Raw genomic sequence first — 115,343 nt, 5'->3', positions numbered from 1 at the left:
ACAAGAGATCCTGATAAAATTTTTCTTTTGCAGGAAATTTAATGGGGTGATCACGGCTCTCTCCCTGCGGAAAATAGCCATTGATTACCGTCAATAAACCAAGGGAAGTCTCGATATCGGCCATAATAATGCGGCGCTGTGCATCATCGTCATCAGTGGGAAAACCTTTACGAATATTGACGGGTTGTTGACGGGTCAGCAGGGCGACACCATAGTGTGATTTTTGACCATGATAAAAGACGTGATAACCCAGTTTGCTGACTTCTTCGAGGGGAAACATTTCATCATGAACTTTTATTTCTTGTAATCCGATAACATCAGGTTGGTGTTGTTCCACAATGGCAGTGAGTTGATGAGGACGTGCTCTTAGCCCATTGATATTGAATGATATAAATTTCATATCGTTATAATCACCTATAGAATATGCTTATTCTTCATGTTAACAGATATAAATAAAGATGTAACCACTTATTAAATAATAAATTTTACCTAACTACCTTGATAACTCGCTATTTTACTCTTATATGTAATACTATATCGAGTATAATGCTCTCGTTATCCTAAATTTAGAGTGCCGAATCGATTTTTAAATAATAAAAAAAGCCAAATCAATAAATAGTAAATTAATGGATTTATAATAATTCACTAATTTTAATATGTAATATTAAACATTAGATATTGTCATTTTCCGTTAGAGTTTTTATTCTTAGAATTTATTTTATGTAATGCGTTACAAAAAATAAGTAATGAAAAAGTAGAAGAGTTAATCAATCTCTGATAGAAATTTGAACTTGTAGACCATAGTTATATATATTAATGGATTACAATCACGGTGGAATATTCATCATGACATAGATGAATAATAAAGTTCATCTAGACCGCATTATTGCATCAGGGACTGGCGTTTTATATAAATGCCATTTGAAAAATATCTATTTTTATTGTACAAAATTATACCTTCACAATATCAAGTTTGATTTAGCGGTTACCTGATGAGAAGGCCATTTCAAGGAAATTCTTTTAGCCACAAGTTACATAGGAACGGTGAATTATGTTTTTTTCTCGTAAATTAGAAGCATTCATGGCGGTGGTGGAAATGGGTTCTTTAAGCAAAGCGGCAAGAGTGATGAACCGTACGACTCCCCCAGTCGCTAAATCAATTAAAGACTTTGAAGCGACGTTAGGAAAGCGCTTATTTAAAAGGGAGAAGTTTGGGATGATTCTGACCAAAGACGGCGTGGAGTTATATAATGACCTAAAAGAGCTCTATTTGAAAGAGAAGGAAATTACAAAGAAACACATCAGCGGGAGTATTTGTAATGTTGTCAATATATACCATGATTGGGGTAAGAAAAAGCATCTGATTTCACTTTATAAAGCAGCGGACAGAAATAATGCTCAAGTGAATATATTACGCTTCAGTTATGATAACATTGATGAAATAGTTGACTATGAGGGCAATACAATAATTTTAAGTTCAGAGAAAATACTGAGTGATCGATTCAGTCTGGTGCGGAAAATTGATGGACCAAATTTAGGGATCTGCTGCCGTAAGGAGTTGTTAGATGAAGTTAATGGGGACTTTACTCAATTGCTGAAAAAGAGAACGTGGTTATGTGATCCCGTACTCTATAAAGGTAATTTGATAAAGCATTTGGAAGAGGAAATGATAAAAAATGGAGAAAAAGTTAATATTCGACAGATGGATAATGTAGAATGCTGTCTCAATTTTATTCAGTCAACCGATTATATTTTTATTACCGATTCCCACTCTGGTGCATTGGAAGAGGGAGAAAGCCTAGGCTTCATTCCAATATCACGGCCTGATGCAGTTAATCAGTGTTATGTCTACAAATCAAAATCTCATTCAAGCGTATTAAATCGTTTCATTGATTCCGTCAGCGATATGGAATAGCTGATTGCATGAGCGGAGCAAACTCCCCGATTTTCCTGCTCCGCCATGAGTGTTTATCCAAATGCATTAATTTTGACAATTTCATAATGCATTGAGAGCTTGAAGTGGATTTTTGATAGTGGTGAGGAAGGATTGATGTGTCGTTTCGTTCCTCACCTTTGGTTTATGCCGATATTACCCATCTTGTCATCCCACTAGCAAAGACTTGTACCCTATCCGCGACCATTTATTTCAAGCCAATACATTGGATGCATGATACATTGGACGCATTTTTGCGTTACAACTTGTTGTTTAGCAGAAATTAATGTGATGGTTTTTGACTTGAATGTAATGAAACTTGAATCATTGATGGTGGTGGGGGAAGGATTCGAACCTTCGAAGTCTGTGACGGCAGATTTACAGTCTGCTCCCTTTGGCCGCTCGGGAACCCCACCAGATTTTTGAATTGTACGCTGTCGTTAGCAGCGGACGGCATAATATCAGATAAGCCGCCGCTGTAAAGTAGATAATTGAAAATAACGTCTTGAGTGCTGTCTTTTTAATCTCGATGATCGAGTTGTAATCTACTCAAAGAATAACGGTACGATTACCATAGACGAAGACGCGCTGAGAAAATACCCAGTGTAATGCTTGGCTCAACACATTTTTCTCAACATCTTGTCCTGCACGCATCATCTCTTCAGCCGTATAGGTATGATCCACATTGATGACATCTTGAGTGATAATTGGCCCTTCATCCAAATTGTCATTGACATAATGCGCTGTCGCACCAATAATTTTTACCCCTCGCTCATAAGCCTGATGGTAGGGGCGAGCACCGATAAATGCGGGTAGGAATGAATGGTGAATGTTGATTATTTGATTCGGGTAATGCTGAACAAATGCCGGCGTTAAGACTCGCATATATTTGGCAAGTACAACATAGTCGGGCTGATATTGATCAATCTGAGCCATCAGCGCTGCATCATGTTGTTCGCGGGTTAAACCCTCATGACTGATGTAATGGAATGGGATATCAAACTGCTCAACCAATTTTTGCAGGGTAGTATGATTGCCGATGACAGCCGCAATTTCGACATCCAGTCCGCCATAGACGCTTTTTACTAAGATATCGCCAATACAATGCGCTTCTTTTGTCACCATGATAACGATACGACGCCGGCCAGCCGTATTTAATTCGCGGCTTGACCCTGCTGGCAGGGCATCATCTAAATCGGCCAGAAGCGTTTCATCATTAAAAATACCCTCCAGCTCGGTGCGCATAAAAAATCGCCCAGTACGATGATCAACAAACTCATTATTCTGAACGATATTTAATTGATGCTTATAACAAATGTTGGTGATTTTTGCGATCAATCCCTTGGAATCGGGACAAATTGTACGCAAGATTTTTCTTTGTATATTTGCGTGTTGCATGGATGACGAGAACCTCAAATATTCTTCACTGTGTGTGAATTGTTGTGTTTTGATATTTAGATGCTGATTTAATCACAGCACTTTTAACCACAGCACTTCTTATATTTTTTACCTGAACCGCACGGGCAAGGGTTATTCCGGCCGACTTGAGGACGGATACCCTCTATATAAAACCAACGTTGATCAATGCGTAAAAAACGTGAGCGCTCATGAATCAATTGCTTATCTTGCTTGCCTTGTTCAATAAAGCAAGCTGAAAATTCGACATAGGCTTCGTCATTATTTCGTCCCTGATGGGTTCCGAGGACATTTAATCCCAGCCATTGTACGCCAGCAAAACCTTGTTCTATTTCTGCACGCCAATTTTCCGCCCGGCAATCAGGGTGCCAGGTGGCGATAAGATAGTCTGCATTTTGTGTAACATAAGCGCTATACCGGGAACGCATCAAGGATTCAGCATTTGGGGCAGGGTGATGGTTTTCAAGATAGGGGCTACAGCAAAGATCGAAAGATGAGTCACTGCCGCAGGGACACATTTTTGTCAAAATAACTCCAGTTAGTCAAAGTGGTTGCTGCTAATATCGGCTATCAGCGATATTGCAAAGATTTGTAAGAGTATCAATAAAACAAACCATTGGGCGATCATCAAGCGATGATACTCGAATATGGGCAAAAGTCGCAATGTCTGACATCTAATCATTGAAATGTGATTAAAAGCTAGTGCACTGTATATCTGGTCGAATTAACTGGTATACTCGTGCGCGTTATTTTTTGGCGAGTGCGATTTTCTTCACACATACAATTTTTTCTGAGAGTTAATGCTATTGTTTAAGCTGTAAAGGAGTTTTTCAGTGAATACATAGCAGTAGGAGACGATGTAATGTCAGTAATAAAAAAGGTAAAAAAAGCTGTTATACCCGTTGCTGGTTTGGGAACTCGGATGTTGCCGGCCACGAAAGCCATCCCGAAAGAAATGCTCCCTTTGGTAGATAAACCGCTTATTCAATATGTCGTTAATGAATGTATTAAGGCAGGCATTAATGAAATCATTCTGGTTACACATTCCTCCAAAAACTCGATAGAAAACCATTTTGATACCAGCTTTGAATTGGAAGCGATTCTTGAGAAAAGGGTTAAGCGCCAATTATTGGATGAAGTACAGTCTATCTGTCCAAATCATGTGACGATCATGCAAACCCGTCAGGGAATTGCCAAAGGATTGGGGCATGCCGTGTTATGTGCTAAACCTCTTATTGGTGACGAGCCATTTGCGGTTATTCTGCCTGATGTCATTTTGGATGAGTACAGCACTGACCTGTCAAAATATAATTTGAGCGACATGTTATCGCGCTTCAACAGCAGTGGCACAAGCCAGATTTTGGTTGAACCTGTTCCTACCGAGAGTGTTTCGGATTACGGCATTGTCGATTGTTTAGGTGAAAATTTGCAACCTGGTGATAGCAAACCTATTGTCCGTGTTGTTGAAAAACCAAAACCAGAAGAAGCACCTTCGAATCTTTCCATTGTTGGCCGTTATGTCTTATCCGAAAAAATCTGGCCATTATTGGCAAAAACCGCACCAGGGGCAGGAGATGAAATACAACTGACAGATGCCATTGCCATATTGATGGAAAAAGAGCCCGTTGAGGCTTATCACTTGCACGGCCGTAGCCATGATTGTGGTAATAAATTGGGCTATATGCAGGCATTTGTTGAATACGGCATGAAACATCAGGAATTGGGCAAGTCATTCACGGATTGGGTCATGACCTTGCAAAATCAGATTGAAGAATAATCTACTCGTACTTTAAGGTGTGATATGAAAGTTACTGTATTTGGTATTGGCTATGTAGGCTTAGTGCAAGCAACCGTATTTGCGGAAGTTGGGCATGATGTACTTTGTGTTGATGTTGATGCAAATAAAGTCGAGAACCTGAAAAATGGTCAAATTCCTATTTTTGAACCGGGTTTGACGCCTCTGGTAAAGAAAAATCATGCTGAAGGACGGCTGAATTTTACAACGGATGCCAAAGCCGGCATTGCTCATGGCAAATTACAGTTTATTGCAGTAGGTACACCTCCTGATGAAGATGGTTCTGCTGATCTTAAATATGTCACTGCCGTAGCCAGAACGATTGCAGAAAATATGGATGGTCATAAAGTCGTTGTTGATAAATCAACGGTGCCGGTAGGTACGGCTGATAAAGTCAGGGCAGTGATGCAGGCAACATTGGCAGAGCGCAACATAGCACTGCCATTTGATGTCGTCTCCAATCCTGAGTTTTTAAAAGAAGGAGCGGCTGTTGCGGATTGTATGCGACCTGAACGTATTATTATTGGCTGTGATAATGATAATGTGGTTGATGTCATGCGTGAACTGTATGAACCCTTCAATCGTAATCATGATCGTATGATAGTCATGGATATTCGCAGTGCTGAATTGACTAAATATGCAGCCAACTGCATGTTGGCAACTAAAATCAGCTTTATGAATGAAATTGCTAACTTGGCAGAGATGTTGGGCGCGGATATTGAAAATGTACGTCAGGGAATTGGTTCTGATTCACGCATCGGATATCACTTTATTTACCCAGGATGTGGATACGGGGGGTCATGTTTCCCTAAAGATGTTCAAGCATTGATTCGGACGTCTGAACAAATCGGATATACACCAAAAATTCTCCAGGCCGTGGAGCAGGTTAACAATAAACAGAAAAGTAAATTACCTACTTTTGTAAAACAGCATTTTGGTGATGATTTAATGGGCAAAACATTTGCTATTTGGGGACTGTCATTTAAACCTAATACAGATGATATGCGTGAGGCATCAAGCCGTGTATTGATGGAAACATTATGGAAATGTGGTGCCAAAGTTCAGGCTTACGATCCTGAAGCGATGCAGGAAGCCCAACGTATTTATGGGCAGCGTGATGATCTTTCTTTAATGGGAACAAAAGAAGCTGCATTAAAAGACGCTGATGCTTTGATTATCTGTACAGAATGGCAAAATTTCAGAGCGCCTGATTTTGATGTGGTTAAGAATTCATTAAAAACGCCTGTCATTTTTGATGGACGCAACCTATATGATCCTGAACGCCTGCAAGCACGTGGTTTTACGTATTATGGTATTGGTCGCGGTGCCTCAATCAAACCCGTCATTTGAGTTAATATATGAAATTTTTAGTTACAGGCTCTGCTGGTTTTATCGGTTTCCATGTTAGTCAGCGGTTATTGAATATGGGACATGAGGTTGTCGGTATTGATAACCTCAACGATTATTATGATGTTAATTTGAAACGGGCAAGATTAAATTTATTACTCCCCCATGCAAATTTCAAATTTGAAAAATTAGATCTCGCCGACAGAGTTGCAATACCTGCATTGTTCGCTAAACATCAATTTCAGCGAGTGATCCATTTGGGAGCGCAGCCAGGCGTACGTTACTCAATACAAAACCCTATGGCATATATAGATGCCAATATCGTCGGTCATATCAATATCCTTGAAGGTTGCCGCCACCACTGTGTAGAACATTTATTATATGCCTCTTCCAGTTCAGTATATGGTTTAAATAAAAAGCAGCCTTTTTCGACTGATGATTCGGTTGATCATCCTGTTTCTTTATATGCCGCAACGAAAAAAGCGGATGAGCTAATGTCTCATAGCTATTCACATCTTTATCAACTCCCCACGACAGGATTGAGATTTTTTACTGTATATGGACCGTGGGGTCGTCCTGATATGGCTTTATTTAAATTCACGAAAGCCATGTTAGAAGATAAGCCAATCGATGTTTATAATCATGGCAATATGGTGAGAGATTTCACTTATATTGATGACATTGTCGAATCTATAATCAGATTGCAGGGTGTTATTCCTACCGCCAATAAAGACTGGACAGTTGAAGAGGGTCAGATAGCTGCCAGCTCTGCGCCATATCGAGTTTACAATATTGGTAATGGGCAACCGACAAAACTGGGTGATTTTATTGAAGCCATTGAAGTTTCATTAGGGATTGAGGCAAAGAAAAACTTTATGGAAATTCAAGATGGCGATGTATTATCAACGTGTGCAGATTCAAGTACGCTTTATAATAAGATTGGCTTTTCACCTAACACTCCGGTGAAGGAAGGGGTGAAACGATTTACCGATTGGTATTTGGGCTTTTATCAGAAGCTGTGACAGAGAATGTGAGAAATAGAAAAAGGAGCTAATCGCTCCTTTTTTATAAGCTTATGTTAATAAAAAACTAAGTTAGTGTTAAATTCTTTTTTATCACGTCGAGAATATGCAGGCGACTTGGCCGTTAATATCGCTCTCTGTGTTTCTACATCAGCCCGTAATTAACCGAGTTAGTTTATTAAGCATAAAATAAAAATACCCTTGATAGGGTATTTTTGTTATCAGGTTTACTAAAACAACTGATTAGATCAGGAAATCTTCCAGTTTTTTACCTTCTTCTTCAATGGCTTTTTTGATTACAGCCGGTGTACGGCCTTGGCCTGTCCAGGTTTTAGTTTCACCGTCATCAACGTATGAATATTTAGCCGGACGTGCAGCACGTTTAGATTTACCCGTAGATTTACCACTAAAAGCATCCATTAAATCACTTAATTCAATACCGTCTTTCTCCAACATTTCACGGTATTCTTCAAGCTTACGTGTACGCTCTTCTAATTGTGCACGAACGTGGTTTTCTTCATCACGACGTTCTTCAACAACAGTCGTCAGTTTTTCCAACATTTCTTCTAAAGTACTAAGTTCACATTCTCTTGCTTGTGCGCGCAAGGTACGGATGTTATTTAAGGATTTTAAATTCTCGCTCATTGTCCTGGTCTCAAATTATAATGATGATAGCCGATGTAGGGATAATAATAGAATGCTATTTTATTTTCTGCAATAGTGAATTTACTTTCTCAGGCTAAAACATGTCATTTTAAAATGCAATTTTTTTGCTAATCGATATATTGTGTTTTAATCCTGCTATTGAGCTTACCATTTTTCAATAATCTGGAAGGGGGAGGTACTGTAAAGATTAGTAAGGGATAAACCATAGGATATAAAACTAATTTATAGTCAATCGGTAAGTAACGTTAACTGTTTTGCTGGAAATAAGTTGAAGAATCAGTGTGAGATGAAAGTTTTTTTATGGGTAATCCATTAGTTATGATTACAGTAGCTAAATTGAACAAAAGTAAACCACTATGATTATTAATATTCAAAGAATGGGTGGAAAATTAACTATTTTCTTTTGATGTTAATTTTGTTCATTTGGCAGGCAGGAAGTCCTTATAGTGCTGATTTTATATGCGCAAGTGTGATGATTATCATGAAAATAATCTTTTCTTATTCGTTCTAATTTGTTTCTGCTACTCCACATTTGACAATAACAACGATAATCTCAAGTAGAGTTTGTGGTAAACTGACACCGTTATATCGCCTGATTAAATTTGACAAGAGGATGGACGGGCCAATGGCTCAGCTTTATTTTTATTATTCTGCCATGAACGCAGGGAAATCAACTTCCTTATTGCAGTCTTCCTATAACTATAACGAAAGAGGAATGAGAACACTGATCTTTACAGCAGATATCGATACTCGATTCGGTAAAGGGAAGGTCAGTTCCCGTATTGGCTTATCCGCTGAGGCGTTGTTGTTTTCGCCAAAAACAAATATTGCTGAGCTTATCAGAAGTGAAAATGAGGCAGAAAAAGTTCATTGTGTTTTGATTGATGAATGCCAATTCTTGACGAAAGAGCATGTTGAGCAACTTTGCGAAATTGTAGATTATGATGATATCCCTGTTCTTTGTTATGGTTTAAGAACCGATTTTCAAGGTGAGTTATTCAGCGGAAGTGAATATCTCCTCGCGTGGTCAGATAAATTAGTAGAGCTGAAAACCATTTGTCATTGTGGGAGAAAAGCCAGCCGTGTACTTCGTTTTGGCAGCGATGGCAACGTTGTTTACGATGGTGCTCAGGTTGATATTGGCGGTAATGAAAAATACGTCTCTGTGTGTCGTAGGCACTATACTGACGTTATTCGCGAAACTCAGGCTATTAGGAAATAAAATAAAAAGGCGTTGGGTTACCCTAACGCCTTTTAAGTTACATCAATCAGCTTATCATTTATTATTCTTTCTTATTATTTTTTCTATTTGATTTTGCAGCCTCCTGGGATTGACCCTGCTCGGTGAATTCACGTCCATAAAAAGAATCTAACAGCAATTGTTTCAACTCAGAAATTAATGGATAGCGCGGATTTGCGCCGGTGCATTGATCATCAAAGGCATCTTCTGCGAGCTTGTCGATTTTCGCCAGGAAGTCAGCTTCTTGCACACCGAATTCACGAATTGAAGCCGGAATGTCTAGCTGGAATTTCATTTCTTCCAGCCAAGCCAACAGCTTTTCAATTTTGGCAGCAGTACGATCACCGGAGGCTGTTAACCCTAAATGATCTGCAATTTCCGCATAGCGGCGCCGTGCTTGCGGGCGATCATATTGGCTGAATGCAGTCTGTTTGGTTGGATTGTCGTTGGCGTTATAGCGGATCACATTACAGATTAGCAGGGCATTCGCTAAACCATGTGGGATATGAAACTCAGAGCCCAGTTTGTGAGCCATAGAGTGGCAGACTCCCAAGAATGCGTTGGCAAAAGCAATCCCTGCTATGGTCGCTGCATTATGGACACGTTCACGGGCAATGGGATTTTTTGCACCTTCGTGGTAACTGGCGGGCAGGAAATCTTTCAGCAGCTTTAATGCTTGCAGGGCTTGCCCGTCAGAATACTCATTGGCCAGAACAGAAACATAAGCTTCCAATGCGTGGGTTACCGCATCCAGACCACCAAAAGCACATAGCGATTTCGGCATATCCATCACCAGATTTGCGTCGACAATTGCCATATCAGGGGTTAGGGCATAATCTGCCAAAGGATATTTCTGCCCAGTGACATCATCGGTAACCACTGCGAAAGGCGTAACTTCTGAGCCTGTGCCTGATGTGGTGGTAATGGCAACCAGTTTCGCTTTTACGCCCATTTTCGGGAACTTATAGATACGCTTACGGATATCCATAAAGCGCAAGGCCAGTTCCTCAAAATATGTTTCAGGATGTTCGTACATCACCCACATAATTTTGGCTGCATCCATAGGGGAACCGCCGCCAAGAGCAATGATGATATCGGGTTTAAACAGGTGCATTTGTTCGGCACCTTTGCGGACGATGCCCAGTGTCGGATCGGCTTCGACTTCAAAAAATACATCGGTTTCAATGCCATAAGATTTCAAGACATTGATAACCTGATCGGCGTAGCCGTTATTGAACAAGAAACGGTCTGTCACAATAAAGGCACGTTTGGCACCATCGGTAGCGACTTCTTCCAATGCAATAGGCAGAGAACCGCGGCGGAAATAAATGGATTTTGGAAGTTTATGCCACAACATATTTTCGGCTCTTTTGGCGACAGTTTTCGTATTAATCAGGTGTTTTGGCCCAACATTTTCAGAAATCGAGTTGCCTCCCCAAGAACCACAACCCAGCGTCAGGGAAGGGGAGAGCTTAAAGTTGTACAAGTCTCCAATACCGCCTTGGGATGTCGGTGTGTTGATTAAAATGCGCGCGGTTTTCATTTTGTCGCCAAAATACTTAATACGTTCTGCCTGATTATCTTGTTCAGTATAGAGACACGATGTATGCCCAATACCGCCCATTTCAACCAGTTTCTCGGCTTTTTCGACCGCCTCTTCAAAGTTTTTGCCGCGGTACATGGCAAGCAGGGGGGATAATTTTTCATGGGCAAAAGGTTCTGCTTCATCCACCAGAGTGACTTCACCGATAAGAATTTTAGTGCTTTCAGGAACCTTAATACCGGCCATATCAGCAATTTTTGTTGCCGGCTGACCCACAATCGCTGCATTTAAGTTGCCGTTTTTCAAAATAACATCCTGAACGGCTTTTAACTCTTTTCCTTGGAGAAGATATCCACCGTGAGTTGAAAAACGCTCACGGACTTGCTCGTAAACAGAATCAACAACGATAACAGACTGTTCTGAAGCACAAATCACACCGTTATCAAATGTCTTAGACATCAAGATAGAGGCAACGGCACGTTTGATATCTGCTGATTCATCAATCACAACCGGCGTATTGCCTGCACCGACACCAATGGCGGGTTTGCCTGAACTGTAGGCAGCTTTTACCATGCCTGGCCCCCCGGTTGCCAAAATCAGATTAATATCAGGGTGGTGCATTAAGGCGTTTGACAGTTCAACAGAAGGTTCGTCTATCCAACCAATGATATCCTTTGGCGCGCCTGCTTCAACCGCTGCTTTTAAGACGATTTCTGCCGCTTTGTTGGTTGCGTTTTTGGCACGTGGATGAGGGGAGAAAATAATACCATTGCGGGTTTTCAGGCTGATAAGGGCTTTAAAAATTGCCGTAGAGGTTGGGTTTGTTGTTGGAACAATACCGCAAATCAAGCCAATAGGTTCAGCAATAGTCATCGTCCCGAAGGTATTATCTTCCGATAAGATCCCGCAAGTTTTATCGTCTTTATAGGCGTTATAGATATATTCAGAAGCAAAGTGGTTTTTGATCACTTTATCTTCCACAATTCCCATGCCGGATTCAGACACAGCGAGTTTAGCCAGTGGAATACGGGCATCAGCAGCCGCAAAAGCAGCCGCGCGAAAAATTTGGTCAACTTGCTCCTGAGAATAATGAGCAAATTCCTGTTGGGCTTTTTTTACGCGAGCAACTAATTCATTAAGTTCTGCGACTTGAGTGACAGCCATAAAAATTACTCCTGATAAATTTCTTAACAAAATGATTGATATAGGAATAGTTTCTTTCCCTGAAATTCTACGCTGAATACAGCTTACTATTTACAGGCATTTGTATTGTGATTTAGATCATGAAAACATTAAGCTGACTCAATTCAGCTATTATTTCTGACTCAATGAGTGACAGTTGATATCTGAGTAAGTTTAAGTGGTTATTTAACTTTGCAAATACAATTTATTAACTTGTATGAAAAGGGAATCAATCAGAATTAATAAATGATCAATTAAAGCGTAATTGGTCAATAACATCATTTCCTTGAAATCATTGTTCATATTTTATTCCTTTTTAGTCGGTGATCTTCTCGAAATAATACTGTAATTTTCTACACTATTTTACTTTTTATCATCTTATCTGCGACTGGCGGTTTTTATAATTATTTTGTGATAAAGGTGGACTTTTACTCTGTGGTGATTGCATTTTGTTAAAATAATGTTTATTTTCTCTTTTGACCATATTTCATGAATATTGCCTTGGGGTAATGGGGTAAAGTCTATTGTTATCATGGTCTTATATTGGTTTCGCGAATTCATCGGATACAAGGGTGATGAATAATATTAATGTTTTGCTCAATTTATTATAAAAATCAAATAACAATTATTATGCAGGCATAGTTTTTTAGTAGGTTAATGATCATTTGTTAACGTGATAAGTAAATTATTCGAGTTAGTAGATTAAAAACGATTTATTTACTGTTTATAACTTGGAGTAAAAAATGAGGAAAAAAACATCAAAGTTAGGTCAGTTAATTTCGAGTATCGTTTTATTATCTTTTCCGGTTGCACAGGGCATTGCTGCAACTGTTCCGGCGGGCGTTACACTGGCTGAAAAACAAGAAGTCACCGTTAACAATGGTGTCGAAGTCACATCATTAGATCCTCATAAAGTTGAAGGTGCTCCAGAAACTATTATTATTCGCAATTTGCTTGAAGGGCTGGTCACTACTGGGCCAAATGGTGAAACCGTGCCTGGTGTGGCGGAACGGTGGGAAAATGAAGGTTATAAGGTATGGACATTCTATCTACGTAACAACGCCAAATGGAGTGATGGAAAGCCTGTGACTGCGCAGGATTTTGTCTACAGTTGGCGCCGTCTCGCCGATCCAAACACCGGGTCGCCTTATACCAGTTACTTGCAATATGCCTATATCCAGAATGTTGACGATATCCTGAAAGGCGTCAAGTCACCGGAACAATTGGGTGTTAAGGCATTAGATGATCACCGTTTCCAAGTCACTCTCAGTCAGCCAGTTCCTTATCTGGTTGACATGTTAAGCCATACCGCACTGAAACCTGTCAGGCAAGATGTGGTTGAGAAATGGGGGAATAAATGGACATTACCCGAAAATTACATTGTTAATGGCGCTTATAGATTGAAAGATTGGGTGGTCAATGAGCGAATTGTTTTAACGCGTAATCCTCAGTATTGGAATGATAAAGAAACCCTCATTGAAAAAGGCACTTTTCTGCCTGTTGTCTCGAACGTTAGTGATGTTAACCGTTATCGTAGCGGGGAAATTGATATCACCAACAGTGCGATTCCGCCTGATCTATACCAGAAAATGAAACGGGATATTCCTGACCAATTGAGAATTTCACCTTATCTGTGCACGTTTTACTACGAAATTAATAACCAGAAGCCACTGTTTAAAGATAAACGGGTGCGTGAAGCGATAAAACTGAGTCTTGACCGAGATATCATCACGGACAGAATTATGGGGCAGGGGCAGATACCGGCATATGGATTCACGCCGACTTATATTGGCGGGGGTTTGGCCATTAACCCAGATTGGGCAAGTTGGACACAGGAGCAGCGTAATCAACGGGCAAGGGAATTGTTGCAAGAAGCGGGTTTTGATGCCAGTCATCCCCTCAAATTTACCTTGTTGTACAACACATCTGATCAAAATAAACAACAAGCCATCGCTGCGGCTTCGATGTGGCAGAAAAATATTGGTGCCAAAGTCACTTTGCAGAATCAGGAATGGAAAACCTCTCTCCAGAACCGCCACCAAGGAAATTATGATGTCGCGCGGGCAACATGGTGTGGCGATTATAACGAACCGTCCTCTTTCTTGAATATTCTGCTGTCAACGAGCAGTAACAATACCGGTTTCTATCAAAGTGCGGCTTTTGATCACTTGCTTAAGCAGGCTCTGACGGCTAAAGATGACGCGACACGTAAAGCATTTTATCAGCAAGCCGAAGCCCAACTGGATAAAGATTCAGGCTTGATACCGATTTATTATCGGGTCAGCGTGCGCCTTATTCGCCCGACAGTGGGGGGAATGACAGGGAAAGATCCCCTGGATTATATCGATTTAAAGAATCTGTATATAAAAAAGGTGAATAACTGATCACCGTCACAAAATATTATCTTACCGTAAACAAAACAGTTCCTTTTGGATACGGATAATAACCATCCTAATGCGTGAATATGACTTTTATGGGTCAAATGATATCAATTGGAGTAAGTATAAGATGATAAACACAACAAAGAAAAAACTGGCTACTGGTATTACGGTAGCGTTAGGCATGATGGTGGGATGGCAGGCCTTTGCCGCGCAAGTGCCTGCTGGCGTGCAACTGGCAGGCGCGGCAAAACAGGTGCTGGTTCGCAATAATGCCTCTGAACCGCAATCCCTGGACCCGCATAAAATCGAAGGCGTACCCGAATCGAATATCGCCCGTGATCTGTTTGAAACGCTGGTGATCAATGATCCTGACGGCAAAATTATACCGGGCGTGGCAGAGAGCTGGGAGAATAAGGATTTTAAAGTTTGGACATTCCATTTGCGTAAAGACGCAAAGTGGTCCAATGGTGACCCTGTCACTGCGCAGGATTTTGTGTACAGTTGGCGCCGAGTAGTCGATCCCAATACCGCCTCCCCTTATGCCAGTTTTCTCCAATATGCCCATTTGCTGAATGTTGACGATATCATCAGAGGTAAACAGAAACCGGAAACATTGGGTGTCAAAGCATTAGATGACCATACATTACAATTAACCCTCAGCGAACCCGTCCCTTATTTGGTCAGGCTATTTGTTCATCCAACGACATCACCCGTCCATCGTGCAACAATTGAAAAATATGGCGAGAGATGGACGCAACCACAGAATTTTGTTGGTAATGGTGCTTATAAACTGAAAAGTTGGGTGATCAATGAACGTCTGGTTTTCGAACGTAGCCCGACCTATTGGGATAATAAAAACACCGTTATTAACCAAGTGACTTTCCTGCCTATTTCCTCTGAGGTCACGGATGTCAATCGCTATCGCGCTGGCGAAATTGAGATGTCCTATACCAACTTACCCGTCGAACTATTCCAAAAACTGAAAAAAGAAATTCCCGATCAGTTGCGTGTAAATCCGTACTTATGTACTTATTATTATGAAATAAACAACCAGAAACCCCCATTTGATGATCCCCGTGTACGTACCGCACTGAAGTTAGGCATGGATCGCGATATCATAACTTACAAGGTTAAAAATCAGGGAGACTCATCAGCTTATGGCTATACTCCACCCTATATCGCTGATTTTAAAGACGTAAAACCAGATTGGTATACCAAACTGAATCAGCAGCAGCGTAATGAGGAAGCGAAAAAATTATTGGCAGAGGCTGGGTTTACCAAAGATCATCCATTGAAAATTAAGTTATTGTACAACACGTCTGATCTGCATAAAAAGCTGGCCATTGCCGCGGCTTCCCTTTGGAAAAAGAATATCGGTATTGATGTTTCCCTCGAAAATCAGGAGTGGAAAACGTTCCTCGATTCCCGCCATCAAGGCAACTATGACGTTGCCCGTGCCGGATGGTGTGCTGATTATAACGAAGCTTCTACCTTCTTGAATCCCATGTTATCCAACAGTAGTAATAATACCTCTCACTATAAGAGCAAAGAATTTGATGCTTTGATGAAACAATCCCTGCAAGTGAAAACTGATGCAGAACGCGCTGAAATTTATGCCAAAGCCAATGCGCAATTGGATAAAGACTCAGCGATAGTTCCTCTCTTTTATTATGCGAGTACCCGTTTAGTGAAACCTTATGTAGGGGGCTATACCGGCAAAGATCCATTGGAAAATCTCCATACCAAAGATCTCTACATCATAAAACACTAGGAATGTGTGGGTGATCCGGTTGGGGTCACCCGCTTGTCAAATAATTAAAAGCCACGGTTTGGCTAAACAGTAGGAACGGGCAATGCTAAAATTTATTTTACGCCGCTGCTTAGAGGCGATCCCGACACTTTTTATCCTGATTACGATTTCGTTTTTTATGATGCGGCTTGCGCCGGGTAGCCCATTTACCGGGGAAAGGAAGCTACCGCCGGAAGTGATGGCAAATATTGAAGCGAAATATCACCTGAATGATCCTATCTATAAACAATATTTCAATTACTTAATCCAACTCTCCAAAGGGGATTTTGGTCCTTCATTCAAATACAAAGACTACAGCGTCAATGATCTGGTTGCAGAAGCACTGCCAGTTTCGGCTAAATTGGGATTTGCTGCCTTTATTATGGCGGTCATATTGGGTGTCAGTGCCGGGGTGATTGCGGCATTGAACCAGAACACCAAATGGGATTACACGGTAATGGGGTTTGCCATGACAGGGGTTGTCATTCCCAGTTTCGTGGTCGCCCCCTTATTAGTGTTGATATTCGCCATTACCCTAAAATGGTTGCCGGGAGGAGGCTGGAATGGCGGAGCACCTAAATATATGCTTTTGCCAATGGTGGCACTTTCCCTCGCTTATATTGCCAGTATCTCCCGTATCACCCGCGGTTCCATGATAGAAATCTTACATTCCAACTTTATTCGTACCGCACGTGCCAAAGGCTTGCCATTGCGAACGATTATTTTCCGTCATGCGTTAAAACCCGCCTTATTACCGGTTATCTCCTATATGGGTCCTGCTTTCGTCGGCATTATTACTGGCTCAATGGTGATCGAAACGATTTTCGGTTTACCGGGTTTGGGGCAATTGTTTGTGAATGGCGCATTAAACCGTGATTACTCACTGGTACTGAGTCTGACGATCCTGGTCGGGGGCTTAACCATTATGTTTAATGCTATCGTTGATGTGCTGTATGCCGTCATTGATCCGAAAATTCGTTATTAAAACTTGGAGCACGCAATGTTACTGAATAAAAAAAATAGCGAAGCTCTGGAAAATTTTTCTGAGCAACTGGAAATTGAAGGCCGCAGTTTGTGGCAGGATGCACGCCGCCGTTTTATACATAACAAGGCCGCGATTACAAGTTTATGTATTCTCTTCCTGATCACACTCTTTGTTATTTTAGCGCCGATGCTGTCCCAATTTGCTTACGATGATACCGATTGGAATATGATGACGATGCCGCCGGATTTTGAATCCAAACACTATTTCGGCACCGATTCATCAGGGCGTGACCTGCTGGTGCGAGTTGCCATTGGCGGGCGTATTTCATTAATGGTCGGGATTGCCGCGGCCCTGATTGCCGTACTGTTTGGCACGTTGTATGGTGCGATGTCAGGTTATCTTGGCGGCAAAACGGACATGGTGATGATGCGTTTGCTGGAAATCCTTAACTCTTTCCCATTTATGTTCTTCGTTATTCTTCTGGTGACTTTCTTTGGTCAAAATATCCTGCTAATTTTCGTTGCGATAGGCATGGTGTCATGGCTGGACATGGCACGTATTGTCCGTGGTCAGACATTGAGTTTAAAACGCAAGGAGTTTATTGAAGCCGCGTTGGTTTGCGGTGTTTCCACCCGCCATATTGTTTTGCGCCATATCGTACCAAACGTCTTGGGCGTTGTGGTGGTTTATGCCTCATTACTTGTACCGAGTATGATCCTGTTTGAATCTTTCTTGAGCTTCCTTGGCTTGGGAACTCAGGAACCCCTGAGCAGTTGGGGCGCTCTGTTAAGTGATGGTGCCAACTCAATGGAAGTGGCCTCGTGGTTATTGTTATTTCCGGCCGGCTTTCTGGTCATGACCCTGTTTTGTTTTAACTTTATTGGTGACGGCCTACGAGATGCCCTCGACCCGAAAGACCGTTAAGGAGAGCCTATGAACAACGTAGAAACGTCGAAAAATGTTGAGTCACTCTTATCGGTCAAAGACCTGAATGTGGTATTCAACACACCTGACGGCAATGTGACTGCCGTAAATAAATTGAATTTTGACTTACAGGCCGGAGAAACACTGGGGATCGTGGGAGAATCGGGTTCGGGTAAATCACAGACCGCATTTGCGTTAATGGGATTACTGGCCAGTAATGGTTCTGTCAGCGGTTCTGCCACGTTTAACGGACGAGAAATTCTTAACCTGCGAGAAAAAGAGTTAAACCGGATGCGGGCACAAGAAATCTCGATGATATTTCAAGATCCCATGACCTCCCTTAATCCTTATATGCGAGTGGGTGACCAATTAACGGAAGTCTTGATGCTGCATAAGCGCATCAGTAAAAGCGAAGCTTTTGAAGGCGCCGTCCGCATGTTGGATGCGGTTAAGATGCCAGAGGCGCGTAAACGCATGAAGATGTATCCACACGAATTCTCCGGGGGGATGCGTCAACGGGTGATGATTGCCATGGCGCTGTTGTGCCAGCCCAAATTATTGATTGCCGATGAACCGACAACGGCTCTGGACGTCACCGTTCAGGCACAAATCATGACGCTGCTTAATGAGCTAAAAAAAGAGTTTAACACCGCGATTATCATGATTACCCATGATTTGGGAGTGGTTGCAGGTATTTGTGACAAGGTATTAGTGATGTATGCGGGAAGGACGATGGAATATGGTACAGCGCGTGACGTGTTTTATCATCCTACCCATCCATACTCTATTGGATTATTGAATGCGGTTCCTCGTCTGGACGGTGATGAGGAAGCCTTGGAAACGATTCAAGGCAATCCTCCCAATTTATTGCGTTTGCCAAAGGGGTGCCCATTCCAGCCACGTTGTCAATTTGCCACTGAGCATTGTGTTCGCGAGGAACCCCAGTTGGAAAAATTTGGCCTTGGGCGCTTGCGTGCCTGCTTTAAACGCCAGGAGGAATTGGTATGAACACAACTAACATGAACACGATTGATGTGAAGACAATAGCTGAAAAGCGGGTCTTATTGGAAGTTGACGATCTCAAAGTTTATTTTGATATTAAAGACGGAAAACAGTGGTTCTGGCAGCCGGCAAAAAGCTTAAAAGCGGTAGATGGCGTAACCTTAAGGCTTTATGAAGGTGAGACACTGGGGGTTGTGGGAGAATCTGGCTGCGGGAAGTCAACGCTTGCCAGGGCAGTAATTGGGTTAGTGAAAGCGTCTGGCGGTGCGGTGACCTGGCTTGGTCAGAACCTGTTGGACATCAATGACAAACAATGGCGGGATATTCGCAATGATATCCAGATGATTTTTCAGGATCCGTTGGCATCATTGAATCCGCGTATGACCATTGGCGATATTATCGCAGAGCCGTTGAAAACGTATTACCCCAAAATGAAAGAAGGGGAAATAAAAGAAAAAGTCAAAAAGATGATGATGAAGGTAGGGTTATTACCGAACCTGATCAATCGTTACCCTCATGAATTCTCTGGCGGTCAGTGCCAGCGTATCGGGATTGCCCGCGCCTTGATCCTCGAACCTAAATTAGTTATCTGTGACGAACCGGTTTCAGCGCTGGATGTTTCCATTCAGGCACAAGTTGTTAATTTATTACAGGAATTGCAGCGGGAAATGGGGCTTTCCCTGATATTTATTGCACATGACTTGTCGATCGTAAAACACATATCGGACCGCGTATTGGTCATGTATTTGGGCAATGCGGTAGAACTGGGCACTTACGACGAGGTTTATCATAATCCGTTGCATCCCTACACCAGAGCGCTTATGTCGGCTGTGCCGATCCCTGATCCAGACAAAGAGCGCAACAAACATATCGAATTGTTAGAGGGCGAATTGCCTTCCCCCATTAACCCTCCGTCCGGATGTGTATTCCGCACGCGCTGCCCAATGGCGGATGCTGAATGTGCCAAGACCCGGCCATTACTTGAGGGCAGTTTTAAACATGCAGTGTCTTGTCTTAAGGTTGATCCACTCTAATCAATGATATGTGACCAATGTGACACCGTCACGAATTTAAATTCAATGCCCTCACCATGATGAGGGCATTTTAGTCATTCCGGGAGAGAGATTAAAGGCAGGGCGGGATGATTATTTTTTCCACAAGATCTGGCAGATAGGGTGAGATTTTTCCCGGCAGATCAAAATACGGGCAAAGATATCATCAATTTCGGCATTGTCTGATTCTGCCAATCCAATAATGACTTCCGAAAAAAAGTCTGGATCTAAATCAAAATCAACATGTTCAAACCAGACGTTTGAAGGTTCCCATAATTCAGCACCGCCGCGCTCTTCAAATTGCAGGTTAAACAACAAGCTATCAGCCGGATCGAGATGAGAGAGTGCTTGTTCCAAAAAGATATCGTAAGCCTTTTCAAGCGCTTCATCTTCAGTCATTCGGTTGTTTAAGTCCAATTGCATAGGATGTGTCGATTGATTTTCCATGGTGGCAATATCCAATATTAATCACTAGGTGAAATTAAAACATGTTCTGTATTGAATGAATACTTTTATTCGTGCTCTTTTATTCATGCCCTTTTATTCATGATAAATGAATTATAAAAGCGGGCTGAAAAAATAACAGATACGCTCAAGGATACGGTGCCACATCGGGCGTTTTTCCCATTGATTGTTTGCCAGCAATGTGGAACGCATAATATAGTCCTGCTGAACCAGAGTTAAATCCTGACCAAAAAGTTCATCATCAATCACAACCGTAATTTCAAAATTCAGCCACAAGCTGCGCATATCCAAATTAACAGAGCCGACCATACTCAGTTGCCCATCGACCAAAACACTCTTGGTATGTAACAAACCATCTTCAAATTGATAAATTTTCACTCCCGCTTCCAGCAATTCTGCAAAAAATGCACGGCTGGCCCAGCGAACAAGAAATGAGTTGTTTTGACTGGGTACGATGATACTGACATCCACTCCGCGCATCGCCGCCGTGCAAATCGCATGCATTAAATCATCACTGGGAACAAAATAGGGCGTAGTAAGGGTAAGCTGTTTGCGGGCCGCAAAAATAGCGGTCATTAAGGATTGTTGGATCAATTCGTCAGGGAACCCTGGCCCGGAAGCGATAACTTGAGCGGTATGACCACTGGTTTGCTCGAAGGGTATAGTAACACTGTCAGGCGGGGGAGGAAGATGACGTTGCCCGGTTTCCATTTCCCAGTCAAAGGCATAAATAATCCCCAGTGTGGTCGTCACCGGGCCTTCCATTCTCACCATGATATCGACCCACTGACCGACCCCGGCATTTTGTTTAAAAAAACGGGGATCAACCATATTCATACTGCCGGTGTATGAAATATGATTATCGATCAGAATAATTTTTCTATGCTGGCGTAAGTCCATGCGCCGCAAGAATAAACGGAAGATATTCACTTTTAACGATTCGACAAACTCAATACCTGCTTTGCGCATAATATCGGGATAAGGGCTGCGGAAAAATTGCCAGCTTCCTGCCGAATCCACCATAATGCGACATTTAACACCGCGTTTGGCCGCGCGCATCAGGGCATCCGTGACCTGATCAACCAATCCACCGGATTGCCAGATATAAAACACCATCTCAATATTGTACTTGGCGTTTTCAATATCATGCACAATCGCTTTCAGCGAATTGTCATAAGATGTCATTAATTGCATTTTATTGCCTCTGACACCTTTAATCTTTTGTCGTCGTTCACACAGTTGAAACAGTGGGGTAGCCACTTCACTGTTTTCATCGGCAAAAATTTGCGGGGATTTTTTTAACTCTGCTAACCACTTGGCGACAGATGAGCGCATTTGTCTGGCTTGTTCACCCCGGCGTTTACCAAGGTGCAATTCGCCGAATGACAAATAAGCAGCGATGCCGACTAAAGGAAAGATATAAATAATGAGTAACCAAGTCATTGCTGATGTCACAGGACGACGTTTCATCAAAACTCGAATGGTGATACCGGCAATAATCAGCCAGTAGAAAAAAATCGCCAGCCAGCTCAGTACAGAGTAGAAAGTTGTCATACGTGGCAATCAATCCTGTTTATTTAAGTAATTAATATCATTAATTGAATAGAGAACAATTTTAGCAAAATTGCAAACCGGATTGGCAATTGGTTGACATTGCTAATAGTGACGATTAAGAATAATGCCATTCATTAATGGGAAAGGTAGCCTGGAATATCTTATGAAACACAGCAGAAGGGAAGTAGGGCGCTGGAGAATGCTCCGTCAAGGTATTTGTCGTCGCCGTCGTTGGTTGGAAGGGCAGTCACGCCGTAATTTACGCATCTACGCACTACGTAAGGTTGATGCCCATAAACGTCGTCGATCGATTCTATTCGCCCAGAATGCAGAATGGATTTAACCTGATGTTCAGCATGATAGGTATCTGAAAGGTAAAAATAGAGATGTTTTTGAATCTTTATTGAATATGATAGTCATTTGCATTTAAACTAATATTATCTGAAAACTGACTATCATGCTGTTAAGCAAGAATTCTCTTATGCGTTGGATACATTGGCCGATATTACTTTCCGTTTGTTTACATGTTTCTATTGCTGCGGCGCTCTTCCATGCCATTAAACCTGAAAAGCAGGTGCAAGCCGCCCCTATATCTGTTGCTATGATCCAGTTGGCTGCTGAAGAGGCACCTGTCTCTAAACCTGCCATGCCTGAATCACTTCCTGAACCAGAACCTGAACCAGAGCCCGAACCTGTTGCGGAAATTGCTCTGCCTAAACCCAAACCTGAAAAGAAAAAAATTGTTAAAAAGGAACTGAAGCCAAAAGAGAAAAAAGCAGAAAAAGTTTCAGAACAACCGCTGAAATCTATTTCTGATCAGGAACCTCAGATGGCAAAGAACTTGGACGATCAAAAATCAGAGCAGCTTGCCATTAGTGAGAAAGGTCACGTACAAAAGGGACCCAAAGCACTGAGCAGGCCAAATCCCGTCTACCCATCCAGAGCGCTACAGTTGGGAACAGAAGGGACGGTAAAGGTGAAATTTGATATTGATGAAAATGGCCGAGTTAAAAATATTGAAGTTATCTCGGCAACACCCAGAAATCTCTTTGAGCGTGAAGTGAGAAATGCCATGAGAAAATGGCGTTATGAAAAGATCCCTGCTACCGGGCATATAACGACTATTGAGTTTCGAACGACGGGGATTTCGCAATCTTAACGCACTAAACGGTATTTGACTGAATAAAAAAGGGTACTCAAAAGAGATACCCTTTAATTTTTGAGTGAGTTATTTTTCTAATAAATCATAACGTTGGATCACTGCTCTCCAATTTAAAATTCCTTTTATCTTCAGGCAAAGGGCGGGAAGTATTATTTTCATTCACGGCAACATACGTGAAAACGGCCTCTGTTGCACAGTAGCGCTGGCCGACTGGCTCAGAAGCGACTTTTTTCACCCAGACTTCAATATGGATAGTGATCGATGAATTTCCCGTTTTAAGACAACGGGCATAACAGCATACGACGTCGCCTACCGCAACCGGTTTCAGGAAACTGATGCCATTCACGCTAACAGTGACTACACGCCCCAGAGCAATCTCTTTTGCCAAAATTGCGCCGCCAATATCCATTTGAGACATCAGCCAGCCCCCAAAAATATCCCCATTAGCGTTAGTATCAGCAGGCATGGCCAGTGTACGGAGAACCAATTCTCCGTTTGGTAAGCATTGTTGTTGTGTCATTAGAAAACTTGCTTTATTTGGTGAATACAACAATACCTGCCGCTGCATCGGCAGGTATCCATATGAAGGTCATGATATTATTCTTGTTCGCGAGGCAGATGACGGTAGATATATACCACACTCAATACCGTAAAGACCAGTGTCAATGCCGTTAACCCGAACACTTTAAAGTTTACCCAAATATCCTGAGGTAGCCAGAAAGCGACATAAATATTTGCCAACGCACAGGCAATAAAGAAGATGGCCCAAGCCATGTTCAGTTTATTCCAGACAAAATCCGGTAACACTAATTCCTTGCCTAGCATCCGTTGAATCAGGGGTTTTTTCATCACCCATTGGCTGATAAGCAGAACCAGAGCAAAAATGGCATAAATGACAGTGACTTTCCATTTAATAAATAAATCACTATGGAAGGCCAGCGTCAGCGTGCCAAAAACAGCAACCATAACAAAGGTAATTAAGGAGGATTTCTCAACTTTACGATAAATGAGGTAAGTGATGACAACAGCTAACCCGGTTGCTGCAATCAATGCGCCGGATGCATAGAAAATGTCATACATTTTGTAGACGACAAAGAAAATGACTAGCGGCAAAAAGTCTAAAAGTTGTTTCATAAGTTGAATCCATTGTGAAGTCAATGATGGCATGTTTCTGAATTTGTGCCAGAGTGTATCAGATCTTAATGAAATGGTTTATTTATCAGGTAAAAAACATTTTCACAAAAGGACATAAAAGCCATGTTGTGGGAAAGATTACATCGCTGGATGCCAGGCTTGGGGAATATCTGTCATTATCGTAGAGATTATTTTAGCCATGATATGCGGGCGGGACTCTCTGTTGCCGCGGTCGCACTGCCTGTTGCGATTGCTTATGCCGAATTAATGGGAATTAGCGCCATTATTGGCTTATATGCCTGTATTTTACCCATGTTCGCTTATGCGCTGTTCGGTACTTCGCGGCAGTTGATCGTTGGACCCGATGCAGCAACCTGTGCTGTGATTGCTGCGGTTGTGACACCGCTGGCATTGGGAAATGAACATGTTCGCTGGCAGCTTGCTATTATTATGACCCTAATGACCGGGTTTTGGTGTATTTTGGCCAGCCATTTTCGACTGGGCGCTTTCGCTGATTTTCTATCCCGCCCCATTTTGAAAGGCTTCATTAATGGTGTTGCAATTACCATTATGGCGGATCAGTTGGCTAAAGTTTTTGGGTTGTCTGGTTTGCCTGCGGAATTGATTGAACGATTAATTGCACTTCCCCATACGTTATTAGCATCTCATTGGCCAACGGTGGGGATGTCAGTGATAACGTTGCTGGTGCTGCTTAGTATACACTTCCTCCGCCCAAGTTGGCCTGCACCGCTGGTGGCAATGATCGTATCGACTTATCTCAGTTGGCAATTTGAACTCAGCCAATATGGTATCCAGATTGTGGGGAGTATGGGGAACGGTTTGCCCATTGTGCCAATGCCTGAATTTGAATTTGGTATCATCCGTGATTTAGTCGTTCCTTCCATTAATTTAGCGGTGATCAGCTTCGTCAGCTTTATGATGACTGCCCGTAGCTTTGCCAGTAAAAATGGCTATCAAGTTGATGCCGATTTAGAACTCAGGGCATTGGGAATTGCCAATATCGCGGCGTCATTATCACAAGGCTTTGCTGTCAGTGCTGCCGGCAGCCGTACCGCAGTCAATGATGCACAGGGTGGTAAAACGCAAATGGTGTCTGTGATTGCGGGTTGCACCATCTTGCTGGTTTTGCTGTTTATGACAGAATTTCTGGTCTATATCCCGCTGTCATCACTGGGTATTGTCTTAATTTTTTCCGCATGGTCTTTATTGGGTTTGAAGAATCTTTGGGCTTATCGAAAACGTAACCGGCAGGCTTTTATCCTGTCAATGTTCACCTTAATCGCCGTCTTGCTGGTGGGCGTGATCGATGGTATCGGTTTTGCTGTTTTGTTGGGGCTATTGCAATTTTTGCGGGTCGTTTTCCGGCCTTCGGATCAATTGCTGGGTGTGAATGATCAAGGCATGGTGCGTTCCATCCATCAACACAATGATATCAAACCCGCGGATGGCATTATGATGTATCGCTTTAACTCCCCCCTCACCTATTTTAACGTCGGGTATTTCAAAAGGCGGGTCTTACAGCATGTGAACAATGCTGCAATTAGCCCGGTCTGGTTAGTTGTCGATGCGACAGTCAGTTTTACTTACGATGATGTCAGTGTTTTTGCCGTGCTGGATGAGTTAATCACAGAATTAAAAAAGAGAGGTGTGACATTAGTCTTGGCGGGGCGCAGAACAGAACTGAATCGCTGGATTAAACAAAACAAACTGAGTCGCAGCGATGAAGATTTGATTGTGGTGCCGGATCTCTATTTTGCCATTCGTTTAATTCAAAGTAAGCAGCAAGTTGAGGAAAGACAGGAAGGGTAATTGCCGTTCATCTCGCCGCCTATGCAGCGAGGTGAACTCTTGAGGGATGTTTATTGCATACCGTTTGCGGTTTTATTTTGTGGTCTGGCCAACATATACAAGCGGAATAGATAAATCAGCAACAAAGATGATAGTAGGTTGTCCAGCACGGACAGCAACATATCCGGCATTTTTGCCAGCACCAGAACCAGTATTAGCTTGGCGGCCAGCCATAACAGCATAGCCGGGATTAACAAGCGCATATTATTGAATGCCAGCTTCCAGCTACTCTGCATGGCGGCGAAAATGCTTTTGCCTTTTTCGAACAAAAAAACAGGAGCCAGAGCAAATGCAATAGAAAAGAGTATCCCTGGTAAGATCATTAACGCGTAACCAATTTGAACCAACAGGGTACAGATAGACATTAACAAAAACATTTTAGGCAATCGCGTTACTGATGATATGCAGGCATGAATCGCATTAGTTTGCTGACCGCCAGAGATGGCATTGATGAGTACCAATATACTGGCTGCCAGCAAGGCATTACCAAAGACGTTGATAAAGAAAATCCCAAACACTGTGTGTACTAACATTGATATCTCATCTGGCGTTAATTGCCCCACAAAACGTTGGATTCCGGTATTGCCTGACTCTCTGACGATATTTTGCATCTCGGCCAATAAATTGAGTTGTTCATCGTTCGGCATGAATACATGCCCTAGCAGGGTTGTTACCAACGCGGCCAAAACAGAGAGGATGACAATATTCAACAGTTGATGCTTTAAAAAGTTGATGCTGTCACGATACAGGGTATTTGCCGTGATGGGCATGAAAATGGCTCCTATCAAATAAAACAACACAAATAGAACAACAATAGCACGCAATTGTACCTTGTCTGACGGATTGTTGGATACCTAAGATTTACTTCTGCACCTGATCCTGCATTCTGAGACCGGCAGGGAGTAAAAAAATCTTGCCTAAAAGCCCTGATGGTGGATTTTATAAAAATGAATAGTTCATTAATTTTATGTTAATAAACTGATAATGGATGGGAGTGTTAAATAAAATTTATTAGCATAGGATTGCTATTATTACTTGTCGTTAGTCATTCAAAATTTGACATCAGAATATAAATCATGGTTGGCAGTAAAATTAATACACAGCGAATTTTGACTTGGATCAATTTAAAATATCCAGCAAATGGAATAATAAAAGAGTAAATACCTTACTTTGCCAAAAATCTTTAAAAGATGTGATCTGTCTTAGATCACAACAGTAAACAAACGGGTATATTTCTGACTGTTCTAAAACCACATAAATGGGATGGATAATGAAAAAGATTTCTGCGCTTGTATTGGCTGCTGCGACGTTAGCACCGTCATTGACTTTTGCTCATGAAGCGGGTGATTTCCTGTTCCGTGCAGGTACCGCAACGGTAAGGCCACATGCTGGTTCTGATAATGTATTGGGATTGGGATCTTTCGATGTCAATAATAATACTCAGCTAGGTTTAACTTTTGGTTACATGATCACCGACAATATTGGTGTTGAATTATTGGCGGCGACACCATTCCAACATAAAGTCAGTTTGCCGGGCGCGGGTGAAGTTGCTGAAGTTAAACATTTACCACCAACGCTCATGGCACAATATTATTTTGGTGCTACTGAAAATAATTTACGGCCTTATGTTGGTATTGGTGTTAATTACACAACATTCTTTAGTGAAAAATTTAATAATAATGCAACGGTAAAGTCTGCTAATTTAAATAGCTTGGATCTGAAAGATTCTTGGGGAATAGCGGGGCAGGTTGGTCTGGATTATAAACTGGATAAAAACTGGATGCTGAGTACTTCACTTTGGTGGATGAATATTGAAACGGATGTGAAATTTAAAGCCGGTGATGAAGATAAAAAATATAAAACCCGTCTTGATCCGTGGGTCTTTATGTTTGGTGTGGGTTATAGTTTCTGATATATCGTTTCTAACAGAAAGCGACGTGTGTTTGACTGTGACATAAGAGAGAACCAATGGGGCGTGACTGCCCCATTTTTGTTTTTTTTGTATAAGACCACAATGGGATCATCATTGCGTGGCGTTTTTCATGGCACGCACAAAATCGGTTAATCTTTCCAGCATGATTTGCGGTTGATGCAGGTTATCTTCAATGATTTTGACGATGGCTGAACCTGAAATTGCACCCGCAGCACCGCTATTGAGAGCGGTCATGACCTGTTCAGGTTCTGAAATGCCAAAACCTTGCAGGGCAGGGGCTGCGTGATACTCTTTGAGTTTATTGACAAGATGATTCAATGGCTGTTTGGCGCGATTTTCGCTACCGGTCACTCCCGCCCTTGACAGCAGATACGTATATCCACGCCCAAATGAAGCGATTTCGCGCAGTAAATCATCATCTGCATTGGGAGGACAAATAAAGATCGGCGCAATATCATGCTTTATGGCGGCGGAACGGAAAGGTGATGACTCGGATAACGGCACATCAGCGATAAGCACAGAGTCAACACCGGCATTTTGGCAGCGACGGTAAAAATCATCAATGCCATTGTGAAAGACCAGATTAGCGTACACTAACAGGCCAATCGGTGTATCAGGATGTTTAGCCCGAATTTTAGTCAGCAAATCAAAACATAATGTGGGCGTCACCTTCGATGATAACGCACGCAGGTTGGCATTTTGGATCGTTGGGCCATCGGCAAGGGGATCGGAGAATGGAATACCCAATTCAAGCGCATCGGCACCCCCGGCAATTAAGCTATCAATAATGTCCAACGACAGTTCAGGGTGAGGATCGCCGAGCGTAACAAAAGGAACAAAAGCGCCTTGATGTTGGTTTTGCAGCTTCGAAAACAGGTGTTCGTAACGTTCCATCAGATTTCTCCCCTGGATTTTAAAATATCGTGAACGGTAAAGATGTCTTTGTCACCACGGCCAGATAAATTGACGATTAATAATTGCTCTTTGTCCGGCGCCTGACGGATCATTTTCAAAGCGTAAGCCAATGCATGAGAGGATTCCAAGGCAGGAATAATGCCTTCATGGCGGGAAAGTGCTTGGAAGGCGTCCAGCGCTTCATCGTCAGTGATTGAAACATAATCGGCTCTGCCGATATTATTTAAATGAGCGTGTTGAGGACCAACAGAAGGAAAATCCAGACCCGCCGAAATAGAATACGATTCTTCAATCTGGCCGTCTTCTGTCTGCATAATTGGCGCTTTCATGCCAAAGTAAATGCCTAATTTTCCGTGTTTCAATGGCGCACCATGTTCTCCCGTCTCAATGCCATGCCCCGCCGGTTCAACACCGATCAGACGAACACTATTTTCTGGAATAAATTCCGCAAACAAACCGATGGCATTTGAGCCACCCCCAATACAGGCGATAACGGCGTCGGGCAGACGGCCTTCTTTTTCCAGAATTTGCGCTTTGGCTTCTTCCCCAATCATGCGCTGGAATTCCCGTACCATTGTCGGATAGGGGTGGGGGCCGGCCGCGGTTCCCAATAAGTAATGGGCTTTTTCATAACACCCGGACCAGTCGCGCATGGCTTCGTTACACGCATCTTTCAAGGTTGCTGAACCGCTGTGGACGGGGATCACTTCAGCCCCCATCAAACGCATGCGGAAGACATTGGGTGATTGGCGTTCAATATCTTTTGCTCCCATATAAATACGGCATTTCAGCCCCAACAAGGCACAAGCCAGCGCGGTGGCCACACCGTGTTGACCCGCACCGGTTTCAGCAATGATCTCGTTCTTTCCCATGCGTTTTGCCAACAAGGCTTGCCCTAAAACCTGATTGGTTTTATGGGCACCCCCGTGGAGCAAATCTTCACGTTTCAGGTACAGGCGGGTTTTTGTCCCTTTAGTCAGGTTTTGGCACAGCGTTAAGGCAGTCGGTCTGCCGGCATAATTTTTTAAGAGATCCTGAAAAGTACGCTGAAATTCAGGATCACTCTGTGCATCAATAAAGGCGTCTTCTAACTGGTTAAGTGCCGGGATCAAAATTTGTGGAACGAATTGTCCACCAAAATCGCCAAAATAAGGATTCAATTTACTCATATTCTACTCATCCATTCTGTCTGAAAAACTTGTCTGAAAAATTAGTGATAACAGCGTAGTTGTTGAAAGACCTGTTTGAGCTTTTGGCTGCTTTTGATGCCGGGAGAGACTTCAACGCCGGAATTAAAATCCAGTCCATAACAACCAAGTGTTGCCGCTTGTTGGCAATTTTCAGCATTCAGGCCACCAGCCAAAAGGCTGTTATGTTGAATTTGTGGATTGATTAACTGCCAGTCAAACGGTTTTCCCGTTCCTCCTGAACCGTTATCCAGCAATAAGTGATCCACATTAGGAAGGTCAGAAAATTTCGTGGCTCTGGACATATCAATGGCTTGCCAAATTTCACAATGTTCAGGTAATACGGAACGCAGGGCGTTGATGTAATTTTCATCTTCATGCCCATGCAGTTGAACGGCGGTGAGTGAAAGGGCTTGGGCGGTATCCCGGACAAAATCGAGGGATTGATTCTGAAATACGCCAACGTATTGCAGAGAGGCTTCATTAATGATCTGTTGGGCTTTTTGCAGGCTGATCCTGCGCGGTGATTTTTCGGCAAAAATTAAACCGCCGTAAACGGCGCCCATCTGCAACGCCGCTTTGGCATCTTGTGGACGAGTCAGGCCGCAAACTTTATTATTCCCCAAAATCAGACGACGCAGAGCGAGGTTTAAATTTTGTTGTGCCATCAAAGCGCTGCCAATAAGAAAACCATTGGCAAATTGGCTTAATTCCCGCACTTGGCGATGCTGCTGAATGCCGGATTCGCTGATAACGATAGTGCCTTCGGGCAAACCCACTGACAGTTTGCGCGTGCGTTCCAAATCAATGGACAAATCACGTAAATCCCGATTATTGATACCGATAACTTTTGCTCCCAGTGCTATCGCCCGTTGCCGCTCATCTTCATTGCTGACTTCGGTAAGAACACCCATCTCAAGGCTATGCGCCAGTGATGACAGTTCGCGATACGTATCATCGTCGAGGACGGAAAGCATTAATAAAATGGCATCGGCTTGATAATAACGCGCGAGATAAACCTGATAGGCATCAATAATAAAATCTTTGCACAGAACAGGCTGGTGTACGGCAGAACTGACCATCGCGAGAAAATCATAACTGCCCTGAAAGTATTTTTCATCGGTCAGGACAGAGATGGCGGCAGCATAAGGTTGATAAGTTTTAGCAATGCGAACCGGATCGAAATTTTCACGAATGACCCCTTTTGACGGGGACGCTTTTTTGCATTCTAAAATAAACACCGTTTGCTTGTGGGTTAACGCCTGATAAAAACGGCGGTGGCTGGGAACAATAGTATCAATAAAACTCGCCAGCGGTTGCTCTGCCTTACGAGTGATCAGATACGTCGCCTTATCATCAACAATTTTTTGTAATACGCTGGGTTTCATGATTGGGTCCTTGCTGCCAAAGCGGTGACTTTTTCATAAGCCTGACCGCTGTCAATAGTATTGAGTGCCAATTGAGTGTTTTCCCGTAGATTTTCTTGCCCGTGCATTTTCATCAACAGAGCCACGTTGGCGGCGACGGCATGGGCATGGGCTTGGTTACCGTGACCTTGCAATAACATCGCCAACATATTGCGATTTTCTTCCGGTGTTCCGCCTTTCAGTGAAGAGATGGGGTGGTTCGGTAAACCAAAATCGGTTGCCGTTAACTGATATTGGCTAATTTCACCCTGATTAAGTTCTGCAACCAAGGTGGGGGCGTGTAAGGCAACTTCATCCATGCCACCGCTGTGTACCACAGCGGCACGCTGATAACCCAAGGCTTGTAAAGTATGGGCGATAGGCTTAACTAAGTCAGGGCTATAGACCCCAATCAGTGACACCGCAGGGCGGGCTGGATTGATCAATGGGCCAAGTACATTAAATAAGGTTCGCGTTTTTAATTGCTGGCGAACCTGCACTGCGTGCCGGAATCCACTGTGATATTGCGGGGCAAACAGAAAACAGACACCAATATCATCCAGGGCCCGGCGTGATGCTTCCGCTTGGGCATCCAAGGCAATGCCGAATGCGGCTAATAAATCAGATGATCCGGATCGGCTGGAAATACTGCGGTTGCCATGTTTAGCCACTTTAAGGCCACAGGCAGCAGCAACAAAAGCGCTGGCTGTTGAAATATTGATGCTATTTGTGCCATCCCCACCAGTGCCGACAATATCACAAAATGGGTAATCAGGACGTGGGAAGGGCGCGGCGTTCGCCAAGAACGCTTGGGCGGCACCGGCAATTTCTTGCGGCTGTTCACCCCGCAGTTTCAGGCTAATTAATACCGCGGCTAATTGTGCATCGCTCAATTCCCCTTGGATCACGGCGGTGAATAGCTGCTGGCTTTCTTGTTGGGTCAGTGGCTGGGCACTGAATAATTTGTCAAAAATCAACTGCATTTTGCTATTCCTTTAAATTCACATGATTAGCTCAAAGCCCATGTCAGTGTTTGTTCAAGCAGTTTGGCGCCCCGTGTCGTCAAAATAGATTCGGGGTGGAACTGAAATCCACAGACTTTGTGTTCATCATGGCGCACCGCCATTACGGTATCACCACATGATGCCGAGATTGTCAGCGTGGCAGGAATGTCCATCGCCGTAAGGGAATGATAACGAGCGACCGGCAAAGGATTTGGCAGGCCGGAAAACATTCTTTTTCCATCATGGATAGCCGGCGTCGCTCTGCCATGCAGGATCTCTTGGGCGGCAGCGATTTTTCCTCCATAAGATTCAACAATCGCTTGATGCCCAAGACAGATGCCGATGATCGGCATCTGGCCTGTGACTTGTTTGATCAATGCAGGCATACAGCCAGCCTCTGAGGGTTTTCCCGGACCAGGGGATAACATTACAAGCGGTGATTCCATTTCGCTCAGCTTGGCAGTAATGATGTTTACCGGCACGGTATTACGGTAAATAACGACGTGGTGGCCATGAGTGCGCAATTGATCCACGAGGTTATAAGTGAACGAATCGATGTTATCGAGCAGGAGAATATTAGCCATTAGAATGTTACCTCCACATGATGGGATTGGGCTATTGCGCGGATCACGGCTCTGGCTTTGTTGTAAGTTTCATCGACTTCTGACTGGGGAACGGAGTCCAAGACCACACCAGCACCGACCTGAACTGTCGCTTGACCGTTTTCCACATAAGCAGAACGGATCACAATGCAGGTATCAAAATCTCCCTTGCCAGAGAAGTAGCCGACGGCTCCGCCGTAGCTGCCACGCCGTTCGCCCTCATATTCTGCGATAAGCTGCATCGCCCGAACTTTAGGTGCCCCTGTCAGGGTGCCCATATTCATGCAGGCTTGATAGGCGTGAAAAATATCCAAGTCATGGCGAAGTGTACCGACAACACGGGAAACCAGATGCATAACAAATGAATAGCGATCGACTTTGGTTAAATCGGCAACATATCGACTGCCCGGTTCACAGATACGCGCCAAATCGTTGCGGGCCAGATCAACCAGCATCACGTGTTCAGACATTTCCTTGGCATCTGTTCGCATTTCCAACTCAATTCGGCTATCGAGATCGGCGTCCAATTCCCCATTGTCATTTCGCCCGCGCGGTCGGGTCCCGGCTATCGGATAGATTTCAATCTGGCGGTTACTGGCATCGTATTTAAGCGCGCTTTCCGGTGAAGCACCAAACAGACAAAAATCCTGATCTTGCATAAAAAACATATAGGGGCTTGGATTTTGTTGCTTCAAAGCATGGTAAGCGTTCAGTGGTGAAGGGCATGGCAAGGTGAAGCGACGTGATGGCACCACCTGAAAAATATCGCCTTGACGGATAGATTGCTGTAGTTTCCGCACGATATTGGCGTATTGCTCATCACTTTGATTGTAATCAATTGTGACGTCGGGCAATGTGGCCGATGAGAGTGGCGGAAGGGGATCTGAAATAGCTGAGGCTAAGGTGGCTAAACGTTCCTTAAGGCGTTCTCTTTCTGAATCGGCTGTGCCAAATAATGTCGTTTGCAGACGTGAATGTTCGTTCCGATGGTCGATCACCAATAGCGTTTCGGCGAGATAAAAACAGAAATCGGGGCAGCTTTGGTGATTTTTTACGGTGGGTAATTGTTCAAATCCGGCGACTAAATCATAAGCAAACAGTCCACCTACAAAAATGGCATCAGGCGATGTCGAGAAGGATGCCAATGCTGCCAGTGCACGCAAGGCGTCAAAAATGGAATCAGATTTTAACCGACTGTCTTCGTCCAGATTATGCTCAACAGCAGGAAATTGTGCTCGCATAACTTGCGATTCTTCAACTAATTGGGCTTTGCCTGAAAGTAATTTAGCGAGCATAGGGATCAGGTTCTGGCCATTTTCGGTGAGCGCTTCAAAAGTCACTTGATACCCGTTGGCGGTAATGCGCATGGCACTATCGATGACCAAAATGCTTTTGAGATTCTTTTTACTGTGAATTTCAGCCGATTCCAGCAATAACGTTGCCGGGCGATCACGGCAAAGTTGATGAAAAAGTAGTGTTGGATCTGTCAGATAGCGAGTATTTATCTGATTTATAGTGATATTGAATTCTTTGTCAGTCATCTTCATAATCCCGTTTTTAATTTTATCCGCAAACTTTACGTTATGAAAAACCGTTATAAAAAAACCCGCCTCTTTGGGCGGGTTTTGGCACTTGCGTATCTGCATTTATGTGCGTGAGCCAACCGCCCGGAATGGGAAGTTGTGCCACCAACGACTGACTTGTAGAGTTTGCATAAATACGCGCATTTTTGAGTGCCCTGCCTGTTCAATGTTTTTTTGATGAAGGATGTTTTAGTTAACCCTTGTACTAGTAAACTGGATCACCATTCACTTGTCAATGATTTTTTATGTCTTATGTCTGTAGCAATGAAATAAGGTGAGAGTTATTATCGCCACTTTGTGCTTAAAACAGGTAAGAAACAATGACTACTGAAGCCGCCAGTGAAATGACAAAACGCTATGATCTGCATAGCCATACGACAGCTTCAGATGGCGTTTTATCACCTGAGCAACTCGTGGATAGAGCTATTGCTATGGGCGTTGATGTGTTAGCAATTACCGACCATGATACGACGGCAGGTATTCCACCTGCCTTAAACCACATTCAGCAAAATAATTTGCCGTTGACGTTGGTATCCGGCGTTGAAATTTCGACATTATGGCAAAATCTGGAAATTCATATCGTTGGTTTAGATATTGATATCAATGCTATCTCCTTAAGAAAGCTTTTGGCTAATCAGGTTGATTTAAGAAAACAGCGTGGCATTGAAATTGGGCGTCGACTAGCCAAAGCAGGGATACCTGACGCTTGGGAAGGGGCATCTCAATTAGCTAATGGTGGGCAAGTCACTCGCGGCCATTTTGCCCGTTATCTGATAGAAGCCGGCATTGAACCCACGATCCAGAAAGTGTTCAAAAAATATCTGGCAAAGGGAAAAATCGGTTATGTCCCTCCGCAATGGTGTACAATTGAGCAGGCGATTGAAACCATTCACCAAGCAGGAGGTCAGGCGGTCATTGCCCATCCGGGCAGATATGATTTGTCAATGAAATGGCTAAAACGATTAATAGCTTGGTTTACACAACATGGCGGTGATGCAATGGAAGTTGCACAGTGCCAGCAAGCCCCTAATGAGAGACAGCAACTGGGTCAATTGGCAAGAGAATATGGGCTGAAAGTATCATTAGGATCGGATTTTCACCAACCTTGTTCATGGATAGAACTTGGACGTAATTTGTGGTTACCCGGTGATGTTGTACCGATATGGCACGATTGGTCACGGATTGGGACTGCATAGAAGTATAGAGGTTTATGTTATGAGTCAGTTTTTTTATATCCACCCTGACAATCCACAAGCCCGTCTTATCGACCAGAGTGTGGAGGCACTGAAAAAGGGCGGAGTTGTCATCTATCCTACGGATTCAGGTTATGCCATCGGTTGTTGCCTTGAAAATAAGGAGGCGATGACCCGTATATGTCGTATTCGTCAATTGGAAGGACGCCATAATTTTACCTTGATGTGTCGTGATTTGTCTGAAATTGCCACTTATGCCCATGTGGATAATCAGGCGTTCAGGTTGATTAAAAATAATACGCCGGGCAATTACACCTTTATTTTACAGGCGACAAAAGAAGTTCCGCGTCGCTTAATGAATGAAAAACGCAAAACCATCGGCTTGCGTGTTCCTTCCAATCCTATCGCGTTGGCACTATTGGAAAAGATGAGTGAACCACTGATGTCATGTAGCTTGATTCTACCCGGCAATGATTTTGCGGAGTCTGATCCTGAAGAGATTAAGGATACCTTGGGTAAACAAGTTGATTTAATTATTCACGGTGGTTATCTTGGGCAGCAACCGACGACGGTAGTGGATTTAACCGGGGATTCACCCGCCATTCTTCGCGAAGGCGAAGGGGATGTAACCCCGTTTTTATAAAGTAGTCGATTTAATTTTTATTTAATATCACGACGCCTGTGAAGGCGACAGTAGAGGTTGCTCAATGAGCGATAAAACAGAAAAGTTACAAAAAGTTCTCGCGCGTTCTGGTCATGGTTCCCGTCGCGAAATCGAAGGGTATATCCAACAAGGACGTATTAGCGTTGATGGTAAGATCGCAACGTTGGGTGATCGAATCGAAGTTAAGCCCTCAATTAAAGTTCGTTTGGATGGACGAGTCTTAAATATCAAGGAACCACAGAAAACAGTTTGCCGTGTTTTGGCTTATTACAAACCGGAAGGTGAATTGTGTACCCGCCACGATCCTGAAGGTCGTCCGACGGTGTTTGATCGTCTGCCCAAAATGCAAGGCGCACGCTGGGTTGCGGTAGGGCGTTTGGATATCAATACCAGCGGGTTATTACTGTTTACGACCGACGGGGAATTGGCTAACCGTTTGATGCACCCAAGCCAGGAAGTTGAACGTGAGTATGCGGTTCGTGTGTTTGGTGAAGTGGATAGTGCAAAACTTCGTCAATTAACGCAAGGTGTACAACTGGAAGATGGTCCGGCTTCATTTAAAACTATCGCGTTTAAAGGTGGGGAAGGTATCAACCAATGGTACAACGTCACGTTGACAGAAGGTCGTAACCGCGAAGTCAGACGGTTATGGGAAGCGGTTGGTGTGCAGGTTAGCCGTCTGATCCGGGTGCGTTATGGCGATATTGATCTGCCGAAAGGTCTGCCGCGTGGTGGCTGGACTGAGTTGGGGTTGGAACAGACTAACTATTTACGTCAGTTGGTAGGTTTGGGTGAAGAGATGGTGACCAAGGTTGCTGTTGGACGTGATCAACGTCGCGTCAAGGCTAACCAGATCCGTCGTGCAGTAAAACGACATGCCCAGGTTGCATCCCGCCCGGCGGGGAAACGCCCTGCAAGTAGTTCTCGTCAGAATGCCGGGAAGAAGACGACAGCTAAAGGTCGTTAACACGCTTAAGCCGCTGTTTCAGTCTGTATCAGCATTGATGCTAATCAATATTGAAACAGCGGATTCATTTACCAATCAACGCCTTTTTATGCCATCCTTGAGTATTATTCAGCAGGCCCCGCTTTGCGACCGGGTTGGGCATCAAAACTGATGCCGGAATCATTTCGGCTGTCATCTCCCATCACATAAAGATAGATTGGCATAATATCCGCGGGGGTCTTTAACTTAGCCGGGTTTTCATCAGGAAAGGCACTGGCTCGCATATTGGTGCGTGTTCCACCCGGATTGATGCAGTTAATGCGCAGGGAAGTGTCCCGATATTCTTGTGCCAAAACCTGCATTAAGCCTTCTGTGGCAAATTTGGAAACCGCATAGACTCCCCAACCGCTTCTACCTTCGCGGCCGACACTGGAACTGGTAAATACCAAAGAGCCGCGGGTGGATTTCAATAATAGAGGGAGTAATGCCTGAGTCAGCATAAAAGTGGCATTGACATTCACTTGCATCACGTCATGCCAAAGCTGAACGGGTTGTTCTACGATTTGGGCAACAACGCCAAGCAGCCCGGCGTTGTGCAAAACACCATCCAGATGTGGATAACGCTGCGCCAGAGCATCAGCGAAAGTTTGGCACTCTTCTGCGGTGACCGTCAGCAGATCCATTGTATAAATATCAGCAGGTAAACCGCCCTCATTTTCAATTTGCTGCCTGACGGCTTCCAGTTTTGCGGTAGTACGTCCCAGCAAAATAACCTGTGCGCCGTAACGGGCATAAGTCAGTGCAGCTTCACGCCCAATGCCGTCGCCGGCACCGGTCACTAAAATAATTTTTTGTTGCAGCAGATTACTATTGGGTTGGTAATCAAACATCGGACAATTTTCCTGTATTGCTTGTGAATCTATAATTTGCCAGTTCGGGATGGCACATGCAGGTTATCATCAGAACAAAACTTAAAGTTTCCGTCAAATTTGCCCTCATTGGTAAAAAATCAGCAAAAGAGTCACTTTCTAATTGGAACAGGGTTAAGCAAACTGTTAGAGCAAGGCCTTCGGTTTTTAGTTAGAATGAAAAATATTGTTCATCATAAATTAATAAAGGTGGCTCTGTGGAATATTTATCTCTATACGGATTGTTCTTAGCCAAAGTGCTTACGGTAATCTTGGCAATCGCCGTTCTGGCAGTTGTTTGTATCGGATTAGGTGTACGTAAAACCATGCAAAAAGGGGAATTGAAGCTGACTAATCTTGGTGAGTCATACAAGGAAAGGCAGCGTCAGATGCAGCAAGCACGAATGAGTGAAACAGAACAAAAAATTTGGCAAAAGACATTAAAAAAGCAGCAAAAAAATGATGCCAAACAGAAAAAAGCGGAAGCCAAAGCTGGGCAGAAAGCCTTACAGAAGCCGAATCTTTATGTTTTGGATTTTAAAGGCAGTATGGATGCTCATGAGGTGGAATCTCTTCGCGAAGAGATCAGTGCCGTACTCGCTGTGGCAGACAAAAACGATGAAGTTTTACTGCGCCTGGAAAGCCCTGGTGGCGTGGTTCATGGATATGGGCTGGCGGCATCTCAATTGACCCGTTTGCGGCAGAAAGGGATACGCTTGACGATTGCGGTGGATAAAGTCGCGGCAAGCGGGGGTTACATGATGGCTTGTGTGGCGGATCGTATTATTGCTGCACCGTTTGCAATTATTGGTTCCATTGGTGTTGTGGCGCAATTGCCAAATATTCATCGGTTGTTAAAGAAAAACGATATTGATGTGGAACTGCATACGGCTGGTGAGTACAAACGTACCTTGACTGTTCTGGGCGAAAATACTGAACAGGGACGCAAAAAATTTCAGGAAGATCTGAACGAAACGCATAAATTATTCAAATCATTTATCCATCAACATCGCCCAACTTTGGATGTGGAAAAAGTCGCTACGGGTGAATATTGGTACGGCACACAGGCAAAAGAAAGTGGGCTGATTGATGATTTAGGTGTCAGTGATGATTTTCTGATTGAAAAAATTGAACACTGTGAAGTTATTGGCGTTAGCTATTCTCGCCGTAAACGTGTTATAGAGCGTTTTATGGGAGGCGCGATGGAGAGCGTTGACAAATTGTTTATGCGTTGGTGGCAAAGAGGAGAAAAACCTTTGCTGTAACGGAAAAATGAGTTATTGCAACCATCGCAGATAATATACGGATAACAGGTAATATGCGGGTAATTAATAGAGGCGATTTTGTCATATCCTTTATTATTACCCGCATAGTTATTGATAATTTACCCATCAGGCCGGAGGGGATGTTTTTCAGTCTACCAAATGATATTTTTCGGATAATATATGTGCTAAATGTTTAAACATATTAAACACAGCGGTGCTTTTTGCGGTAGGCAATCCGTCCCCATCCAGAAAAAACTCGCCTTGAAACACGAATACCCTACCTTTTTGTTCTACACTCTTTGCGTACATTCCCGGTATAAAATCTTCGTGCGCCTTAATGATTTCATTTGCTTTTTTCAGTAACTGATCTCGCTTAATAGGCATGGTTTCAGTTTTCATTTATCGTGCTCCTTCAAGAAATAAGTTGTTGCGCATCGTTTTTTATCAGGTAGAGTGTGGGCTTTTCGTCATGCAGATGGAAGATTTTGTTTACAACTGTTAAATCATACAATTGCATGGCCTATGTAGGTATATAAAATACCCTAAATATTTCAAAGGGTTTTGCGCTTAAGCAAAAGCACAAGATAAAAATTAGTTGATATCTTGCAAATCTATCGCAATATAAAAAGAGGTTTTATTTTATATATCGCAACATAACGCCGTGATTTTCGCCATCTGAAAAGAAGATAATTAGGTAAAGGTAACTATGGCTAAAGCTCTTGTTATAGTGGAGTCCCCGGCAAAAGCCAAAACAATCAATAAATATCTGGGGAATGACTACGTTGTAAAATCCAGTGTGGGTCATATCCGTGATTTGCCGACGAGTGGAACAGTGAGTCAAAAGAGTTCAAGCTCATCTACCGATAAGAATAAAAAGAAAGTCAAAAAAGATGAGAAAACGGCGCTGATAAACCGTATGGGTATCGATCCCTATCATGGTTGGGAAGCGAACTATCAAATTTTGCCCGGCAAAGAAAAAGTGGTTTCAGAGCTGAAAACGCTGGCTGAAAAAGCGCATCACATCTACCTTGCAACGGACCTTGACCGTGAAGGAGAGGCGATTGCATGGCACCTGCGGGAAGTGATTGGTGGCGATGATTCCCGTTTCAGCCGGGTGGTATTCAATGAAATTACCAAAAATGCCATCACACAAGCTTTTGATAATCCCGGTGAATTAAATATTGACCGTGTGAATGCTCAACAAGCGCGCCGTTTTATGGATCGCGTGGTGGGTTATATGGTTTCACCGCTACTGTGGAAAAAAGTGGCCAGAGGGTTATCCGCAGGGCGGGTTCAATCTGTCGCTGTTCGTCTTGTGGTTGAACGGGAACGTGAAATCAAGGCATTTGTGCCGGAGGAATATTGGCAACTGCATGCGGATTTAATGGCTAAGGGTGAGATTGCTCTCCATATGGAAGTCACCCATCAGAAGGGAAAACCATTTAAGCCCGTCAATGCTCAGCAAACACAATCAGCACTCTCTCTGCTTGAAAAAGCGAGATACAACGTGATTGAGCGTGAAGATCGCCCGACATCCAGTAAACCAAGTGCGCCGTTTATTACCTCAACCTTACAGCAAGCCGCCAGTACACGGCTTGGGTTTGGGGTCAAAAAAACCATGATGATGGCGCAACGTCTATATGAAGCCGGGCATATCACTTATATGCGTACTGACTCAACGAACTTAAGCCAGGATGCGTTGGAAATGGTACGCGGTTATATCAGCAACCATTTTGGTGACAACTACTTGCCGAAAAGTGCTAATGTGTACAGCAGTAAGGAAAATTCGCAGGAAGCCCATGAGGCGATCCGGCCTTCTGATGTCGATGTCATGGCAGAAGCGTTGAAAGACATGGAAGCGGATGCACAAAAATTGTATCAGCTTATCTGGCGTCAATTTATCGCTTGTCAGATGACACCTGCGAAATATGATTCCACAACACTGACCGTTCAAGCCGGTGATTTTGAATTACGTGCCAAAGGCCGTACTCTGCGTTTTGATGGTTGGACAAAAGTGATGCCGGCTTTGCGCAAAGGGGATGAAGACCATACGTTGCCGGCCATTGAAGTGGGAACTGAGCTTGATTTGCAACAGTTACTGCCAAGCCAGCACTTTACTAAACCGCCCGCGCGTTTCAGTGAAGCCTCCTTGGTCAGGGAGTTGGAAAAACGCGGGATTGGCCGTCCATCGACTTATGCATCAATTATCTCAACCATTCAGGAACGAGGGTATGTTCGCGTTGAAAACCGTCGGTTCTATGCGGAGAAAATGGGTGAAATCGTCAATGATCGTTTGGAAGAAAATTTCAATGAATTGATGAGTTATAATTTCACGGCAAGAATGGAAGACCAGCTCGATCATGTCGCCAATAATGAGGCGAATTGGAAAGGGGTCTTGGACGAGTTTTTCTCCAATTTCAGCGAACAGCTTGATGTTGCTAGTAAAGAGCCAGATGAAGGCGGAATGCGCCCGAATCCGATGGTGATTACATCGATTGAATGTCCGACTTGTCGCCGTCCAATGGGCATTCGTACTGCAACAACAGGCGTATTTCTGGGTTGCTCTGGTTACGCGTTGTCACCTAAAGAGCGATGCAAGCAGACCATTAACCTTATCCCAGAAAATGAAATTCTGAATATTCTGGAAGGCGATGACGCTGAAACCAATGCCTTACGCGCTCGTCCTCGTTGTAAAAAGTGTGGTACAGCGATGGACAGTTATTTGATTGATAACCAGCGTAAATTGCATGTATGCGGTAATAACCCAGCGTGTGATGGTTATGAAGTTGAAGAAGGTGAATTCCGTATCAAGGGCTATGATGGTCCGATAGTTGAGTGTGATAAGTGTGGTTCAGAAATGCACCTGAAAATGGGGCGTTTTGGTAAATACATGGGCTGTACAAACGAAGAGTGCAAGAATACCCGTAAGATTTTGCGGAGTGGAGAAGTAGCGCCACCGAAAGAAGATCCGGTTCCGTTACCTGAACTGGCCTGTGAAAAATCGGACGCCTATTTTGTCTTGCGTGATGGTGCAGCAGGGGTATTTTTAGCAGCCAACACTTTCCCTAAGTCTCGCGAAACGCGTGCACCACTGGTTGAAGAGCTTGTTCGGTTTAAAAAACGCTTACCGGAAAAATTGCGTTACTTGGCGGAAGCACCTGTTGCTGATCCTGAAGGAAATAAAACCGTTGTCCGTTTTAGCCGAAAAACTAAACAGCAATATGTTTCTTCGGAGAAAAATGGCAAATCTACCGGATGGACCGCATTTTTTGTTGAAGGGGCTTGGGTTGTGAAAGAAAAGTAATCGATCTGATGATGAATTTGTGTATTATATCCTCACTTATTGGGTATAATTCATAGAAATATATTTAGAGAGATATTTCTTTTTTTGTGAGAAATGTAACTTTTCTTTCTAAAAAGTCAGTCCTGAGGGCTGGCTTTTTTTGTATTTTAATAAAAGTAACACACAATATATCTGCAACAGGCGCTTGATAATAGTTACTCAACCTAATTATTTGTTATATAAATATATAGCAAGTGTTATAGTGGTTATATACTGACAAATATATATTCTATATAGTTATAAGCGGGTAACCATTAGCAATATAGAAATTAATTAAACTACAAAACATTCATACATTTGATTATTAGGGACAGTGCTGATATGAAACTACAGCAATTGCGTTATATTGTAGAGGTGGTTAATCACAATCTAAATGTATCTTCTACAGCAGAAGGGTTGTATACCTCTCAACCGGGGATCAGCAAACAGGTCAGGATGCTCGAAGATGAATTGGGGATTCAGATATTTGCTCGCAGTGGTAAACATTTGACGCACGTGACTCCGGCTGGTGAAGAAATTGTCCGTATTTCACGTGAGGTTTTGTCAAAAATTGATTCAATTCGTTCTGTTGCCAGTGAACACACCTATCCCGATCGGGGTTCTTTATATATAGCGACTACCCATACGCAAGCAAGATATGCTTTACCTCCTATTATTAAGGGATTTATTGCACGTTATCCCAATGTATCACTGCACATGCATCAAGGCTCCCCAACGCAAATTGCGGAAGAGGTATGCAAAGGAAACAGTGACTTTGCGATAGCAACGGAAGCGCTTCACCTTTATAGCGACCTGATTATGTTGCCTTGTTATCATTGGAACCGTTCTGTTGTAGTGACAAAAGATCATCCACTTGCGAATAGACAGAACGTGACGATTGAAGAATTGGCAGAATATCCGATTGTCACCTATACCTTTGGTTTTACCGGACGCTCTGAGTTGGATGTGGCTTTTGATCGGGCGGGTTTGAAACCTAAAATTGTCTTCACCGCAACAGATGCGGATGTGATTAAGACTTATGTGCGGTTGGGACTAGGGGTTGGTGTGATTGCCAGTATGGCGGTAGAACCTGTGCAGGACAGCGATCTCGTGCGTATTGATATGCGTGATAAATTTGGTTACAGCACAACCAAGATTGGCTTTCGACGCAGTAGTTTCCTGCGCAGTTATATGTACGATTTTATTTGGCGTTTTGCTCCACATTTGACGCGTGATGTTGTGGATAAAGCCATTGCATTGCGTTCCAATGAAGAAATCGAAGAAATGTTCAAAGATATTGATTTACCGATAGTATAAAAAATAGTTTAAAGAATGGATTAAACATGAACCCCTCTCCTTATTTTTAAGGAGGGGGGTTCTTTTTATCTTCATCTTTGTCCCGCTTCCATAGAGTCACTTTCCTGTGCCTATATTGTGTATTTTCATGTAGTTAGCTAATTTTTTATCGTCAGCCCTGTTACTTTCGCTCAAAGCTGTACAAACGCCACATTGATCAGCAAGGCTTCTAAAGCCAGTTTAGTTTCATCACCGCTTAAAATTTTTGTGACACCGTAACAATGAACAGCCGTGTAATCCCAGGTAGGTACGGCATTTTCAGATTCGTACCAGATAGGGAGATATATAATTAAATACAAACGGAATATGTGTACCCGTCAAAGAAGAGGAGATTTATGCTTCTTTTGGAAGCGTCGCCTTAAATTCACCATTGAAAAAACTATCTGAATCTTCTATCGAAGTTTTTTGGTTTTTAAGCATGAAATTATCGAAAGCTGTTTTGACATCTTGATCTTCTAACGCCTGATAATGAAATAAGGAAACACAAGAGGAGTAAGTGAATCCAACATTAATATTTTCATTAGAGGCGCAGTTCGACGTCACTTCTGAGTTGGTTCTGTCAAAATCTATTTTATACAGTTTCATTTTAGGAACATACATGACGTGATCTTCAATGCCAACCGCTTCAATAACACTGGCCAAGGTGAGAGTGGAATAATGATTACCATTTCGCTTCAATCCCAGTCTGATGGCATCACCTTGTTTTTGCAGGAAATCGGAAAAATTTTTCAAGCTGGGGGAGTTTGCATTTAAAATAATATCCATAATGAGTTGGAGTAAATTTGTTGCAATCGAAATACCTTTCATTTCATGCTGATAAGTTTGACTTTCGATATTCATAACGCTCATCAGTGGCAGTTTTGCCATGATATCTCCCCAAAATTGAATGTCAGTCTTATATTCTTGGCCGTGAATATGGGTATATTGGCTGATGTAGCCAGCCGCTATTGAAGAAAGTGCTATCTGTATTTTTTTAATTTCATTCATTTTCTGTATTACAGAGGCTTTGTCGACAATATTTGAGGTAATAATAAATTGAACAAGACCGTCAGTATCGCTAAGTCGATAGTCCGACAAAGAAAATTTAGGGTTAATCCCCGTCGAAAAGAACTGATCTGCTTGCTGTATGTGGCTTACGTAATGTTGGTACTCTCTATTTTTTTCTGTATCCATAACTTAATCTCTCCAATCTCTAATAAACTCATTAAATATTCTGAATATGCCTTCATTTTTTAAGTCGTAATTTACAATCTATTTAGCCAGAAATGCGTAGAAAATATAGAGTCGATGCAATCAAACTCTTATGACTTGAATAAAACATATCTACTTTGGCGATGTCATCATTAAAATTTATCAATAAATAAGAATTTACAACCAGTTAACAAAATGTGTGGTTACGGAATAACAAATATTTACTTATATGTTATGTTTAATGATGTAGTTAACCATAAATAATAAGAAAGGAGGAGTTATGTCGTTTAAATTGAAAACGGACTGTGCTTCAACACTCTTGATTGGAAGCAAAACAACGAGTGGAAACAGATCTATTGATAGTAAAACCTCTGACAGTAAAACCTACCACTATTACAGCTTACCATTGTTATCTGAACAATTGGGCGAGATATCCCGCTTGCCAAAATCCCTGAAAGTTTTGCTTGAAAATCTTCTGCGCAATATCGATGGTGAATCTGTGGTGGAAGATGATTTGAAGGCGCTGGTGGCATGGCAAAAAACCGGTCATGCAGACCGGGAAATTGCTTATCGTCCCGCCCGCGTACTTATGCAGGATTTTACCGGCGTACCGGCGGTCGTGGATCTTGCGGCGATGCGGGAAGCGGTGTTGAAACTCGGTGGCAATGTTGAACAGGTTAATCCGTTATCCCCGGTTGATTTGGTGATTGATCACTCGGTCATGGTGGATAAATTTGGCACTGAGCAGGCATTTTCAGAAAACGTTCAGATAGAAATGGCACGTAACTATGAACGTTATCTGTTCTTGCGTTGGGGGCAGCAGGCTTTTAATCGGTTCCGCGTTGTCCCTCCGGGAACGGGGATCTGCCATCAGGTTAACCTTGAATATCTGGGGAAAGCCGTCTGGTATGAAAATCAGGAGGGTAAAAATTTTGCCTATCCCGATACACTGGTCGGAACGGATTCTCACACCACCATGATTAATGGATTGGGCGTTTTGGGTTGGGGCGTTGGGGGCATTGAGGCCGAGGCAGCCATGCTGGGGCAACCCGTTTCCATGCTGATCCCCGATGTGGTTGGCTTTAAACTGACCGGAAAATTGCCAGAAGGGATCACGGCAACCGACCTTGTGCTGACGGTGACACAGATGCTGCGCCAGCACGGTGTTGTGGGCAAATTTGTTGAATTTTATGGAGATGGATTATCTGATTTGCCGCTGGCAGACAGGGCAACCATTGCCAATATGTCTCCTGAATATGGGGCAACTTGCGGTTTCTTCCCGGTTGATGACATTACACTAGATTATATGCGCTTAACCGGGCGCGATGAAGAAGAAATCGCTTTGGTTGAAGCCTATTGCAAAACTCAGGGCTTATGGCGTAATGCGGGTGATGAGCCTGTTTTTACGAGTACCCTTGCGTTGGATATGTCGACGGTTGAAGCCAGTTTGGCTGGGCCGAAACGTCCTCAAGACAGAGTTGCATTAGGCAATGTACCCCAGGCTTTTCAGTCTGCGATGGAATTGGATGTCCATCAGGCGCAAAAGCAGTCATCAGCGGTATCGGTGACCTTAGATAACCAAACTTTTTCATTGCAAGAAGGGGCTGTGGTGATTGCCGCCATTACTTCTTGTACCAATACCTCTAATCCCAGCGTATTGATGACGGCGGGTTTACTTGCCAAAAAAGCGATTGAGAAAGGCTTGCAGCGTCAACCGTGGGTTAAAACTTCACTGGCTCCTGGTTCGAAAGTTGTAACAAGTTATCTGGAACTGGCCGGTTTCATGCCCTATCTGGAACAACTGGGTTTTAATCTGGTGGGGTATGGCTGTACTACCTGTATTGGTAATTCCGGGCCATTACCTGATCCGATTGAAGCCGCAATCAAACAATCTGATCTCACCGTTGGGGCGGTACTTTCCGGTAACCGAAATTTTGAAGGGCGTATTCATCCGCTGGTGAAAACGAACTGGTTGGCATCACCGCCGCTGGTGGTGGCTTATGCGCTTTCCGGCAGTATGAAAAAGGATTTGACGCGGGAACCTGTCGGGAAAGATCAACAAGGCAATGATGTTTATTTGAAGGATATCTGGCCGAATAGTACCGAAGTTGCAGAAGCGATTGGCAAAGTCAGAACTGAAATGTTCCATAAAGAATATAATTCTATGTTTGATGGTGACGAAAGTTGGCAATCTCTGAGTGTCGAAAGTTCTGCGACTTATCCTTGGCAGCCGGATTCCACTTATATACGGCATCCCCCTTTTTTCAGCGATATGACGGCTGAACCTAAACCCGTTACCGATATTCATCAGGCTCACATTTTGGCGATCTTAGGCGATTCAGTTACGACGGATCACATTTCCCCGGCGGGAAATATCAAGGCTGACAGTCCTGCCGGGCGTTACTTACAAGAGCATGGCGTTGCACCAAAAGATTTTAACTCTTATGGCTCAAGGCGTGGTAATCATGAGGTGATGATGCGGGGAACGTTTGCCAATATTCGTATTCGCAATGAGATGGTATCAGGGGTTGAAGGAGGATATACCCGTCATATTCCTTCACAATCTCAACTCGCCATTTATGATGCTGCCATGCGTTATCAAGAGGAAAAAATACCCTTAGCTGTTATTGCGGGTAAAGAATATGGTTCAGGATCAAGCCGTGACTGGGCTGCAAAAGGGACAAGATTACTGGGGGTTAGAGTGGTGATTGCAGAATCTTTTGAACGTATTCACCGTTCTAACTTGATTGGTATGGGGATTTTGCCATTGGAGTTTCCCCAAGGTGTTAGTTGCAAGACATTGAACCTGATGGGAGAAGAGAGAGTTGATATTACAGGATTAGCGCATATTCAGCCGGGGCAGACCATTGCGGTGAAAATGACCTATGCCAATGGACAGGAGATTGTGATTAATACTCGTTGCCGCATTGATACGGGAACAGAACTGGCTTATTTCTATAACGATGGCATTTTGCATTATGTTATTCGTAATATGCTGAAATAACAAAAAACTGAAATAGGTATCAATCAGAAAAAATAAAAACTGCGCCCACACCAGCGCAGTTTTTTGCAGATTTGACAAAAAGTCATGAGAGAGCTTTTAGCTTGACTTGGGCAGCAGGTGACCCATTCGGCTGGCTTTGGTATCCAAATAGTGAGTATTTTGGGGATTGCGCCCCACAATCAGCGGGACACGCTCGACGATATTGATACCCGCTTCTACCATGATTTCAACTTTTTTAGGGTTGTTGGTAAGAAGGCGAACGGCATTAATATTCAATAACTTATACATGTCTGAACACAGGGTGAAATCCCTTTCATCAGCAGCGAAACCTAATTGGTGATTGGCCTCAACGGTATCAATACCTTGATCCTGCAAAGCATAGGCGCGGATTTTATTTAGCAAGCCAATATTGCGGCCTTCTTGGCGGTGATAAAGCAAAATACCACGGCCTTCCTGACTAATTTGCGCAAGTGCGGCTTCTAATTGAAAACCACAGTCGCATCTTAGGCTGAATAAAGCATCTCCAGTAAGGCATTCTGAGTGAATACGCGATAATACAGGTTTATCGCCAGAAATATCGCCGAAAACAAGCGCAACATGATCGCGGCCTGTTTTGATTTCTTCAAATCCAATCATTAAAAACTCGCCCCAAGGCGTAGGTAATTTAGCTTCAGCTACTCGTTTTAGCTGTATTTTTGTATTCATATATTGATTTGACTCGTTATAAATATTGCGTACTCAGAACAATACCGGTTGAGAAATCAGCTAAAACTACGCAAAAAAATTTCTCTGATGACAACGCATGCACGCCGACGCATTGTAACAGAAATTATTAATATGCATGAATATAAAGCGTCAGGTTCTTTAATGGGAAATATATTAACATGCTAAACTATAGGCAGATTTTTGCGGATGTACTTATCACAAAAAGAGAGAAATAGAGGAAAATCTGTGTTTGTGGCAATAAATTGCTTCCTCTACGTAGACGTGCGTAGACGAGAAATGCTAATTTAACACGCCACTATGTCTGTTATTTGGCATAACCAATCAGCAACGATAGATAACAGGAAAAAATGTGAAATATTTTCTGATTTTATTACTGGCCCTGGTTGTTTTTGTTATCTCAGTGACACTGGGAGCAAATAATAATCAGATTGTGACGTTTAATTATTTGATTGCCAAAGGTGATTATTCTGTATCCACATTGCTGGCGGCGCTGTTTGCTGTTGGTTTTATCCTCGGTTGGGGAGTTTGTGGGGCTTTTTACCTGCGCACTTGTGTTGCTTTGCGACAGGCGAAACGCAAAATCAAGCGCCTTGAAACTCAAGTGGGGAAGTCGTCTGAATTATCCACAAAGGCCGTATCTACCGTAGCATTAACCAAGGAATAATTCTCCATGTTAGAGCTGTTGTTTCTGTTGCTTCCCATTGCTGCGGCTTATGGCTGGTATATGGGGCGCAGAAGTGCTCAACAAGACAAACAGCAATCGGCTGATCGCCTCTCACGTGAATATGTTGATGGTGTTAACTTTTTGCTCTCTAATCAGCAGGATAAGGCAGTAGATTTATTTCTTGATATGCTGAAAGAGGACAGTTCTGCATTTGAGGCCCACCTGACACTGGGAAATCTATTCCGTTCCCGTGGTGAAGTTGAAAGAGCCATCCGTATTCACCAGTCCCTGATGGAAAGTGCTTCCCTGACATTTGAACAACGTTTGCTTGCGATCCAGCAGCTTGGGCAAGATTATATGGCTGCCGGCGTCTATGACCGCGCTGAAAATATGTTCGTTCAGTTGGTTGACGAAACGGATTTCCGTGAAAATGCTTTTAACTCCTTGCTAACTATCTATCAGTCAACCAGTGACTGGAATAAAGCCATTGAGATCGCTGAAAAACTCGTAAAACTGGGTAAACACCATTTTCGGGAAGAGATCGCCCATTTCTATTGTGAGTTGGCCCTGCAATGTATGGGGAGTGACGATTTTACGGATGCGATCGGCTATCTGAATAAAGCGTCTCAGGCAGACAAAAATTGTGCCCGTACTTCTATCATGCTTGGCCGTATTTATATGGCCCAAGGGGAATATCTTAAAGCCACCCATGCATTGAAACGGATCCTCGATCAAGATAAACAACTGATCAGTGAATCTTTGTCAATGTTGCAAGAGTGTTACCAATATCTCTCCCAACCGGATGAGTGGCAATCTTTTGTCCAGCGCTGTGTAGAAGAACAAAGTGGTGCGATTGCTGAACTTTATATGGCGGATATCCTTGAGAAAAAAGAAGGGCGTGATGTCGCCCAAGTTTACATTAACCGTCAGTTGGAACGCCATCCAACAATGAGGCTATTTTATCGTCTGATGGATTATCATCTGGCGGAGGCAGAAGAAGGGCGGGCGAAAGAAAGCCTGATCCTTTTGCGTAATATGGTCGGTGAGCAAATCCGCACGAAACCTGATTATCGATGCCACAAATGTGGCTTCACTTCCCGCTCATTATATTGGCATTGTCCTTCATGTCGTTCTTGGGATTCGATTAAACCGATCCGAGGATTGGATGGTCAGTGACACTGTCACTATTATGTTGCATGTTGCTATTTTAGTAAATCAAAGGGCCTAGAAATGACTTCCCACACAGTACAAACTTTAAATAAACAGATTAACTCGCCTGTTATTGTTGCACTGGATTATGACAATCAGGATGCCGCGCTGGCATTTGTCGATAAAATCGATCCACAATCCTGTCGTCTGAAAGTGGGCAAAGAAATGTTTACCCTGTATGGCCCGCAATTTGTTCAGGCACTGCATCAGCGTGGTTTTGATCTATTTTTGGATCTTAAGTTTCACGATATTCCCAATACAACGGCAAGAGCCGTTGCGGCTGCGGCTGAACTGGGCGTATGGATGGTTAATGTTCATGCGAGTGGTGGTGCGAGGATGATGACAGCCGCGAAAGAAGCCTTGGTGCCTTACGGTAATGATGCACCTCTGTTGATTGCTGTTACTGTGCTGACCAGTATGGAACAATCTGATCTGTTGGACGCAGGCATTAATGTCACTCCAGCGCAGCAGGCGGAACGCTTGGCACTATTGACTAAACAGTGTGGCTTGGATGGTGTCGTCTGTTCCGCCCATGAAGCGCAGCAATTGAAAACAGTATGTGGTCAGGCCTTCCAACTTGTTACGCCGGGTATTCGCCCTGAAGGTACAGAAGCGGGCGATCAGCGTCGGATTATGACACCACCTCAGGCGGTTCAGGCTGGGGTGGATTATATGGTGATCGGGCGTCCCATTACCCGTGCAGAAAATCCGGCATTGACCTTAGCGCAGATTAATCAATCGATTGGAGTCATTCATGGATAATAACTCTCGCTTGGTTTATTCAACGGAGGGTGGCCGCATTCAGGAAGAAAAAATAAAACCTTCTCGTCCGAAAGGTGATGGAATTGTGCGTATTCAGCGCCAAACCAGTGGTCGTAAAGGGAAAGGTGTTTGTGTGATCACGGGCATTGATGCCGATGACCAAACGTTGGCTAAGTTGGCCGCCGAATTGAAGAAAAAATGCGGTTGTGGCGGTTCTGCCAAAGAGGGCGAAATTGAGATCCAAGGTGATAAGCGTGATTTGCTGAAACAATTGCTGGAAGCAAAAGGAATGAAAGTCAAATTAGCTGGGGGCTAAATCCAGTTTGTGATAAGCAAGCTATGCAGTTTATTGGCTGTATAGCTTGTTAGTTAGACTAAAAATTCTGCGTCATAATACGTGCGGCGGTGGCTAATACATCTGGGCGGGCATGGGCTTGTTTATCATCTGGCTGAGTGAAGTAAGTCACCAAAACTAATGGTGCCCGTTTGGGCACTGGCCAAATGACCGCAATATCATTTGTTGTACCGTAATCGCAGCGGCCTGTTTTATCTCCAACAATCCAATCCTTAGGCACTCCTGCACGAATGCTGGTGCTACCGGTTGTATTTCCTTTTAACCACGCAACCAATTGTTCACGTTGCGTTGTCGCTAAGGCATTTCCCAACGCTAAATGAGATAAACTGTTTGCCATGGCTTGCGGGGTGGAGGTATCGCGTTCATCACCTGGCACGACGGTATTTAATTCAGGTTCTTGGCGATCAAGGCGAAAATCATGGTCACCGATAGTGCGGGCAAATGTTGTGACACCATCTGGGCCATTCAATTGATTAAGAAGCAAATTCATCGCGGTATTATCACTATATTGTAGTGTTGCCGCGCTCAATTCTGCCAATGTCATGCCCTCTTTGAGATGTTTTTCCGTAATCGGGCTGTATTCAACAAGATCTGATGGTTGATAGTGAATTCGCTGGTGCAATAAGTGAGCATCGGTTTCGCTTTGTTTCAGAATCGCGGATACCGCCATCAACTTACTGGTGCTGCATAGGGGAAAACGCTCATTTGCGCGGTAAGAGAGGGTGGAATGATCAGATGTGTCTATCAATACTGCCCCAAGCCGGCCGTTAGCATTCTTCTCCAACATGGCAAGCTGGTGCATGATCTCATTTGCCTTTTTTGACGGCGATATTTCATTCTGGTGAGCAATTTGATTTGTATGCACAGTTGCACTGGCTGGGAGAGTGAATAATACACTCAGTAAGGAAGCAAGGGCGGTTGCGAAACCAATCCGGTTCATATGGGAGTCCTTATAAAACTGCCGCCATAAATGGCGGCAGAGATATTTTATAGAAATGACTTGTGGAATTAGCCTATACAGGACGTGCCACAATATTGCGGGTTTCCATTCTGACATCTTCAATGCGGACGTTGATGATGTCATTCAAACGGTGAACCGTTTCGCCTTTAATTAAGACGGAACCGGTTTCCTGACTGCATTGAATTTCATCACGAACGGCATGCAGGAAGGGTCCGGGAACGAAAGCGATGGCACCGTTATCTACCAGCCGGACTCGCAGGCCACCACGGGTAATATCGATAATTTCTGCCGGGAATGTTTTATCTGTGCCGGCGTGAGGTTGCAAGAAACGGGCGTAAAGCCAGTCGCCAACATCACGTTCTGCCATGCGGTTAGCCCGGCGGCGGTCTGTCAATTGCAGGCAGAGATCTTCGGTGGGTTTATCTGCTTCAGCTTGCTGGATAATTGCCTTCAACAAACGGTGGTTGATGATATCGCTGTATTTACGGATAGGGGATGTCCAGGTCGCGTAAGCATCAAATCCCAGACCAAAGTGTGGGCCGGGTTCTGTTTTGATTTCAGCAAAAGTTTGGAAACGGCGGATACGGCTATCGAGGAACTGGGTCGGTTGTTTATCCAACTCACGACGCAATTCGCAGAACCCTTCCAGTTGCAGTAATGCTTGAGCCTCAGCTTCAATACCATGCTCTTTAAGGACATCAACGACTTGCTCAATCTGGGTCGGTTCAAAGCCAGTATGAACGTTATAAATACCAAAGCCCAATTTATCACGCAGAATTTTCGCGGCACATAAATTCGCGGTGATCATGGCTTCTTCAACAATACGGTTGGCTGAACGGCGTTGTTCTATAACGATATCAATAACATGGCCGCCTTCATCAAGGATAAACCGGTAATCCGGGCGCTCCTTGAAAACCAGCGCGTTTTGCAGACGCCAGTCATTGCGGCGTTCGCACATCTCTTTCAGCAGTGTGATTTGGGTGGTAACGGCGTCTGACTTTGGTTTCCAACCTTCCTGACCTTCTAACCAGTCTGAGACTTCGTCGTAAACCAGTTTAAATTTAGATTCAACCCATGCGGAGAAGAATTGAATATCATCGCCCAATTGACCATTTTTCAGAATAGAAACCTGGCAAACCAGAGCCGGACGGCGCATATTAGGACGCAAAGAGCATAGATCATCAGAGAGCTCACGCGGAAGCATGGGAATATTGAAGCCCGGCAGATAATTGGTGAAACTGCGTTGATAGGCAATTTTGTCCAGTTCACTACCTGCCTCGATATAAGCGGTGGGATCGGCAATGGCAATAGAAAGTTTCAGGCTGCCATCATCATTTTTGGTGATGTGCAGGGCATCATCCATATCCTCGGTGGTTGCACTGTCAATAGTGACAAAATCAAGCGCGGTCAGATCAACGCGTTCGGCGCTTTCGTCCAACAGGCAATCTGTCATTACAGGCGCTTCACGTTCTAGGCTGTGGCGAGTTAATGTTACCCACCACGGGGCGTAGTGGTCATCACCTTGCGTAATATAGCCAGTGATTTCAGCGTGAAAACCGCGATCGCCTTTCAGGGGATGCCGGCGCATTTCCGCCACGGCCCAATCGCCATGTTCAAACGTATGGTCAACGTGGTTTGCCGGACGACAAGGGATAAAGTCTTTTAATAATGGATGATCCGGAATAATCCATAGCCGATTGTCGTTTTCTTTCTTCTGAACTCTGCCGACAAAACGGGTCAGAAAAGGTTCAACCAGAGATTCAGGATCGGCAATTTCTTTTTCTTTGTCTATGTGGATAGCAGCGGTAATTCGATCACCGTGCATGACTTTTTTCATGTAGGGAGGTGGGATGAAATAACTTTTTTGACCGTCGACTTCTAAAAATCCAAAGCCTTTCTCAGTTCCTTTGACTAAACCTTCTACGCGCTGGGTTTGAGCGTGAAGTTGCTGTTTTAGCTGCGCAAGCAGCGGATTATTTTGAAACATAATATCTGGAGAATATGGAGTTATTATCGATAATTTTGGACAACAGTTTTACGCGAATCGGAAGTGTGGAGCAAGTAACATCTTATCAAAACAGGAAAAATTGTGGTGCAAGCCAAAAAAATGCGGTGTTCGACGAAGAAAACAGGCAATATGAATTAACAGTGAAGTTTAGTTACAACATACTTATAAGGTTAAAACCATAACCACAAACATCAACTCAAAAACACAAAAAGCTATCCAACGATTTAAGGGGTAAGAAAGGGGGAAATACAACAATAATGGTTTATTTAGCCTGTCTCCTGCCATTGATGATTAGACAGGGGACAGGCTGATGGAGATTTAAGATGGTAATATTTTATGGTTTTTTATTATTCGGTTTTATCCGTATATTCACAAAGATCTTCAATAATACAGGAGCCACAGCGCGGTTTACGGGCAATACAAGTGTAGCGACCATGCAGAATCAGCCAATGGTGGCAATCAACCTTGAATTCGGATGGTACGAATTTCAATAAGTTCTTCTCAACTTCATCCACGTTTTTCCCCGGTGCAAATTGAGTCCGATTGCTGACACGAAAAATATGCGTGTCAACGGCAATGGTTGGCCAGCCAAAAGCCGTATTTAAGACAACATTAGCCGTTTTCCGGCCGACTCCCGGCAGCGCTTCCAGCGCTGCGCGATCTTCCGGTACTTCTCCTTGATGTTTTTCCAGTAATATCCGGCAGGTTTTAATCACATTTTCGGCTTTGGTGTTATATAACCCAATGGTTTTTATATACGTCTTTAAACCCTCAACGCCCAAATCAAGGATCGCCTGCGGGGTATTGGCAACGGGATATAGTTTTGCCGTTGCCTTATTTACGCTGACATCCGTGGCCTGAGCAGACAGTAAAACAGAAATTAATAACTCAAATGGCGAGTTGAACACCAGCTCAGTTGTTGGGTGCGGATTGCTATCCCGTAAGCGGGTGAGGATCTCAACCCGTTTTTGTTGATTCATATCTGGTTACACCTTCAGCTTCTTGTAATATGACTTCCACAGCCTTTTTCTACGTTATACTCACGTTCTTCATTTTTTGCCTGATTTTTGATGCGCTCATCAATGAGATATTTTCCTGCCAGTAGCAAACCCAACCCAATAAAAGCACCTGGTGGGAGAATGGCGAGCAGGAAAGGGGAATCCATATGAATGATTTCAATGCGCAGGGATTTGGCCCAACTGCCCAGCAATAAATCTGCACCATCAAAAAGAGTCCCGTTTCCTAAAATTTCCCGCATGGCGCCTAAAACAAATAAAGCAAAAGTCGCACCTAATCCCATTGAAAGACCATCAATTGTCGAATGATAAATCGAGTTCTTTGAGGCGTAGGCTTCGGCACGGCCAATGACAATACAGTTAGTCACAATCAAGGGAATAAAAATCCCCAATGATTGATAAAGACCAAAAGCAAAGGCATTGATTAACATCTGGACGGCACTGACGACAGACGCGATGATTATCACATAAATGGGAATACGAATTTCATGGGGCACCCAACGCCGTAAGGCTGATACTGCAATGTTGGTACACACTAAAACTAGTGTGGTAGCCAATCCTAATCCCAAGGCATTGGTTGCCGTCGAGGAAACAGCCAACAAAGGGCAAAGCCCTAAAAGCTGTACTAACGCGGAGTTGTTTTTCCAGAGTCCCTGAATAAATAGGTTCTTTGTTTCATTCATGATTATTTCTCTTCACAAGTGGGTAGCGAGGAAAGTTGTTCCGGTACGGTTTCCAGATAAAGCGTTGTCCGTTTAACGGCATTGACGACAGCACGGGGAGTAATGGTTGCACCGGTAAATTGGTCAAATTCCCCGCCGTCTTTTTTGACCGCCCAGTTATGATCATCCTTTGACATTACTTGCTTGCCAGAGAAAGCATAGATCCAATCGGAAATTCGGGCCTCAATTTTATCCCCCAAACCCGGTGTTTCATGATGTTCAGTGACTCGGACACCTAGCACGTTACCAGAAAAGTTCGCGCCCACCAGTAATTGAATTGCACCTGAATAACCATCAGGCGCTGTGCTTTCCAATGCGGCGGCAATGGGAACGCCTTGTTTACGGGCGAGATAAAGACGGTGGGGCTGCTCATTGCCTAACGCATTGTTGGTCACCAGATAACATTCATTTTGCATATCATTATCGTATAAAGCAGGCGGAACAACTTGATCCAGTAATATCTTATGCTGCAAAGCAGCTTGTTCGGCGATCCGGTCCTTTGTCAACGAATAAACCAGTGCCGTTAACCCGGTGGTACAGGCCGCGAAAATAGCAAGGGTAATACCGTGGCGACGCATAGTTTCTAACATAGTATTCTTTCTTTCCTATTTATGGCCGTAAGCACGAGGCTGGGTGTAATGGTCAATAAGGGGTACACAGATATTTGCCAGTAATACTGCAAATGCCACCGCATCGGGATAACCCCCATACACACGAATTATCCAAATAAGCCCACCAATCATGGCGCCGTAAACCAGACGACCTTTTGGTGTTGTTGATGCGCTAACTGGGTCAGTGGCAATAAAAAATGCGCCTAACATGGTTGCACCGGAAAAGAGTTGCAATAAAGGCGGTGAATAGCGAGTGGGATCAAGCAGCCAGCTAATCACGGCACAAATACCTAACGACAAAATAAAGGCTGTGGGAATTTGCCAGTGAATGACTTTTCGATTGAGCATCATCAGGCCACCGGCTAAATAAGCCATATTCACCCACTGCCAGCCAATACCTGCCAAAACACCTTGTAATATAGGTTGTTGCAATACTTCATCAATATGGTGAGTCAGTCTGCCCGTTTTAAAACTGTCCAGCGGTGTGGCTTGACTCATTCCATCAATGCTTTGTTGCAGTTGCAATAAAGTGGAACCCTCTGGCGTATGCCCTGTGAAAATGACCATCAAGCTATCCCACGGCGTTAAGGTTGATGCCTGTAAAGACTCCGGGGGCATCCAACTGGTCATTTGGACAGGAAATGAGATCAGCAGAACAACATAGCCGACCATGGCAGGATTAAATGGGTTTTGCCCAAGCCCGCCATACAGGTGCTTCGCAATAATGATGGCAAAGAATGTCCCAAGTACGATTAGCCACCACGGTGCTAATGGCGGCAGGCTAATACCTAACAGTAACCCTGTAACGAGAGCTGAATTATCTTTCAGGTAGGGAAGTATGAGTTGCTTTTTTAGCGCAATAGCCGCAGATTCTGCCAGCAATGCCGTCATGACCGCCAGCAAGATCTGGAATAATGTTCCATAGCCAAAGAAGTAGGTCTGTACTGCAATACCGGGTACGGCAGCTAAAACCACCCAAATCATGATCCGGCTGGTGCTTTTTTGACTGTGGGTAAAAGGCGAACTTGCGACTTTTAATGAACTGTTGTCAGTGTTTACTGGCCTAAATTTCATCGATAAATTTCACTATTCTGTTGTAACTTTTTGTTCTTCTTGAGCTTGAGCCGCTTTTTTGGCTTTAGCACGGGCAATAGCCGCAGCGACAGCCGCTTTACGCGGATCGGTCTCTTCCGGCTCGGCGGAAACAGCCGCTGGCGGCGTTGGCTCAGGTTGGCTTTGTGCGGCTTTTTTGGCTTTGGCACGGGCAATAGCCGCAGCGACGGCCGCTTTGCGCGGATCGGTTTCTTCCGGCACTTCGGAAACAGCCGCTGGTGGCGTTGGCTCAGGCTGGCTTTGGGCGGCTTTTTTCGCTTTGGCTCTGGCTATCGCAGCGGCGAGGGCGGCTTTACGTGGATCGCTGTCTTCCGCCGGCGGTGTTGATGTCTCTATATCTGGGCTTGTGGTAATGGGTTTCTCTGCCTGACGGGCACGTAACTGTTCTTTTCTGGCCTTACGTGCCGCAATTGCCGCTGCGTTGTCAGGTGATTGACCTGCTTGCACCATGATAGATTCACCCGCATTTCCCTGTTTTTCTTTCACACGGGCAAGAGCCGCTTGTACCGCACTCTTATCGCTGCTATCCACTTGAACCGCCGCTTTTTTATGGCGTTCTTCGCGCGCCAATTTTTCCCGTTCCAGACGGGCTTGCTTGGCTTCAAAACGTAGCTTCGCTTCAGCAGAGCGGCGTGCTTCTGCGTCTATAGCTCGTATTTCGGCTTTTTCTTGTCGATAGTATTGAACTAAAGGAATATTACTTGGGCACACATAAGCACAGGCACCACATTCAATACAGTCAAATAAATGGTGATCTTTCGCTTTTTCATGCTCTTGCCCACGGCTGAACCAATACAGTTGTTGGGGCAATAACCCAGCAGGGCAGGCTTCAACGCATAAACCGCAACGGATACACGCCTCTTCAATCGCTTTAGGTTCCATCTCTTGTACCGAAGGCGCAAGGATACAGTTACTGATTTTGACGATGGGAACATTCAGGTCAGGCAGAGTGAAACCCATTAACGGCCCCCCCATAATGACCATTTGTTCCGAGCAGGGGTTAAATCCCGCTTGTTGTAACAGGAATTGAACTGGCGTGCCAAGACGGGCCCAGAAATTACCGGGTGAAGTGACCGATTCACCGGTCAGCGTGACAACTCGCTCAATTAATGGCTCACCATCAATAATGGCTCGCTTTATTGCCACGACGGTGCCCACGTTTTGCATGAGAACGCCGATGCCGGAAGAGCGTCCACCAGAAGGGACTTCTTGTCCGGTCAGGATCTTGGTCAGTTGCTTGGCACCACCAGAAGGATATTTTGTTGGAATGACCCGCACAATAATGGATTTATCACCATCAAGTGCGGTGTTTAGGGCATGAATGGCGTCAGGTTTGTTATCTTCAATCCCAATCAGCACCTGCTTTGGGTTGAGCAAGTGTATCAAGATACGGATACCCGCAATAATTTCTGGCGCATGTTCCTGCATTAAACGGTCATCAGCGGTGATATAGGGTTCACACTCAGCCGCATTAATGATGAGCGTCTTGAGATTATGCCGCCCACCTTTGAGTTTTGTTTCGGTCGGGAAGCCGGCCCCACCTAAGCCGGCAATACCCGCTTGCTGAATGCGTTGCAATATTTCATTAGCATCCAGTGTGGTGTAATCAGCGGCTTGGATGCGTTCTCCCCATTGGTCTTTACCATCAGGGCGCAAGCGGACACACAATTCTTTCAGCCCAGAAGGATGAGCGGTAACACAAGGCTCAATGGCGATAATGGTTCCCGATGTGGACGCATGAACAGGGACTGTCCTGCCCATGCCAACCGTTAACGGCTGGCCTTTTAAGACCTTATCACCCGCTTTAACCAACAATTCACCCTCTGGCCCCAAATGTTGCTGTAGAGGAATGATCAATTCATCCGGCAATGGAGCATAGCGTAATGGGGTACAGCTAGATTGCAGTTTCATTTCTGGCGGATGGATACCACCATCAAAATCCCAGATTTTATTCTTATTCAGCAAGTTGAACAGATTAAACATTGGCTTTCACCTCAACATGCTTCGCTGGAGAGAACAACGCCGGTTCTGGGGTGGCAGGAATGTTTTTTACCGGAATGGTGTTTAAATCCCATTTCCAATTTGAGGTCGTTGTAGCAACGGGGATCATCGTAATGCAATCGGTTGGGCAAGGCGCGACGCATAGGTCACAACCTGTGCAGAGATCTTCGACAACGGTGTGCATGGCACGGTTTGCGCCAATAATGGCATCGACAGGGCAAGCCTGAATGCATTTTGTGCAGCCGATACAGTTTTCTTCATCAATGAAAGCCACTTTTCTGGCTGGGTTTTGCACGCTTTCGTCACCATCCAGCGGTTGTGGATCAACACTTAATAACTCAGAGATTTTGAGCATAACCTGCTCGCCACCGGGAGCGCATTTATTGATCATCTCACCATTGTTGGCAACGGCTTCCGCGTAAGGGCGACAACCAGGGTAGCTGCACTGTCCACATTGACTCTGGGGCAATAAATTATCGATTTTTTCGACAATCGGATCTTCTTCCACTTTAAAACGGCGGGCAGCAAAACCCAGAATTAAGCCAAAGGCTAATCCGAGTACACTTAATACACCGATCGCTATCCATAATGACATCATTAGAATTTCACCAAACCACTAAAGCCCATAAATGCGAGGGACATTAACCCCGCAGTGATAAGCCCTATCGATGAACCACGAAAAGGAGCCGGAATATTGGCAACGGCCAGACGTTCTCGAATCGCGGCAAACAACACCATGACAAGAGAAAAACCTGCGGCAGCGCTGAAACCATATACAGCCGATTGTAAAAAACCGTGGGATTGGTTGGCATTGAGCAGCGCAACGCCAAGTACAGCGCAGTTGGTGGTAATCAGTGGCAGGAAAATCCCCAACAGGCGATAAAGTGCCGGACTGGTCTTGCGGATGACTAATTCAGTAAACTGAACGACGACCGCCGTGACGAGAATAAAGCTCAGGGTGCGCAAATAAACCAAATCAAGCGGGATAAGAATAAACGAGTTTATCAGCCATGAGCTGATAGAAGCCAGGGTGAGAACAAATGTTGTTGCCAACCCCATGCCGATGGCCGTTTCGAGTTTTTTGGAAACTCCCATAAACGGGCATAAGCCCAAAAACTTTACCAAAACAAAGTTATTGACCAAAACTGTGCCAATAAATAACAGAAGGTATTCAGTCATTGCTATACCTGAAAATAATAGATTGGAAAATGGAACACTGCTTACATAGTTTGAATAGACATTCCCCCACTTGAATGTGGGGCAAGTGGGGGGAATGATAACAATCAATTGTGGGGTATGTTATCGATCTTGTGTGAAAGTCATTTTCACCCGATGGGAACGTTTAATATAAGGAACGAAAGCTGCGGCAGCCAGTAATGGCCATAATAGGGAGCGTATTGCCATTTCATCAGAAATGGGAGAAAAGGCAAAGGTCTTTACCGCGATCAGAACGGAAATCATCAGCCAAATAATAAAAATACGCGGGAATCGTTTCGAACGAATAAAAAGTAGTTTTAATACCCAGACAGTAAAACACCACATTATTGCCGTGGTTAATACCGAAGTATACCACAGCGTGGTAAAGCCACCGCTGATTTGGTGAATAGTTTCATTTTTATGGATAAAGGTCATCATATATAACAGCAGCATTAAACTGGCGGCGATTAATGTCATGATGAGATAGGCGGCAGGCGCTAATAACCAGCCGTTAATACGATAATAATCATTGGATTGATACATAAGAATTTTTCATTCCATCATGCGTGTTTTTTGATATAGGAAATGATTATAGGAAAAAGAGCGTAGAACTGGAATTCGGATTAGTTGCTAACCTGTGATAAGTAGTGGTACTTTTTGATGCTTTGTTACCTGCTTACAGTATTTGCGTGATATTACGATCATTTTTTAGGGGCAGTTATGAGTGATTTCTTAAAAGTTGGTTTGGTGGGTTATGGTTATGCAAGTAAGACATTCCATGCACCATTGATTGCGGGGACGCCCAATGTTGAATTGGTGGCTATTTCCAGCAGTGATGCAGATAAAGTAAAAAAAGATTGGTCAACAGTATCCGTTGTTTCCTCGCCGGAAGCGCTTTTCAATGATCCCAACATTGACCTAATTGTGATCCCAACGCCAAATGATACACACTATCCATTGGCGCAAAAGGCGTTGGCTGCGGGTAAACATGTTGTCGTCGATAAGCCTTTTACTATTACCGTAGAACAGGCTCAATCGCTGAAAAAACAAGCCGAAGAGGCGAAATTATTGCTGTCTGTATTCCATAATCGCCGTTGGGATTCTGGCTTTCTGACCGTGAAGTCAATCATTAAAGAAAATAAACTGGGCGCACTAAAATATTATGAAGCCCACTTTGATCGTTATCGTCCCGTTGTTCGCCAGCGTTGGCGCGAAGCTGCCGGAGCCGGCAGCGGCATTTGGTATGATTTAGCCCCACACTTACTGGATCAGGCGGTTCAACTGTTTGGCAAACCCCAAGCCATCACAACAGATTTAGGCATGATACGCCCAAATGCAGAAACTGCGGATTATTTTCATACACAGCTCACTTATCCCAATTTGAAAGTAGTATTACATGCAACCATGCTCGCAGCAGTGGAATCACCCATTTATACTTTGCATGGTATGGCCGGGAGTTATACCAAATATGGTTTAGATCCTCAGGAAGAACGCCTGAAAGCAGGGGAAAGGCCGCCACGGGCCGACTGGGGATATGATGCACGGGATGGTTATGTGACGTTGTCACAAGGTGATGACTTAGCGACCAAAGTTATTCCAACGGTGCCGGGCAATTATGGCGCTTACTATGCGGCTATTCGTGATGCAATTTTGTTTGGAAAATCGAATCCAGTCACTGCCGGTGAAGCTATTCTGATTATGAAACTGATTGAGGCAGGTGAGAAATCGGCAAAAGAACAACGCACGATTTTAATTGATTGATTAAACGGTGGCAGGTAAGGCAAGGGGAGCTATATTGATGAACGTGTTGCAAAAATTAAGAATTGATCCTTTTTTAGTGATACTGATTACGGTCGTTATCATTGCATCGTTCTTTCCTTGTGAAGGTGAAGCTAAAAAGTGGTTTCAGTACTTAACTACCGCGGCGATTGCGCTGCTATTTTTTATGCATGGCGCAAAGTTATCCCGTGATGCCATTTTGGCGGGAATAGGGCATTGGCGGCTGCATTTGGTGATTTTCACCAGCACTTTTATTTTGTTCCCTATATTGGGAATGGGATTGAGTTTCATTGTGCCGGAATGGATGTCACCAACGATTTATATGGGTTTTTTGTATCTTTGTGCTTTACCTGCCACAGTGCAATCATCTATCGCTTTTACTTCTGTTGCCGGGGGAAATGTTGCTGCGGCGATATGCAGTGCTTCAGCTTCAAGTTTATTAGGTGTATTCCTGTCTCCGTTATTAGTGGGTTTCTTGATCCAAACCCATGAAGGAGGTGCTCACACCGATACGTGGAAAGCGATAAAAGATATTATCTTACAGTTGATGGTGCCTTTTATTGTCGGCCATTTATCACGTCCCCTGATTGCGGATTGGGTGGAAAAACATAAGAAATGGGTCAACATGACGGATCGTTCTTCTATCTTGCTGGTGGTTTATGTTGCATTTAGTGAAGCGGTGGTGGAAGGCATCTGGCATAAAATCGATGCCTATTCATTACTTATGATTGGGATCGTCTGCTGTGTTTTATTGGCAGTGGTATTAATCATTAATATTTATAGCTCGCGTTTGCTGGGGTTTAGCAAAGATGATGAAATCACCATTGTGTTTTGTGGTTCGAAGAAGAGCCTGGCGAATGGTGTGCCGATGGCTAATGTGTTATTTCCCGCGTCAATGGTCGGTGTGATGTTGCTACCGTTGATGATTTTCCACCAGATCCAATTGATGGTTTGTGCTGTCCTTGCCCAACGTTATGCCCAACGCTTAAAAACCAAATAAGAACAAAAAAGGCAGAGTGGTTTTCTGCCTTTGGAATACGGTTTCTGAAATCCCATCTTTGAAATATCGTCCTTGGAGTCACTATTCTTGCAATTATCCTTGAAATAAAGCGCGTTTCTTAACGATTGGCAACTTTATCTTTGAGTGCCTGTTTTTCCGCTTCGCTAAGGAAAGCCGTTGCCAACCCGTTAATCTGCGCCTGCCGGATCAGTGCCGGCGACAGCCCCGCAGCCGGTGCAGCAACCTGATACTCATGACGAATTTCAATGCCTTCTACTGCGGGGTCATCGGTATTGATCGATGCCAAAATACCGTGCTCAAGGAATTGTTTCAGCGGGTGGGCTTGCAAGGTACTGACTGTACTGGTTTGCAGGTTTGAAGTCAGGCAGGATTCAATACCGATACCGTGTTCAGCTAAATAATCCATTAAGGCAGGATCGGTGATGGCTTTTACGCCGTGCCCAATGCGGGTGGCACCCAATTCACGAATCGCATGCCAAATGCTTTCTGCACCCGCGGCTTCACCGGCGTGTACGCTAATATTCCAGCCTGCATCACGCGCTTGGTTAAAATGTTGTTCAAAGAGGTGACCTGGGAACCCTAACTCATCACCCGCCAGATCTAATGCGGTAATGTGTTGCTTGTGCGCCAACAGTCCGGCGAGTTCTTGGCTACAGGCTTTTTCACCAAATGTCCTGCTCAGGATACCAATCAAACGGATCTGAATATCATGTTGCTGGCTTGCTGAATGAATACCATCGATGATGGCTTCTACGACACCTTCAATGGGGAGCTGGTGTTTCATCGCCATGTAGTAAGGAGAGAAACGCAGTTCAGCGTAATCAAGACCTGCATTGACCGCATCTTCAACGTTTTCAATGGCAACTCTGCGGCAAGCCTCTAAATCGGCAAGTACCGTCACTCCCCAGTCTAATTTTTGCAGGAAGCTGACGAGGTTAGGTTCATTTTCAATGATTTGGACATGGGGACGTAATGCTTCCAGTTCATAAGCTGGGAGTGGGATATTATGTTGACGGGCAAGATCCAAAATAGTTTCGGGACGGATATTACCATCAAGGTGACGGTGTAGATCGGTCAGTGGAAGCTGTATGTCAATCATTTTCTTATCCTTCTTATCAAATTTTATATATACAAAAAAGCCAGTCAACTTGTTGACTGGCAAGAAAGCGAAAGCATTGTCGATTTAATTATCGACTTAATCTTAGTGATTAACGATGCACTTATTTAACTTCACTTTTAACGGCAGGGAGTTCAGCATCAGACTCATCATCATGCTGATTTTGTTCACCATCTTGACCATCATAGGTTCCGGCAAGGCCATTATCAAGCAGGAATTGGTGTAAGCTGGATTCTTTGTCATTTAATTTAACTTTGTCATCGGCGTAATGGAAATCAAGGCCAATGATACCGTTTTTATCCGTCAGGATTTTGTGTTTAACCCCTTCTTGAGCCACCATTTGCACCTGTAATTTTGCCTTGGCTTCTGCGGCATCTTTGTCCTTACCGTCCAGTATTTCTGACTGTACGATAGATTCTATCAGCATGTCCTTAGAGATGTTAACGTTCAAAGATAACTTTTGAACCAGAGTACGAACCATCTCTTCCGGTTTCATCAGGTTCAACGACCCCTTATCTTCCGGAATATTTTGTAAGGAAAGATTGAAATCGACTGAACTTTTACCTTTGCTGTTTTTCCAGCTAAAAGGGGAAACGCTGAATTGTGGGTTTTTATTCAGGAGGAGATGTACGTTATCGAGGATAGCGTAGGACGCTTCCTCTGTCGTCAAGGTTGCTTCTGTTGCATCATTATAGGCTTGAGTAAATTTACGTACAGATTGACCATCTAATTTCTCCATGTTCAAGGCTAACTGGCCGGAACCAAACTCGATATCCTTGATTTTTACACCATTAACGCCATAAGCGATTTTGATATGCAGATTATCTTTATCTTCGCCTAAACTGGAGGTCACTTTTATGCCTTTAAGGGAGATATTGGGTTCATTGGGAATACCATTCATACTGAATTCGCCAACTTTGTAGCTTTGATCCCCGATATAGATATCGAATTTGCCTTTTTTATTATCCGCTTTGAAATCAATATCCTTAAGGGAGATTGTCTCTTGTTTGGTCGGATCACTGAAAGACAGTTCGTCACTTTTGACTGCGAATGAAAATGCGCTTAAATCACGATCCGTCTCGGCACTGATTTTGGCACCTGAGAATGACAGAACACGCTGCTCACCATTTTTTTTGGTTTCTGTATGATTGATGGGAATCAAGTCAATGTTGCCAGCGATCGCGCCGCTATAACCGACTTTGGCATCTAAGCTAAACAGTGATTTTCCATTGCTGAAGTCAAACAGCGCTTTCAGGGCATCATTTTGTTCAAGTTCTGAATGGATAGCAGCCATTTTGGGGATCAGGTTAAATGTCTTCAGGTTGGCAATAGGGAATGGTCCATGATCAATCGTTGATTTGAAAATGATTTCTTCATTAGGCGAGATGTCGGCACGTTTTACCCCATTTTTGATGGTCAGGATGAAACGGACATCGGAGCTGAAAACACCGCGTTTAAAATCTTTTGCCTGCCATTCTATGCCACTTTCAGGAAATGATTTTGCCAGTTCGGTGTTGGCCTTTTTCATAAAACCATCCAGACGACTTTCAATTGCCTTACCGGTATACCATGATGCCCCTGTCCATACCGCACCCAGAGCAACAATAACGCTTACTGCAACTAACGATTTTTTCATGTGGAAATTCCATCCTTTTAACGCGTGTTAGGCGTTTTGTATTTATGTCAAAATTCACTAAAAATGTGATTAACAACCAATGGATATAATTATAACTCTATGAATTTAAATTAATTAGATACCTTGGCTATTTTCCCGTTACCATAAACATTTACGGCTTTTTCTATAGCAGATAAGAAGATTGATTCACCTGAGCGTAATCTCAATTGCTGCTTATCCGTGCTGATAACGGCTTGCCCTTCAACACAAAACAGAACTGATGCTGAATCATTCTCCAATGAAATGGGTTGTTCTGAAACAGCATAAACAGAAAAACTAAAATCATTGACGGGAACAGGGTAATTCAGCCCATCTTTTTCCTGTTTTGGCACAGTTAGCAAAGTATCGGCAGCTTTTGGCATAAAATCCAGATTAGCCATTAATTCAGGGATATCAATATGCTTACTGGTAAGACCCGCACGCAACACATTGTCAGAATTGGCCATGACTTCCAGAGCAACGCCATCAAGGTAAGCATGGGGCGTGCGGGCATATAAAAACATCGCTTGGCCGGGTTCGAGTTCAACCACATTGAGCAGGAGCGGTGTAAACAGTCCATTGTCATCGGGATAGAATGAGGTCATTTTTTTGATGGTATCCCAAGGCTCGCCCTGATGACTGTTTAATGCTGACTTTAAAACCGCAAGCGCCCGATGTTTCTGTTCGCCTTGCATATTCAATAACTGTGAAAAGAGAAACGACAAATTTTGTTCAGTCGGATGCTGGAGGAATGTTTGAATATCGGGATGCGCGGCAGAAACATAATCCAATAATTGCGCGATTTCAGATAAAGGTCTAAAAGCATTCATGGCCTTGAAGGGCGTTAGTGCATAGACCAATTCAGGCTTATGGTTATCGTCTTTATAGTTACGTTGGGCTGAATCTAACGGCACCCCTTGAACATTTTCTTTGGCAAAACCCAGTTCAGCCGATGTCTTATCGGGATGCACTTGAATAGACAGGGGTTGTGCGGCACACAAAACTTTAAACAAGAAAGGCAAACGTTGGAATTGTTGGGCGACTTTTTTGCCAAGGTATTTTTCTGGCTCTTGGTCGATCAACGTATTTAAGGCCGTCGTTTCGCCTGTTTGAGGATCGGTGACCAGTGAACTGCATTTCGGATGTGCCCCCATCCACAGTTCTGCCATTGGCTGATTGTCAGGATTCTCGATACCATAAATATCCGTCAGGGCGGTTTTACTTCCCCAGTCATAATGTTGGATGTTGTTGGTCATTTTCAGCATGGCAGAATTTCCTATAATAAAAAGTCACTTATTTATATGACAACAATACAATAAACACGATTAGGTCGCATTATCGATAATAAATTTATGGCATTATAAACAGATGCCGACTAATTTTATCTGCAAAGTTTATTCCGGCGTATTCAATTATTCTGTGTGCTAAGGAGATAGTAATGGCAGCCACTCGCATTGAAAAAGACTCAATGGGACCTATCGAAGTACCTGCTGACCAATTATGGGGGGCGCAAACTCAGCGCTCACTGGAGCATTTCCGCATTTCTCAGGAAAAAATGCCTGTTGCATTGATTCATGCCCTTGCATTGACTAAACAAGCCGCGGCTAGTGTCAATATGGATCTGGGCCTTCTGCCTAAAGAACGCGGTGAAGCAATTATTGCTGCGGCGAAAGAGGTGTTGGAAGACAAACACCCAACAGAATTCCCTCTTGCTATCTGGCAGACCGGTTCGGGAACTCAAAGCAACATGAACATGAATGAAGTGTTGGCGAACCGTGGTAGTGAGATCCTGGGCGGCAAAAGGGGCAACGAACGTCTGATTCATCCTAACGATGATGTTAACAAGAGCCAAAGCTCTAACGACGTTTTCCCAACGGCTATGCATGTTGCAGCAGTTACCGCATTACGTGACCATCTGTTACCAGAGTTAAAAGTGCTACAGAAAACGTTGGCCGATAAAGCGGACGCATTTAAAGACATCGTAAAAATTGGCCGTACTCATTTGCAAGATGCAACGCCGTTGACCTTAGGTCAGGAAGTTTCCGGTTGGGCCGCTATGTTGACGCATAACCTGAAACACATTGAAGACAGCATTCCTCATGTGTGTGAACTGGCGCTGGGGGGAACCGCAGTCGGTACTGGCCTGAATACGCATCCTGAATATGCTGTTCGTGTTGCGCAGAAAATTGCTGAATTATCCGGCCATCCTTTTGTCACTTCACCAAATAAATTTGAATCTCTGGCAACCTGTGATGCATTGGTTCACTCACACGGCGCATTGAAAGGCTTGGCTTCATCATTGATGAAGATTGCTAACGATGTTCGTTGGCTGGCGTCTGGTCCTCGTTGCGGTATTGGTGAAATCTCCATCCCTGAAAATGAGCCAGGCAGCTCGATTATGCCGGGTAAAGTAAACCCAACTCAGTGTGAAGCGATGACCATGCTATGTGCTCAGGTGATGGGTAACGATGTGGCGATCAATATTGGTGGTTCATCCGGTAACTTTGAATTAAACGTATTCCGTCCAATGGTTATTCATAACTTCCTGCAATCCGTTCGTTTGCTGGCGGATGGTATGCGCAGTTTCAATGAGCATTGTGCGATTGGTATTGAACCTAATCGTGATCGCATCACTCAACTGCTGAACGAATCACTGATGCTGGTAACGGCATTAAATACCCATATTGGCTACGATAAGGCTGCTGAAATTGCTAAAAAAGCGCATAAAGAGGGGCTGACGCTGAAACAGTCAGCACTTCAGTTAGGCTACTTGACTGAAGCTGAATTTGATGCGTGGGTTCGTCCAGAAGATATGGTTGGCAGCATGAAGTAATTTGCTTGTTATAAGCAAAAATGTAAAAACCGGAGAACAGTTACTCCGGTTTTTTTATATCTTAAATTTCTTTGTAGAGATGCAGACGGGGAATGACCAACTCAAGTGGCTTCGCTTTGGGCTTGTGCTTGTGTTTAATGGCGTTGACATTGTAGTTGGACAAGGTACCGATTTTGGGTTTGATTTCACGGTCTTCTGTGTAGAAAGCAATCACAGGCAGCGGGCAGGCATATTGAACTTGTTTTTGTATTTCTGAGTACCATACACGGGTAATCGGTTGTACTTTGACGGGGCGTTTGATTTTCAATACCACATCATCGGATAACTTTTTTATATCAGTTATTTCTAATGCGATTAATGCTGCCCATTGATCACTGGAGTAGGGAGGAACCGCTCTTCCTGCGCTACAGCTTTTTTCCAGCCTTTCCAAAATCTGTTGTTTGGTGACTTTATTAATGATGTTCTTATTGGCCCAACCGAAATTAATGGAGTCAGGGTTCAATAGGGGAGTGATAGTCCGGTAGGCATTCAGGGTAATAAGGCCTCGTAAATGTTCATGAACAAATTCAAATCGTTGCTCTTTACTGACACCAGATTCTTTGGTAACGATATTCTCCAGCTCTATTTTTAATTGGTTTACTTCCTTAATGATTTCTATCGCCTCTTTATGTTGCTGGTGGTTGACCGCAAAGCATAAAGCTCCAGGAAGCCGGCTTGCCGCTTTGCTGCTGATATTAGGGTTATTGTGGTGTATGAATAGCTTTTGATAGAAGCGTAAGCCTGCATTGAGTGCTTCATTTCCTGATAGCGGGTTGACCATAATTTCGGTTACTTGTTCATGTTCTTCACCTTTTTTGATTTCAGGTAATTCAAATACCCGTGCATCAATAAGTTGATAATCCATCAACAACTCAATCAATCCAGATAGTTTTTCTTCTTGTTTTTTAAAGCAAGTTGTCAGTGATTCTATGGAAAGATACTTATTCATGATTTTCTCAGTCATTATTGAGTGTACATAACTTGAATTAGTTACAACATACTATTTTCACTATAAACCCAACTCACAAAAAACACCACAACAATCCTCAAAAAGCCTAATAACAAACAAAAATAGAAAACAACTATTGCGGAGCAATTTAACGGTATGATAAAAAAATAATTACTCATTGATTAAGGGTTGACGTTCTAATTTTAATTAACTCAATTAAACATAAGAGATGTTTCAGACTGATCTTTTACTCTCTATTAATATACTAAGGTTGTTAAACATGAAAAGATTAGTTAAGCCAGTGAATTCCTTTAAAAAGGTGATAGAGACATTATTGCCGTACGCCGAATTGATCACAACCGGTTTATCAACACAAGGAAAATTAATTAATATAGAAAGTGAGTTTGCTAAGTTTTTTTTATTAGATCAAGGATATGTCAATATCCGTAGAATAAATGACGATTTAATCATTGCGACGTTTTTTTCACCTCATGTCATTGGGTTATCTTTCTACTCTGGAGGAGAAACCTATTATTCCATTGAGCTAGGGGAAAATTGTAAAATCTTTCAAATTCCGCGCGTTAGTGCATTGAATGCCATAAAGAAGCATGACCTCTATAGAGAGTGGATGAGGATCATTTCCTATAAAATATCCTTCTTATACGCCAGGGATGTTAGCCTTTTTCGTCATAGCAATAGGGATGTGGTATGTAGTTTGTTATCTCGCCTGATGACCTTGCCAAAAGAATTCAGGGAAAATATTACGGCAATTAAATACATAGAACAAAGATGCACACTTTCGCGCAGTGGTATACAACGAGTATTACTTTCTCTAAGAAAGGAAGGGTGTATTGAAATTATTGATGGGTATCTAACTAAAATTCTGACATTGCCGATTGAATCCTATTATTAATACAACATGTTGAAAGATTAGGTAAATAGTGAATAGTTCTAATTTTTTTAAAATTTTGCTTAAACATTGCCGACATTTATTAAATAATTGTGTCTATGTCGGCAATTGTATTTAAATTATTTCGCTAATTTATTGAGTTTGCAGCCTAAATAAAGAGCAATAATTATCAGCAATGCAATAAATACGGCAACACCATTCCAGGCAAAATAAGACCAAAATACGCCACCTAATGTCCCTGCAATACTGGAACCAGAGTAATAGCAGAATAAATAGAGTGATGAGGCTTGCGCTTTTGCCCGTTTGGCTCTTTGTCCTACCCAACCACTGGCAACTGCATGGGCGGCAAAGAAGCCGGTTGTCAGCATCATCACGCCCAGTATCACCGCCCAAATAGGGGGAAATAGGGTGACTATACAGCCAATTAACATCATACCAATGGCCGCTAATAATACTTTTCCTTTCCCATGCTTGCTTGTCAGCGTACCCGCTTTAGTTGCGCTGTAAGTTCCTGTTAAGTAAACAACAGACAGCAATCCAACAACAGTTTGGTTTAAATGATAAGGTGCTGCTAATAATCGATAACCAATGTAATTAAACATGGTGACAAAGCCTCCCATAAGCAAAAAGGCTTCTGCAAATAGCAGGGGAAGACCTTGGTCACGGAAGTGTAATTTCAAATTGATGAGCAGTGATTTCGGTTTTAACGAACTGGGTTTAAAGTGTTTGGATTCCGGTAACATCTTCCAAAATGCAATGGCAGAGATTAAGGCAAAAGCGCCTAATAAGATAACGGCTATCCTCCACGAATAGTGATCTGCAATGACACCAGTAATTAAGCGTCCGCTCATTCCTCCTATTGAGTTACCACTTATATAAAGACCGATAGATAAGGCGACATAACTGGGATGCACTTCTTCACTTAAATAAGTCATGGCAACCGCAGCAACACCACTGACTGACAAACCCACGAGCGCCCGGATAAATAAAATTCCATGCCAGCTTGTTACGACAGAACTTAAGAGAGTAAAAATGGCGGCAGCAATCAGTGATACGACCATGACATTTTTGCGGCCAAGTGCATCAGATAAAGGACCTGTGATTAACAAGCCGAGGGATAGCATTCCAGTAGACAGTGATAGAGCTAAGCTACTGTTAGCCGGCGAGATGTTAAATTCCTCTGATAAAAGCGGCAAAATGGGTTGGACGAAATAGAGTAAGGCGAAAGTTGCCAGCCCAACGGCAAAAAATGAGAGAGTAACACGCAGGTCGACAGTTGCTGATTTTCCACCGGCGCTTTGGATTGTATTCACGCTACTTCCTTATCCAGGTAAAACAAACGTTAACTACTTGATGTAGATCAAGGATAGGAATTCATGAATATTTTGTCTAATATATTAATGATAAGAAATAATACTTTTAAAGTATCAATTAGGTGATAGATAATGACAACTAATATTGAGCTTAGACACTTGCGTTATTTTATTGCTGTTGCAGAAGAGCTGCATTTTGGGCGTGCAGCAGAACGGCTGAATATTTCACAGCCACCATTAAGCCAACAGATTCAGGCGCTGGAAGCAAATATTAATGCTAAGTTACTGGTACGTAACAATAGAAATGTCAATTTAACCCCCGCCGGACGCATGTTTCTTCAGGAAGCCTATCAAATCATTGCCCAAGTCGATGCCGCTGCGACCAAAGCAGCCAGAATGCAGCAAGGGGAGTTAGGTGAGATTTCCATTGGCTTTACCTCCACTACACCTTTTATGCAGAAAGTGACCATGAGCTTACGTCAATTTCGAGAACGTTATCCTGACGTCGCCATTCATATGCATCAAATGAATACCAAACAGCAAATAGCGCCTTTGCAGACGGGGAGAATTGATATATACCAATCTAACTTGAAGATGCAGGTTTTAAAATCTGAAAGTTGTCAGTCAGTCTAGTCGTGAGTTCTTTCGCTTTTTCTGGCAAAGTGACATGAAAAAAGTGACGAAGGGTTTCACGGAATGTCTTCGCATCCGGAAAATAAACATTGTTACGTACTTGCTCATTCATATACTTCCACAATCGCTCTATTGGATTGAGGTTTGGGCTGTAAGGCGGTAGGTAATGCAGTTCAATATTAAGGACATATGCCACCTCTTTCACCAATTCTGCCCGGTGGTAACCCGCCCCATCCAGAATAATATGAATTTTTTGCGAAAGTGGGTAAGTTTCTCTAATAGCGCCGAAAAAATACGCGATATTTTCGGCATTGATACTCGGGTATTCACGGATCACGGTGTCTTCAATTCGTTGTAAATTGAGGGCGCCCAGAAGATTGAGACGGGTACGACTGCCGGTGGTTTCGACCACTTTTACCTGATTTTTCCCCGCTTTCATCCAACCATAGCTGAGCTTTGTGGACTGCGAAGGATGCACCGCATCAATAAATAGGATAGGTTCATTCTGACCTGCCCGGTCTTTCAGAGACTGGTAGTCATCAATAAATTGTTGCTGCTTATCCGCATCGAATTTATGAGGAACGCCCTTTGGCTTTTTGTAGCTGAAACCTTGTCGGTGAAGCCATTTCGTCATGCCTCCCACGCTGAAAGACACCTGCCAACGAGCTCGTACATAATCCACAATTTGAGCGGTCGTATGCAGCAAATTTGCCGTCAAATAATCAACCAGATCGGCGGTTTGTTTGGCAGAGAGATGGCTTTCAGAACCGCCATTTTCGGGGGTGAGTTTTTCCTGCGCGATGAAATCTTTTAGGTGACGGCTTACCGTAGTTTCATGAATACGTAAGGCCTGAGCAATCATCTGAGCTGTCCAGCCCTCTGACGCCAAAAGCACGGCCTTGATGCGATCACAGACTCGACTATCACGAGTGGTATCATGCATCAATTCGAGGGCACGTTTTTGTTCTGGTGTCAGATGAATTTTCATGATTGCAAGCATGATCGGGTTTGGATAAGAAATCAAGCATCTTCAATGGCGATTGGTATAGGGATCATGCGTAATACATCATTGCCCGATAATCTGGAACATCAATTACTCTTTCGGGAGCGTTTTATGTTGGCCGTATACGATGATCATCCTCTGCTGAAATATGTGAATGAAGGTGTTGATTTGGCAATGCTCTCGGATTATCCATTAGTGTTCTTTGAGCGTGATGTAGGAACAGCACTGTATGATGAAATTATTTCTTTATTGGCGAATGTCGGTGTGGTTCCGACGATTTCTCAAGAAGCAGGGGAAGCCATGACAATACTCGGTTTGGTGGCTGCGGGTTTAGGGGTAAGCATTATTACTGAATCATTTACCCGCATGAAATTAGATGGTGTCCAATACCTGCCTTTAGCAAACAATTCCGCTTATTCTGAGGTGTGGCTGGTTAAACATAAAAATAGCAATAGTAGCGCTGCGGCAGATCGGTTAACTCATCTGTTGATCTCAAATATTGTGGAAGAGGCTGATCAAGCAAAACATTGAGCTAACGCAATCCCTATCTCAAACACATCTCCTACACTCTAACCCTGCTCGTTACAGAGAGTAACTAAAGAAAGTAACCGATTTATCTGTTCTGTATTATGGAAAACGGAAATGAATTTATGTTAACGCGCTTATTTGTTACAGGCACGGATACCAACATCGGTAAAACAGTTGTTACCCGCGCATTATTGCAAGCCTTTAATCGTGAAGGAGCAACCGCAGTGGGGTATAAACCTATTGCGACAGAAAAACAAGAAACTCCGGAGGGGATACGTAATCGTGATGCTTTAGTCATACATAAATCTTCACCAGTGCAAGTGGATTATGAAGAAGTCAATCCTGTGATTTGGGAAAACAATTACGAAGAAGAAAATCGTGTTGATTTCACTCAAATGACAAAAGGTCTAAGAAATTTAGGACATAAAGCAGATCGCGTCATCATTGAAGGTAATGGTGGTTGGCGTATGTTACTGAAAGATGAAACGTTTTACTCTGATTGGGTTGTACAAGAAAAACTTGCGGTCATTTTAGTCGTTGGTATTCAGGCGGGTTGTGTTAATCATGCCATTCTGACTGCACAATCTATCATTAATGATGGTGTACCTTTAATTGGCTGGATCGCCAATCGCATCAATCCGGGGTTAGCGCACTATGCCAAGATATTGGATAGGTTACGCTGTCACATTCCGGCTCCACAATTAGGGGAAATTCCTTATCTTTTAAGGCCAGAAGAACGTGATTTATCGTGCTATCTGGATGTTTCTGCAATATCAGTATTTGACAATTAGAAAGGAAAACGAAAAGGGAGCAAGATACGCTCCCTTTTTAGGAAGAATGTTACTTTTAGCTTTTCTTATCACTTGGCGTTTCATGTGAAGTCGGGCTAATGTGAGAAAAACGGACATAGACGATTTTTTGTCTACCGTGATCACATTGACCAACAACTTTTCCCGTTGCGGAATCGTCATTAGTAATTTGATCACTTGGGACTAAGTCAAGTCTAAAATCCTTTTGCGAAACACCATTTTTAATGATCTTCTGTGCAATTTCTTCTTTCAGGCTTTCACACGTTATTTTTTGTGACGCTTGCACTGCAAGGGGAGAAAGCGCGAAAAACAAGGTTCCAATCAGTAGGATCTTTTTCACCATTATCTCCTTATCTTGATGTCGATATTGAATTTCTCAAGGATTAATCGGCCGGCCTGTATTAATATCCAAACAACGTTTGGTACTCGGTTCCCAATAAACGTTAATGTTGGTACTTTCCAAACAGGCTTCACGATTATCAACTTCTATTTCATACTTATCAAACTCTTTCTCTCTACGCTTGTCCACTTTCTGACGCAATCTTCTTTGCTCATCCCATTCTTCTTTGCTTTGGCGAGCCATTTCTTTGTTCATGGAATTTTCTCCGCCACCATTGATGGTTACACACGTGCCATCTGACGTACAAGGCGTCGAAAATACGGGGGCTTGCCAGAAGAGAGAAAACAGTAGAGTAATAACAGAAACACTTTTAATAACCAAAGAACGTATGTTCATATTTGAACCTCTTTCACTTGTGTCATGTATCAAACTCCCCGCAGCGCGGTGAGTAAGGCATTATCATAATATTAGCCTCTATATATGCTTAAGCCTGCGTATGACTGGCAAACTGGCATCATCTCTAATGTATTAACATTGACACGAGCAGGCAGGTTAGCAACCCAAAATACGGCTTCTGCAATATCATCTGCTGTTAGCGCATCTGCGCCTTCATAAGTTTTATCAACTTTTTCTGTATTGCCTTTAAAGCGAACCTGAGAAAATTCGGTTCCTCCAACCAGTCCAGGTTCAATATCGGTGACTCGAATATTCTTTCCGTGTAAGTCAGATCTCAGCCCTAAACTAAATTGTTTGACAAAGGCTTTAGTGGCACCGTATACGTTGCCCCCGGCATAAGGCCAAGTCGCTGCGGTGGAACCAATATTAATGACGTGTCCGTGGTTGGCTTGTACCATATTAGGCAACAAAGCCCGTGTCATGTTCACTAATCCTTTAGTATTAGTATCAATCATTGTTTCCCAATCATCAGGGTTAGCTTGATAAGCGGGTTCTAACCCTAATGCCAACCCTGCATTATTCACCAGAACGTCGATATTGCGCAGGGTGTCTGGTAATTGCTGAACTGCTTGCTCAATTGCGGTGCGATCCCTAACATCGAGTTGAATGGGGTGGAAGTTTTCTCCCAATTCGTTTTTCAACTTATCTAATCGATCCTTACGGCGTCCTGTCCCAATGACGACAGAACCCTGCTTGATAAATTTTTTTGCAATTGCTTCACCGAAACCTGAAGTTGCTCCTGTCACAAAAACAATCATAACTATCCTCTTATCTGCGAATTATTATGGTTAATACCTATATTAGTAGAAAAAGTTGTTTCTCATTAGTCAAGGTTAATTTGTTGCTCGCATTGTTAATTCATTGTTTTTAAATTAAATGGCCCGCACTTGGCGGGCCTAAAAAAGTCAGTAATTAGTTTTTTCTTGCTTGCCCCATATATTCCTGGAGAGAACCATCAAATGCGATTTTCCCTTTGTCGATTTTGATAACTCGTTCTGCCAGCCTAAATACACGCGGATCATGGCTTATCATAAGCACCGTTTTACCACGAACAATATTGTTCAATGATTCAGCAAAGCTATTTATTTTACTATTGTCCAGATAAGTGGTCGGTTCATCAAACAGCAGTATTTCTGGCGTCTTAAGATACAAACGAGCTAAGCCAATGACTTGCCTTTCACCGCCTGACAAGGAAGAACCTTTTTCATCAATGTATGAATCCAGGCCATCCTTCAATTTACCCAATAGTTCGCTGCCACCGGCTTTAATCAACGCGGAAATCATCTCTTCTTTGGTTGATTCTGTATTGGCAATGTGCAGATTATCGTATAACGTGCCTTTTATAATCTGAGTCTGTTGTGACATCACGCCAAACTTTTGCAGCCAATGCTGAGAATCGGGATTCTCCAGTACTTCGCCAAAAATTGAAACGTAGCCTTCGTTTAACGGTGTTAAGCCAGTCACGATATCAAATATCGTACTTTTACCTTGACCATTATCACCAACAATAAGAATTCGTTCTCCTTTTTGTATAGCGATATTCATGTCTTTGAACAATGTATCTCTGTCGTTATAGGAAAATTTCTGGATATTGATATCAATAGCATCAGTACTGCAATTTCCTACTGGTTGGCTTTGTTTACCGATAGTTGGCTTATAGGCTCCCAACAATTCGGAGATTCTGTCCAATAGCGATTTGAGCGAAGCAAATTTGTTTAAATGATTACTGTATCTCTTAATGGAATCAGACATTAACTGTTCATAAGTAAATGCAGCAACAAAGTTACCAGGATTAATCGTTCCGTCCATTAATAGCAAACCACCATACCAAAGCACGGCAATTGTCGATGCTAGCTGTGCAAAAAAACCAAGAGGAATGGATAGAGACATAAACAGACCTGTAATCCTCTCGACATTTTTCACTTTAGTATTAGCATCATTAATTCTCTTTTTCTCTGACTCTTCGGAATTAAAAATCTTGACAGATTTAATCCAAGAAAGAGATTCTTGTATAACACCCGTTAATCGTGAGTTATAAATTTGCAGAATTCTTTCATAAACAGCCACTCGGTTAGTGATTGGCTTGCTGATTAAAGTCGTCAGACAAACCATCATGAATGCCAAAATAGCCAGTTTAATATCAATCAGAGCCATAGCAATAAATGGACCGATAATTGAGAGCGTATCATAGAGAAATTCGCTATATAAATCCCTGACTCTATCCGAGATAAGATAAGTATCGTTTTTTATTCTGAACGCCAGATTTGCTGAATGAAATTTTCTGGTTATATGATAGGGGAAAGAGAGGAAAGAATCGACTAACGATTTCCTCATGTTATAACTCAGTTCTGATGCATTAATTGTTTGCATCCAGATAATAATGGCGTGACTGATGACAATCAATAGCGATACTGCGATAAGAGAAGTAATTAATTGGTTAAATGAAAATGAGAGAATTAACTTATCCTTTAACAAGGTATTAACCAATTCCTGAACGAGAAATGGAAACAGAACCTCTGCTAAAGCTGCCACTATTGTAAAAACAATAGCCAGCACCAATGCTGCTTTTTGTTTACGTATAAAAGAATAAAGGAATATAATATATTTCATATACTGATCACTGTTAAGTTATCAATTTAACGAGTATAGGCAACATGTTAAAATTTACCATCCTATAAAAAGACAGCAGGTTCCATCCTTGGAAAATATTAATCCTATATCAATAAAATACAGAAGCAAAAGATACTATTTATATTGCAACTAACTCAATAATTTTGAATGAAATATGTGATCAATATTATTGAATATCTTATCACAATTTTTAAATCACCTGTATTTTATAAGAATACCTATTTAAATGCATAACCATGCAGGAAAGTAGGGCGCCGCTCTTCATATATTCAGACAAATTGAAAATTTTTGGTGTTAATGCCAGTTTAGAACAAATTTTTTCCAGTTCATGATTTTTGTTCATTTCATAGATATAATCCTCCGTACCTGCTTTCAGGTCATTGATATTAGATGAACAAAGAATATGCTGATTGACTCTGACCGAGTTACAGATCCCACTGTATGCAATATCTTTACTAATGCTGATGACGTTAGTCACTTTTTCCAATTCTTTTAGCTCATCGCTGTTAAATCCACCGGTATAAACGAGCGTATTTTCTTTATCCAGAGGAAATATACTGCAATCCAAATGATAAAGATAAGGATCTCTTTCTTCCACTTTCACAATCTTGAGACCGAATTTTTCTTCCATCCAGTCATAGGTTTTGATATCACTTCTTATGCCATAACCACCGACCAATACATTATCATGCAGATGTTTTAATTCAGCTTCACCTTCAAAGTAGTAAGGAGCGACTTCAGTTTTATAGCCTAAAGACTCAAAAAAACGCACCCCAATAGGCGTTTCTGATCGTCTGATTTCTGATGCAAAATTGGCAACAATTGCAGTAGGATCTTCATCACCAATAATAATTCCCAAGTTAGCAACATAGACTTGATCTTGCAGTTCCTGATGAGTATCAGATGGCAGCAAATAAACCAATGATTGTGATGACATAAAGCTATATAACTTATAAAACTGTCTTAACGCCACTTTACTGTTCACATTGATGGCGGACTCATCCAGTTCTTCCATCCAAATGTTATTTCTCACATTGGTATTTAATGAAAAAGGAGGGGCTAATAAAAACACGGGCATTTTTACATCAGAAATGATATTAGGAGAATTCTTTAACATTTTAAAACCTCATTTTTAGTTTGTTTATTTATAGAGAGTTGTCATTGATTCTAACTAACCTAGTCATACCACCAGTGACATGTTCCTTTTCAGTGACCAATGAAGTTAATTCATCATCATCAGCGACAGGAATGACCAGGTCGACTTGTGAACCATACCGAATCATTGAAAATCTATCTCCCTGATATACCGGAGTATGTTGTTGTATATGGAACGGTGTTATTGTATCAACATCATAATCACCGACTTGGACCATATAGTATTCTCTGTTAATGCCAGGAGAGTAGACTTTATTGACGACTCGCTGATTCAGATATAAATAGTCATCATAAATTAATTCGATGTTCTCTTTATAAAAAATATTATTTTCTACATCAATCATGGGTAGATTGTTGGTTTCCAGAGGTTCATGTTCTGCGTAACTCAGGATGCCATCATAAGGAATTCTATTAATATGCACGTCATAACATGTCATAAAGATACCAATGACAAGCGAACGCTTATCATAATGTTTATCTCTAATGATATCCTGAATGCTGTATTTTTTTCCTTTTACTTCGGTGATCGCTTCATCTGGGTCTATTATTCCGCTATAGATAACGAACCCATCAGCAGGGGATAGGAAATACCTATCATCTGTATTGATTGTTCTCGCCGGGTCCCTGAAAAAACCTTCCTGAAAATAAGTTTCAGGGGGAAGATCAGGTAGTCCATTAAATATCGATTTAATGGCTTCGTTCATTTTGTTATTCATTATTACCTCTAAAAATGTTCATCAACTAGAACATGAAACAGAGAAAAAACAACATGATGCAAACATTTACAGCGAGATATGTTACAGCCTATTATTAATGATTCAATGTCATTTTATTTAATGGCATATTTATTTTTTGTTTGTCAATAAACATAATTTCACCTAAGTCATCTAAATTGATATATAACTGACTAAATATAATTATATTGATGATATAAATTATGGGTAGTAAGGTAGTTTATTATATATATCTGTCAGTGACATTTATCACAAATGTAGTAAAAATTTAATTTAAATTAGAGGAAATATGTTGTAAAGGTCAAAATTTCATCCATTATAGAATGAAGAATAGGGGGGGGGTTTAGGGGTTTAGGTAACTTAAAAGATGCCAAAAAGAAATTTAGAGATCGATATTTAACCACTATTTTATAGTAAATAAATCTTGCATTGCTTATTGAATGATTGTTTTTATTTTTCACACCAAAAATAGAAGCTTTTCTATTACATTTTTATAACACGGATCGTTATGTTAAATTCCGGGCTGCCAAAATTATCATGAGTCAGCCCGGAACTTACACATACACGATGATATGAATATGTGAACCTTAGATTCTGATTGGTTTTCTCGTCAGAACTTTTACGAACGCCGGTACAAAGACCGCAATGTAGAATAGGGGGACAAACAGCATTCCAATAGCGATCAACATGATCCCGATGGAAAGCATTATCGCCACCGTGCTATCAGGTGAGGTTATGTTCATGAAGCCCTCTGATAACCCAACCAAGAATTCTTTTCCTTGCAGTTTTGCATAAAGCCATGAAACACCGACAAGAACGGTTCCTAACCAAAATGAGATCCAGCATATTGCCGATGTAAAGGGGATTGAATTGTTTCTCATTCTTAGCCTTTTTATTCATTAAATGACGGATAGTAAAAAAGATGTTCGATTATCCATTTTCCAAAGTTACATGGCTATACACATCTAGCGTGATCATGGGCGGGATTATTTAATTTTGTGATGTATCAAATCAGTTTGTATGCCGCCAGTAGCGAAATATATTTCCTGAAAATAGCCGTTTTTTGATGGCCCTTAAGTAGAAATGTCCGCCTGTTAGCAAAGTTAAAATGTCCTTAACAAAAAATTTATTGTATGTAATTCTGTTAATTGACTATTATTTGACAGGAAAATACCCGAATGGCAAGAAATAAAAGTGTTAAAGACTGGGTTATGCCAGCTCAATACCCCGCACAAATAGAGCGTATAGAGGCCTTTTTTGGTGGTCACGGTTATGAGCCTCATCGCCACGATACCTATGCCATTGGGCGTACATTATCCGGTGTACAACGCTTTAATTACCGCAGTAAAAAACGTCATAGTTTACCCGGAGGTACAATGGTATTACATCCGGATGAAGTGCATGATGGCGAGGCGGGAACATCAGATGGGTTTCAGTATCGCATGATATATATTAAGCCGTCATTAGTTCAAAATATTCTTGGAGGTAAGTCCTTACCATTCATTCCTGATGGTATTTCTACTGACCCTAGATTATTTGCTGTAACTCAGCCCTTACTAAGAGCGATGGATACGCAACTTGAAACGCTTGAAGAAGAAGATGCACTTTATGATCTTGTACGAATTCTTACGGTTGTCGGAGGGCAACGTCATAAACGAAGAGAATTTGATTATAAAGCTGCAGAGCTTGCTAGGGAGTATATTCACTCTTATTTTGATAAAAATATTACACTGAGTGAACTTTCTTCAGTTAGTGGCAGAGAACGATGGAGTTTGAGTCGTGATTTTCGAGTATTATTTGGAACAAGTCCACACAGATATATCACTATGCGGCGACTGGAATACTGTAAGAAATTGATATTAAATAATAAAAGTCTAACAGATAGTGCTATTGAAGCTGGATTTTCAGATCAAAGCCATATGAACCGCCAGTTTCTAAGTAATTTTGGTATTTCCCCAGGTCGCTGGCTAAAGTATATCAAAGAGAGCTGAGATATAAGTTGCACGATCGTTCAAGATCTCTTCCACATCATCTAATATGATAGGCTCTTCATTAAGAAGGAGTCTAATAATGCATCAGCCTATTAATTTAAAACATAAATTATCCCTTATTACTGAACAATGGCAACCTAAAGTAATTGCTGAGATGAATGACTATCAATTTAAGGTGGTAAAAATTGAAGGTGATTTTATCTGGCATACTCATTCAGAGACAGATGAGGCTTTTATTGTGCTAGATGGTATTTTAAGAATCGATTTTCATGATGGTAACGTGCTGCTAGCTGCGGGAGAAATGTATGTTATTCCACGAGGCATAGAGCATAAGACCAGCGCCGATATCGAAACTCAGATTATGATTATTGAGCCTCGTGGCATCCTAAACACTGGTCATGAAGGTGGGAAGCGGACTGCAAACAATGATGTTTGGATTTAATCATAAATAATGTTTAAATTTAAATAATATACAGGGTCGAATAATATTCGGTCCTGCTGCTACTATAGGTTAGATTCGCACAATCTATATTATGTTAAATTTAGTGATACTCAAGATAATTCTGCATAGGAAACCTAATGAGTTATCTCTAACATTATGAATTTGCCCTTCTCTTCTTCTTTTCATGATCGAAAGGTATTCGTGACGTTACCAAACCACAAACTGTAACCACCAAATTCAAGGCCGATTCTTTCTATATAAATGGCCCGTGTATACACAACAGGGCCAGTAACCATAAGTTCTATCTGCAAAAATCACAGATTACTTGAAACCAAGTTTTTAAACTGTGATAAAGAAGCAACGCCGACCAGAGAATCGACAGGCTGGCCATTCTTGTAAACTAATGTTGTCGGGATACTACGGATACCGTATTTCATTGCGACTTCTTGAGCCTCATCAATATTGATCTCAGCAAAAGTAGCATTTTTTTGCATTTCAGCCGAAAGCTGACTGAATATCGGTGCAACCATTCGGCATGGTCCACACCATGGTGCCCAGAATCTCACCACACACACGCCCTCTGTACTTATGATGCTGTCAAAATTATCTTCAGTTAATTCAATTAAGGCACTCATAAAAACCTCTATCTAATTGATTTATAAGAATCATAAAAAACTGCGATATCAAGTGTCATCCTAAACCTTCCTGGCAATATATTCAATTATTATATTGAATATTTGTTTTGTGGTGAGTGTATATACTGGTTTATCAATATCTCGGCAATCCTATAACTTAACGCTTGAGTATCAATGATCTCCTGATTGCCCAAGACAGCAATAGTTAAATGTGAATCTGGAAAACGCATAAAATAAGCTCTGTAACCTGCCCATTCGCCGGAATGCTCCAAACTCGGCTCTGCTAAGTGGTTGTTATGTTCTAAGCCAAATGCATAAGATTCATGATTTTTAACGATATCTCCAGTCAATGTTGTTTCTGGTAATACTTGAGTCATACGCTGGACTAATGCTTTCCCGCCAACCCTACCATGAGATAGATTTTCTCCCCATAACATGAGATCGCCAACCGTTGTGTGTACCGCCCCATCACCAGTATGTGTCCAGGGAGATTCAAAAAGCCGCCCTTCTTGACTATAGGCACGTGCAAATTCAACAGTTATTGGATATTCGTCAACAATAAATGTATTTTTCATCCCAAGAGGTTTGAAGATATGTTCTTGGCTGAATTCACTGAGTCTCATCTTGCTGGTTTTTTCAACCACTTGAGCCAATAAAAAGTATCCGGTATTGCTGTATTCAAATGCTGTTCCTGGGGAAAATACAGCTTTAGATTGCGCGTACAAATGACGCAGTGATTGTTCGATTGTCAACGGATCTTGTTCACTAATACCAACTGATTCAGCCAGCTCCATATAATCGACTAGTCCACCAGTATGATAGATTAAGTGGCGCAAAGTGACTGTCTCTGCATAATTACCTAAATCAGGCAGGAACTTTATGATTGAATCACCTAACGATAGATAACCGTCCTTTTCTAATAATAGAAGCGCAAATGCAGTGAATTGTTTTGAAACTGAGGCAATATTAAATATGCTGTCTATTGAAAGTGGTTTATATGATTCTAAGCAAGCTAACCCTACAGAACCTTGATAAGTTAATCCGTTATCATATTTAGCCATGTATACAACACCGGGAGCATTTTTATCGAATGGTGTTAAAAGCTCCTCTAGTGCTTTAATGATTTTGGGATTGTTTTTCATAATCTAGCTAAGACCATCTCCGTAAAAGATTAATCATTCATTTTCAACCAATCGGTATATCCTTTGGCCCCATTACCGTAATAAGTGTCATTATTCGCATCAACCAGTTCAATTCCGTAACGTAGGCGTTCTACCAAATCGGGATTGGAAATGAACGGGCGTCCGAATGCAACTGCATCAATCTTATCTTCCGCTCGACGGGATATCGCCATTTCAAGGTCATAATTGTTATTGCCGATATAAGCGCCGTCGAATAATGATCTGAGTATATCCAGATCAATACCTTCAGGAACATCACGGCTTTTTCCTGTAGTTCCTTCAACAAAGTGGAGATAAGCCAGCTTGAATTTATTTAATTGCTGAATCAAATAGCGATAAGTTGCCATCACATGACTATCAAGTGGTGTGTTCCCTACCTCTGTGGTGACTGGGGACAATCTAATTCCAACTCGACCGCCACCCCAAATATGTGCCACAACTTCAACCACTTCGAGAATCAATCTTGCTCGGTTTTCAATTGAACCACCGTATTGATCGTTGCGATGGTTAGTTGAATCACGTAAAAACTGTTCCAGCAGATAATTGTTAGCCGCATGGACTTCTACACCATCAAACCCTGCACGTTTAGCACATTCTGCTGCATGCCGATATTGTTCGATAATATCCGGTATTTCATCGGTTCTGAGTGCTCGTGGCATAGAAGCTTCTTCGATACCACGGCGGGTATAAACACTACCATCTGCTTTAATCGCCGATGGTGCTACCGGCGCTTCTCCATTTGGTTGAAGAGAAACGTGTGAGCAACGACCGACATGCCACAACTGCATCACAATTTTTCCCCCAGCAGCGTGAACAGCATCGGTCACTTTTTTCCATCCTGCTACCTGATCTGCTGTCCAGATACCCGGTGTCATGGCATAACCGCGCCCCTGCGCTGAAATATTGGTTGCTTCTGAAATGATCAAACCGGCACTCGCGCGCTGAACATAATATGTGATATTAAGTTCGTTCGGGACTCCCTCTTCATTCATACGACCACGGGTTAAAGGTGCCATAACAATACGATTGGCAAGCTCAATTTCACCTAATTTGGTCGGTGAGAAAAGATCGGTTCGAATACTATTATCAGTCATAATATTTCCTATTTTTAATATTGACATTCATTGTTGTACACTAACTTAGTTAATTTCCAAACGGAGAAATGTATGTATGTCGGATAAATTAGTTTCCCTCAAACCTCTTATTATGTCTTTTTGTAAAGGAGATCCGAATGAAAACCCGTGGGTTAACGGCATTAAACGGATACCAGAGCCTATTATTGTCGTTCCTTACGATACCGAATGGGATAATATTTACAACGAAGAAAAAAATAAAATCCAGCAACAATTGCAAGAGAAAATTATTAGTATTGCGCATATCGGCTCTACAGCCGTGCCTGGTTTACCCGCAAAACCCATTATTGATATCGATTTAATTGTTGCAGATCCCAGCCAAGAAATAGACTACATCCCTGCTCTCGAAAAATTAGGGTACGTATTAAGAATAAGAGAACCTTCTTGGTATCAGCATCGAATGCTGAGGCTCGATTCACCGCGGGTAAATTTGCATATATTTGGTGAGCACTGCCCAGAATATATTCGCCACCTTCTCTTCCGTAACTGGTTGCGAAATCATGAAAATGATAGACAACGCTATGAGATAGCGAAACTAGCGGCAATTGAAGGCGCAGTGCATGTTATGGATTACAACAATAATAAAAATCAGGTGATTAAGGATATCTATGAAAAGATTTTTAATAACATAGATAATTGTTTGTCCGAACTAGATATTTCTCATTATGCGTAGAACGGATCATTTTTCTGGGATAACAGAGTTTGTTACAACAGCACAGCTAGGAAGTTTCACTGCGGCAGCAGAACGTCTTGGGTTGACCAAATCAGCGGTAGGAAAAAGTGTCGGCCGGCTTGAAGATCGCTTAGGCATCAAGCTGTTTCAACGCTCAACACGTCGTTTGAGTTTGACGCCTGATGGAAAATCCTTCCTGACAAGTTGTCAGAGTGTCATTGATATTCTCGAACAAGCTGAATCTGTGCTAACTTCACATATTGCTCATCCTTCAGGGCGGCTCCGCATCGATTTGCCGGCGGCTTTTGGTCGCCAACGCATACTCCCTGCCCTTTTGAAAATAGCTCGTGATTACCCTGATCTGTCCCTGACCGTTTCATTCAGTGAGCGCTTTGTTGACTTAATTGAAGAAGGCATTGATCTTGCCATACGTATCGGCGAACTTTCTGACAGTAGTGGTTTGGTTGCCCGTAGGTTAACGACGCAAAAACTTGTTATTTGTGCTGCACCGGATTATTTATCTGCCAGAAATGAACCCCAAATTCCCGAAGAATTGAACCAACATCAATGTATTGTGGGATTTCGCAGGAATCAGCCTATATCTTGGTTGTTAAAGGAGCAGAGCGGAAAAATAAAACGTTACACTCCACCAGCAACTTATGAATTTGCTGATGGAGATGCCATGTTATCCGCTGTATTGGCAGGATGTGGCTTTGCTCAACTGCCATTATGGATGGTAGGAAAACACCTTGAAAATGGAGAAATTAAAGAAGTATTACAAGCATATTCAGGTATAGAAACCCCGATCAGCGCTCTGTGGCCGCAAAACCGTCAATTATTACCCAAAATACGCTATGTTGTAGATACTTTGATGGAAATGGCAGAAAACGGTTTATTGGATTAATTTCCACAATGGTTTTTTAAATGGCCTTTAATGTAAATGCTAATAAAGCCCATTAAAGCAAAAAGGATGCTGCTCAGAACAATCGTATCTACGCCGAATTGTGAAAGAAACCATCCGCCAGTTATAGAGCCAATGGTAATGCCCAAATTTGAAAAAGAAATGTAAAGGCTGTTGGCAAACTCTGGTGCTTCGCTGGCTTCCTGCATAAGCCACGTTTGACTGACGACCAGACCCGCAGAATGCAATCCACCCCAGAAAATCGTCAGTATACACATCGCTATGGGTGAAAACCCCCAATACCACACTTGGAGATAAAGTAAAATTAACAAGATAGGATAAGCATAAGTTGTAATAACAAGGTTTTTTTGCAAAAAACCGCTAAAAATGAAGTTACCGATAAATCCACAAACTCCAAAGAGTATTAAAATGATACTGATAAGGTCATGATCAAACTGGGTAATTTTTGCAAGATAGTTAGCGATATAACTGAAACTTGAAAACATCGCAGAAAAAATCAATATCACGGTAACAATGGCCAGCCATAATTCCCCCTTTCGCAGCACATTTAATTGTTCGATATTGATACGGTTATTTGTCGCGGGGAGAGAAGGAACAAACCATAAAATACCAACGAAAGCCAGTGAACAAATAACAGCACTAAATTAAAACGCTGCACTCAGTGAGAGATATTCTGCGATAAATGAACTCATGGGCATTCCCAACACCATTCCAACCGCAACGCCGGCAAAAACGATTGCTGTGGCACCCGCACTTTTTTCTTTAGGAACAGAATTTGCTGCAATCACAAGGGCAACAGCAAAGAAAACCGCATGTACCAGTCCGGGAAGAACTCTGAATAACAGCATTAAATTAAAAATATCTGTCATGGCATAAATCAGGTTGGAAACGACAAAAATAAGGAGAATAGTAAGAAGAACATACTTTTTGTTATATCCAGAAAGCAGCAAAGTAATAAATGGCCCCGTGACAGCGACGACAATGGCATAGATACCAACCAGAAATCCCACCTGAGTGGGTGTCACATGCAGTTGAGTTTCAAGTTGTGGCAGTAACCCAATCACAGCTATTTCAGTAGTAATAACGCCAAAAACGGCAATTGATAAGGTCAACAACATAAGAGAGTTTTTATTTTGCATAGTGGCAATCTATTTGATTTTGAAAAGGTAAGAAAAATAATGACAAATCATGAATAAAAACAGAAGGATACTTTTGTCTACTGTCTGTAGACAAAATTTCTTCAATGATTTTTTCTATGGATTTGAAGCCGCAATATTGCGGCAATAGGATGGATTTTTGTTTAGGGAGGTCAGATAAGATGAAATTTATGAGAGAATATTTTCAACAACTTTAAACTCGAACACGACAATTTCCATATCAGATGAAAAAGTCCCCTCGCGCTCAAAAAAACGCTGATGCTCTAATTGCCAGTTAAGGAGGCTTCTGTCTCCCTCTCCTTCTTTCCAGGCAAGTTCTGCGGTCATTTCTGAAAATTTCATCAGGTGCATGGCAGTGATCCTGACAACACAAACCGGATTTTCCCGACTATCAAAGACAATATAATGATGGCCAATCGTTTCTGGATCACAAGAGTAAGAATGAAATGAGCAAGCTGTCGCCGTTTTTATCCCTTTGGTCACCAACTCAGTTAATTCATCCTGCATTGCAGGAGAATCACCAAATACCCAACGCCCTGCTTTTGGATATTTGTTTTCAATTAACGTCATAACTTTGTTTGTTGTTTTCATATTATCTTTTAATACCCGTACGGTTATTATTGGGCGGCCAAAATACCCCGCCCATAAAATTAAAGGGAATTTCCCTTATTGAATTTGGTGCAAAACATCACCCACTGCATTGAACAGACGATCAAGATCATCAGCTTTGGCATTAAACATGGGGCCAAATTGCAACGTATCACCACCAAAGCGGACATAAAAACCCGCTTTCCATAATGCAATACCGGCATCAAAAGGCCGGACAACGGTATCGCCATCCCGCGGGGCAATTTGAATTGCACCTACCAGCCCGCCGTTACGAATGTCCACGACGTTTGGGCAGTGCCTCAGGGCATGTAGTTTTTGTTCAAAATGGGGAGCTAATTCCGCAGCTTGTTGAGGCAGGTTTTCTTTTTCCAATAGTTCCAAGGTAGCTAACCCGGCTGCGCAAGCAACCGGATGACCAGAATAAGTATAACCGTGGCTGAATTCGATCATATGTTCGGGTAGAGGCTGCGACATAAAAGCATCGTAGATCTTGCTGGACGCAACAACGCCTCCCAGAGGAATAGCCCCGTTAGTAATTTGTTTAGCGAAATTGAGGATATCTGGCGTGACACCAAAATGTTCAGCACCGCTCCAACACCCCAAACGCCCGAAGCCGGTAATGACCTCATCAAAAATCAGCAAGATATCGTGTTGGGTACAGATTTCCCGCAAACGTTGTAAATAACCTTGTGGCGGGATAATAGCACCAGCCGATCCAGAAAGTGGTTCGACGATAACCGCCGCAATATTACTGGCGTCATGCAGTTCAATCAGTTTCAGTAGTTCATCTGCCAGTTCAGGGCCACCAGCAGATGGCATTCCCTTAGTAAAAGCCATGTTAGGTTGTAATGTATGTGGCAGATGGTCAACATCCATAAACTGACCAAACATTTTGCGATTACCGCCAATACCACCAAGACTGGTTCCTGCGATATTGACACCATGATAGCCGCGCGCCCGACCGATAAATTTAGTTTTTGCTGGTTGCCCTTGAATTCGCCAGTAAGCACGAGCCATTTTCACGGCGGTATCGGCTGCTTCTGAACCTGAGCTGGTGAAAAATACATGATTCAAATCATCGGGCATAAGACTGGCAATCTTATCGGCCAGCTTAAATGACAATGGATGGCCATATTGGAAGCCAGGGGAATAATCCAATGTTCCCAGTTGTTCTGAGACGGCTTGACGAATTTCAGTGCGTGAATGACCTGCCCCGCACGCCCACAATCCTGATAAGCTGTCATAAATACGCCGGCCTTGATCATCGACCAGCCAGTTTCCTTCCGCTGAGACAATTAAACGTGGATCTTGTTGAAAATGACGATTAGCACTGAAAGGCATCCAATGTGCTTTAAGGTTCAGTGTTTGAAAATAATTTCTATCTGACATTTTTTAACTCCTCGTACAAGGTTTTCACAAAGCGCTTGCAGTGAAACGAGACTCAAGTTAAATCTCAATTATTAAATCATTAGTCAAGCTCATTTGGTGAACGTCGGGATTTGGATAAAAATTAACATAAGCACAGGCAGGCATAATCCAAAATATTTTAACAATCTCCACCCGAAATGCAGTAAGATTAGCTTCCAATCGTGAAACTGATCTGGATCATTAGCTTGTTATCTCTTTTTCACCTATCACAACGTCGAACACCTGCCATTATCGCTTTACTGGCGATTCTGATGTTGTTCATTGCACCGGTGGTATCAAAAACACTGGAGCACTCCCGTGAAGGAATAAAAGCACACACCATGAATCATCATCATGGTGCAGATCATATCCATATGGGATTGATGGATGATATCGCTTGTGGTTACTGCCAGCTTTTGATTAATCTGCCGCTATTGGCAGGCGATTTTGTTCCTTTTATTTTACTGACACTCATTGTGTCCAGGGCACCACCGGTACTGCGCTTCTCTGGCCCAATTATTCGGCTGTTCTACGGTGAATCACAACCCCGCGCCCCACCCCTTAATTAGCCTGATTATTTGAAATAAATCATTTTTTCCTTGCTTTACGCAGTTTGTACAGCAAGTCAGTCATTTTTCAAACAAATTCCAAAACCGGAATTTGTTGCTAGTTAAGGGATTTTTTATGTCTACTACACAATTATCTACTACACCGTTATTGCGTATATCGCCTCTGACCGCCGCTTTGGTTATCGCACTCGCTATACCAACCAGTGGTTGGGCTGCTACCAATGCGGAACACAGCAAAGAAACAAAAGATGGATATCACGTTAATAATGTTGACGAAACGGTGATAACCGTAATCGCCCCGGCAACTTCACCGCTTGAGGTTGCTTCTTCACTGAAAACGCCTCGCCAACCCGTGCCAGCCAGTGACGGTTCTGATTACCTGAAAACTATTCCTGGTTTTTCCCAGATCCGTAACGGGGGAACTAACGGCGATCCGGTATTCCGTGGCATGTTTGGTTCCCGTCTGAGAATGTTGATTGATGACAGCGAAATTCTCGGTTCTTGTGGCGGGCGTATGGATGCACCAAGTTCCTATATCTCACCAGAGAATTATGATGTCCTGAGTCTGGTTAAAGGCCCGCAAACGGTACTTTGGGGACCGGGTAATTCAGCGGGAACGATCCGTTTCGAGCGCACTCGCCCTCAGTTTGAACACGTTGGCGCTCAAGGTAATGTCAGCACAGTGATTGGTTCTAATCGTCGTTGGGATGGTAATGCCGATCTCAGTATTGGCAACAAACAAGGGTATATCCGCCTGATTGGTAACAAATCCCGCTCCAATGATTATAAAGATGGTGATGGTAACCGCGTTCCTTCCCGCTGGGATAAATGGAATACCGATATCGCATTGGGCTGGACACCTGATGAAAATACGTTACTGGAATTAAATGCTGGACAAGGTGATGGTGAGGCACGTTACGCCACACGTATGATGGATGGTGCACAATTTAAGCGTAAAAGTTTTGGTGTGCGTTTTGAGAAATCCAATATTGGCGAAGTGTTTGATAAATTTGAAACCAATTTTTATTACAACTACACCGACCATGTGATGGATAGCTATTCCATGCGTCATTCAAAAATGGGAAAAATGATCTCAGAACCCGATCGCCTGACAATGGGTGGCCGTATGATGGGAACTTGGATCTGGGAAGATTTCAAGTTACAGAGCGGTGCAGATATGCAGACGAATATTCGTCGTAACAACGCTGATCATGATATGAAATCGAAAGAAACTGGCTGGAAGAAAGATGCCCGTTTTCGTGATTACGGTATTTTTGGTGAATTAACCTGGGATGCCACTGAACAGAGTAAAGTTATTGGTGGGGTGCGTTTAGATCGTGCGACAGTATATAAATATGTGACCCAACAAGAGCGTAAGGAAACCCTCCCTGCCGGCTTTATTCGGTTTGAACATAATCTGAAAGATGTTCCTGTAATGTTTTATGCCGGTGTGGGTCATACCGAGCGTTTTCCTGATTATTGGGAGTTGTTTTCAGGTAAAGCGGGCGGAAATGCGTTCAAGGATATCAAAACTGAGAAAACCACCCAGTTGGATATTGGTGCGCAATATAACGATGACCAATTGAAAGGTTGGATATCCGCGTATGTCGGTAAAGTGAATGATTTTATCCTGTTTGATTATGGACAAAAATCCGCCCACAACGTGAATGCGACCATTATGGGGGGAGAAACGGGTGTGGCTTATAAGTTCAACGATCATTGGAAAACCGATGCCAGCCTGGCGTACTCTTGGGCGCAAAATACGACTAACCATCGTCCACTGCCGCAAATCCCACCGTTGGAAGCCCGTTTTGGCCTGACTTGGGAACAGGGTGATTGGACGAGCAGCGGTTTGTTGCGTCTGGTCAACAGCCAGCATCGGGTAGCCATCAATGAGGGTAACGTGGTCGGCAAAGATTTTGATAGCAGCAAAGGCTTCGCCATCCTATCGGCGAACTCAGCCTATCAGGTGACCAAAAATGTTCAGATCAGTGCCGGTATTGACAATATTTTTGATAAAAATTACAGCGAGCACCTTAACTTGGCGGGAAATAAGGACTTTGGTTATTCCGGTGACACGATGGTCAACGAACCGGGTCGTACTTACTGGGCAAGAGTTAATGTGAAGTTCTAATTTTCTCTACGCTTAAACCTATTTCGCCCTGGCTGATGTCAGGGCGAATTTTTTAAGATTCATTCGCCAGCAACCAATCCCGCAACAGGGTTGCAAGCTGTTCTTGTTGAGTGTCTGTCAGTGGTTCGAGAATTGCTTCTTGGTTTTCCAAATGGCTTTCCACGGCTTTATCTATCAATGCCTTTCCCTTTGGCGTCAGAAAAATCTTGCAACTACGTCGATCTTTTTCATTCGCAATACGTTCAATCAATCCTCGCTGCACCATATGTTCAATACGTGTGCTCATGGCTCCGGAAGTCAACATGACGGATTGATACATTTCGGTTGGTGTGACTGGCGTGTTATTACGACGCAGTGTCGCAAGGATATCAAACTCTATGCCACTAAGGTCATGTTTTTTGAAAGCATGTTGCAAGCGTTGTTCAACAATTTTGTTTATCCGGCATAGCCGTCCAATAACGCCTATTGACGACGGATCAAGGTCTGGGCGTTGCTGTTCCCACTGCATCAATAATCGGTCAACGTGATCGTACTTCATGCCTTTTTCCCTATTCATTTTATTTCGACAAAAAGATACTTGATAAAAATCGGTTAGGCTATTATTTTAATTTATCTTTACGTAAAGATACTTTACGTGATGATACATTTAAATTGAGGTACTAATGAACTGATATACAAGGTGAAAAAATGTCAGAAATTAGATTTATCCGGAATATCCTGCTGACTGCGTTGGCTCCGATTGTTTGGGGAAGTACTTACATTATTACAACAGAAATATTACCACCGAATATGCCTCTGCTGGCTTCTACCATCAGGGCGTTACCTGCCGGTATATTATTACTGTTGATTTGCCGTACCGCACCCAAAGGGATCTGGTGGTTACGTATTATGGTATTAGGCCTGCTCAATATCGGGGCTTTCTTCTATTTTCTCTTTGTTGCGGCGGGATATCTACCTGGTGGAACGGCGTCACTCATCGTGGCTTGCCAACCCATTATTGTTATCTTGTTAAGCACCTGTCTATTAAAAACTTCCCTCACCATAAAACACACTATCTCGGCAATATTGGGCATTATCGGGATCAGCTTATTGGTCTTGAATTCAACCACCCACTTAAATTGGCAAGGCGTTATTGCAGGTTTAGCGGGATGTGGCTGCATGTCTTTGGGGGTTGTACTGACTAAATATTGGCACCGCCCAACTAACTTATCATTGCTCAGTTTTACTGGCTGGCAATTAACTTTTGGGGGATTGATGTTATTGCCCGTCGCTATTTACATGGAAGGTCTGCCGCAACATCTTACTGTGACCAATATTCTCAGTTACAGCTATTTATGCCTGGTTGGCGCCGTATTTTCTTACATTATTTGGTTTCGCGGAATTGAAAAGTTACCTGTTGTGACAATCTCTTTTTTGGGATTTCTGAGTGCCCTTTCCGCTTGTATTTTGGGCTATTTGTTTCTAAAACAAACATTTTCCTTGCTGCAACTGCTTGGAGCATGCACCATTATTATCGCTGTTTGGCTTTCTATTCCACGCAATCAAATATAAAAAAACCAACATAATCATTATCGAGTAAAAAATAACAGGAAAATCAATGAAACTTACTATCATCTCAGGCAGTCAACGCCCCGATTCTCACAGCCAACGTGTCGCTTGTTATTTGCAGAAATTGAGTTATGAGCATGGATTTACTGATATAACGCTTCTGGATCTTTCCAAAGCAGAATTGCCATTACACGATGGTTATACAACGGATATCTCCGCAGAGTCTCACCCTTGGCAGGCAATTGCACCCTACTTGAGAGAGTGTGAAGCATTTATTCTGGTGACGCCAGAATGGCATGGAATGGCAACGCCGGCATTGAAGAACTTTTTATTACATTGTTCTGTCGCAGAATTAGGCCATAAGCCTGCATTATTGACGAGTGTATCCGGTGGAATTAACGGTGTTTACCCCCTTTGCGAATTACGCATGACCGGTTTTAAAAATAACCATGTCTGCTTCTTGCCTGATCATCTGATTTTCCGTCAGGGGGAAAATTTGATTTCAAACGAGTTGATTTGTCACGATGAGGCATTTGAAAACCGCGTTAACTATACGCTGAAACTACTTAAATCTTATACCAAAGCATTAAAGCAAGTTCGTGAAGATGTTGGCGAAGAGAGTCAAAATTATCCGTATGGTATGTAAGTAATATATTCTGTTCCTGATATATCAGTCTCGGCTCAAAAATTTGAGCCGAGAAGTCAACGGTCGGAGATAATTTCACCGAAAAAACCACCGATTCCGCCAAAACTGTATAAAAACACAGTACCCCGTATTTTTGGCACTTTTGTTTAATAAGGAAACACAATTCGCTTTTATTTCGATCTGTCGGGTTAATTAATCATCAGGCAGAGACTTAATACAAGCTCTCTATCTTTTTAAACACATAAAATACTCTTGGCATCCCGTGTTCTTATCTATTTCCTCGCTGACAACATCAAATCCCTGCGATAAGTAGAACTCATAACTGGCTTGGTTTTGCTGATAAACCGATAACGTGAGTTCAGTTCTTCGATTTTTGGCGTCATTCACTAATGCTTTTCCTATTCCCTGCCCTTGTTTATCTGGTGAAACAAAAACTGCGGCTAAGTTATTTCCATGCAGCGCATAAAAACCGGTAACCTGAGAACCCTGTACATAGACGTAAACTTCCGAAGCCGGAATATAGGTATTTCTCATGTTATTGACTTGTGATTGCCAAAATTCAGCCGCCACAAAATGATGAGCCTTGATGGAGGCGTCTAACCAAATAGACAGAACCGCGTCCATATCTGCTTCGGTAAATGATCTGATCACTTTTTGTTGTCCCCCGTAATAACTCTAATTCCGGTGTAATTTTCTCAATAAGTAAAATGCAATAAAAGTGGCTATGACATTGTAAAGCATACTGTGGACAAAGGCATTTTGGTACGTAACAAACGACGGTGTATCTATTTCGGTAAAATGCCATTGCACTAACATGCTAACGATAGCAACACCAAACGCGGCACCAATTTGCTGCAAAGTCGCAATCACCCCTGATGCCATACCTGCAAATTTCATGTTAACAAAAGCCAAAACAATATTGAGCAATGGCGTCATGACAAAACCTTGCCCATATCCAAGCAATATAAGAATTGGCACGATCACAAATAACGATGCAGTTATTGATGAATTTGCCGGTAATAGTGAATTAATGGCAACAATCAGGGCAATGAAGGAGAGCATATAGAGTAAGCCTCCGGCCATAATGGCTTTACCGCCAACGCGCTTAACCCAATAAGGGGCATTGAGTGAAGATAAAACAAACCCTATGCTTGCAGGGGCAAAAATCAAACCTGCATCTAATGCGTTAAAACCTAACCCATTTTGTAAAAATAAAGCAAAAACAAGGAAGAATGAACTGGAAGTGGAATAGACAAATAAAACCAATAAACAACCTAAGCTAAATTGTTTGTTTTTTAATAAGTCAAAATTGAATAGTGGTGTTTTTCCTTTCGCGACATAACGTTTTTCATGGCGGATAAATTGTAACAGCATCAGGCAAGCCAAAAAGAGTAGTGCCCAGCACCATACTGGCCAGCCCAATGTTGACCCAACCAAAAGTGGCAGCAACAAAGCAGAAATACCCATGCTGGAAAGCGCCACCCCAGATAAATCTAATTCCGTTTTTTCCTGGGCAATACTTTCGTTGAGGTAACCAGAGAAAATTAACGCCAATAAACCAATGGGAACATTAACCAGAAAAATTGAGCGCCATTGTAAGTCCCATAAATTGATGAAAATCATCCATCCTCCCAGAGTTTGGCCTGCAATGGCAGCAAAACCTAAAGTCATGCCCAATAAACCGAATGCGCGACGGCGATTATCATCATCAAAGCTGACACGGATACTGGCATAAACTTGGGGAAATAACAGGGCTGCTGATAATCCTTGCAAAAACCGGGCAAAAATCAAAAAAGTGGTTGTTGGTGCAAGACCACACAGCAATGATGTCAAAGTAAAAGCAAGTACTCCTAACTGAAACAATCGCCTGCGGCCAAATAAATCACCTAAGCGCCCTCCTGTAATCAGCAATAAACCAAAGCCAATTTCATAGATTACGATCACGAGCGTTATCTGGAATAAATTTGCCTGTAAATGTAATTGAATATTGGCAATGGCAACGTTGACAACGAAAAGATCAAAAATAGTCACAAATCCGGCTGATAACAAAACTGATAAGGCTAAATAATCCTTTTTGGTCATGATACAAATCCTCACAATGTTTGAAATACGATGTTTGAGATAAACAGATTTTAATCACCCTGTTAGCCTGTTACAATTTAACCACTTATACTATTACTAAAAGTAATGGATTGAAATTCATGACAAAAATGAAAAGATCTCGTACTGAGTTAGCCAACTTTTTACGCACTAAAAGAGAAAGTATCAGCCCTGAATCCGTTGGGTTGCCGCATATCGGGCGTCGTCGTACCCCAGGATTAAGGCGTGAAGAAATAGCCGCTTTGGCGGGTGTTGGCGTAACTTGGTATACATGGCTGGAACAAGGCCGTGAAATTGGCGTATCCGCTGCTTTTTTAGATAATCTTGCCAAAATTTTAAAGCTGACTACCGCTGAACGCAGGCATTTATACTTACTGGCACACACGCGTGAACCTGCCGAAACCGGGCAAACCTGGTGCGTTGTTTCACCATTGATCAAACGGCTTATGAATGACTTATCCCCTCACCTAACTTATGTGCTGAATTTGCATTGGGATATTTTGGCCTTTAATCAACCAGCAGATAAGTGCTTTCGTTTCAGTCAAGCTGAAGATGAACAGCGTAATTTTTTGTGGTTATTATTTACCAATGAATATTATCGCGAACTCTTTTCTCACTGGGAACGAGATGCTTATCGTTTACTGGCTAGCTTTAGGCGTGATTATGTTCTTGCTGCTAAAGACAGTTATATTCAAGAGCTTGTGAATAAGTTACTTAAAATATCACCTGACTTTTATGCTATGTGGCATAGACATGAAATCTATGAACCGTGTAATGGGGTACGAGAACTAAATGTGAATGGACAAACAATCACTTTCGATTACACGTCAATGGTTACCGATGTAGAAAGGCATTTACGTTTGATTGTTTATGCCAAAAGATAGCCAAATCATTTTCACCCATTTATTAGTAGATGGGTGAAATAAAAATATTTAATTTGAAATTACTTTTTGTAAAAAACAATATTTATTATAGGTTGGATAATGTTTTTATATAAATAGCAATTATTAAAAATCAACTTTCCTGATTAATTAACATAAAAACTTTTTACAAAATCATTCGATAAAAACGACAATAAATAAACCATCATTTAAGTAATTGTCACAACCAAGTATCTTCATAAAAAATAACATATTAATAACAATTAACATCCAATCAATACGTAATATACCGTAATTACATCACCTTGAAGAGAGATCAAGATGATGCGCGTTATCTATATGATTTTTAATTTGTTATAAAATGGTTATAAGAAAGTTAATATTTTTCCTTGCATTTTGGGTTTAATTATTATGCTATAGCAGCTCGTAGGTAGAGAATATTACGGTTTGCATTGTCCTATAGTCGGTCGAGAATATAGGGCAATCTCATCGTGACCTACTTATTGAAATTTAATTATCGGTTTTATTAAAATTTTAAAAAATGGAACCTCTATTATGAAGAAAAACAATTCGGCACGGCCGAACTTTTTGTGGATGACATTATTTTTGGGATTATTACCTGTCAGCGCTTCAATGGCGGCGACTGAATATCAGGAACAGGGCAAGAAAAACTCACCAAATAGTTGGCTATCAGATGAGTTTAATCAGCAGTGGGGATTGGCCGCGATTGGTGCTCATTATGCTTACGCTCGTGGTTACACGGGAAAAGGCATTAATGTTGGTGTCTTGGATGAAGCCGTTACCCATCATCCTGAATTTGCAGGAAAACTGAAAATTCTGAGTCCAGATGATCCCTGGAGCTACGATATAAACAGCAATACCGGGATTATCAGTTTTGGCGCTCATGGTAACCATGTTTCAGGGATCATTGCAGCAAATCGGGATGGAAAAGAGATGCACGGCGTGGCATTTGATGCGGGTTTGATTACCGGGAAATACCTGCAAAATCCCTATAACCGCACAGAAGCTATGATCCAGAGTAACGCCCGCGTTATTAATAACAGTTGGGGTGTTCGTCCTAATTATGAGGTTGATGAATTCGGGAAACCTAAACGGTGGGCGAATGGAACGGTTAAATATTATCAGGTCAAACTGCAAGATGTCATTAATTATGTCACACCGATTAAAAATGATTTGGATCGGTTAAGCCGTTCCCCAATCCCGGAAGTTGATGACTATATAACGAGAAGTGCGGGTCTATTGCGGGCGGCACGTCAGGGAAAATTAGTGGTTTTTGCTGCGGGAAATGCCAATAACTATAACGTCACTTGGTTACATGCGGGTATGCCCTACTTCTTCCCTGACGCGTTGAAAAACTACCTCAGCGTGGCCAACCTGACCAGAGAAAATGAGATTAACGCCTCATCAACGAGCTGTGGCTATACTGCCAGTTACTGTTTATCCGCACCAGGCACAAAAATTTACAGCAGTACAGGCGATTTCGTCTCTAAAGTTGATGGAAAAATCGATGAAGAGGCTTTCGAAAATGGCGAGTTGACGATTGATCCGACCTATGAAGCCTATACCGGTACATCAATGGCATCACCCCATGTGGCCGGAGCGGCGGCGGTCTTGATGCAACGCTTTCCCTACATGACAGCCGGGCAAATCTCTGATGTCCTAAAAACCACGGCAACCGATTTGGGTGAGCCTGGATTGGATGACATGTATGGTTGGGGCATGCTAAACCTGAAAGAGGCGATTGATGGCCCCAAAATGTTTATCACCGAAAAGGATATTCCCAAGAAATATTATATCCCCGGTTCTTATTCTGAAACTCAGTTTACTGCCAATATTCCGGGTATCGGCGCTATCGTGGAGGAAGGTACGACGGTAGAACGAATCTGTGACAGCATTGAGTGTGCTTATGATAGTTGGAGCAATGATATCGCCGGTCACGGTGGATTGACGAAAATCGGTGACGGTACACTTGAACTTGCCGGTAAGAATAGCACCTATAAAGGGCCAACGTTGGTAGAACAAGGCCGTTTGCAGGTCAGCGGTTCCATCACGTCGGATGTTACTGTGCAGGATGGCGCCACGCTTGGCGGGAATGGTACGGTCGGTTCAATCATGGCTAATGCCGGTGCCAGTATTGCACCAGGCAGTTGGGGAGCCGGCGGTACATTGAACGTTGATCGTAATGTTACCTTCCAAACGGGTTCCCGTTATCGGGTAGAAGTTGCACCAAATAGCCAGGGGTATAGTCATCGTCTTATCAGCAATGGCCTGGCAAATCTGAAAGGCGGTAAAGTGCAAGTTATGCTAGAAAACAGCAGAAATCTGTTATCGAAACAAGAAGTCCGTAGCTTGCTGGGTCAGCAATATAATATCCTGCAAGCAAACGAGGGTATCGATGGTCAATTTACTACGGTAGTACCAAACTATTTATTTATTGGTACTGAGTTGAGTTACCAACCCAATCGCGTGATGCTGGACATCAAACGCAACGCCACAACATTCACCAGTTTGGCAACGACCGCTAATGAACGCGCTGTAGCGGATGCTGCGGATAAGCTGAATTTAGGGCATCCGGTTTATGAAAGTATTTTGCTGCTGGACACAGAAACACAAGCTAGCCAAGCATTCCAGCAACTGTCTTCCGGACAGATCCATGCTGATATCGCTGCGGCACAAATCAACAGTAGCCGCTATCTGCGCGATACGTTAAATAGCCGTTTGCGTCAGGCTGATGGCGGGACGATCGAACAGAATATCAAAGTGGATAAAAACGGGGCCTGGGGGCAAATCATCGGTAACTGGCAACGGGCGAATGGTAACAGTGAAGTCACGGGTTACCGTGTATCCAATTACGGTGTGTTACTGGGCGCGGATAAAGAATTGGGTAATGATTGGCGGCTTGGTGTCGCTACCGGATATACCCGTTCTTCTTTGAATGGTGGCGTTAACACTTCAGCACGCAGTAACAATTTCCATTTGGCGCTATACGGTAGCAAGCAGATTGATGCTTTGGCATTACGTGCCGGTACAGCCTACAGTTGGCATCGTTTTGACACCAAACGTTCAGTGGCTTTTGGCAGCCAATCCGACAACCTGAAAGCAAAATACGGTGCTCAAACGGGTCAATTGTTTACTGAGGCGGCTTACGGAATTAATACATCCGGGCTGAATCTGGAACCGTTCGCTAACCTGTCTTATGTTTACTTCCGGAATGATGGCATTCATGAACATGGTGGTGCCGCTGCATTGAACGGTAAGAAACAATCGAAAAATGCAACCTTCTCCACATTAGGTTTACGTGTTGATCAAAGATGGCAGACTGAAAACGAAGTGACTGTCGGCGTCTATGGTGAATTAGGTTGGCAACATCAGTTCGGCAATGTTGACCGTGGCACCCAATTAAGTTTCAGCAATAGCCATGCAACGTTCACTGTCAACAGTGTTGCAGCATCACGTGATGCTGCCGTCATTAAAGCTGGTACGGAACTGGACATTAATGAAAATACTAAACTGTCACTGGGATATAACGGTGTTTTATCAGGCAACCATAAGGATAATGGTGTGTTCCTGAATGCCAATTGGAAATTTTAATCAGTAAAAATTGTGCATCTCCTTGATAACAAAAACTCACCGCGTGCAATGGCAGGCAGTGAGTTTTTTTATGGCTTTTTTTGCATGGCTTTTGTCTCCATTCTGGTACAAATCACGTCGGTAGCACTGAATAATGATTAAATTGGATAATGAGTTTTAGTCATCAAGCCAATATAGAGGAGGAAATTGTGACTTATCGAAAAATTTTATTAATCAGTTTGTTTTCTGTTTCAGCCAGTTCAAGTGCTTTAGCGTTAAATAACAATGGTGCCCCATTGATAAAATCAACCGATCCCGATGCTGAAAAATTTAGAACCGTTGGTAAATTTAATGGTGTTTCACATTGTACGGCAACCCTGATTTCTGCTGAAAATGCACCCAATAAAGATACACCCGCATTGATCCTCACCGCCGGACATTGTGTAGATAGCAATGTCGGCACAAATGATGTGATAGTTGATCAGCCAGCCCCTGAATTTTGGCGGTATACGCCGGATTACTTCATTGATAAGAAAGAGGAATTATCGCCTATAAAAGTCAACCGTATTTTATATTCAACGATGAAACATGAAGATATTGCGGTTTTACAATTGGATGCAACGTATGGCGATTTGGTGAAAAAAGGTTATCACCCTTTGAAACTGAAGAAAAACCTTGAGATGAAACATCAACCGATTGTGTTAACGCATATTCCTGTCAATGGCGTTAATTATAATTACGCTTATCTCAGAAAGTCTGAATGCAACATCACCGGAAAGTCACCCGTTTTGTATGAAGGCGGCTCTCCGTGGATTTGGGCACCGGTTTTCTCGGTTAATTGTGCCGGTGTCGCGGGTGGAACATCTGGCTCTCCTGTTTTTGAAACAGATAAAACCGACGTGATTGGTGTACTTAATACAACAGTTACACCGGGCATGATTGGTTGTGGATCTAACAGACCTTGTACTATCGAAAACAATCAAGGTGTTTCAACCGAAGGGGCCAGCTATTTCATCCCCGTAAACAATATTGCTAATGCGTTGACCAACGACAGCAAGCTCGACCTTTCAAAACTCGATAATGACAGTGGCAATATTCTGGAGAGAAGTTTGCCTTGGTCATCTTGGGTCACTCAGGGCGTCAATCCTGATAATGGCGAAAAAGCCAAATGGGATATCGTTATTAAGGAAGGCGCTAATGTTAAGAATATTCGATATAAAACCGGTTTAATCAGTGAGGTAGATTGTACTGATGAAGCGGGATACAGTGCTTCCACTCCAGCGAACCCAAACCCACTCCAAAACATGCAAGTTCCTAACCAAGAGGGGATCTATAAGCTCTGCGTTATTCACCAGAATAATGGTGGCCAATGGCAAAAAACAAAAGATGCCTCTGTCATGTTACGAGAAATCGATAATACTCCACCAGCAATTAAGCCCACGTTAAATAAGGATGATTTTGGCGACGTTTGGCGTATCACCGTCAGCACTCGTCCATATGAAATCTCTGGTGTAAAAATTAAATATGGGCCTAAAGCGACAACCCATTGCGACGACAAAACGGATTATAGTTACCCTTGGAGGCCAATGATATTGTTGGAGAAATCTAAGGCTCCGTGGCGTGTTTGCGCCTACGGTGAAGATATGGCAAAAAATGCCAGCCCGATTGATATGCTTGATATTGAAGCAACTATTGCTAAGTAAATAAACTCATTAACTCACTGTTAGCAAAAGCTGGCAGTGAGTTTTTCTTTATATGCTATTTATTCTTCCTGACGATAAAAATCATCTCTTCTGCCTGATCATGATAAGCCTCTTCTTGCCAGTTACCGAATACGTTGGCCGCAATCAAATTTGCGTCAGCCAATGCTTGCTCAATCTCAGTAAAGCTGGCAAAAGTAATGGCTGAAAATGCCCGATATTCTTGCTTACTGTTTACTATTTGGTAATACGTGCCATAAATCACCGTCGCATCATCAGTTCGAAAATCATTCCACGCCAAGACCGGGCCTAATGTTGGATGGGTAAACTGACGCTTAGATTCGGCCTCTGTCCAAGTTAACCACTCTTTTGCTAAAGGGTTACGGCTGTCAAAGATACATTTCCCGCCTTCGGCCAAGTGTTCATCAATACGTTTAAGTACGGCAACTCGCTCTTGATGAGTTAAAAACACTTGAAAAGCGTGGCCGGATAAAATGATTAAGTCGAACTTCTGAGACAATGCCAACTGCTTGGCATCGGATTGTACCCAAGTGATCTGTGATCCGGCTGGCTTGGATTTGGCAATATCCAGCATGGAGCCTGCAATATCACTGCCAAAAACGACTTTATCGGGATAAGTCAGGGCAATTTGATTAGTGAGCCTGCCAGTACCACAACCCAGATCTAAAATAGCATGGGCATTTTTGGCGAGTTCGACATAGTACTCATAATCTGGCGTCCATTCGTTATCGAAATCATAAAACTGGGCTAAGTTACTGTCTTGATAAAGTCGGTCAATTGCCATATTTAACAATCCTTAGTATCTTACTTAATATCACTGCGTTGATTTTTTCCTCAGAACCTTGTTTTTTCTTCATGCCATCACCCTATTTTCAACACTGAACATACCCCCGAAACTTTCATCAGATTTTACCAACCCTATTTTTATATCGAAGGAGGCTTAAATGCCACCCCGTGCTGTTTTGCCTATGATGTTGCTCATATTTTCACTCATTGTATTTTTCATTGGTGCGACGGAATTTATGTTATCACCTATGCTCAAGCCGTTAGCAGATGCGTTTAAAACAACCACAGATAAAGCCGCCTGGCTGGTATCGGGTTATGCCCTCGCCTACGCACTTGCCGCACCGTTTTTTGGTTGGTTATCTAATCGGATCAACCAACACAAATTATTACGGGCATCTTTGCTGTTTCTTTTTTTGGATGGATTAGCATTAACGATAGCGCCCAACCTGGAAATTGCCGTCGGATTGCGTATTTTGGGTGGTGTTGCTTCTGCCGCTTTGATTCCGACTATTTTTGCGTTGGTGGCAGATATTTTTCCGCCTGACAAACAAGCGCCAGCGATGGGCGTCGTCATGCTGGGTATGACTGCCGGAATCGTAACAGGTCCTATTTTTGCCGGTATCTTAACCGAATTATTTTATTGGCAGGTGCCATTTTGGGTGAGCGCAGCAGGATCTCTTTTGCTCTATGTCACAAGCAAAAAATTCATTCCAGATCAGATGAATGCCCGAAAATCGAATACCTTAAAAACAGTTCGCCAAACAGCCCTATTTCAATGGATAAGCCAAGGCCACTTGATACGCCCCCTTATCGCCAAAGGGCTTTGGAATGGCACGGCAGTATCTGCTTTTCTATTGGCTGGCGAGGTCTTAAGACACCATTATGATCTGGCAACCGGCGCGGTTGGTCTCTCTGTTTCCGCATTGGGTATCGGGCTTGGTTTGGGTAACCTGTCCGTCAGTATGGTAAGGCACCTGAATCTCACAGAGGAGTGCATACTTTTGTTGGCCATAGTCTTACTTTTCATCACCTGTTCTGCCTTTATGTTATTGCCCCTGTCTTTACTTTTTAGTTTGGGTTGCCTGATGTTATGGGGGTACACGCTTGGCCTTGCTGCTCCAATAAGCACGTCGATTCTGGCGAATCGGGCAAAACAGGAAAAAGGCCAAATATTGGCGATCTCAGAAAGCCTCAATAATCTGACCATTTTGTTTTTACTGCCAATCGCCACGATGTTGCTGACACAGCACGGCACCACGAGAACGACGATAATACTGGGAAGCGGTTTTATCGTGGCGATTGGGTTATCACTCATAGATCTATTGGTGACATTGTCACTTAATCGACGTCATTAAAACGTTGGCGTTCAGTGACAAAAATCAGCAAGTCGAGTTTGGCTATCATGGAATGCTTTTTTTAGCCATCCAAGAAAGAGTGACTGTGGCGTATTGGCTTCGAAAGTTTCGGGTGATATCAAATAATAAGCAGAGCCATCCGGAATGAAGCCATAAGGTGCACTTACCCTTTTATCACTCAGCTCTTGTTCAATCATATAGATAGAACTTATTCCAACCCCATGTCCCGCCATGACGGCTTCCAATAAAATATAAAAATGTTCAAACCAGTGTTCATGCTGTTTGGGGATAATTTGCTTAACGCCTGACATCCAATCATTCCACGCTTCTGGACGAGTATGCGTATGCAATAGCGTCAGTGGTTGGTGTGTGATAGCGTGATTTTCTGTTTCAGGTAAACAAATTGGGCCTATCCATTCTTTTCCCAGCCGTTCAGCAACGTAGCGTCTATCCCATAGGAAATCATTGCGCCGAATAGCTAAATTCACTGAACTGCGTGAAAAATCGATATAGCCACCACCAGAAACTAAGTGAACTTCAATATCAGGGTAATGTGCTTTAAATGTTATTAACTTGGGAATGAGCCACTTCATCATAATGGTGGGTTCACATGAAACCACTAGTGGTGTTAATGGTGAAGTTTGTTGAAGCCGGTCAATGGTCAGTGCCATTAATCCAAATGCTTGCTGGCAGGCTTGTTTCAATTGTTCACCTGCTGACGTCAAAAAAATCCCCCTATTCCTCCGTTCAAACAATATAACGCCTAAAGCCGTTTCTAATTGTCGGATCTGACGACTAACTGCTCCTGATGTTACAAACAATTCTTCGGCTGCTCTGACGAGACTTTGGTAACGGGCGACGGTTTCGAATACCCGCAGTGCATTCAATGAAGGGAGATTTTTCATTACAGTCCTTTATTGTTGATTTTTTCTCAATCATTCCAGCGTAAATTAATCGTTATTCTTTAGTCAAAAAATTCAAGAGAATAAGTTAATAAAATATGACTAATGAGAGCTAGAGAACATAATGACAGAGTTAATTGCTGTAGCCGTTATTACCATTCTTGCTGTTATCAGCCCCGGCGCTGATTTTGCGATGATCACCCGCAACAGTTATCTTTATGGCCGACGGGCAGGTATAGTGGCCGCTTTTGGGATCGCATCAGGGATATTAGTTCATGTTGCTTATACCATTCTTGGTATTGGTATCTTGATTGCCCATTCTCCCAATATATTGTTTGCTATAAAAATTGCAGGAGCAGTTTATCTGATCTATATCGGCTATAAGACCCTCATATCAAAAACGGAAGTTGATATTGATATCAACTCAAGTAAAAACACTTCAATAGCTTCATTTAGAACGGGTTTCCTAACTAATGTATTAAACCCCAAATCAACACTGTTTGTTGTCAGTACATTTACTCAAATTGTTTCATCATCGACTGGCATTGGGTTACAAATGGGTTATGGGATCTTTATGTCCCTTATGCACCTCATCTGGTTTATTGGGGTGGCTGTTTTCTTCTCTCACCATAAACTTAGAGCCGCCATGTTGGTAAAGCAGACCATACTCAATCGGATCATTGGCGTCATTTTAGTGGGATTAGGAATTTCTCTGGGGATAATCCCTCTCGCTAATGGGTAAAAAAACGACAGCAACCAAGAGGATTAACGATTATGCCAATCAACTTTAATGCCCGTGAAAATAGACATACTTACCTTGGTCGTGAAGCGCAACAAGAATGGTTCGATTTAATCCAGAGGTTGGTCGATCCGCGCGATAAGGATATCGCGGACATTGGTTGTGGTGGAGGAATTTATTCTCTGGCGTGGATAAAAATGGGCGCCAGACAAGTCACGTGCGTTGATTTTTCTCAGCAAATGTTGGCCGATGTAACAGAAAATACCCGTGACCTGCCAAATATTGTGATTAAACATGGAGATGCGCTTGGTACGGGCTTACCTGATAGCAGTCAAGATATTGTCTTTGAAAGAGCACTTATCCACCATATCAACCAAGAAAATAGAATCACTTGTTTTGCTGAAGCCCACCGCTTATTGCGTTCTGGCGGCATGTACATCTTGCAGGACAGAACCTTGCAAGATATCCAACTTCCTGGTTCACCTGAACATATTCGTGGTTATATCTTTGATGTTTATCCTCACCTGCGAAATTTTGAAAATCAACGCAGGCCAGATACGGTTGAAGTGATTGATGGATTACAATCCATTGGTTTTAAACAAGTTAAAGCGTTTTCTCTTTTGGAAAAACGCACCGTCTATAAAAATTTTTTCCAATTAGCCACCGATTTTCAGGCACGAAAAGGTCGCTCTATTTTGCATGAATTAAGTGATAAAGAGATAGCTCACTTAATCAGGCATATTGAAAAATCACTGGGTGCTGAGGTTGATATTGTTGAAAAAGATTTTTGGACGGTATGGGTAGGCATAAAATAAGAGTAAGCAATATAGGCAATGGAAAAAACCCAGGCTTGAGAGAGCGTCTCCCAAGCCTGAGTCCAATTTATTATTTGTTGGCACGGCAATATGTATCAAAATGAGTCCATATTATGATGACGTTACATAATTCGATATTTACTGCGAATATCCCTGACCTGAGATTTTAATTGACCGCAGCCCCCCAAAATTTCTGTTCCATCACTGATATCTGATATACATCGAAAACCTGCTTCAGTAAGTGCCTTGGCAAAAGACTGCATCTTTTCTGAGGGATTCAATGTGATGCCATTGATATCACTTACTTCATTCAAATATTTTAGCTTGATAATGAATGTGTCTTTATCTACCAGATCTTTTAACCGAGCTAAATCCTCTTGTGAATCATTTATTCCCTCTAACATCAGATAATTGACAATAACGGGTACATTTTTATGGTGATGATATGCTGAAAAATGGTCAAGCAGGTCTTTGATACCAAATTTTGCTTTTGATGGAATGAGCATATTGCGCTGTTCGTCCGTTGTGGCATGAAGTGAAATGGATATCATATCCAGCGGAAGATCATAAATTTTATCTCCAGCATGGCGAATACCCACCGTTGTCAGTGTCACCCTATCTGCCAAGGTCTGTTTTTTGAACTCAGCAATTGCGCCACTGATCTCTTTCAGATTCAGCATTGGCTCACCCATTCCGGCAAATAATATCGTATTGAGTCTTTGGCTATCTCCCAGTGCCTCTGAATGCAGTAAATGTTCATGGCATAACAAAACCTGTTGGACTATTTGTTCTGTTGTCATATTTCCCAATGGCTGTTGCCTGCCTGTTTCACAGAAAACGCAACCGACCGCACAACCGTATTGACTGGATATGCAGAGATAAGGCAAATGTTGGTTTGTATGGATAAAGAAAGTCGATTCAACGCTTTTTCTTAAGTCTGAGTCACTTGCTGATAGCAAATATTTCTTAGAGCCATTTTCAGACTCCATGATTTCGCTGATTTTCATTTTTACACCTTCTCAATATTCTTGGGCACGGCGACGCATATCTGAAACCCCACACATTTTGGGACTGGACAACGGCAAATCAGATTGCATGACTTCTTGGTGTGTTTTAACTGGATCAAGGAATAATTGATGAATTTTGTCCAGACTCAATTGGGAAAGATAACCACTATTAATCCCTTGATAATCTTCTGGAACTGTGGTCGTGGTAGGAAATAAAAGTTGATCAGGATATAAGCGACCGCTCCAAAATTCGTCACCTTTATCCAATGGTTTAACCATACTAGGCTCAACAATTTCAGAAATTTTTGCATTATTAGGGAATCGCAAGCTGTTTTCGGCTGCGGGATAGTCATGGATTACCATCCAATCAACAATATTTTGCTGCCGTTCCATTAACCCAATATCTTTAAAGAATGTTGTTAACACAATGGGAATCACTATTCCGCCTGTATCACGATAATATTCAATAAAATTTAGCCGTTTCTTTAATTGCTCATTGGTATCTAGTGCGCTGACAGAAACTCTCATCTCAGATTTGACCGCAATTAAACGCTGGGCAATATCATCAGTCATTTTTTTAAAGGCTTTGGTGATAAAAATCATTAATATTCCAGCTTCCCGTGCTAATTCGGCCATTCGTGTAGACACTTCCCAATTCCACGAAGGATCGCTATTCCATCCGCATCTGATGTATTTCTGCGAATTAGGTAAGGCTTGTAGATCACTGGAAAAAATATTTTCATCCAAATGATTATCAATACGTTTACCAAAGTCGATACCATTTTCCCAACTGGAGATAGCGGAAAAACACATACCATAACAAGCCATACTTTCTGGCAAACAGCCAGTCACTACATCGGTGGTTAAGCTATTAAATGGTAAATCACCCGCGATTCCTGCCCGAATCAACATGGGTTCAGCCGGACTGAGATCACGCCCCTGAGTATGTTTTTTATTACTATTTCTAATCAGTCGAGTAATGGATTTTTCTTGCTCTTTCGTAAGATTCATATTTAAATTCCCCCAACAGCCCAACCAGGTATTTCAGGTTGGTATAATGTATCAGGATATAAATAGGTTTTCATAATTGTGATACACCCATTTTTCTCATCCCCGGTTTCTGCTGTTGTAAGGAAGCGGTTTCCATGAAGATTTTGACATGGTGAAGCAACTGCCACATAAATTGGCAGCAGTGGTTTCGTGTCACGGTTTCATGCAAGGATTGCCATAGACGTTCAATTTTATTCAACCACGGGGAATAGGACGGTAAAAAGAGAAGGTTAAATTGGGGATTTTTTGCCAGCCAAACCCTGACCTTCCGGCTCTTATGAATGCAATAGTTATCTAAAATTAACGTGATTGTCTTGGCACTGGTATATTGATGATTAATTTCATCTAACAATTTGATAAATAAATCTGAGTTCTTTCTCAAGCCACCGACATACGTGATTTCTTTCGTTTTCGCATTGAGGCAACCCGCAAGGTAGTGTTTTTGGTTCTTTCCGGGGGTAACAACACGCTTTTGCTGTCCTTTGAAGCACCAGTCTGCACCGATTTTCGGGTTAAGGTTGATGTCCACTTCATCCTCATATAAGACAGGATGTTTCCCTGAGGCATTGGATAACGCCTCGCTGATTTTGGCCATTTTTTCATCATACTCAGGGTCAGGTAATTTTAAGGTTGGCGCCGCCCTTCGCCAAACGATGCCCGCCCGACAAAAGTAGCGATAGAGTGTACTTTGAGAGAGCGATATATTCAGTATCTCATTGATTTTAAGTGTAATCAGTTCAAGGCTCCATCGTGAACGGAGATAGCCAAGATGTTGTGGAGAGTGCTGTAATAAGAAAGAAATGACGGAGAGAAGCGGGGCTAAATTCCAGATGGCAGGCCTTCCCGCAGGGAGGCTTTTAAGCCCTTCCAACCCGTATAATGTTAACCAATTTACCCAACGATTAACTGAAGAACGTGAACAGTGAAGCGTTCTGGAAACGTGAGAAACCGTACTCCCTTCATGCAACATCAAGAGCGCGGTGAGGCGACGTGCATAGTTCTTATCCCGGGTTTTCTGGATAGCTTTTTTCATTTGACGTCGTTCATTTCGGGGTATTGATGTTATGATTGGCATGACTCAGTCCATTTTGGGATTTGTTTTGATTTGGCGATTAATCAGATCGCGAAAATCGGACTGAGTTCCCTTCAAGTGATCTACTATTTTGAAAACCTATTTATTTTTAATCCTTTAATAAATCTATTTCCGGTAAAACATTCGCGGCGATGTAAAAGCTGGCTATTGTCATATAGCAGCAAATCCCCCTCCTCCCATCGATGGGAATAAATATTTTCTGATGATAAGATTTTGCCTAAAATAGATTTTTTAATTATACCTGAGTTTGATAAAATATTTTCATCGTGAAAAAATGCGATAGTATTTTCACTGACATAAACATAACGTTGTTTTGTTTGCACATTTTCAAGTATGACAGGATGAGCAACCGTAATATGAGGTGCGTTGTCATGTGAAGCTGCCGGCTGGCGAGTGGAATATAAGTTATTCAGCATCGACACTTCATCATGGGTGAAACCAAGGTGATTTGCCGCTGTTGAAGCAAAAGAAGTATTGCCACCGCTAAATTGCACTACTTCACCATATAAGATGCTAACTGAGGCGGGGTTAATCCTAAATTCCTGATCAGAATGCCAAAAATCGGTATCATTTCCGGCAAAACCCAGTTGCTTACCATTGTTATCACAAATATTTGTCAAGTAAGCGATATATTTTCGGTTGTCTGATAACGAAATTTTTCTGGCGGGTTCTTCGAGTTTTCCGCTTCCTATACGTTGTGCAAAATGCACCAATGCTTCATCGTCCATATTTTGATTCTTAAAAACCAAGAGAGCATATTTCGATAAGTACAACTTTATTTTTTCATATTCTTCTATTGATAACTCTGAAAGATTTCGGCCGATTATATATGCGCCAAAATTCCCATTAATAGGCTCGATCATAAATGACATAAGTTATTCCTATAAAAATATTTATTTAGTTAAGGATGATTGATGGTTTTATATTTTTTATTCACACCTCCTTAATTCATTATCTGTATTATTATCTTTAGTGATATTAAACATTACTCTTTATAGACTTCATGTGCAGTGATATTTCCTGTCAAATAAAAGGTTATATTTTCATTTAATGTTAATTAAATGAAAAACATTTGTAATTTAAACATCAATGATTTTGACTCGCATTGAAAACGTTTTTATTTTGTGACAAAAATCACATTTTATTACATGAAGAATAAATGATTGTTTTTCATAGGACTGTGAAATAATATATTTGTTATCTATTGATTATATTAAGAAAATAAATTTTCATAATTTGAATTAACAGCCAACTTAATATACTCAATAAAATAAAAACATCTAAGATAAAAAAAGAGCTTATGTTTATCTAAGCTCTTTTTCAGTTAAAAAACTATTTTTCAGTTAGTTAAACGATACCTGAATGTTTTTCAGGCTTATTTTAACTAACCAATAAATGGTACATCCGGTTCTAATCTCAATCGGGCTTTTTTATCTTCTTCATCGACAATTTGGGTTAATTTCTTAACAAAAATAGCTTGAAGCTGTTCCCAGAACTCTTCAAAGTGCTCTTCATCGCGTAAGCAATAAGTCATGACCGCAGCCCGTAATACATAGATATTGCGGACTTTTTCCCATTCACTGCGGCTAAAACCACATTTCTGTGCATGGTGCCACGGCGTATCGCCATATTCTTTATAATCTAAGATGGTTGATGATGTGAGAAAATCGTTGGTATAAGCGCGCCCCGCAGAGTATGAACAAAGCTCGTACAGACGCTTGTTAAGCGCATTATGATTGCTCAGGCTTTCATTACCCACTTCTTTAAATGTAAAGTTGATCATATGGAAATCAGGGGATGGAAAAATATGCACTTCAAATCGATGCTTGCCGATTTCTATTGGTGGTAAGTTTGCCAATTTGTTCAACAAGCTTTGTGCCGTGACAATGCCGGCAGCAATGACTTTCCCATAGCCATTAATGTTTAAAGGTAATAAACGGTGGGCAGCCCAAAGTGCCGCTGCTGTTGCTCCCGATTTTGAACCTTCCATGATGGATGAACCCAGAATTCCCCGATTCTTGGTGCTGGTTTTATCAGCATGGCCTTCAAATACGTATGCTGCGTGCG

General features: G+C 42.5%; 106 protein-coding genes, 1 tRNA gene, 2 pseudogenes and 1 other annotated feature (2 of these 110 only partly in view). Of the genes and pseudogenes, 47 read left to right on the top strand and 62 right to left on the bottom strand.

The features are described 5' to 3' along the window. On the bottom strand, positions 1-400 hold the 5' portion of the coding sequence (xthA, locus tag XDD1_RS10365; protein WP_045970951.1) for an exodeoxyribonuclease III. 407 nt of this gene lie to the left of the window's left edge; the window shows 400 of its 807 coding nt (coding positions 1-400); the start codon lies at positions 398-400; its stop codon lies off the left edge, out of view. A 651-nt stretch (positions 401-1,051) separates the two neighbouring features. Here xthA and XDD1_RS10360 point away from each other — a divergent pair. Continuing rightward, a complete protein-coding gene (locus XDD1_RS10360) occupies positions 1,052-1,915 on the top strand; it encodes a helix-turn-helix domain-containing protein (protein WP_045970949.1) in 864 nt (287 codons plus the stop codon). Positions 1,916-2,264: 349 nt separating this feature from the next. On the opposite strand, the gene XDD1_RS10355 is transcribed toward XDD1_RS10360, so the two are convergent. From XDD1_RS10355 to XDD1_RS10345, 3 genes are all read right to left on the bottom strand, one after another. Beyond that, positions 2,265-2,349: transfer RNA gene (locus XDD1_RS10355), tRNA-Tyr, on the bottom strand. A 133-nt stretch (positions 2,350-2,482) separates the two neighbouring features. Beyond that, positions 2,483-3,331, bottom strand: a complete 849-nt coding sequence (gene purU, locus XDD1_RS10350) for a formyltetrahydrofolate deformylase (RefSeq protein WP_045970948.1) — start codon at positions 3,329-3,331, stop codon at positions 2,483-2,485. Between the two features lie 83 nt (positions 3,332-3,414). Beyond that, positions 3,415-3,876, bottom strand: coding sequence for a YchJ family protein (locus tag XDD1_RS10345; RefSeq protein WP_065814094.1), 462 nt, complete (start codon positions 3,874-3,876; stop codon positions 3,415-3,417). Positions 3,877-4,211: 335 nt separating this feature from the next. Between XDD1_RS10345 and galU the strand changes: the two genes are divergently transcribed. From galU to XDD1_RS10330, 3 genes are read left to right on the top strand one after another with little or no spacing between them, the layout of a single operon-like run. Continuing rightward, positions 4,212-5,126 carry a UTP--glucose-1-phosphate uridylyltransferase GalU gene (gene galU / locus XDD1_RS10340; protein WP_045970946.1) on the top strand — a complete coding sequence of 305 codons (915 nt, stop codon included), beginning with the start codon at positions 4,212-4,214 and terminating at the stop codon, positions 5,124-5,126. Positions 5,127-5,150: 24 nt separating this feature from the next. Further along, positions 5,151-6,494 (top strand): UDP-glucose dehydrogenase family protein, encoded by a 1,344-nt coding sequence (locus XDD1_RS10335; protein ID WP_045970944.1) that lies wholly within the window; start codon positions 5,151-5,153, stop codon positions 6,492-6,494. Positions 6,495-6,502: 8 nt separating this feature from the next. After that, positions 6,503-7,513, top strand: coding sequence for an NAD-dependent epimerase (locus tag XDD1_RS10330; protein ID WP_045970942.1), 1,011 nt, complete (start codon positions 6,503-6,505; stop codon positions 7,511-7,513). 243 nt (positions 7,514-7,756) lie between these two features. On the opposite strand, the gene XDD1_RS10325 is transcribed toward XDD1_RS10330, so the two are convergent. After that, positions 7,757-8,158 (bottom strand): H-NS family histone-like protein, encoded by a 402-nt coding sequence (locus XDD1_RS10325; RefSeq protein WP_045970940.1) that lies wholly within the window; start codon positions 8,156-8,158, stop codon positions 7,757-7,759. A gap of 646 nt (positions 8,159-8,804) precedes the next feature. Between XDD1_RS10325 and XDD1_RS10320 the strand changes: the two genes are divergently transcribed. Continuing rightward, positions 8,805-9,401: a thymidine kinase gene (locus tag XDD1_RS10320; RefSeq protein ID WP_045970938.1), complete on the top strand. Its 597-nt coding sequence runs from the start codon at positions 8,805-8,807 to the stop codon at positions 9,399-9,401. 61 nt (positions 9,402-9,462) lie between these two features. On the opposite strand, the gene adhE is transcribed toward XDD1_RS10320, so the two are convergent. Further along, complete coding sequence (gene adhE / locus XDD1_RS10315; protein WP_045970936.1) at positions 9,463-12,126, bottom strand: bifunctional acetaldehyde-CoA/alcohol dehydrogenase; 2,664 nt, start codon at positions 12,124-12,126, stop codon at positions 9,463-9,465. Between the two features lie 761 nt (positions 12,127-12,887). Between adhE and XDD1_RS10310 the strand changes: the two genes are divergently transcribed. From XDD1_RS10310 to oppF, 6 genes are all read left to right on the top strand, one after another. After that, complete coding sequence (locus tag XDD1_RS10310) at positions 12,888-14,528, top strand: ABC transporter substrate-binding protein (RefSeq protein ID WP_045970934.1); 1,641 nt, start codon at positions 12,888-12,890, stop codon at positions 14,526-14,528. 124 nt (positions 14,529-14,652) lie between these two features. Continuing rightward, complete coding sequence (gene oppA, locus XDD1_RS10305) at positions 14,653-16,296, top strand: oligopeptide ABC transporter substrate-binding protein OppA (RefSeq protein ID WP_045970933.1); 1,644 nt, start codon at positions 14,653-14,655, stop codon at positions 16,294-16,296. Positions 16,297-16,378: 82 nt separating this feature from the next. Then, positions 16,379-17,299 (top strand): oligopeptide ABC transporter permease OppB, encoded by a 921-nt coding sequence (gene oppB, locus XDD1_RS10300; protein WP_045970931.1) that lies wholly within the window; start codon positions 16,379-16,381, stop codon positions 17,297-17,299. Between the two features lie 15 nt (positions 17,300-17,314). Continuing rightward, positions 17,315-18,223 carry an oligopeptide ABC transporter permease OppC gene (gene oppC / locus XDD1_RS10295; RefSeq protein ID WP_045970929.1) on the top strand — a complete coding sequence of 303 codons (909 nt, stop codon included), beginning with the start codon at positions 17,315-17,317 and terminating at the stop codon, positions 18,221-18,223. Between the two features lie 9 nt (positions 18,224-18,232). Continuing rightward, positions 18,233-19,231, top strand: a complete 999-nt coding sequence (gene oppD / locus XDD1_RS10290) for an ABC transporter ATP-binding protein (protein WP_045970928.1) — start codon at positions 18,233-18,235, stop codon at positions 19,229-19,231. Then, entirely contained in the window at positions 19,228-20,259 is a 1,032-nt protein-coding gene (gene oppF, locus XDD1_RS10285; RefSeq protein ID WP_269450509.1) for a murein tripeptide/oligopeptide ABC transporter ATP binding protein OppF, read from the top strand. Before oppD ends, oppF begins: the two co-directional genes overlap by 4 nt. Positions 20,260-20,370: 111 nt before the next feature. Here oppF and XDD1_RS10280 read toward each other — a convergent pair whose 3' ends face one another. Both XDD1_RS10280 and cls read right to left on the bottom strand, forming a co-directional pair. Continuing rightward, on the bottom strand, positions 20,371-20,694 hold the full coding sequence (locus XDD1_RS10280) for an HI1450 family dsDNA-mimic protein (protein WP_231854508.1): 324 nt from the start codon (positions 20,692-20,694) through the stop codon (positions 20,371-20,373). Between the two features lie 141 nt (positions 20,695-20,835). Next, positions 20,836-22,296 (bottom strand): cardiolipin synthase, encoded by a 1,461-nt coding sequence (gene cls, locus XDD1_RS10275; RefSeq protein ID WP_045970926.1) that lies wholly within the window; start codon positions 22,294-22,296, stop codon positions 20,836-20,838. Between the two features lie 163 nt (positions 22,297-22,459). Here cls and XDD1_RS18875 point away from each other — a divergent pair, with 163 nt between their 5' ends. Both XDD1_RS18875 and tonB read left to right on the top strand, forming a co-directional pair. Next, entirely contained in the window at positions 22,460-22,639 is a 180-nt protein-coding gene (locus XDD1_RS18875; RefSeq protein WP_071827263.1) for a YciY family protein, read from the top strand. Between the two features lie 138 nt (positions 22,640-22,777). Continuing rightward, the gene (gene tonB, locus XDD1_RS10270; protein ID WP_231854386.1) at positions 22,778-23,455 is read left to right on the top strand and encodes a TonB system transport protein TonB; all 678 of its coding nucleotides are present in this window, start codon (positions 22,778-22,780) and stop codon (positions 23,453-23,455) included. A gap of 85 nt (positions 23,456-23,540) precedes the next feature. On the opposite strand, the gene yciA is transcribed toward tonB, so the two are convergent. Further along, complete coding sequence (yciA, locus tag XDD1_RS10265; protein WP_045973483.1) at positions 23,541-23,978, bottom strand: acyl-CoA thioester hydrolase YciA; 438 nt, start codon at positions 23,976-23,978, stop codon at positions 23,541-23,543. Positions 23,979-24,055: 77 nt separating this feature from the next. Further along, complete coding sequence (locus XDD1_RS10260) at positions 24,056-24,592, bottom strand: septation protein A (RefSeq protein WP_045970922.1); 537 nt, start codon at positions 24,590-24,592, stop codon at positions 24,056-24,058. Positions 24,593-24,715: 123 nt separating this feature from the next. On the opposite strand from XDD1_RS10260, the gene XDD1_RS10255 reads away from it, so the two are divergent. After that, positions 24,716-26,422: a SulP family inorganic anion transporter gene (locus tag XDD1_RS10255; RefSeq protein WP_045970920.1), complete on the top strand. Its 1,707-nt coding sequence runs from the start codon at positions 24,716-24,718 to the stop codon at positions 26,420-26,422. 50 nt (positions 26,423-26,472) lie between these two features. On the opposite strand, the gene XDD1_RS10250 is transcribed toward XDD1_RS10255, so the two are convergent. Then, positions 26,473-27,231, bottom strand: a complete 759-nt coding sequence (locus XDD1_RS10250) for a YciC family protein (protein ID WP_045970918.1) — start codon at positions 27,229-27,231, stop codon at positions 26,473-26,475. A 500-nt stretch (positions 27,232-27,731) separates the two neighbouring features. Here XDD1_RS10250 and ompW point away from each other — a divergent pair, with 500 nt between their 5' ends. Beyond that, positions 27,732-28,373: an outer membrane protein OmpW gene (ompW, locus tag XDD1_RS10245; RefSeq protein ID WP_045970917.1), complete on the top strand. Its 642-nt coding sequence runs from the start codon at positions 27,732-27,734 to the stop codon at positions 28,371-28,373. A gap of 111 nt (positions 28,374-28,484) precedes the next feature. On the opposite strand, the gene trpA is transcribed toward ompW, so the two are convergent. From trpA to XDD1_RS10215, 6 genes are read right to left on the bottom strand one after another with little or no spacing between them, the layout of a single operon-like run. Then, entirely contained in the window at positions 28,485-29,288 is an 804-nt protein-coding gene (gene trpA, locus XDD1_RS10240) for a tryptophan synthase subunit alpha (RefSeq protein ID WP_045970915.1), read from the bottom strand. Next, positions 29,288-30,478 carry a tryptophan synthase subunit beta gene (trpB, locus tag XDD1_RS10235; protein WP_045970912.1) on the bottom strand — a complete coding sequence of 397 codons (1,191 nt, stop codon included), beginning with the start codon at positions 30,476-30,478 and terminating at the stop codon, positions 29,288-29,290. Before trpB ends, trpA begins: the two co-directional genes overlap by 1 nt. A gap of 41 nt (positions 30,479-30,519) precedes the next feature. After that, positions 30,520-31,884 carry a bifunctional indole-3-glycerol-phosphate synthase TrpC/phosphoribosylanthranilate isomerase TrpF gene (gene trpCF, locus XDD1_RS10230; protein ID WP_045970910.1) on the bottom strand — a complete coding sequence of 455 codons (1,365 nt, stop codon included), beginning with the start codon at positions 31,882-31,884 and terminating at the stop codon, positions 30,520-30,522. Then, entirely contained in the window at positions 31,881-32,885 is a 1,005-nt protein-coding gene (trpD, locus tag XDD1_RS10225) for an anthranilate phosphoribosyltransferase (protein WP_045970907.1), read from the bottom strand. The genes trpCF and trpD overlap by 4 nt, the downstream gene beginning before the upstream one ends. Before the next feature lie 26 nt (positions 32,886-32,911). Continuing rightward, a complete protein-coding gene (locus XDD1_RS10220; protein ID WP_045970905.1) occupies positions 32,912-33,490 on the bottom strand; it encodes a glutamine amidotransferase-related protein in 579 nt (192 codons plus the stop codon). Beyond that, positions 33,490-35,049, bottom strand: coding sequence for an anthranilate synthase component 1 (locus tag XDD1_RS10215; protein WP_045973481.1), 1,560 nt, complete (start codon positions 35,047-35,049; stop codon positions 33,490-33,492). The genes XDD1_RS10220 and XDD1_RS10215 overlap by 1 nt, the downstream gene beginning before the upstream one ends. 55 nt (positions 35,050-35,104) lie before the next feature. After that, positions 35,105-35,205: a sequence feature (Trp leader region), on the bottom strand. Positions 35,206-35,411: 206 nt separating this feature from the next. Here XDD1_RS10215 and rnm point away from each other — a divergent pair. The 3 genes from rnm (at position 35,412) to rluB (ending at position 37,915) form a co-directional block, all read left to right on the top strand. After that, a complete protein-coding gene (gene rnm / locus XDD1_RS10210; RefSeq protein ID WP_045970903.1) occupies positions 35,412-36,287 on the top strand; it encodes an RNase RNM in 876 nt (291 codons plus the stop codon). A 19-nt stretch (positions 36,288-36,306) separates the two neighbouring features. Then, on the top strand, positions 36,307-36,927 hold the full coding sequence (locus XDD1_RS10205; protein ID WP_045970901.1) for an L-threonylcarbamoyladenylate synthase: 621 nt from the start codon (positions 36,307-36,309) through the stop codon (positions 36,925-36,927). A 64-nt stretch (positions 36,928-36,991) separates the two neighbouring features. Next, positions 36,992-37,915 (top strand): 23S rRNA pseudouridine(2605) synthase RluB, encoded by a 924-nt coding sequence (rluB, locus tag XDD1_RS10200; protein WP_045970899.1) that lies wholly within the window; start codon positions 36,992-36,994, stop codon positions 37,913-37,915. A gap of 104 nt (positions 37,916-38,019) precedes the next feature. On the opposite strand, the gene XDD1_RS10195 is transcribed toward rluB, so the two are convergent. After that, positions 38,020-38,784, bottom strand: coding sequence for a YciK family oxidoreductase (locus XDD1_RS10195; RefSeq protein ID WP_045970898.1), 765 nt, complete (start codon positions 38,782-38,784; stop codon positions 38,020-38,022). A 236-nt stretch (positions 38,785-39,020) separates the two neighbouring features. Between XDD1_RS10195 and sohB the strand changes: the two genes are divergently transcribed. After that, positions 39,021-40,067, top strand: a complete 1,047-nt coding sequence (sohB, locus tag XDD1_RS10190; protein WP_045970890.1) for a protease SohB — start codon at positions 39,021-39,023, stop codon at positions 40,065-40,067. Positions 40,068-40,214: 147 nt separating this feature from the next. Here the strand turns inward: sohB and XDD1_RS10185 are convergent, their stop codons facing one another. Further along, positions 40,215-40,466 carry a YciN family protein gene (locus XDD1_RS10185; protein WP_045970888.1) on the bottom strand — a complete coding sequence of 84 codons (252 nt, stop codon included), beginning with the start codon at positions 40,464-40,466 and terminating at the stop codon, positions 40,215-40,217. A 307-nt stretch (positions 40,467-40,773) separates the two neighbouring features. Between XDD1_RS10185 and topA the strand changes: the two genes are divergently transcribed. Both topA and cysB read left to right on the top strand, forming a co-directional pair. After that, positions 40,774-43,371 carry a type I DNA topoisomerase gene (topA, locus tag XDD1_RS10180; protein ID WP_045970886.1) on the top strand — a complete coding sequence of 866 codons (2,598 nt, stop codon included), beginning with the start codon at positions 40,774-40,776 and terminating at the stop codon, positions 43,369-43,371. A 360-nt stretch (positions 43,372-43,731) separates the two neighbouring features. Further along, the gene (cysB, locus tag XDD1_RS10175) at positions 43,732-44,706 is read left to right on the top strand and encodes an HTH-type transcriptional regulator CysB (RefSeq protein ID WP_045970884.1); all 975 of its coding nucleotides are present in this window, start codon (positions 43,732-43,734) and stop codon (positions 44,704-44,706) included. Positions 44,707-44,876: 170 nt separating this feature from the next. Here the strand turns inward: cysB and XDD1_RS20390 are convergent, their stop codons facing one another. Beyond that, complete coding sequence (locus tag XDD1_RS20390) at positions 44,877-45,044, bottom strand: FMN-binding negative transcriptional regulator (protein ID WP_197540985.1); 168 nt, start codon at positions 45,042-45,044, stop codon at positions 44,877-44,879. A 34-nt stretch (positions 45,045-45,078) separates the two neighbouring features. Then, entirely contained in the window at positions 45,079-45,918 is an 840-nt protein-coding gene (locus XDD1_RS10170; RefSeq protein ID WP_045970882.1) for a hypothetical protein, read from the bottom strand. A gap of 298 nt (positions 45,919-46,216) precedes the next feature. Here XDD1_RS10170 and acnA point away from each other — a divergent pair, with 298 nt between their 5' ends. Then, positions 46,217-48,940 carry an aconitate hydratase AcnA gene (gene acnA, locus XDD1_RS10165; RefSeq protein ID WP_071827262.1) on the top strand — a complete coding sequence of 908 codons (2,724 nt, stop codon included), beginning with the start codon at positions 46,217-46,219 and terminating at the stop codon, positions 48,938-48,940. 96 nt (positions 48,941-49,036) lie between these two features. Here acnA and ribA read toward each other — a convergent pair whose 3' ends face one another. After that, positions 49,037-49,633 (bottom strand): GTP cyclohydrolase II, encoded by a 597-nt coding sequence (gene ribA, locus XDD1_RS10160; protein ID WP_045973477.1) that lies wholly within the window; start codon positions 49,631-49,633, stop codon positions 49,037-49,039. A gap of 382 nt (positions 49,634-50,015) precedes the next feature. Between ribA and XDD1_RS10155 the strand changes: the two genes are divergently transcribed. The 4 genes from XDD1_RS10155 to yciH are packed head-to-tail and all read left to right on the top strand — an operon-like array spanning position 50,016 to position 52,617. Beyond that, positions 50,016-50,330 carry a LapA family protein gene (locus tag XDD1_RS10155; RefSeq protein WP_045970880.1) on the top strand — a complete coding sequence of 105 codons (315 nt, stop codon included), beginning with the start codon at positions 50,016-50,018 and terminating at the stop codon, positions 50,328-50,330. 6 nt (positions 50,331-50,336) lie between these two features. Further along, positions 50,337-51,506: a lipopolysaccharide assembly protein LapB gene (gene lapB, locus XDD1_RS10150; RefSeq protein ID WP_045970878.1), complete on the top strand. Its 1,170-nt coding sequence runs from the start codon at positions 50,337-50,339 to the stop codon at positions 51,504-51,506. Between the two features lie 54 nt (positions 51,507-51,560). Beyond that, a complete protein-coding gene (gene pyrF, locus XDD1_RS10145) occupies positions 51,561-52,301 on the top strand; it encodes an orotidine-5'-phosphate decarboxylase (RefSeq protein ID WP_045970872.1) in 741 nt (246 codons plus the stop codon). Then, a complete protein-coding gene (yciH, locus tag XDD1_RS10140; RefSeq protein WP_045970870.1) occupies positions 52,294-52,617 on the top strand; it encodes a stress response translation initiation inhibitor YciH in 324 nt (107 codons plus the stop codon). Before pyrF ends, yciH begins: the two co-directional genes overlap by 8 nt. Before the next feature lie 58 nt (positions 52,618-52,675). Here the strand turns inward: yciH and bla are convergent, their stop codons facing one another. The 10 genes from bla to XDD1_RS10085 form a co-directional block, all read right to left on the bottom strand. Then, on the bottom strand, positions 52,676-53,596 hold the full coding sequence (gene bla, locus XDD1_RS10135) for a class A beta-lactamase (protein WP_052705681.1): 921 nt from the start codon (positions 53,594-53,596) through the stop codon (positions 52,676-52,678). 73 nt (positions 53,597-53,669) lie between these two features. Then, entirely contained in the window at positions 53,670-55,604 is a 1,935-nt protein-coding gene (locus XDD1_RS10130; RefSeq protein WP_045970869.1) for an exoribonuclease II, read from the bottom strand. Positions 55,605-55,972: 368 nt separating this feature from the next. Next, entirely contained in the window at positions 55,973-56,605 is a 633-nt protein-coding gene (gene nth / locus XDD1_RS10120; protein WP_045970864.1) for an endonuclease III, read from the bottom strand. Positions 56,606-56,619: 14 nt separating this feature from the next. Further along, complete coding sequence (locus tag XDD1_RS10115; protein ID WP_045970862.1) at positions 56,620-57,324, bottom strand: electron transport complex subunit E; 705 nt, start codon at positions 57,322-57,324, stop codon at positions 56,620-56,622. Between the two features lie 2 nt (positions 57,325-57,326). Continuing rightward, positions 57,327-57,953, bottom strand: coding sequence for an electron transport complex subunit RsxG (gene rsxG / locus XDD1_RS10110; protein WP_045970860.1), 627 nt, complete (start codon positions 57,951-57,953; stop codon positions 57,327-57,329). Positions 57,954-57,968: 15 nt separating this feature from the next. Then, the gene (gene rsxD / locus XDD1_RS10105) at positions 57,969-59,048 is read right to left on the bottom strand and encodes an electron transport complex subunit RsxD (RefSeq protein WP_045970858.1); all 1,080 of its coding nucleotides are present in this window, start codon (positions 59,046-59,048) and stop codon (positions 57,969-57,971) included. Positions 59,049-59,060: 12 nt separating this feature from the next. Then, positions 59,061-61,070, bottom strand: coding sequence for an electron transport complex subunit RsxC (gene rsxC, locus XDD1_RS10100; protein WP_045970856.1), 2,010 nt, complete (start codon positions 61,068-61,070; stop codon positions 59,061-59,063). Continuing rightward, positions 61,063-61,686, bottom strand: a complete 624-nt coding sequence (rsxB, locus tag XDD1_RS10095; RefSeq protein WP_045970854.1) for an electron transport complex subunit RsxB — start codon at positions 61,684-61,686, stop codon at positions 61,063-61,065. Before rsxB ends, rsxC begins: the two co-directional genes overlap by 8 nt. Then, entirely contained in the window at positions 61,686-62,267 is a 582-nt protein-coding gene (gene rsxA / locus XDD1_RS10090) for an electron transport complex subunit RsxA (protein ID WP_045970852.1), read from the bottom strand. Before rsxA ends, rsxB begins: the two co-directional genes overlap by 1 nt. A 120-nt stretch (positions 62,268-62,387) precedes the next feature. Then, on the bottom strand, positions 62,388-62,828 hold the full coding sequence (locus XDD1_RS10085; RefSeq protein WP_045970850.1) for a DUF2569 domain-containing protein: 441 nt from the start codon (positions 62,826-62,828) through the stop codon (positions 62,388-62,390). A gap of 177 nt (positions 62,829-63,005) precedes the next feature. Between XDD1_RS10085 and XDD1_RS10080 the strand changes: the two genes are divergently transcribed. Further along, positions 63,006-64,046 (top strand): oxidoreductase, encoded by a 1,041-nt coding sequence (locus tag XDD1_RS10080; protein ID WP_045970848.1) that lies wholly within the window; start codon positions 63,006-63,008, stop codon positions 64,044-64,046. Between the two features lie 37 nt (positions 64,047-64,083). Then, entirely contained in the window at positions 64,084-65,064 is a 981-nt protein-coding gene (locus tag XDD1_RS10075) for a bile acid:sodium symporter family protein (RefSeq protein WP_045970846.1), read from the top strand. Positions 65,065-65,182: 118 nt separating this feature from the next. On the opposite strand, the gene add is transcribed toward XDD1_RS10075, so the two are convergent. The 3 genes from add to manA form a co-directional block, all read right to left on the bottom strand. Then, a complete protein-coding gene (gene add / locus XDD1_RS10070; RefSeq protein WP_045970844.1) occupies positions 65,183-66,184 on the bottom strand; it encodes an adenosine deaminase in 1,002 nt (333 codons plus the stop codon). 121 nt (positions 66,185-66,305) lie between these two features. Further along, entirely contained in the window at positions 66,306-67,838 is a 1,533-nt protein-coding gene (locus XDD1_RS10065) for a YdgA family protein (RefSeq protein WP_045970842.1), read from the bottom strand. Between the two features lie 110 nt (positions 67,839-67,948). Next, a complete protein-coding gene (gene manA / locus XDD1_RS10060) occupies positions 67,949-69,121 on the bottom strand; it encodes a mannose-6-phosphate isomerase (RefSeq protein WP_045970840.1) in 1,173 nt (390 codons plus the stop codon). Positions 69,122-69,294: 173 nt separating this feature from the next. Between manA and fumC the strand changes: the two genes are divergently transcribed. Further along, complete coding sequence (fumC, locus tag XDD1_RS10055; RefSeq protein ID WP_045970838.1) at positions 69,295-70,689, top strand: class II fumarate hydratase; 1,395 nt, start codon at positions 69,295-69,297, stop codon at positions 70,687-70,689. A gap of 61 nt (positions 70,690-70,750) precedes the next feature. Here the strand turns inward: fumC and tus are convergent, their stop codons facing one another. Further along, the gene (gene tus, locus XDD1_RS10050) at positions 70,751-71,677 is read right to left on the bottom strand and encodes a DNA replication terminus site-binding protein (protein WP_045970835.1); all 927 of its coding nucleotides are present in this window, start codon (positions 71,675-71,677) and stop codon (positions 70,751-70,753) included. Positions 71,678-71,957: 280 nt separating this feature from the next. Here tus and XDD1_RS10045 point away from each other — a divergent pair, with 280 nt between their 5' ends. Then, positions 71,958-72,590, top strand: coding sequence for a helix-turn-helix domain-containing protein (locus tag XDD1_RS10045; protein ID WP_045970833.1), 633 nt, complete (start codon positions 71,958-71,960; stop codon positions 72,588-72,590). 116 nt (positions 72,591-72,706) lie between these two features. Here XDD1_RS10045 and XDD1_RS10040 read toward each other — a convergent pair whose 3' ends face one another. Beyond that, complete coding sequence (locus tag XDD1_RS10040; protein WP_045970831.1) at positions 72,707-73,900, bottom strand: MFS transporter; 1,194 nt, start codon at positions 73,898-73,900, stop codon at positions 72,707-72,709. A 132-nt stretch (positions 73,901-74,032) separates the two neighbouring features. On the opposite strand from XDD1_RS10040, the pseudogene XDD1_RS10035 reads away from it, so the two are divergent. Next, positions 74,033-74,476: pseudogene (locus XDD1_RS10035) on the top strand (LysR family transcriptional regulator); the annotation flags it as partial. Positions 74,477-74,483: 7 nt separating this feature from the next. On the opposite strand, the gene XDD1_RS10030 reads toward XDD1_RS10035, so the two are convergent. Next, positions 74,484-75,521 (bottom strand): IS630 family transposase, encoded by a 1,038-nt coding sequence (locus XDD1_RS10030; RefSeq protein ID WP_045968390.1) that lies wholly within the window; start codon positions 75,519-75,521, stop codon positions 74,484-74,486. A 51-nt stretch (positions 75,522-75,572) separates the two neighbouring features. Here XDD1_RS10030 and XDD1_RS10025 point away from each other — a divergent pair. Beyond that, positions 75,573-76,067: pseudogene (locus XDD1_RS10025) on the top strand (LysR family substrate-binding domain-containing protein); the annotation flags it as partial. Positions 76,068-76,186: 119 nt separating this feature from the next. Continuing rightward, the gene (gene bioD, locus XDD1_RS10020; protein ID WP_045973470.1) at positions 76,187-76,855 is read left to right on the top strand and encodes a dethiobiotin synthase; all 669 of its coding nucleotides are present in this window, start codon (positions 76,187-76,189) and stop codon (positions 76,853-76,855) included. 55 nt (positions 76,856-76,910) lie between these two features. On the opposite strand, the gene XDD1_RS10015 is transcribed toward bioD, so the two are convergent. The 7 genes from XDD1_RS10015 to XDD1_RS09985 all read right to left on the bottom strand — a co-directional run bounded on the left by XDD1_RS10015 (position 76,911) and on the right by XDD1_RS09985 (position 83,070). Beyond that, positions 76,911-77,216, bottom strand: coding sequence for a DUF1161 domain-containing protein (locus XDD1_RS10015; protein WP_408068273.1), 306 nt, complete (start codon positions 77,214-77,216; stop codon positions 76,911-76,913). Between the two features lie 33 nt (positions 77,217-77,249). Then, positions 77,250-77,609 carry a DUF1283 family protein gene (locus XDD1_RS10010; RefSeq protein ID WP_045970829.1) on the bottom strand — a complete coding sequence of 120 codons (360 nt, stop codon included), beginning with the start codon at positions 77,607-77,609 and terminating at the stop codon, positions 77,250-77,252. Positions 77,610-77,680: 71 nt separating this feature from the next. Next, positions 77,681-78,427 (bottom strand): bifunctional NADP-dependent 3-hydroxy acid dehydrogenase/3-hydroxypropionate dehydrogenase YdfG, encoded by a 747-nt coding sequence (gene ydfG / locus XDD1_RS10005; RefSeq protein WP_045970827.1) that lies wholly within the window; start codon positions 78,425-78,427, stop codon positions 77,681-77,683. 154 nt (positions 78,428-78,581) lie between these two features. Beyond that, positions 78,582-80,279, bottom strand: coding sequence for an ABC transporter ATP-binding protein (locus XDD1_RS10000; RefSeq protein ID WP_045970825.1), 1,698 nt, complete (start codon positions 80,277-80,279; stop codon positions 78,582-78,584). A 211-nt stretch (positions 80,280-80,490) separates the two neighbouring features. Further along, positions 80,491-81,417, bottom strand: coding sequence for a dimethylarginine dimethylaminohydrolase family protein (locus tag XDD1_RS09995; RefSeq protein WP_045970823.1), 927 nt, complete (start codon positions 81,415-81,417; stop codon positions 80,491-80,493). Positions 81,418-81,445: 28 nt separating this feature from the next. Further along, entirely contained in the window at positions 81,446-82,159 is a 714-nt protein-coding gene (locus XDD1_RS09990) for a phosphatidylserine decarboxylase (RefSeq protein WP_052705680.1), read from the bottom strand. Between the two features lie 617 nt (positions 82,160-82,776). Continuing rightward, a complete protein-coding gene (locus XDD1_RS09985; protein ID WP_045970821.1) occupies positions 82,777-83,070 on the bottom strand; it encodes a hypothetical protein in 294 nt (97 codons plus the stop codon). A 297-nt stretch (positions 83,071-83,367) separates the two neighbouring features. On the opposite strand from XDD1_RS09985, the gene XDD1_RS09980 reads away from it, so the two are divergent. Then, positions 83,368-84,180, top strand: a complete 813-nt coding sequence (locus tag XDD1_RS09980; protein ID WP_045970819.1) for an AraC family transcriptional regulator — start codon at positions 83,368-83,370, stop codon at positions 84,178-84,180. 79 nt (positions 84,181-84,259) lie between these two features. After that, a complete protein-coding gene (locus tag XDD1_RS09975; RefSeq protein ID WP_045970817.1) occupies positions 84,260-84,622 on the top strand; it encodes a cupin domain-containing protein in 363 nt (120 codons plus the stop codon). Positions 84,623-84,936: 314 nt separating this feature from the next. On the opposite strand, the gene trxA is transcribed toward XDD1_RS09975, so the two are convergent. The 3 genes from trxA to XDD1_RS09960 form a co-directional block, all read right to left on the bottom strand. Continuing rightward, positions 84,937-85,257, bottom strand: coding sequence for a thioredoxin (trxA, locus tag XDD1_RS09970; RefSeq protein ID WP_045970815.1), 321 nt, complete (start codon positions 85,255-85,257; stop codon positions 84,937-84,939). An 89-nt stretch (positions 85,258-85,346) separates the two neighbouring features. Then, positions 85,347-86,399 (bottom strand): serine hydrolase domain-containing protein, encoded by a 1,053-nt coding sequence (locus XDD1_RS09965; RefSeq protein ID WP_045970813.1) that lies wholly within the window; start codon positions 86,397-86,399, stop codon positions 85,347-85,349. Positions 86,400-86,428: 29 nt separating this feature from the next. Then, positions 86,429-87,532 (bottom strand): alkene reductase, encoded by a 1,104-nt coding sequence (locus XDD1_RS09960; RefSeq protein WP_045970811.1) that lies wholly within the window; start codon positions 87,530-87,532, stop codon positions 86,429-86,431. A gap of 76 nt (positions 87,533-87,608) precedes the next feature. Here XDD1_RS09960 and XDD1_RS09955 point away from each other — a divergent pair, with 76 nt between their 5' ends. Beyond that, on the top strand, positions 87,609-88,244 hold the full coding sequence (locus XDD1_RS09955) for a GrpB family protein (protein ID WP_045970809.1): 636 nt from the start codon (positions 87,609-87,611) through the stop codon (positions 88,242-88,244). Next, the gene (locus XDD1_RS09950; protein ID WP_045970807.1) at positions 88,237-89,148 is read left to right on the top strand and encodes a LysR family transcriptional regulator; all 912 of its coding nucleotides are present in this window, start codon (positions 88,237-88,239) and stop codon (positions 89,146-89,148) included. The genes XDD1_RS09955 and XDD1_RS09950 overlap by 8 nt, the downstream gene beginning before the upstream one ends. Here XDD1_RS09950 and XDD1_RS19960 read toward each other — a convergent pair. The 4 genes from XDD1_RS19960 to XDD1_RS09935 form a co-directional block, all read right to left on the bottom strand. Then, positions 89,145-89,711, bottom strand: coding sequence for an MFS transporter (locus XDD1_RS19960; RefSeq protein ID WP_231854385.1), 567 nt, complete (start codon positions 89,709-89,711; stop codon positions 89,145-89,147). The genes XDD1_RS09950 and XDD1_RS19960 overlap by 4 nt on opposite strands. Before the next feature lie 99 nt (positions 89,712-89,810). Next, the gene (locus tag XDD1_RS19955; RefSeq protein WP_231854384.1) at positions 89,811-90,305 is read right to left on the bottom strand and encodes an MFS transporter; all 495 of its coding nucleotides are present in this window, start codon (positions 90,303-90,305) and stop codon (positions 89,811-89,813) included. 186 nt (positions 90,306-90,491) lie between these two features. Next, positions 90,492-90,893 (bottom strand): ASCH domain-containing protein, encoded by a 402-nt coding sequence (locus tag XDD1_RS09940; RefSeq protein ID WP_045973460.1) that lies wholly within the window; start codon positions 90,891-90,893, stop codon positions 90,492-90,494. A gap of 96 nt (positions 90,894-90,989) precedes the next feature. Beyond that, positions 90,990-92,321 carry an aspartate aminotransferase family protein gene (locus tag XDD1_RS09935; protein WP_045970804.1) on the bottom strand — a complete coding sequence of 444 codons (1,332 nt, stop codon included), beginning with the start codon at positions 92,319-92,321 and terminating at the stop codon, positions 90,990-90,992. A gap of 200 nt (positions 92,322-92,521) precedes the next feature. Between XDD1_RS09935 and XDD1_RS18635 the strand changes: the two genes are divergently transcribed. Further along, the gene (locus tag XDD1_RS18635; RefSeq protein WP_231854383.1) at positions 92,522-92,908 is read left to right on the top strand and encodes a DUF2946 domain-containing protein; all 387 of its coding nucleotides are present in this window, start codon (positions 92,522-92,524) and stop codon (positions 92,906-92,908) included. A gap of 115 nt (positions 92,909-93,023) precedes the next feature. Continuing rightward, positions 93,024-95,042, top strand: coding sequence for a TonB-dependent copper receptor (locus XDD1_RS09925; RefSeq protein WP_045970802.1), 2,019 nt, complete (start codon positions 93,024-93,026; stop codon positions 95,040-95,042). A gap of 52 nt (positions 95,043-95,094) precedes the next feature. Here the strand turns inward: XDD1_RS09925 and XDD1_RS09920 are convergent, their stop codons facing one another. Then, positions 95,095-95,580: a MarR family winged helix-turn-helix transcriptional regulator gene (locus tag XDD1_RS09920; protein WP_045970800.1), complete on the bottom strand. Its 486-nt coding sequence runs from the start codon at positions 95,578-95,580 to the stop codon at positions 95,095-95,097. A gap of 149 nt (positions 95,581-95,729) precedes the next feature. Here XDD1_RS09920 and XDD1_RS09915 point away from each other — a divergent pair, with 149 nt between their 5' ends. Together XDD1_RS09915 and XDD1_RS09910 are read left to right on the top strand one after the other, a co-directional pair. Next, the gene (locus XDD1_RS09915; protein WP_045970798.1) at positions 95,730-96,593 is read left to right on the top strand and encodes an EamA family transporter; all 864 of its coding nucleotides are present in this window, start codon (positions 95,730-95,732) and stop codon (positions 96,591-96,593) included. 46 nt (positions 96,594-96,639) lie between these two features. Then, on the top strand, positions 96,640-97,236 hold the full coding sequence (locus XDD1_RS09910) for an NADPH-dependent FMN reductase (RefSeq protein WP_045970796.1): 597 nt from the start codon (positions 96,640-96,642) through the stop codon (positions 97,234-97,236). 225 nt (positions 97,237-97,461) lie between these two features. Here the strand turns inward: XDD1_RS09910 and XDD1_RS09905 are convergent, their stop codons facing one another. Further along, complete coding sequence (locus tag XDD1_RS09905; RefSeq protein ID WP_197540984.1) at positions 97,462-97,887, bottom strand: N-acetyltransferase; 426 nt, start codon at positions 97,885-97,887, stop codon at positions 97,462-97,464. Positions 97,888-97,911: 24 nt separating this feature from the next. Continuing rightward, entirely contained in the window at positions 97,912-99,318 is a 1,407-nt protein-coding gene (locus XDD1_RS09900; protein ID WP_045970794.1) for an MFS transporter, read from the bottom strand. A 119-nt stretch (positions 99,319-99,437) separates the two neighbouring features. On the opposite strand from XDD1_RS09900, the gene XDD1_RS09895 reads away from it, so the two are divergent. The 3 genes from XDD1_RS09895 to XDD1_RS09885 all read left to right on the top strand — a co-directional run bounded on the left by XDD1_RS09895 (position 99,438) and on the right by XDD1_RS09885 (position 105,511). After that, positions 99,438-100,220, top strand: coding sequence for a helix-turn-helix transcriptional regulator (locus tag XDD1_RS09895; protein ID WP_045970792.1), 783 nt, complete (start codon positions 99,438-99,440; stop codon positions 100,218-100,220). Between the two features lie 552 nt (positions 100,221-100,772). Then, positions 100,773-103,829 (top strand): autotransporter domain-containing protein, encoded by a 3,057-nt coding sequence (locus XDD1_RS09890; RefSeq protein WP_045970790.1) that lies wholly within the window; start codon positions 100,773-100,775, stop codon positions 103,827-103,829. Between the two features lie 188 nt (positions 103,830-104,017). Then, the gene (locus XDD1_RS09885) at positions 104,018-105,511 is read left to right on the top strand and encodes a trypsin-like serine peptidase (RefSeq protein WP_045973454.1); all 1,494 of its coding nucleotides are present in this window, start codon (positions 104,018-104,020) and stop codon (positions 105,509-105,511) included. A 55-nt stretch (positions 105,512-105,566) separates the two neighbouring features. Here XDD1_RS09885 and XDD1_RS09880 read toward each other — a convergent pair whose 3' ends face one another. Further along, complete coding sequence (locus XDD1_RS09880) at positions 105,567-106,313, bottom strand: class I SAM-dependent methyltransferase (protein WP_045970788.1); 747 nt, start codon at positions 106,311-106,313, stop codon at positions 105,567-105,569. A gap of 160 nt (positions 106,314-106,473) precedes the next feature. Here XDD1_RS09880 and XDD1_RS09875 point away from each other — a divergent pair, with 160 nt between their 5' ends. Beyond that, positions 106,474-107,670: an MFS transporter gene (locus tag XDD1_RS09875; RefSeq protein ID WP_045970786.1), complete on the top strand. Its 1,197-nt coding sequence runs from the start codon at positions 106,474-106,476 to the stop codon at positions 107,668-107,670. Positions 107,671-107,681: 11 nt separating this feature from the next. On the opposite strand, the gene XDD1_RS09870 is transcribed toward XDD1_RS09875, so the two are convergent. Continuing rightward, positions 107,682-108,575, bottom strand: coding sequence for a LysR family transcriptional regulator (locus tag XDD1_RS09870; protein WP_045970784.1), 894 nt, complete (start codon positions 108,573-108,575; stop codon positions 107,682-107,684). 121 nt (positions 108,576-108,696) lie between these two features. On the opposite strand from XDD1_RS09870, the gene XDD1_RS09865 reads away from it, so the two are divergent. After that, a complete protein-coding gene (locus tag XDD1_RS09865; protein ID WP_045970782.1) occupies positions 108,697-109,314 on the top strand; it encodes a LysE family translocator in 618 nt (205 codons plus the stop codon). 32 nt (positions 109,315-109,346) lie between these two features. Then, positions 109,347-110,126, top strand: coding sequence for a class I SAM-dependent methyltransferase (locus XDD1_RS09860; protein WP_045970780.1), 780 nt, complete (start codon positions 109,347-109,349; stop codon positions 110,124-110,126). Between the two features lie 122 nt (positions 110,127-110,248). Here the strand turns inward: XDD1_RS09860 and XDD1_RS09855 are convergent, their stop codons facing one another. From XDD1_RS09855 to XDD1_RS09835, 5 genes are all read right to left on the bottom strand, one after another. After that, a complete protein-coding gene (locus XDD1_RS09855; protein ID WP_045970778.1) occupies positions 110,249-111,133 on the bottom strand; it encodes a radical SAM protein in 885 nt (294 codons plus the stop codon). Positions 111,134-111,145: 12 nt separating this feature from the next. Continuing rightward, positions 111,146-112,144: a hypothetical protein gene (locus tag XDD1_RS09850; RefSeq protein ID WP_045970776.1), complete on the bottom strand. Its 999-nt coding sequence runs from the start codon at positions 112,142-112,144 to the stop codon at positions 111,146-111,148. A 70-nt stretch (positions 112,145-112,214) separates the two neighbouring features. Continuing rightward, the gene (locus XDD1_RS09845; RefSeq protein WP_045970488.1) at positions 112,215-113,258 is read right to left on the bottom strand and encodes an IS630 family transposase; all 1,044 of its coding nucleotides are present in this window, start codon (positions 113,256-113,258) and stop codon (positions 112,215-112,217) included. A gap of 83 nt (positions 113,259-113,341) precedes the next feature. After that, a complete protein-coding gene (locus tag XDD1_RS09840) occupies positions 113,342-114,148 on the bottom strand; it encodes a TauD/TfdA dioxygenase family protein (protein WP_045970774.1) in 807 nt (268 codons plus the stop codon). A gap of 512 nt (positions 114,149-114,660) precedes the next feature. Then, positions 114,661-115,343, bottom strand: the 3' end of a protein-coding gene (locus tag XDD1_RS09835; RefSeq protein WP_045970772.1) for a pyridoxal phosphate-dependent decarboxylase family protein. 1,261 nt of this gene lie beyond the right edge of the window; 683 of the gene's 1,944 nt are visible here — the last part of the coding sequence; its start codon lies off the right edge, out of view; its stop codon occupies positions 114,661-114,663.

This window comes from Xenorhabdus doucetiae, from assembly GCF_000968195.1.
Taxonomy (GTDB): domain Bacteria; phylum Pseudomonadota; class Gammaproteobacteria; order Enterobacterales; family Enterobacteriaceae; genus Xenorhabdus; species Xenorhabdus doucetiae.
The sequence above is the reverse complement of the archived record's forward strand: the minus strand, read 5'-3'. Positions and strand labels throughout refer to the sequence as shown.

What these genes read in the sequence shown, in the direction of transcription:
- fumC (WP_045970838.1), top strand. Translation starts at nt 69,295, where the DNA reads ATGGCAGCCACTCGCATTGAAAAAGACTCAATGGGACCTATCGAAGTA.
- XDD1_RS10065 (WP_045970842.1), bottom strand. Translation starts at nt 67,838, where the DNA reads ATGAAAAAATCGTTAGTTGCAGTAAGCGTTATTGTTGCTCTGGGTGCG.
- oppD (WP_045970928.1), top strand. Translation starts at nt 18,233, where the DNA reads ATGAACAACGTAGAAACGTCGAAAAATGTTGAGTCACTCTTATCGGTC.
- XDD1_RS09875 (WP_045970786.1), top strand. Translation starts at nt 106,474, where the DNA reads ATGCCACCCCGTGCTGTTTTGCCTATGATGTTGCTCATATTTTCACTC.
- yciH (WP_045970870.1), top strand. Translation starts at nt 52,294, where the DNA reads ATGGATAATAACTCTCGCTTGGTTTATTCAACGGAGGGTGGCCGCATT.
- oppC (WP_045970929.1), top strand. Translation starts at nt 17,315, where the DNA reads ATGTTACTGAATAAAAAAAATAGCGAAGCTCTGGAAAATTTTTCTGAG.
- XDD1_RS10085 (WP_045970850.1), bottom strand. Translation starts at nt 62,828, where the DNA reads ATGTATCAATCCAATGATTATTATCGTATTAACGGCTGGTTATTAGCG.
- trpCF (WP_045970910.1), bottom strand. Translation starts at nt 31,884, where the DNA reads ATGAAACCCAGCGTATTACAAAAAATTGTTGATGATAAGGCGACGTAT.
- XDD1_RS09920 (WP_045970800.1), bottom strand. Translation starts at nt 95,580, where the DNA reads ATGAAGTACGATCACGTTGACCGATTATTGATGCAGTGGGAACAGCAA.
- XDD1_RS10185 (WP_045970888.1), bottom strand. Translation starts at nt 40,466, where the DNA reads ATGAAAACTGAAACCATGCCTATTAAGCGAGATCAGTTACTGAAAAAA.
- XDD1_RS09915 (WP_045970798.1), top strand. Translation starts at nt 95,730, where the DNA reads ATGTCAGAAATTAGATTTATCCGGAATATCCTGCTGACTGCGTTGGCT.
- bla (WP_052705681.1), bottom strand. Translation starts at nt 53,596, where the DNA reads ATGAACCGGATTGGTTTCGCAACCGCCCTTGCTTCCTTACTGAGTGTA.
- tus (WP_045970835.1), bottom strand. Translation starts at nt 71,677, where the DNA reads ATGAATAAGTATCTTTCCATAGAATCACTGACAACTTGCTTTAAAAAA.
- XDD1_RS09855 (WP_045970778.1), bottom strand. Translation starts at nt 111,133, where the DNA reads ATGAAAATCAGCGAAATCATGGAGTCTGAAAATGGCTCTAAGAAATAT.
- XDD1_RS09880 (WP_045970788.1), bottom strand. Translation starts at nt 106,313, where the DNA reads ATGGCAATTGACCGACTTTATCAAGACAGTAACTTAGCCCAGTTTTAT.
- rnm (WP_045970903.1), top strand. Translation starts at nt 35,412, where the DNA reads ATGACTACTGAAGCCGCCAGTGAAATGACAAAACGCTATGATCTGCAT.
- XDD1_RS10330 (WP_045970942.1), top strand. Translation starts at nt 6,503, where the DNA reads ATGAAATTTTTAGTTACAGGCTCTGCTGGTTTTATCGGTTTCCATGTT.
- XDD1_RS09890 (WP_045970790.1), top strand. Translation starts at nt 100,773, where the DNA reads ATGAAGAAAAACAATTCGGCACGGCCGAACTTTTTGTGGATGACATTA.
- XDD1_RS09995 (WP_045970823.1), bottom strand. Translation starts at nt 81,417, where the DNA reads ATGTTAAAGAATTCTCCTAATATCATTTCTGATGTAAAAATGCCCGTG.
- XDD1_RS09985 (WP_045970821.1), bottom strand. Translation starts at nt 83,070, where the DNA reads ATGAGAAACAATTCAATCCCCTTTACATCGGCAATATGCTGGATCTCA.
- XDD1_RS09900 (WP_045970794.1), bottom strand. Translation starts at nt 99,318, where the DNA reads ATGACCAAAAAGGATTATTTAGCCTTATCAGTTTTGTTATCAGCCGGA.
- galU (WP_045970946.1), top strand. Translation starts at nt 4,212, where the DNA reads ATGTCAGTAATAAAAAAGGTAAAAAAAGCTGTTATACCCGTTGCTGGT.
- XDD1_RS10030 (WP_045968390.1), bottom strand. Translation starts at nt 75,521, where the DNA reads ATGAAAATTCATCTGACACCAGAACAAAAACGTGCCCTCGAATTGATG.
- trpB (WP_045970912.1), bottom strand. Translation starts at nt 30,478, where the DNA reads ATGAGTAAATTGAATCCTTATTTTGGCGATTTTGGTGGACAATTCGTT.
- XDD1_RS10130 (WP_045970869.1), bottom strand. Translation starts at nt 55,604, where the DNA reads ATGTTTCAAAATAATCCGCTGCTTGCGCAGCTAAAACAGCAACTTCAC.
- XDD1_RS09925 (WP_045970802.1), top strand. Translation starts at nt 93,024, where the DNA reads ATGTCTACTACACAATTATCTACTACACCGTTATTGCGTATATCGCCT.
- bioD (WP_045973470.1), top strand. Translation starts at nt 76,187, where the DNA reads ATGTTAACGCGCTTATTTGTTACAGGCACGGATACCAACATCGGTAAA.
- XDD1_RS09940 (WP_045973460.1), bottom strand. Translation starts at nt 90,893, where the DNA reads ATGACGTTAATTGAAAACAAATATCCAAAAGCAGGGCGTTGGGTATTT.
- rsxD (WP_045970858.1), bottom strand. Translation starts at nt 59,048, where the DNA reads ATGAAATTTAGGCCAGTAAACACTGACAACAGTTCATTAAAAGTCGCA.
- XDD1_RS09965 (WP_045970813.1), bottom strand. Translation starts at nt 86,399, where the DNA reads ATGAAAAACAATCCCAAAATCATTAAAGCACTAGAGGAGCTTTTAACA.
- XDD1_RS10205 (WP_045970901.1), top strand. Translation starts at nt 36,307, where the DNA reads ATGAGTCAGTTTTTTTATATCCACCCTGACAATCCACAAGCCCGTCTT.
- XDD1_RS09990 (WP_052705680.1), bottom strand. Translation starts at nt 82,159, where the DNA reads ATGAACGAAGCCATTAAATCGATATTTAATGGACTACCTGATCTTCCC.
- XDD1_RS10000 (WP_045970825.1), bottom strand. Translation starts at nt 80,279, where the DNA reads ATGAAATATATTATATTCCTTTATTCTTTTATACGTAAACAAAAAGCA.
- XDD1_RS19955 (WP_231854384.1), bottom strand. Translation starts at nt 90,305, where the DNA reads ATGCAAAATAAAAACTCTCTTATGTTGTTGACCTTATCAATTGCCGTT.
- XDD1_RS09860 (WP_045970780.1), top strand. Translation starts at nt 109,347, where the DNA reads ATGCCAATCAACTTTAATGCCCGTGAAAATAGACATACTTACCTTGGT.
- XDD1_RS09955 (WP_045970809.1), top strand. Translation starts at nt 87,609, where the DNA reads ATGTCGGATAAATTAGTTTCCCTCAAACCTCTTATTATGTCTTTTTGT.
- rsxC (WP_045970856.1), bottom strand. Translation starts at nt 61,070, where the DNA reads ATGTTTAATCTGTTCAACTTGCTGAATAAGAATAAAATCTGGGATTTT.
- XDD1_RS09975 (WP_045970817.1), top strand. Translation starts at nt 84,260, where the DNA reads ATGCATCAGCCTATTAATTTAAAACATAAATTATCCCTTATTACTGAA.
- cysB (WP_045970884.1), top strand. Translation starts at nt 43,732, where the DNA reads ATGAAACTACAGCAATTGCGTTATATTGTAGAGGTGGTTAATCACAAT.
- XDD1_RS09850 (WP_045970776.1), bottom strand. Translation starts at nt 112,144, where the DNA reads ATGAATCTTACGAAAGAGCAAGAAAAATCCATTACTCGACTGATTAGA.
- XDD1_RS10075 (WP_045970846.1), top strand. Translation starts at nt 64,084, where the DNA reads ATGAACGTGTTGCAAAAATTAAGAATTGATCCTTTTTTAGTGATACTG.
- XDD1_RS10115 (WP_045970862.1), bottom strand. Translation starts at nt 57,324, where the DNA reads ATGAATGAAACAAAGAACCTATTTATTCAGGGACTCTGGAAAAACAAC.
- acnA (WP_071827262.1), top strand. Translation starts at nt 46,217, where the DNA reads ATGTCGTTTAAATTGAAAACGGACTGTGCTTCAACACTCTTGATTGGA.
- XDD1_RS10335 (WP_045970944.1), top strand. Translation starts at nt 5,151, where the DNA reads ATGAAAGTTACTGTATTTGGTATTGGCTATGTAGGCTTAGTGCAAGCA.
- XDD1_RS10195 (WP_045970898.1), bottom strand. Translation starts at nt 38,784, where the DNA reads ATGTTTGATTACCAACCCAATAGTAATCTGCTGCAACAAAAAATTATT.
- XDD1_RS09980 (WP_045970819.1), top strand. Translation starts at nt 83,368, where the DNA reads ATGGCAAGAAATAAAAGTGTTAAAGACTGGGTTATGCCAGCTCAATAC.
- XDD1_RS09840 (WP_045970774.1), bottom strand. Translation starts at nt 114,148, where the DNA reads ATGTCATTTATGATCGAGCCTATTAATGGGAATTTTGGCGCATATATA.
- XDD1_RS09865 (WP_045970782.1), top strand. Translation starts at nt 108,697, where the DNA reads ATGACAGAGTTAATTGCTGTAGCCGTTATTACCATTCTTGCTGTTATC.
- rsxB (WP_045970854.1), bottom strand. Translation starts at nt 61,686, where the DNA reads ATGATGTCATTATGGATAGCGATCGGTGTATTAAGTGTACTCGGATTA.
- XDD1_RS09845 (WP_045970488.1), bottom strand. Translation starts at nt 113,258, where the DNA reads ATGCCAATCATAACATCAATACCCCGAAATGAACGACGTCAAATGAAA.
- manA (WP_045970840.1), bottom strand. Translation starts at nt 69,121, where the DNA reads ATGCTGAAAATGACCAACAACATCCAACATTATGACTGGGGAAGTAAA.
- XDD1_RS10220 (WP_045970905.1), bottom strand. Translation starts at nt 33,490, where the DNA reads ATGGCTAATATTCTCCTGCTCGATAACATCGATTCGTTCACTTATAAC.
- oppB (WP_045970931.1), top strand. Translation starts at nt 16,379, where the DNA reads ATGCTAAAATTTATTTTACGCCGCTGCTTAGAGGCGATCCCGACACTT.
- topA (WP_045970886.1), top strand. Translation starts at nt 40,774, where the DNA reads ATGGCTAAAGCTCTTGTTATAGTGGAGTCCCCGGCAAAAGCCAAAACA.
- XDD1_RS09960 (WP_045970811.1), bottom strand. Translation starts at nt 87,532, where the DNA reads ATGACTGATAATAGTATTCGAACCGATCTTTTCTCACCGACCAAATTA.
- XDD1_RS10360 (WP_045970949.1), top strand. Translation starts at nt 1,052, where the DNA reads ATGTTTTTTTCTCGTAAATTAGAAGCATTCATGGCGGTGGTGGAAATG.
- XDD1_RS10215 (WP_045973481.1), bottom strand. Translation starts at nt 35,049, where the DNA reads ATGACTGACAAAGAATTCAATATCACTATAAATCAGATAAATACTCGC.
- XDD1_RS09950 (WP_045970807.1), top strand. Translation starts at nt 88,237, where the DNA reads ATGCGTAGAACGGATCATTTTTCTGGGATAACAGAGTTTGTTACAACA.
- XDD1_RS09895 (WP_045970792.1), top strand. Translation starts at nt 99,438, where the DNA reads ATGACAAAAATGAAAAGATCTCGTACTGAGTTAGCCAACTTTTTACGC.
- trpA (WP_045970915.1), bottom strand. Translation starts at nt 29,288, where the DNA reads ATGGAACGTTACGAACACCTGTTTTCGAAGCTGCAAAACCAACATCAA.
- adhE (WP_045970936.1), bottom strand. Translation starts at nt 12,126, where the DNA reads ATGGCTGTCACTCAAGTCGCAGAACTTAATGAATTAGTTGCTCGCGTA.
- tonB (WP_231854386.1), top strand. Translation starts at nt 22,778, where the DNA reads ATGCGTTGGATACATTGGCCGATATTACTTTCCGTTTGTTTACATGTT.
- nth (WP_045970864.1), bottom strand. Translation starts at nt 56,605, where the DNA reads ATGAATCAACAAAAACGGGTTGAGATCCTCACCCGCTTACGGGATAGC.
- XDD1_RS18875 (WP_071827263.1), top strand. Translation starts at nt 22,460, where the DNA reads ATGAAACACAGCAGAAGGGAAGTAGGGCGCTGGAGAATGCTCCGTCAA.
- XDD1_RS10010 (WP_045970829.1), bottom strand. Translation starts at nt 77,609, where the DNA reads ATGAACATACGTTCTTTGGTTATTAAAAGTGTTTCTGTTATTACTCTA.
- XDD1_RS10080 (WP_045970848.1), top strand. Translation starts at nt 63,006, where the DNA reads ATGAGTGATTTCTTAAAAGTTGGTTTGGTGGGTTATGGTTATGCAAGT.
- oppA (WP_045970933.1), top strand. Translation starts at nt 14,653, where the DNA reads ATGATAAACACAACAAAGAAAAAACTGGCTACTGGTATTACGGTAGCG.
- rluB (WP_045970899.1), top strand. Translation starts at nt 36,992, where the DNA reads ATGAGCGATAAAACAGAAAAGTTACAAAAAGTTCTCGCGCGTTCTGGT.
- XDD1_RS10045 (WP_045970833.1), top strand. Translation starts at nt 71,958, where the DNA reads ATGAAAAGATTAGTTAAGCCAGTGAATTCCTTTAAAAAGGTGATAGAG.
- cls (WP_045970926.1), bottom strand. Translation starts at nt 22,296, where the DNA reads ATGACAACTTTCTACTCTGTACTGAGCTGGCTGGCGATTTTTTTCTAC.
- XDD1_RS10320 (WP_045970938.1), top strand. Translation starts at nt 8,805, where the DNA reads ATGGCTCAGCTTTATTTTTATTATTCTGCCATGAACGCAGGGAAATCA.
- XDD1_RS09935 (WP_045970804.1), bottom strand. Translation starts at nt 92,321, where the DNA reads ATGTCAGATAGAAATTATTTTCAAACACTGAACCTTAAAGCACATTGG.
- XDD1_RS10310 (WP_045970934.1), top strand. Translation starts at nt 12,888, where the DNA reads ATGAGGAAAAAAACATCAAAGTTAGGTCAGTTAATTTCGAGTATCGTT.
- purU (WP_045970948.1), bottom strand. Translation starts at nt 3,331, where the DNA reads ATGCAACACGCAAATATACAAAGAAAAATCTTGCGTACAATTTGTCCC.
- pyrF (WP_045970872.1), top strand. Translation starts at nt 51,561, where the DNA reads ATGACTTCCCACACAGTACAAACTTTAAATAAACAGATTAACTCGCCT.
- ompW (WP_045970917.1), top strand. Translation starts at nt 27,732, where the DNA reads ATGAAAAAGATTTCTGCGCTTGTATTGGCTGCTGCGACGTTAGCACCG.
- XDD1_RS10170 (WP_045970882.1), bottom strand. Translation starts at nt 45,918, where the DNA reads ATGGATACAGAAAAAAATAGAGAGTACCAACATTACGTAAGCCACATA.
- lapB (WP_045970878.1), top strand. Translation starts at nt 50,337, where the DNA reads ATGTTAGAGCTGTTGTTTCTGTTGCTTCCCATTGCTGCGGCTTATGGC.
- ydfG (WP_045970827.1), bottom strand. Translation starts at nt 78,427, where the DNA reads ATGATTGTTTTTGTGACAGGAGCAACTTCAGGTTTCGGTGAAGCAATT.
- XDD1_RS09910 (WP_045970796.1), top strand. Translation starts at nt 96,640, where the DNA reads ATGAAACTTACTATCATCTCAGGCAGTCAACGCCCCGATTCTCACAGC.
- trpD (WP_045970907.1), bottom strand. Translation starts at nt 32,885, where the DNA reads ATGCAGTTGATTTTTGACAAATTATTCAGTGCCCAGCCACTGACCCAA.
- XDD1_RS10325 (WP_045970940.1), bottom strand. Translation starts at nt 8,158, where the DNA reads ATGAGCGAGAATTTAAAATCCTTAAATAACATCCGTACCTTGCGCGCA.
- rsxG (WP_045970860.1), bottom strand. Translation starts at nt 57,953, where the DNA reads ATGTTAGAAACTATGCGTCGCCACGGTATTACCCTTGCTATTTTCGCG.
- trxA (WP_045970815.1), bottom strand. Translation starts at nt 85,257, where the DNA reads ATGAGTGCCTTAATTGAATTAACTGAAGATAATTTTGACAGCATCATA.
- XDD1_RS10015 (WP_408068273.1), bottom strand. Translation starts at nt 77,216, where the DNA reads ATGGTGAAAAAGATCCTACTGATTGGAACCTTGTTTTTCGCGCTTTCT.
- XDD1_RS10260 (WP_045970922.1), bottom strand. Translation starts at nt 24,592, where the DNA reads ATGAAACAACTTTTAGACTTTTTGCCGCTAGTCATTTTCTTTGTCGTC.
- XDD1_RS09870 (WP_045970784.1), bottom strand. Translation starts at nt 108,575, where the DNA reads ATGAAAAATCTCCCTTCATTGAATGCACTGCGGGTATTCGAAACCGTC.
- oppF (WP_269450509.1), top strand. Translation starts at nt 19,228, where the DNA reads ATGAACACAACTAACATGAACACGATTGATGTGAAGACAATAGCTGAA.
- XDD1_RS10255 (WP_045970920.1), top strand. Translation starts at nt 24,716, where the DNA reads ATGTTGTGGGAAAGATTACATCGCTGGATGCCAGGCTTGGGGAATATC.
- XDD1_RS10250 (WP_045970918.1), bottom strand. Translation starts at nt 27,231, where the DNA reads ATGCCCATCACGGCAAATACCCTGTATCGTGACAGCATCAACTTTTTA.
- add (WP_045970844.1), bottom strand. Translation starts at nt 66,184, where the DNA reads ATGATTGACATACAGCTTCCACTGACCGATCTACACCGTCACCTTGAT.
- yciA (WP_045973483.1), bottom strand. Translation starts at nt 23,978, where the DNA reads ATGACACAACAACAATGCTTACCAAACGGAGAATTGGTTCTCCGTACA.
- rsxA (WP_045970852.1), bottom strand. Translation starts at nt 62,267, where the DNA reads ATGACTGAATACCTTCTGTTATTTATTGGCACAGTTTTGGTCAATAAC.